The following is a 115,343-nucleotide window of genomic DNA, read 5'->3' as shown; positions in this document are numbered from 1 at the left end:
CAAGGAGCTATATTACCTTCATTTGTCTTAGCTTTGCACCAAGGATCTTCAAAAGATTTTTGTATAAGTTCTGATTTGCTCTCTTGTAGTTTGGAGCGAAAGTAGCGGTAGTTAAGAATTGAAATGTGTTTTCCTTTTTCTAAAAGACTACGAATTTGATAAAGCTGTGATTTAGGAAAATCAGTATTTTTTAAAGCTTTAACTACTTCGATTAAACCCTCTAACTCATAGAAGGTATATGGTGCAGCATAAAGCTTAAGCTTTGCACCCAGTGTTTTAATTAATGCTTCTTGTCTAAATTGCTCAATATTTGAAGAAATCATAGTTACTGATTTGAGAGTTAAGAAATATATTGTGCCTCCGTAATATCCATTATTTTTTAACTCTTTTGCTCTTTTTTTAGCTGATTTTAGTAATTGATTTGTCAAATTTTCAGCATAATGTATAGGAGTATCTTTGGCTGTAATCAGCACCCCAATTGACATACTTAGTGACGACTTGACAGGTTGAAAGGTTTTACCCTCATAGCGATGAACAAATGTTTGCTGACTATCTTTCGATATAGGATAGCGACCTGTTTTTGCTAGTCTACGTTCAAAATCTTCTCCTATAGTTTTGGCAATTTGCAACGCTTTATTTGCAGGAACAATGAGCATAACATCGTCTCCCCCTATTGTCAGAATTTCAAAAGGATGAATCCATTTTCCATTACGATTTTTATTATCTAAATCAGTTAAATCATGTAATTTATGAGGATGAAGATGTTCTGCTAATGCTTGATACACCGATTCTTCGGTAGCCTTAAAAATATCTTGACTAAATTGTTGGTATTGTTCAGGAGTTGTAATTTTTTGGATATAACTTCCCATGTTATTTCCATCCGCATAGATATAAGCAACAAATCCTTGATATACATCACCTAGTTCTCTAAGAGTTCTTGCTGATTCTAATTCCTGATGGTCTAGCCCATATCGTTCGATAAGGCTATTATCTTTTAAATATTGCTCGAATTTATCAACCCAACTAGGAATTTTGCCTGGCTGCCAATTCAAATTAGCTTTTTGATACCAATGTTGCTCTTCATCATGTTTGGCTATTTGCCCTACTAAATGTTGACGCGCTAAAGGTTCAGAAAAATAAGGTTCACTCGGAAGTTCATCAGCTTTAATGATTGCCGAACGACGCTCACCTTCATCTCTTCTTAAATAAGGATGCGTTTCAAACATTGGTGGATAACGACGAGTTGGACGATTAGGAACATCATTCCCACTACGACGTTGATTAAACAGAATTGCCAGCTTAGTCGTTAATTCATTAAAACTTTTGCGACTTTTGAATTTTTCATCATTATCTAACGCGCCAAAATAAGCACTCACTAATTCTCTTTTTTCTAGATCTGTTTCAGAGTTAGCTTGACGATATTTATCTAACCAGAAAGCATCTTGCATATTATCTGGTAATAATCCAAAACGGAATTCTAGTAGCTTAAAAGTCTCTCCAACGGCACAGGAATTAGCCGTTAATGTTTCCTCTGTATAGCGTCTTTCAATAGCATTTGCTAATTTATCAACGAAAGCAGCAGGACAGAATGCTAATACATTACCACCTGTTGAGTAAATAATTAGCTCTGGAATTAAAGCACCCCAAAGTTCAGGAAAATAAGGAGTTAATTCTTGCCTAACAGATTGACAAAATTTTGCAGCCTTTTGACATTGTGGAAAGTTAGATGAAGTTTCGGCTTTAAAAAAAGCTGGAATATCAATAATGTTAATTCTATCAAGGAATGCTGATGCACCTCTAATATCTGTGAGGTTTATATTTTCAAAAACATATTGCTTAATTTTAGTTGCGCCACCATACACTAATCCGATCTTCGTTGTTTGTTGCCATAATTCAGAATAGTCACGGCTTAATTGTTCTATGTTGTCTGGAAAAACGAGTTCTTGGAGTGTTTCAACTTGTTGAACTAACGTTTGTACTTGTTTTGGTAGTTGCTTGTTTTGAAATAATGCCTCTCTCATCTTTTCTAGTATGGTTAGATCAAACTGAGGTTGTCGTTGGTTGCCCCAAGCTAAACACCATGAAAGAGCTATTTTAATATTCCTTGCACTTATCTCTTGCAAATTGCTCATAGAAATCCTGATTTACAAAGTTTTTAGAGAAAAAATAAAGCTGCTACATAATTCGGTAATGGATTTTCCCCAACGAGTAAAAATAGATGATCGACTTTATATTCTTCTGGAATACTCATACACTTTCCTGTCACTACACCTATATTTCCCAAAATTTAGGGAAAACTAACATTTTTTATGTAAATATGAGCAAAGTTATGTAAATGATTATTATTGATTAACATATTTCGTTACATGAACATTCCAAAATCTCTTTCAGCAATACTTCTGGTATTCGCGTGACGTGATTTCGTTCCCATTTACCCGCGACGATTTCTAAAAAGGGTTCAGTTTTGAGGATTTCGATTTTATTTTCTAAGACACTATGAATCACGGCTAGGGGTTGTAATTTTTCGCTAAATAGGTTATGCCATTCCTGTATTTCTTCGGGGTCACTGCTGATGATAATGTAATGGGTACACTGTTCGATAACGGGGTTTTTAGCAATATCAGCTTTACCACCAACATCGACTAAGGTGATATCGATTACCTGACGGATGTTTGCAATAGCTTTGGCATGATAATTAAAGTATTCTGGTAATAATTTTTCTGCATTCGGTTTGAGATGAATTTTATTTTTGTTGCGTTGTTTGAGTGTTTCTGCTAATTCTTCTGCTGTTTCATAAGTATGGTTTCCCTCTCCATCCCAATTAGCACGATGTAAGTAAACTTTTGCGTTGAAATTATATTTAGCTAAATCTTTTCTCAGTGCATTGGCAAAAACACTTTTACCGCTATTGGGTGGGCCGCCGATGATAATTGCAATGTTTGGAATTGTGGTAAATTGTATGGGTATACTGTCCCCAACTGTCAATGATGAAATTTGACTAGAAACAACAATAGCAGATTGCGATCGCAGATCAAAACAAGCTAACCAAGGATAAGAAGATAATCGCTCGATTAAATAGGTATATAACCAAATGGGAGCAGAACCATATAAAATAATTCCTTGAGTACGATCGAGTTCTTGGGGTATTTCTAGGGTTAACATCTCTTCAACAGTAATTAAACTTTGGGGTTGAAGTAAGTTAATTGCTAGAGTTTGATAAATATTGTTATTTCCCTGTAATTGAATAATTTCTAATTGAACTTGGGATTTTGTTGTCATAGTTAATTGGAAGTGGTGTCGGGTAAATTGATTTTGAACACTTGAGCAATATTCACATCGGGGGTATGAGTTGCGACGACGACTGCACCTAAACGAGTGTCATAACACCCTACCCAAGCTGCGGGATGACATTCATGCACTAAGTATCCATATAGCCAAATGGGTGCTTTTCCTTCGATAACAATTCCCTGACTGTAGTCAATTTCTTTGGGTAATTTTAATCCTTTAAGATCATTTGGGGTAATGATACCGTTTTCATTCAAAATGGAGATACGCAAGTGTTGATAGGGGATACCAGATTGAGTGATATGGGGAATAATAGTTAAGTAAACTGCACTCATGATTTTTTCGCTTGCGACTTTAGAAAGTCGCTCTTTTAAGTTGTTGCTAATCTAACATACACTTGGATGTATCCTCTTCCAAATTTTAATTATGACTGAGTTAAGATTTTATGCCATACCGACTGTTGAGTTATTACAATGGCTGGCGCGGGGTTCACTTAAACAAAATTTATTACGTGCGATTCGTCTTTGGGTATGGTTAAAAATTTTATATGGTGATGATTCAGAATGTTTTAATCTATCCAATTCGTTTAAATTTGCTGAGTGGCAAAATACTTTTTTTACTCATCCTCCAACTGATGAGCAACCGCAGTTTCATGGTATTGAGTGTAATTGTGGTAAAACGGTTTCTGACTGGCTGAAAAATGTTTTAGAAGATGAAATGCAGTGGCGCAATTCTCTTAAACAGCATGATCAATTCTCGGATGAAACTATTAATGATACTCTTGAAACTCGTCTTTTTGCAGTAACTCGTCGTTCTTTGCAAGATGATTTGCGTATTTTGGTTGAGTTAGGTTGGTTAAACAAATCAAAGACTACTTATCAAAAAGTTAATCAATTTCCTAAATTTTCGGCTCAAAACAATTCTTATTCTGATTTTTCGGCGTTACATCCTGATTTAGAAATTACCTTCAAAAACTTTGCCGAACCACTTGGCGGTTTTAATCGATTCTTTTTAGAAATAGACTATATTATTAGTCAGAGCAATCAAGATCGATTAGAAGATCATCAGGCACAATTAAAAGATTTATGGCAACAAATCCCAACACCACCAGTAGAGTTAATTTATGACAGTGCTAAGTTAGATAAAGTCGTGAAGTGTATTGTCTATCCAATTTGTTTATATTATTCACGTCGAGCGCTCTATTTATGTGCTTTTGGAGAAACACCAAATCAGCAGGGGGATTATTATAATTATCGCTTAGATCGAATTGAGAAAATAACACCTTTAACTTGGTCAGATCCACAACTACCAAAACAATTATTAAAATCCTATCCTCATCAACTGCCTGATACTGATTTGATTCAAAAAGAAATAGATCAAGTTTGGGGTTTTGATTTTTATCTTCCGTCGCAGTTAATGTTATTGCGATTTGGGCGTAATTTCCACGATAAATATATTAAAAATACATTTCGTCATGATACTTTTACAGAAATTGATTACGACGAAGCACAAGAATTAATTAAAAAATCGACAGTTAATAATGAGCAGAAAACTATCTTAAACATACTTAAACTTCGTTCTCCTGATGATGCTTATTATCGTGTTAATTATCGAGATGGCGATATTAATGTAATTCATCGTCTGAGGGCATGGCGACCTAATGTAGAAGTGTTGATCCCTGAACAAATACGACAACAATTTAGACAAGAAATCATAGCGGAAACACAATTTTATTTTAGTTCTTGAAAAACACTTTATTAGATTTCATGTTGTCTGTCAAAGTTAATTTGTTTTTAATACCGGTTACGGCGATATATACTGTCATTGTAAGTACGTGGTCATAATTAAATTTAGGATGGTCACTGCCCATAAAAACCTTAAAACTATTGGTTTAAGACATTTCTGGGCTTTGGACTACCCGACAATTTTTAACAACAGTTTTGCTACACTACCCTATTGTTCGATAGGGATTATTAGAAAGTTGATTAAAGGTCATGTGCATCACCTCTATGCGTTCAGCTAAACTCGCAATAGTTGTTTTTTCAAATAGAGTTCGTAAGGGTAATTCTAGTTTAAATGTCTGACATAGACGACTATTGATCCGAATCGCTAATAAAGAATTTCCGCCGATTTCAAAAAAGTTATCATATACGCCAATTTTATCTATTTTTAAAACTTCTTGCCAGATTTCGGCTATTTTTTCTTCGGTATAATTACGCGGCGTAATATAATTCTTGCTGATCTGATTAATAGTTGGTAAGGCTTTGCGCTCAAGTTTACCGTTTAAATTGAGGGGAAATTGTTCAAGAATGACAAAATCAGTCGGAATCATATAATAAGGTAATTTTTCTTGGAGATAGTTACGCAGATCAGCCACAGAAAGCGTTTTTTCATCAGTGAGAAGATAAGCGACTAAATATTGATTTTCTCCCTCGCCTAGCATCAAAACAATTGCGTCTTTTACGGTAGGATACTCAGATAATACCGCTTCAATTTCTCCTAGTTCGATGCGAAAACCGCGCATTTTAACTTGATAGTCGATGCGTCCTAAATATTCGATCTTTCCATCAGATAAGTATCGGGCTAAATCGCCTGTTTTATATAATCGTTTTCCTGCTTCAAAGGGATGAGGGATAAATTTTTCTGCTGTCAAGTCTGGACGATTATAATATCCTCTTGCAAGTCCATCTCCTCCAATATGAATTTCTCCAGTAACTCCAATGGATACTAATTTTGCATTTTTGTCAAGTAAATAAATTTGAGTATTGGCGATCGGTCGTCCGATTGGAACTGATAAGTATTTTTGTTCGCGTTGGCATGACCAATAAGTAACATCAATGGCCGCTTCTGTTGGCCCATAAAGATTGTGTAATTCTGCATCAAGAGATTCAAAAAAGCGGTTTTGGAGTTCTATGGGTAAAGCTTCCCCACTACAAATCACCCGTTTTAGCGATTGACAGTCTTTAATTTTAGAATCATCGAGAAAAATTTGTAACATCGACGGGACAAAATGCAGGGTTGTAATTTGCTGATCTATGATCAGTTGAATCAAATAAGAACGGTCTTTTTGTCCATCTGGTTTGGCTAAAATTAGACAAGAACCTTCTCGTAATGGCCAGAAAATTTCCCAAACGGATACATCAAAGCTAATCGATGTTTTTTGAAGTATTTTGTCAGTAGCGCTGAGTTGGTAGGTTTCCTGCATCCAAACTAAGCGATTAATTAATCCTTGGTGGGTGTTGATGACTCCTTTTGGTTTTCCTGTTGAACCAGAGGTATAAATAATATAAACTTCATCTTCACTTTTAACGTTACTCAATGGATTCAAATTGGAATATTGAGAAATGATCTCCCAATCTTGATCGAGACAAATGATCTGATTTGGTACAGACGCAAAATTTTGCATCTCTACGACATCTGAATGAGTTAATAAAATAGATATTTGAGCATCTTTTAACATGAAAGATTGTCGATCAATGGGATATGTTGGATCAATGGGTACATATGCCCCACCCGCTTTTAAAATGCCAAGAATTCCAATGATCATTTCTAGAGAACGTTCTAGACAAATTCCGACTAAAACATCTGGTTTCACGCCTAAATTTTGTAGATAATGGGCGAGTTGATTGGCTTTATGATTTAATTCTAGATAGGTTAATTGTTGATTTTCAAAAATTACAGCGATCGCGTTTGGTGTCTTTTTTACTTGTTGTTCAAATTTTTGATGAAGACATTGATTTTTTGGATAATCAACCTCAGTATTATTCCACTCTTTGAGTAATTGTTGTTCGTTTAGAGTGAGGATTGGTAATTCTGCTAAACGTTGCTCAGGATTGATGATTATTCCTTCTAGTAAGGTTTGGAAATGACCTAAGATTCGGGTAATCGTATCTGAGTAAAAGTGTGTACATTGATATTTTATTTTAATGGTTAGTTCGGTTCCTGTGCTAACCAAAACCGTCATCGGGAAGCTTGTCCATTCAACAGAATTAACCTCACTAATCATTAATTGATTTTGCAGAGTTAAAGAAGTATCTACAGGATAATTTTCAAAAACTAAAATACTATCAAATAAAGAAATACCCGCCCTTAAATCGCTCCATTGTTGAATATCTAGTAATGAGCTATATTCATAACAAAAAGCTTCGGCTTGTTGTGTTTGTATATTTTGTAACCAAGGGATGAGAGACTCGCCATGACTTGTCTCTACGCGTACAGGTAAGGTATTGATAAATAGTCCAACCATTGATTCAATACCCATTAAAGCAGACGAACGACCCGCAGAAGTAGTGCCGAAAACAATGTCTTCATTACCGCTATAATGACTCAGTAAAATTGCAAAAGTCCCTTGAATGAGAGTATTTAAAGTGAGTTGATGCTGTTTAGTAAAAGTTTGAAATGGGGTTAAAGGTAGAGAGATTTGTTGTTCGTCTAATCCTATTGTATTTGAAGGGCGATCGATCCTTAATTGAGTTGGAGTGGTAAAACCTTTTAATTTATTTTGCCAGAACTGTTGAGCTTCGGATTGGTTTTGTTTATTGAGCCATGCGATATACTCGCTATAGGGTTGGCTATGGGATAATGTCTGATTTTGATAAAGTGCGAAAACGTCTTTAATGACTAATCCTGATGACCATCCATCTAAAATAATATGGTGTTGTGTCCAAATTAAATAATATTTTTCTTCGCTAATTTGAATCAGGTTTAATCGAATCAATGGAGGCTTTTTTAAATCAAAACTTTGCTGACGGTCTTGTTCTAAAAAGTTTTGTAATAAGTGTTTTTGTTCATCAGATGAATAATCTCGCCAATCCTGTTCAAACCAAGGTAAAGTAACTTTTTGATAAACGATTTGAAAGGGTTTATCGCGTTTTTCCCAATTAAAAGCCGTTCTTAAAACGGGATGTCTGATTAAGACTTTTTCCCACGCTTGTTTAAACTGTAATTGATTTAAATATCCTTCTAAAGTTAGGCAGATTTGGGGAATATAAATCCCTGCTTCGGGTGTAACAAGCGCATGAAACAGAATTCCCTGTTGCATGGGAGAGAGAGGATAGATATTTTCTATATTGTTGGGTTTGTTCATAATTCGTTTAATAATTCGTCTAATTCAGTTTGAGTAAAATCCATTTGCGGGAAATCAGATGGGGTATAACCTCCTGTTTCAGTTGATAAGCAATGTTGGATTAATTCACGCAAAATATTTAAGTAATTCTGAGCTAAGTTTTCTATTGTTGTTTGATGATGTATTCCTTGGCTATATGTCCAATTGATTTGTAATTGTCCTCTGATTACTATTCCATTGATTTCAATAAGGATGTCACGTTGATTTCTGGGACTACGAGAAAATCCAGTTGATTCAGAAGCAGGTAAAAATAGAGAAGATTGGGTAAAAAGTTGGTCAGTTTGTCCTAGATAATTAAATCTAATTTCAGCTTGAGGGAATGCTTGTAATTTTTTTTGGATTGTTTCGTCACTTCGATAGCGCAATACTCCATAACTAAATCCTCTCATGGGAACTTGACGTAATTGCTCTTTAATGGTAATAAGTGCATTCCCTAAATTATTTGTATTTTCTAAATTTAGTAATAAGGTAAATAGCGTCGTAAACCAACCAACAGTACGGGAGATATCTACATCCTCAAAGATTTCTTCTCTCCCATGTCCTTCTAATTCTAATAATAGTTGAGGTTTTCCTGTCCATTGTTCAAAGGTTTTGACTAAAGCAGTTAGCAAAATATCGTTAATTTGTGTGTGATAGACTGCTGGAACCTCTTGAAGGAGTTTTTGGGTTTCTTCTGGAGTAAGAGAGACGGATATTGTTTGCGCTTCAGACTGGATGTTTTTGCCGTTGGGAATGTCTACAGGAAGCGGAGTCACTTTCAGACGGGATTGAGAAAGCCAGTATTTTTGATCTGATGGGGTATAATTGCGTTTTGACCATTCTTTAAATGAGGTTGTTTTAGGGGAAAGTTGTACTGTTTTTCCCTGACTCAGTTGATGATAGGCATTTTGCAGATCTTCTAAAAGAATTCGCCAAGAAACTCCATCTATAATTAAATGATGGATGATGATTAATAATCGGTCTGTACGGTTTTCACCGAGATTAAAAAAGGCGATTCTGATGAGGGGTTCTACAGAAAGGTTAAAACTCGTTTGTAGTTGATTGGCGATTTTCTCGATTTCTGTATCTATATTGGATATTTTTGAAAGGTTGTAATCAGTAAAGGGTATTGTTTGACTGAGACTGGCTATATTCTGTTGCCATTCTGTTTCGGTTTGCTCGAATTTTAGCCGTAATGCGTCATGATGTTCTAATACTTTCTGTATTGCTTGTTCTAATAATCTTGGGTTTAGTTTCTCTCGGACTTCGAGTAAGATAGATTGATTCCAATGATGAGCATCTATTAGATTTTGTTCAAAAAACCACTGTTGTATCGGTGTGAGGGGTACAAAACCTGTAACAATTCCCTGTTCTGCTTGATGGGTTGAAGTTTCAGCAATTCCAGCTAATTCGGCGATCGTTTGATGTTTAAATAGGAGTTTCGGGCTTAATTTTAAACCGTATGAATTGGCTTTTGCGATCGCTTGGATGGCTAAAATTGAATCTCCTCCTAACTCGAAAAAGTTATCCTGTATCCCTATCTCTTCGATTCCTAAAACCTGACTCCAAATCTGCGCGAGTTGTTTTTCTTTTTCGTTTTGGGGCTTGACAAATTTTGTTTTTTGTGCATTGGCGGCGAGTTGGGGGTGAGGCAGTGATTTGCGGTCGATTTTGCCGTTGGGGGTTAGCGGGAGTGTTTCTAGCGGGACAAATATCGACGGTATCATGTATTCGGGTAGTTTTGTTTTTAGGAAGTTTCGCAAGTCTTGGGGAACTTCGGATGTAATGAGATACGCGACTAATCTTTGATTTCCTGCGTCGTCTTGCCAAGTATTAACGACGGTTTGCGAGATTTCGGGAAGTTGGACTAGGATGGCTTCGATTTCTGCGAGTTCGATGCGAAATCCCCGTATTTTAACTTGATTATCGAGTCTACCCAAATATTCGATTTTTCCATTGGGTTGATATTTTGCTAAGTCTCCTGTTTTGTACATCCTTGTAGAGACGCGATATATCACGTCTGTACCTCCCGTAAAAGGGTTGGGGATAAATTTTTCTGCGGTTAAGTGGGGTTGGTTGAGGTATCCTCTGAAGAGACCTTCCCCACCTAGATACAGTTCACCTGGCACACCAATCGGAACGGGGTTAAGATAGCGATCGAGTATATAAGTTTGAGTATTAGTGATGGGACGACCGATAGTCGGGGTATGAGTGTCGTCAAGGGATGTTAGGGTATAGGTTGAGTAGGTTGTATCTTCTGATGGCCCGTACAGGTTATAGACTTGTTGAATATGAGATTTTTGATAGAGTTTTTGGACGAGTTGATTAGATAATGCTTCTCCTGCTAGGTTGATGGTGATGACGCTTTCGGGAATACCATTAATTCTAAGTAATTCGGTGGCGGCTGATGGTACGGTATTAATTAGGGTGATATTTGTCGAGATGTTGGGTAATTGTAGTGCATTTTCGGCTAAAATAACGCTTCCTCCACAACTTAAGGGGAGAAAAATTTCAAAGACGGATAAGTCGAAGCAGATAGATGTCGATGCGAGTACTCCTTTGAGTTGTTCAGAGGTAAAGATATTTTTTGCCCAGTTGATGAATGAAATTACACTATGATGAGTGATAGCGACTCCTTTGGGTTTTCCTGTCGAACCAGAAGTATAGATGATATAAGCTAGATTTTTAGCATTGATGGTATTGGTGAGATTATTTTTGTCTTGTGGGTTTGGTTTCTCTACTTCTTTACCTAGACAAATAATTTGTTTTCCATTTAGCGGTAATATTTCGCTAAACTTCTGTTGCGTTAGAATTATTGAACATCCCGCATCTTGTATCGTAAACGCTAATCGTTCTGATGGGTAGTTTGGGTCGAGAGGTACATAAGCTGCACCTGTTTTGAGGATGCCCAAGAGTCCTATAATAAGATCGAAAGTGCGATCGATTGCAATACCGATTTTATCTTCTGGTTTGACTCCGAGATGTTGTAAGTAGTGTGCGAGTTGGTTTGCTTGTTGATTGAGTTCTTGATAAGTGAGTTGTTGGTTTTCTAGTCTGAGTGCGATTTTATCAGGTGTTCGTTTAACTTGTTCTTCAAAGAGTTGATGTAGTCCGCAGGTTTCGGGATATTCGGTTTTAGTGTTATTCCATTCTTCTAATATTTGCTGTCTTTCGCTTTCGGTTAATAGAGGTAGAGACGAGATATATTGCGTCTTTACTTGAGGATGAGTAAGAATTCCAGCGATTAGGGTTTGAAAATGTCCTATCATGCGTTGTATGGTTGATTTTTGGAATAAATCGGTATTATATTCAAAGGTTCCGATAAATCCTTGTTCAGTTTCAGTCATGTATAGGGTTAAATCAAATTTTGCTGTTTTACTTTGTGTTAAGAGTGGACTCCATGTTAAACCCGATAGGTTTAGTGTTTGTCTGGGGGTATTTTGCAAGACAAACATGACTTGGAATAATGGAGTATAACTTAAGTCCCTTGGTAGTTGTAGTTCATCGACTAATTGTTCAAATGGAATATCTTGATGAGCATAGGCATTTAAACAAGTTTCTTTTATCCTTTGTAATAGAGTCTCAACGGTGGGATTTTCTGATAAGTCAGTTCGTAAGGCTAATGTATTGACAAAAAAGCCAATTAGTGATTCTATTTCAGAACGATTTCGATTAGCGATCGGGGTACCAATGATGATATCTTCGTTGTTAGTGTAGCGATACAGTAGGATTTTAAAGACTGTTAACAGGGTCATGAATACTGTACATCCCTGTTGTTGGGTAAAGGTTTTTAGAGATGTAGTCAATTCTTGGGATATTTCAAACCTTACTGTATCACCGCGAAAAGTATGTATTGCGGGACGTGGGTAGTCGGTGGGTAATGCTAAAACAGTAGCTGCATCTTTTAGTTGTTTTTTCCAGTAGCTTAACTGTGTTTCTAAGATTTTCCCTTGTAATACTTCTTTTTGCCATACTGCATAATCTTTGTATTGAATGGGTAAGTCGGGTAGTGTAGAAGCATGATAGAGTGTCGCTACTTCTTGGACTAAGATTTCGACAGACCAAGCATCAGCAATAATATGATGTAGGGTGAGTACGATAATGTGTTCTTCTGGAGATAGACGTAAGACTTTGACTCGAAATAAAGGAAGTTCATCAAGTTTAAAGGGTTGTTGGGTTTCTTGTTGGATATAACTTTCTATTTGGTCGGGTTTTAGTTCAATAATCGGTATATTTAAGTTAATTTCTGGTGTAATGACGATAATGGGTTTACCTTCTACGGTATGAAAAGCGGTTCGTAGGATTTCATGACGTTGGATGACTTGATTAAAACTTTTCTCTAGTAAAGCAATATCAAATTGACCCTGTAGACGAATCGCCGCAGGTATATTATAGAATGAGCTATCAGGTTCTAATTGCGCTAGAAACCATTGTCGTTGTTGTGCAAAAGATAAAAGAGTTTTGTCTGTTTTAGCAATGGGTGGAATGTCTAACCCTAGTGTTTGTAGTTGGGTGACTTCGATTTTTTTTGCTAATTCAGCGATAGTCGATGCTTCAAAGAGAAAACGTAAAGGAATTTCGAGAGATAAGTATTGTCGAATTTGTGAGATAACTTTTGTCGCAAGTAAGGAGTGTCCTCCCAAAGCAAAAAAGTTATCGTGAATGCTAATCTGTTCTAGATTAAGGATATTTTGCCATATAGATAGTAATATCTCTTCGGTTGGTGTGCGAGGTGTAACGACAATATTTTCAGATGAGATTGAATTGGGAATAGGAAGCGATCGTATATCTATCTTACCATTGGGTGTCAGAGGAAACGCATCTAATGAGATAAACAGCGCAGGAATCATATAATACGGGAGTTTATCTTTAAGATAGTTTCTTAAATCTGGTGATTTTTCACTGATAAAATATGCAATTAATCGTTTTTCGTTTTCGTCGTCTTCTCGCGCAATTACGATACTCTTTTCGATATCGGGATGTTGATTCAGTATTGTTTCGATTTCACCTAATTCTATCCGAAAACCCCGTATTTTAACTTGATAATCTAAACGACCCAAATATTCTAGATTTCCATCACTTAAATAGCGTACCTTATCCCCTGTTTTATACAGACGACCATTGGAATGAGGGATAAATCTTTCTGCGGTTAAGTCTGGACGATTATAATATCCTCTCGCTAGTCCCGCACCACCAATGTATAATTCTCCTGAAACCCCTATCGGTACAGGTTGTAAGTGAGTGTCGAGAACATAAAACTGTGTATTGGCGATCGGATGACCAATTAGAACAGATGAACTATTCAGGCGATAGATTGATGACCAAATGGTTGTTTCTGTTGGCCCATATAGGTTCTGTGCTTCTTGACTTCGTTCTAATAATTGTTGTGCGAGTTGAGTGTCTAATGCTTCCCCACCGCAAAGAATTTTTAATTTTTCATTTCCAGACCATCCGACGGATAATAATAATCGCCAAGTTGCGGGGGTTGCTTGCATGATGGTTATCTCGTTCATCTTGTCAAGTAACTGATATCCATCACTCGCAACTTCTCGACTAACTAAAACGACTTTTGCACCTATAAGTAAAGGTAAATAGAGTTCTAATGCTGCGATATCAAAAGATAAGGTAGTGACAGAGAGTAGTGTGTCGTTAGAAGAGAGTTGTAAAATATCCTGCATGGAACAGAGAAAATTAACTAACGCACTTTGAGTAATTTGTACTCCTTTGGGTTTCCCTGTCGAACCAGATGTATAAATAATGTAGGCTAAATTTTCTGGAGTAATGCTACTGTGAGGATTTTCTGAATTTTCTTGGTTAATTAATTCCCAGTCTCTATCCAAACAAATTATTTTACTACCTACAGATGAAAAATTTTGCGTCTTTACGATTTCTGATTGAGTGAGCAAGATCGATACTTGAGCATCTTGTATAATATAGTCGAGTCGTTCTTTGGGGTAAGTTGGGTCAAGTGGAAGATATACCCCCCCTGCTTTAATGATTCCCAAAAGTCCTATCACCATTTCTAAGGAACGTTCGATACATATTCCAACTAGGGTTTCTGGTGTTACTCCTTGTTGTTGGAGATAATGAGCAAGTTGATTCGCTTTTGTGTTTAATTCGCGGTAAGTTAATGATTGATCTTCAAATACGCACTGCCTTCGGCAGATCCGCAAGCGGATCGCTATCTTATCAGGTGTGCGCTCAACTTGTGCTTCTAATAACTGATGAAAACAAATTTGCTGATAATTTTGTTGGGTTTCATTCCATTGACTGAATAACTGTTGTTCATCGGGAGTTAGTAGGGGTAACTCTGATAATCGTTGTTCAGGGTTCGCTATAATTCCTGTGAGTAATGTTTCAAAATGTTTGATTAAACGGTGAATCGTCTCTGACTTGAATAAATCTGTACTGTATTCAAATACTCCCATTAATCCTGTTGAAGTTTCAGACATATCCAAACTTAGATCAAATCGTGCTGTTTGACTGTCTGGTGTCAGATACTTTAAAGTTAGGTTAGATAACTGTACCGTTTGTGATGGGGTATTGTGGAGAATAAACATCACTTGGAATAACGGATTGTAGCTTAAATCCCGTTCTAGTTGAAGTTCTTTGACTAAGTATTCATAGGGTAAGTCTTGATGAGTATAAGCATTTAAAGTTGTTTCTCGTACTTGATGTAAAAAGTCTATAAAACGAGGATTACCCGATAAATTTGAACGAAAGACTAAGTTATTGACTAATAAACCGATTAAATTTTCTAGTTCAGGACGATTACGATTTGCTATTGTTGAACCAATTAGGATATCTTCTTGAGCAGTATAACGATAAAGTAGAGTTTTAAATGCAGTTAGTAGCATCATAAAAAGTGTTACCCCTTCACGACGCGAGAGAGTTTTAAGAGACTCCGATAATTCAGTTCTGAGCGTAAAATATTGTGTAGCACCCCGAAAACTGGGAACAGATGGACGCGGATAATCTGTGGGTAGTTGTAGTAAAGGTGAATGATTTTCTAGCTGTTTTTTCCAGTAAGCCGTAGAGACGCGCCATGGCGCGTCTTTACCTCTTGATTCTAACCAGTTTTTTTGCCAAACTGCATAATCTACATATTGAATGGGTAACTCTTTTAAAGCACTAGCATTTCCTTGATAAATTGTTGCTAGTTCTTGTATTAAAACTCGCATCGACCAATAATCTGAGATAATATGGTGCATGGTCAATAGTAGTACATATTCATCTTCAGCAAGTTTGAGTAATTGGCTACGAAATAAAGGTACTTGAGTTAAATCAAACTTAGTAGATGCTTCTTGTTTGATATAAGTTTTAATTTCTTGTATGTTAACTGAACTTGGGAAATTAATTAAATCTAAAGTTACTGATAAACTCGGTAATACCTTTTGAAAAACTTCTCCTTTTACTTCCGTAAAACAAGTTCGTAGAATCTCATGTTGTTTAACAATTTCATTGAGACTTTTTTCTAACAGAGTAATATCCAGTTTACCCGAAAGATTCAAAGCTATGGGAAGATTATAAACCGAACTACCTGAGTCTAATTGGTCTAAAAACCATAATCTAGATTGAGCAAATGAAAGTGGAAACAACTGAGATTTAGCCGATTTCTTTTTCATCAATTCGGCTAATAGTTTTCTTTTTTCATCGGGGGAGAGTTGGTTAATATTTGTTGGATAATTATTCATTTTTACTTCCTTCCTCTAACAGTTTTGCCAACATTAATTTTACTTCTTCATCAGACAACTGACTCACATCTTCTATCTCATCTCGATTCACTTTTTCAATTATTTCTATTTCTTGTTGCTGTTTATTTTTTTCTAACCAAGTAACTAATTCAGAAACTTTAGGCATTTCAAAAAACTGTCTAATTGTTAATTCAACCTGAAAAGTATGGCGAATTTGAGCTAAAACTTGAGTCGCTAAAAATGAATTGCCTCCTAAATCAAAAAAGTTATCATAAATTCCGATTTTATCTAGATTAAGTGATTTTGACCAAATTTCTGTTATGGCTTTTTCTAGTTCTGTTTTTGGTTCAACAAATATAGTTTGAGGAGAGAAAGATATATCGGGTTTCGGTAATAATTTTCGGTCTACTTTTCCATTAGCTGTTAAGGGTAAAGCTTCAATTAATAGATAAATAGAAGGTATCATGTAATCTGGTAATTTCTGACGTAGAAATTGTTTTAATTGTTCAGTAATTGAACCTGTTTGCTGAGGTTGTAGCCATTGATTTAACCAAGTAGGAGCAATTTTACCCCCGACAAAACTATGTAATAATATTTGACTAGATTCTAATTGTAATTGTTTTTGTAGCTGTTCAAATTCTAAGGTTCCGATGGGACATAATCCGATTTCTTCTTTAACTGCTGTTTCCATTAGTAATTGACTCATATAACCTGCTTCGAGTAAACAAAAATCTCTTGCTTTTTCACCATACATCGGTGTAATTGCTTTTAATTCTCCAATCAAAAATAAGGCAAAAGCCGATTGTTGAAAAATAGCTTGATTATTGCCATACCACTGATTATGACTAGAATAAGGAGTGAGAAAAATTAATTGATGTTCAACGGGATTATAGTAGTAAAATCCTGCTTCTAGGTTTTGTATTTGATTGGGTTTAATCAATAGATAAACTTGTACAGGGTAAAGACTTCCTGCTGAAGCATAACGATATTTGGGTAGAGGATATTCAGGTAGATTTAATTGCAATAGACAACTTAAAAATTGACTAAACTCATGTAAGTGAATCGGTTGATTAAGAAATTGACGATAACTTTGTCGCTGAAAATAAGTTTGAGTGTATGCGTCATCAATATTGGGTATAGGTAGCTGAATTGATTGAGATTGCTGTAATTCTCTGATTCCTCGTTGTTCGAGTTTAAAATCGATATTTTCTAACTTTTGTTTGGGAATGATATAAGCGATAAGCTGTTGTTGCTCTACGGATACAATTGCCTCTTTGATAGCGGAATGTTGTTTTAAAGTTGTTTCTATTTCCCCTAATTCGATGCGATAACCATTGACTTTAACTTGAAAGTCTTCGCGTCCCAAAAATTCGATATTTCCATCACTTAAATATCTCCCTAAATCACCTGTTTTGTATAACCGTTCCTGCGTTTGGGGATGAATGATAAAACTCGCTTTCGTTTTTTCTTCGTTGTTCCAGTAACCTTTACTAAGTCCAATCCCACCAATATATAATTGTCCTGTAACCCACATCGGACAGGGTTCTAGATATTCATTTAAGATATAAAAAGTTTGATTGGTCATGGGACGACCATAGGGAACACTTTTCCAATTAAGATTTATTTTTTGGATAGGATATAAAATAGACCAGATTGATGCTTCGGTTGCCCCTCCTAAACTAATAATTTCTGTTTTTCCTAATTGATTCTGGATTTGTTCAGGTAAATTCAAGGGTAACCAGTCACCACTTAAAAGAACTAAACGTAATGAGTTTTGTTCGATAGGTTCTGTTAATAACATCTGCATCAATGCAGGTACAGAATTCCAAATAGTTACATTGTATTGAGTGATTAATTCTCTCCAGTGAGAGGGTTCTTTTATTTTGTCTGCATCGGGAATAATAATTGTCCCACCTACGGCTAATGTTCCGAAAATATCATAGACTGATAAATCAAAACTAAGAGAAGATAGGGCTAATATTTTATCTTGAATAGTAACATTGAAGCGTTGATTAATATCTAAAATAGTGTTGACTACTCCTTGATGATCAATCATAACGCCTTTTGGGGTTCCTGTAGAGCCAGATGTATAAATAACGTAAGCTAAATCTTGTGGAGTGGTTTCAATGCTAAATTCTGTACAAGGAGAAGGATTAATTTTATCTATACAAATTCGTTGAATATTTTCTGGCCAAACTAAAGTATTTTCTAACCAAGATTGGGTTAAAATTTGTTGGACTTGCGTTTCTTGTAATAAATATAATCTTCGTTCGGTGGGTAATTCTGGGTCAATAGGTACATACGCAGCACCAGAAGCTAAAATCCCTAAAGTTGCTACAATTTGTTCCCATCCTTTTTCCATGACAACTGCTACTAATTGATTAGGTTTCACCCCTAATGTTTTGAGTTGATGGGCAAGATTTAAAGAACGATCGCCTAATTCTTTGTAAGTTATTCTACAATGGGATGTAATAATAGCCGTATTCTGTGCATTTTGCGAAACTTGCTCAAAAAACAGATGATGTAATAAGTAATCTTTCTGACTAAAATCCTGTTCAGTTCGGTTAGTAGCGGTTATTTGTTCTATTTGAGATGGTGGTAATAATAATCGAGTGGATGCGTCCCAAATCTCCGTACAGTTAGCTAAACGATGCAGAAAATCACTGTACACCGCAAACATATCATCTAAAACACCCACAGGAAACAGTTCATCAATAGTGTCCCAGTTAAAGACTAAAGCATTTTCTATCTCAGACACCTGATGGTCTAGATACACTTGAGAGGTTTGACTGAGACTATAAACAACTTCTGTGGGTAAAGATGGTTGATGCTGAATATTTTGTGTTAGGGTACTGGTAAAAACGACTGGCATTAATGCACCTGTTGTCCGACCCTGCAAACGTGCTAATTCTCGTAAAACTTTGACCCCACTAACATAGCGATGATCTAAATCTTCCCACAGTTGGGCTTGAATGTGTTTAGCACGAAGGGTAAATGAATTTTGTTCTGAGTTGTCTACAGCGAGTAATGTCGATGAGGTGAAGTCCCCAATGATTTGATTTACTTCAGAATGGAGAGGAAGACGGTTAAAGAGGGTTAAATTAATGGTAAAACTCGGTTTTCTACTCCAAATTGTTAGAATTTCCGCAAAAGCAGCTAAGACTAAACTTGATGGGGTAATTCCTATCTGACTCGCTTTTTGTTTAAGACGTTGCCAAATTTGGGGTTCTAGGGAACCACTACGACGCACGAAACGAGGATGGGTAATAGCTGATAAGTTTTTCTGAGTTGGGAGTTCAGGAGAACTAGGAAGGGTTGTTAAACGATTTTGCCAATACGTGAGAGAGTTTTGATAAAGTTCTGTCTCTCGTAAAGTCATTTCAGCTAAGACGTAATCACGGAATGATAGAAAAAGAGGAGAAAGGATATTATCTGGATTTTGGATAATTTGGGCAAGTTCTGCCCCCAAAAGCTGAAAACTCCACGCATCACCGATAAGAACATCGAAACTGACATGAAAGCGAATACGGTTTTTGTCTAAGAGGGTTGCTACGATTTCAAATAATGGCCATTGTTCGGTTTTTAGGATTTGATGGGAAAGATGATCTCGTATTTCTGCTAAAGTAGCTTCAGGATCTTGATTTCGTAAATCGATCGTTTTAATCTCATAAAGTGGCACTTTTTCTAAAATCTGTTGTTGGCCATCTTCATTGATGATGACTCTTAGCATATCATGGCGATCGATTATTTTCTGAAACGCTTGTTCAACTTTTTCTACCGATAACCCAACGGTTTCAATTTCTCGATAACCATGTGTCGATACATTTCCCAATTCATACGCATCACTACGACCGATGAGATATGCTTGTTGAATATCTGTCAGTGGGAAAGGTTGATAACGTTCTGCTAAATTGGGAATAATTTTCGGTAGTTGTTGCTTCTCGTTACTGTCGATAGTGTTGATTTGTTCGATTAATCCTGCTACTGTGGGTTGTTCAAATAGACTTCGTAACGGAACTGAAATACCCAAAATGTCGCTTAGTTCACCAGTAACTTTCATTCCGAGTAGCGAATGTCCCCCCAATTCAAAGAAATTATCATAAATTCCAATTTGCTCTTTATTTAGGGCTTTTTGCCAGATATTAGCAATTGTTTTTTCTAACTCCGTTTTTGGGGTAACGTAGCTTGATTCTAGGTCTGGACGTAAATTATCGGGTTCTGGGAGTATTTTTCGATCTAGCTTCCCATTCGGCAAACGGGGTAAGGCTTCAAGTTCGATAAAGATACTCGGTATCATGTAACTGGGTAACTTTGATGTTAGAAAACGTCGTACATCAGTGGGATTTGATGTTTCTTCTAGAACAATATATGCAATTAAAGATTGATTTTCTTTCCCCACCGTTACTACTGTTTCGCGTATAGCTGAATATTGACTGATAATTGCTTCTATTTCGCCGATTTCTATCCGATATCCTCTGATTTTGACTTGGTTATCCAGTCTACCAAGATATTCAATCGTTCCATCAGGTTTATATTTAGCTAAATCACCTGTTTTGTACATTCTTGTCGCGTTTGTACTAAAAAAAGGATTAGGAATCAATTTATCTGCGGTTAATTGGGGTTGGTTATGATATCCTCTGAAGAGTCCAGAACTACTGATGTAGAGTTCTCCAGATACACCAATAGGAACGGGGTTAAGATATGAATCTAAAATATAAATCTGAGTATTAGCGATGGGTCTTCCAATGGTGACGGAATCTTTAGTTACTATGGTATAAGTTGAATAGGTGGTATCTTCAGAAGGGCCGTATAAGTTATAAATTTTGGCAAGCGGTTCGAGTTGTTGGACTAAGCGCGGTTGTAGTGCTTCCCCTGCTAAATTAATGGTACGGACTGATGCGGGAATATTGTTTGTTTGGAATAATTGGCTAATCGCACTGGGTACGGTATTGATTAGTGTAACTTGATTGGCGGCTTTTAGGGTGGGTAAAGCAAGGGCATTTTCAGCAAGTATAACGGTTCCACCACAACTTAAAGGTAGAAAAATTTCAAATATAGATAAATCAAAACAGATAGAAGTAGATGCAAGAACTCCTTTAAGTTCATCAGTACTAAAAACTTCTTTGGCCCAGTGGAGAAATTGAACGGTATTATGATGAGTAATCGTGACTCCTTTGGGTTTTCCTGTCGAACCAGATGTATAGATGATGTATGCTAGGTTATTAGCATTGATGGTATTAATGGGATTATTGTCTTGTGACGGGTTGGGAAACCAAACCCCTACAGTTTGATAGGTATCTAGACAAATAATTTTTCTCTCATTGTGCGGTAACATTTCGCTAAACTTCTGTTGCGTCACAATTACTGAACATCCCGCATCTTGTATCGTAAACGCTAATCGTTCTGGTGGGTAATTTGGGTCAAGTGGAACATAAGCAGCACCAGCTTTAAGGATGCCAAGAAGTCCTATAATGAGATGAAAAGTACGATCGCATTCTATCCCAATTCTATCTTCTGGTTGTATTCCGATACTTTGTAAATAATGTGCGAGTTGATTAGATTTAGTATTGAGTTCACTGTAGGTAAGGGTTTCTTCTCCATCAATAACCGCTACAGCATCAGGGGTTTGTTTAACTTGTGCTTCAAAGAGTTGATGAATACACAATGTCGGATAGTTTTTTTGGGTATTGTTCCACTCAGTCAATAACTGTTGTTCAATGGAAGAAAGTAACGGTAATTCTGATATTCTCTGTAGTGGTTCAGTAATGATACCTTCTAACAGTATTCTCCAATGTTCCGCAAATGCTTGAATAGTCGCTTCATCGAATAAGTCGGTACTATACTCGATTTGTCCGCAGATTCCCTGTTCGCTATCCTGTAAATTAAATCGTAATTCGTATTTTACGGTTGCGTTATCAAAGGGTAAACGTTCTAAGCTTAACCCTGCTAATTCTAAGGGTTTGATGGGGGCCAATTGAAAGTCAAATTTTACCTGAAATAAGGGTATCATTTGACTAAGATTCCGTTCTGGGTTTAGAACTTCGACTAGCTTCTCGAATGGTAAGTCTTGATGAGCAAATGCACCTAGTGTTACTTCTCTAACTTGATTTAATAATTCTCTAAATGTCGGATTTTCTTTTAAATTTGTCCGCAAAACAAGAGTATTGACAAAAAGACCAATTAATGTTTCTGTTTCTATACGATCGCGGTTTGCGATTTCGGTTCCGATGACGATATCATGTTGATGAGTATAGCGGTGTAGTAGAACTTTAAAAGCAGTCAGCAGAAGTGTAAACAGTGTAACTCCTTCTTTGGCACTGAGTTCTTTAAGTTGTTCTGATAAATTTTTTGATAAGATGATGGGATATTGTGCGCCTTGATAGGTCGGAATGGCAGGTCGAGGACGGTCGGTAGGAAGTTCTATAATAGATAAATCCTGTAATTGTTGTCTCCAGTAAGTAATCTGTTTTTCTTCTGTATCTTGGAGTCGTTGACGTTGCCATATGGCCCAATCTGCATATTGTATCGGAAGTTCGCTTAATGGTGAAGGCTTATTTTGAGCAAAAGAGGAATATAGTAGGGTCATCTCACGGATAAAAATACCCACTGACCAGCGATCGCTTATGATATGATGAGCAGTCAGTAATAAAACATGGTCTGTCTGTGTGAGTCTCAGTAATTTGACTCTTAATAGGGGTTTAGTTAAATCAAAAGGATAACAAAATTCTGTTTCTGCGATGGATTGAATTTCTGTTTCGACAACATCAATAACGGGTAGAGATATCGGTTCAAAGGGAACAATTATCTGTATGGGTTGTTTGTTTTCATCTATCGTAAAAGTCGTTCTGAGGGTTTCGTGACGTTTGATGATTTCATTGAGGGTTTGTTCTAGGATATTGATTTCTAATTTACCCACTAGACGAAACGCAGTAGGAACATTATAAGAATAATTATTCGGGTCGAGTTGTTGGATAAACCAAAGTCGCTGTTGAGCAAAGGATAACGGTAAACTATCTGTATGCTGTCGTCTGGGAATTGCTTGAATTTGAGGATGCTTTAAACCTTTTTGTTTGAGTCGTTTTTCAAACAAGATTCGTTGTTCTGGAGTAAGATTAGCAATTTGTTGAGAGAGGTCTTTCATAATGTTTAATGATTATCGATGAGTTGTTGAATTTCGTCTGATGAGAGTCCTTGAACTTCGGCTAAAAGGGCTGCAATCTCTTGTAATTCTTCGGTTTTTGGCTGTTTTACGGCGATAACTTCAGCCAATCCCGCAACAGTTGGAGTATCGAATAATAAATCACTCATCGATAGTTCAACTTGAAAGTTTTCTCGTAAACGGGACAACACTTGTATTGCAAGCAGTGAATGTCCTCCTAAGTCGAAGAAACTATCATGAATACCAACGGTTTCTAGTCCTAAAATTTCTTGCCATATTTCAGCAATTGTTTGTTCTATCTCGTTTCGCGGTGCAATATAATCATTTGATAAATTGGGTCTAGAATGTTGTTGATTATCTTCTAATTTCGGTTGAGTGGGTAAAAAGCGCGACTGTAAATCCCCTTTGGAAATAATAACTTGATTTGCTGAACCGATTGCTAAAATTTGTTGTGTCATTTGCCAAACTTCCGACGGAGTTAGGGCAAATTGGGCTAAACTTGCCCCAAAACCTTGATTTAGGTCTATATTATGGTCGAATTGTACAGCATCCCAGTTAATACTAATCCATCCTTGTTCTATAGCAAAAGCATCAATAAAACAATTAGCCGCAGCATAGGCACCTAAACCCAAACCACCGATAATAGATGATAGGGAAGATTGTAAGCAACAAAAATCGATTTCTTTGTTTTGTAAGATTTTAGCTAAAACCAATAACCCATCAGCTTTCGTTTTAAAGTTATATTCGCATTGGGAGATATTGAGGAGTTGTAAAGGAGAGGTTCCATCAGAATTACTCATTGGTGTTGAATAGAAGACTCCCTGAATTTGTCCAAATGTCGCTTCACCTTGTTCTAATGCGTTTCTCAGTTCGGTTTCATTGGTGATATCTGCGGGTATAAATAGATGTTCTTCTAATTGAGTTAAAGGTGAGTGACCAATTAAAATCAATTTAGCGGTTTTAGGCAGATATTTCGCCCAAACATGACCTAAACCGTTGTTTAAATCGCCAATAATCAGATAAACGCCATTTTCTTTTAATGTTACTGTTTTGTTTAAAGAAATCGGTTTAAAAGTTTGATGCCAACGATGGTTAAAACGATAGGCGATTACTGTATCATCGGTTGGTGTGAGTAATTCGGTTAAAATGCGCTCGTCTATTTTCTCTAAATCCGAAATAATGTCTATATTGCGACACGTTATCTGTGGATACTCTTGAGGAATAACTTTACACAGTCCTAAAAGAGTTGCTTTTTCTGGATGAAGGGTTTCACCACCGATGACATCATGAAGATGATTAGTAAGAACCGTTATCTGTAGTGATGTGGTCATTTTATATTTTTCGAGTCCCTGCATCAAAAACAGCAAGCTATAAAAACCTTGTTTTTGAAACTGGGTAAATGAAGTCTGTTCCTCCGTCATTCCCCAACCATGCAGGATATAATTGGGTTTAAATTCTCTCCAGCTTAAATCTTCTAGTAAAGCAAAGTAATCCTCTTTTTGATTGGGATGAATGGCAAAAGCGCGGTAATCTAGTTCTGTAAAAGATTCACCGATGGCTACTGTAATTACATCCTGACCTAATAATGTTAATTGTCGGGCAATTTTAGCCCCAACTCCTAAAGAATCTAGAAAAATTAACCAGCAAGCTTTCTGTATTTTTTCTTTTTCTACTGCTTCGGGTAATAAATCACGTTCCCATGATGGAATGTAACACCAATTCGTTAAATCTGGCGAAATCGGTTCGTTTTGGGGTTCTATCCAATAACGCTGTCTTTCAAAGGGATAGGTAGGTAAAGGAATACGATAAGGATGTTCATTTGTATAGAAATTTTTCCAATTAACTTTAACTCCATTACCCCAAAGTTTCCCTAAAGTATGCAAAATAAACGCAATATCTGAGGATTCTTGTTTAGGATGACGCAGAGACGAAAAAATCGGCTGTTTAGACAAAATACCTAACGTATTCCCTGGCCCGATTTCTAAAAAAATGCGTTGGGGTTCTTGGGTTAATTCAACAATTCCATCGGCAAATCTTACCGTAGAAAGGAGATGTTTCCCCCAATATTCAGGGTTCGTCGCTTCGGTTCCCGTTAACCAAGTTCCAGTAACATTAGAAATGATGGGTATTTTGGGTGAATTTAACTGTATCTGTTTGATTTTCTCGATAAACGGTTTTAAGACAGGTTCCATCATTGGAGAATGGAACGCATGAGAAGTATGTAAACGATGACAAGAAATCTCTTTTTTTGTGAGAGAATCAAATAAAGTAGCGATCGCTTTTTGATTTCCAGAAACGACACACACAGAAGGGGAATTTATCGCTGCTAAAGATATCTCATCATTTAACCAGGGTTGTATTTCTGCTTCGGATAAAGCTACCGAAAGCATTTCCCCTACAGGTTGTTGCTGCATCAACTTACCCCGCAACGCAACGAGTTCTAACGCATCATCAAGGGAAAAAACATTACTTAGACAAGCAGCGACATATTCCCCAATACTATGACCTATCATTGCTTCGGGATAAATACCCCAAGACATCCACAGTTGGGCTAAAGCATATTCAATCACAAATAACGCGCTTTGTGCATAACACGTTTTTTGTAGGGTATCCAAATCAGAATAAATAATGTCCCGTAAATCTTGTTCTAAAAAGGGTTTCAACTTCTCACAACAATCATCAACTGTTGTTCTAAAAATAGGTTCATGCTGATACAATTCCCTACCCATATTTAGATACTGACTACCCTGACCAGAGAACATAAATACTACAGAACGCGGACTGGATATCTGGGTAAAAACTCGTTCAGGGTTACGTGTCTCTAAAGCGTCTCTTATCTCTTCTAAATTTTGTCCGACAATTATGCGACGATGTTCAAAAGCGCGTCTTCCAAGAGAAAGGGTATAAGCGACATCTGCTAAATTAAGGTCGGGATGTTTTTTGAAGTGTTCAACTAAATTCGTCGTTGCTGTCTCTAAAGCGGTTGGGGTTTTCGCTGAAAGAACCAAAAGCTGATATTTGTCTTGTAACTTCTCTGTTTCTAATTTCGGTGCTTCTTCTAAAATAACATGAGCATTCGTTCCCCCAATGCCAAAGGAACTAACACCCGCCCGCATAACATTTTTATGCCATTTTGTCAAGCTATGATTTACATAAAACGGACTATTTTTAAAATTAATCTGGGGGTTTGCTTCACTAAAATGTAAACTTGGGGGGATTTGTTGATGTTTAATCGCTAAAACCGTTTTAATTAAACTAGCGATTCCTGCTGCTGCATCAAGGTGTCCGATATTGGTTTTTACTGAACCAATGGCACACAATTCCGTTTTTTGGGTAGATTTGCGAAAAACTTGGCTTAATGCCGCGATTTCGATGGGGTCGCCTAACGCGGTTCCTGTTCCATGTGCTTCAATATAAGATATCGTTTCGGGTTCAACTTCTGCCATCCCAAGTGCAGTACGAATCACTTTAGCTTGACTATCAATGCGAGGGGCAGTATAACTTACCTTGAGAGAACCATCGTTATTAATAGCAGAACCTTTAATCACTGCTTGAATTGTATCACCATCTGCAAGAGCATCTTCTAACCGTTTTAGAACAACAATACCGACACCATTTCCCCCGACGGTTCCTTGTGCTTTGGCATCAAAAGCCCGACAATGGCCATCAGGTGAATAAATTCCCCCCTCTTGGTATAAATATCCCTCGTTTCTAGATACTGCGACACCCCCAGCTAAAGCAATATCACACTCACCACTCAGTAAACTTTGACAGGCAATATGTACAGCGACTAAAGACGTTGAACAAGCGGTTTGAATATCGACGCTTGGCCCTTCTAAATTCAGTTTATAGGATACTCTAGTCGTGAGAAAATCTTTATCACTTGCGAGAAAAAGCTGATAGGGGTTAACTGAATTTCTAATCGTAGCATTGGTATATAGGTTAAACAAATAACCATTCATCGCAGTCCCTGCATAGACTCCAACGGTACCCGATGTGTTTTCCGAGTCATACCCTGCATTTTCTAAAGCTTCCCATGCACATTCTAAAAATAAACGGTGTTGGGGGTCAATAATTTCCGCTTCTCTGGGATTAAACCCAAAAAAAGCCGCATCAAACAAGTCTATTCCGTCTAAGAACCCACCTGCTTTAATATACTGAGGATGACTAATTAATGCTTCATCTACGCCACTTTTTCTGAGTTCTTCATCACTAAAAACATGAATCGACTCAATCCCCTGCTGAAGATTGTACCAAAATTCATCAAGATTTTTCGCCCCTGGAAAACGTCCTGCCATCCCAATAATTGCAATTTCTAAACCATTCGTTTTCATCGCTGAGTTATCCATTTTGATTCATCATTTCTCGTTGCTGTCTGCGTTGGTGTAGTCTTTGTTTACCTGCTTCTCGTTGCTGTTGGGTTTCGGTTGATGGGGTTTCTTGAGTCGTCTGTCGAAAATATTCAGCCAAACTACTAATCGTAGGATAGCGAAATAGATCGACTAAAGTCATCTCGGTCGCAAACTGTTCTTTTAATAGACTATGAACCCTCACCATGAGTAACGAATGTCCACCTAATTCAAAAAAGTTATCATGTATCCCGACTTTTTCCAATTGTAAGACCGTTTGCCAGATTTGCGCGATCGTCCTTTCGATTTCTGTTTGTGGCATGATATAAGTTGCCGCTATTTCTGGACGTACTTTCTCTGGTGTTGGTAATGCCTTGCGATCGATCTTACCATTTGGGGTTAAAGGAAGTCCATCAAGAAAGACAAAACTAGATGGAATCATATAGGGGGGAAGTTTTTCTGCAAGAAAGTCACGAACCTCTGATACTGTTACCTCACAAGCTACCAGATAAGCGACTAAATTATCTTCTCGCATTACTACTACAGAAGTTTTAATTTTAGAATATAGGTTTAATATCGCTTCAATTTCCGCTAGTTCTATCCGAAAACCTCTTAATTTCACCTGATAATCGCTTCTTCCTAAATATTCTAGCTTTCCTTGTTCTGTATATCTGACTAAATCACCCGTTTTGTATAATCTTGTAGAGACGCGCCATGGCGCGTCTTTACCTTGAAAAAAGGGATGGGGAACAAGTTTCAGGGCTGTTAAATCAGGACGATTGAGATAACCTCTCATTAGTCCCTCACCTCCAATGTATAATTCTCCAGTGACTCCTATCGGTACTGGTTTAAGGTGTTTATCTAAGACATAAAATTCTGTATTCGCAATGGGAGAACCTAAATAAACCGAGGAGTCATTTAAACGATACACGGATGACCAAATTGTTGTTTCTGTTGGCCCATAAAGGTTCCAGACTTCTCGACTCCGTTTAAGTAATTGTTCTGCTAATTTAGAGTCTAACGCTTCTCCACCGCAAAGCACTTTTAAATCTTGTCCCATCCATCCTGATTCTAATAATAATCGCCATGTTGCGGGGGTTGCTTGCATGATGGTTATTCCAGTCTTCAAGATTTCTTGTAACTGTATTCCATCAACTGTGACTTCTCGACTGACTAAAACCACTTTAGCACCAACAATAAGCGGTAAAAATAATTCTAACGCCGCAATATCAAAGGATAAAGTCGTCACGGAGAGTAAGCTATCATTTTCAGTCAGTTGTAGAGTCTGCTGCATGGAAGTGAGAAAATTGACTAAAGCTTTGTGCAAAATTTGCACACCTTTCGGTTGTCCCGTTGAACCTGAAGTATAAATAATATAAGCTAGATTTTCTTTATCGCTTGGGTTTGGAGATATTGAGTTTGGAGATATTGGGTTTGGAAACCAAACCCCTACTGGTTGAATAATTTCCCAGTCTTTATCTACACAAATAATTTTTGCTGAATGATGAGGTAAAGTCGTTAGGAATTTCTCTTGAGTGATTAGGATAGAACACCCAGAATCTTCTATCATGAATGTGATACGTTCTTTGGGATAAGTTGGATCGAGTGGTACATACACACTACCAGATTTAAGAATTCCTAAAAGTGTGATGACCATTAAGAGTGAACGTTCTAGATATATCCCGATAATACTTTCTGATTTTACGCCAAGATTCAGTAAGTATTGAGCGAGTTGATTTGCTTTTTCGTTCAGTTCCCGATAGGTTAATGTCTCTTGTTCAAAAACAACAGCAATAGCATCGGGTGTTTTTTCGACTTGTTGTTCAAATAGCTGATGGAAGCAACGTTCTTGTGGATACTTAGTATGCGTATTATTCCATTCTCTTAAAAATTGTTGTTCATTTGGAGTCAGTAATGAGATTTCTGATAAAGGTTGTTCGGGTTGCCTAACGATATTGAAAAGTATTGTTTCTAGATGTCCCATCATCCGACAAATATCATCTGATGTGAAACGACTATCCTCATATAACATTCTAAGGGTTAGCTGTGGATTAACCATCGCATACAAGGTTAAAGGAAAGTTCGTCTGTTCGGTAGTTTGAATATTGCGAATCTCTAAAAACGACTGTAATAGCGTCGGTTCAATGGGATAGTTTTCAAAAATCACCAAACTCTCGAATAACGGCAAATTTCGAGGAACATCACTAACTCGATGGATATCCACTAATGAGCTATATTCGTATTGTTGGCGTTCGATTTGTTGATTTTGTAGTTGTTTTAGCCAAAATAATACTGTAGTTTGTAGGGGAATTATGACGCGCACAGGTAAAGTATTAATAAATAACCCAATCATCCCCTCAGAACCCGCTAAATCCGTCGGTCGTCCTGATACTGTTGTACCAAATAATACATCATCTTCCCCACTGTAACAACTTAATAATAAAGCCCATGCTCCTTGGATTATAGTATTAAGGGTTAATTGATGTAGTCTTGCAAAGGTTTGTATTTCGGTGGTAAATTTAGGTGAAAACTGATATTGTTGCTCTTTGTAAACAGGTTCTTGACTTTCGGTGTGATGTGTGCTGTTTAAAAAAGTCGGAACGGTAAAACCTTGAAGATTTTCTTTCCAGAAACGTTCTGCTTTCCCTAATTGTTTTTGTAGCCAAGCGATATAATCTCGATAAGGACGAGGTTCTAAATCGATGCTTTTTCCTTGGTAGAATGCGAGAAATTCTTGAATCAGTAAAGGAACCGACCAACCATCCAATAATAGATGATGATAGCACCAAATAAATTGATAGACGTTTTCCGCTTTTTGGATGAGGGTTAAACGCATTAAAGGTGCTTTAGATAGATTAAAACCTGTATAACGCTGTTGTTGTAGGAATTCTTCTAACTGTTCTTCAAAATCAGAATTTCGCCAGTCTAAATGTTCTATCCTCACTTTAACCGATCGCCCTACCACCTGTAACGGTTGTTCTAACTTTTCCCACACAAAAGCGGTTCGTAGGATAGAATGTCGGTTAATTACTTGTTGCCAAGCTTGTTCAAAAGCTATTTTATCTAAAATTCCTTCAATTTCATAACTCATTTGTATGATATATCCACCCCCATGAGGTGCATACAGACTATGAAATAACATTCCCTGTTGTAGCGGAGAAAGCGGATAGATATCAGCAATATTTTTTTGACTCATCTAGATTATTCCCCCTCAAATTCTACCATCATCATCACTGCGTCTAATTGTTCGGAGTCGAGTTGAGCTAAAGTAAAATCAGAAGGGGTATAACCTCCTGCGTCTAATTGGCAATGTTCGATTAAATCCTGTAAACTCGTGAGAAAATATTGAGCTAGATTTTCGATAGTTGTGCGATCGTGTATTCTTTTACTATATGTCCAATTCAGATAAAGTTGTTTGTCTCGAATCATGCCATTAATTTCTAATAAATAACGTCGCTGATTTTGTAAAGCAGAAGATAAACCTGTAGACTCCTGAGCTAGATTAAAGTAAGGAGAAGCTGATAACATCTGATCAAATTGACCTAAATAGTTAAAACTCACCTCAGCATTTGACGATCGAATAGAATCTGAGGATTTGATATAGTTTAATATACCATAGCCAATCCCCTGATTGGGAATACGGCGCAGTTGTTCTTTAATGGTATAAATCGCTTTTGCTAAGGTTTCGTCTTCTACATTCAGATAAACGGGAAAAATAGATGTAAACCATCCCACAGTACGCGAGACATCAATTTCTGTAAAAATGCTTTCTCTACCATGACTTTCTAAGTCAAGGAGTAAAGTAGAATTTCCTGTCCATTTCTTGAATGCGAGTGCTAAAGCAGTCAGTAAAATATCATTAATTTGGGTATTGTATGCTTGGGGAACTTCTGTCAGTAACGCTTGAGTTTGTTCAGTATCTAGAATAACCGTAACCGTATCACTCGAAGCAATTGTATTTTCTCCCCTTTCGTCTACAGGTAAAGGATATACAGGATTAGATAGAAGTGTATGCCAATATTCTCGTTCTGTCTCTGAATCAGTGTATTTTTGTAAAGATTCTGACCATTGTTTAAAAGAAGTGGTTTTAGAAGGTAATTGTACTGTTTCCCCGCGTTCTAGTTGCTGATATGCTGTCTGTAAGTCTTCGAGTAATATTCGCCAAGAAATCCCATCAATCACTAAATGATGAACGACAAACAATAAACGAGAACCAAAATAAGCAACTCGTACTAAGTCACCCGATAAGTCCTGTAATTGATTGGCGATCGATTCAATTTCGTCTACATTAGATATATTGAGATCTAGTATGGGTATTTCGTTACTATTTACCTGTTGCCATTCACCCGACTGATATTCAAAGCGCAACCGTAAAGCATCATGATGTAGGAATAGATGTTCTAAAGCTTGTTGAAGATAAGATAAATTCAGTTCGGATTTAACTTCGAGTAAAACCGCTTGATTGAAATGATGAGGGTTATATAGATTTTGCTCAAAAAACCAATGCTGTATGGGTGTTAAGGGAACTAAACCCGTGACTAAACCTTGTTCTGAAAGAATAATATTTGATGTACCTGCGATTGTAGCAAGTTCTGCGATCGTTTGATACTGAAAGATTTGTTTGGGTGTAATCTGTAATCCTGCTTGATTGGCTCGTGCTACGATTTGTATGGCTAAGATAGAATCTCCCCCCAATTCAAAAAAATTATCGTGAATGCCAACCTCTAAATTGAGCAGATTTGACCAAATTTCGGCTAATTTGCTTTCAATTGCTGTACGAGGAACATCATCAGAAATTGTGATTTCAGGGGAGGGTAAAGCTATACGATCGATTTTTCCATTACTGGTTAGGGGTAAACTATCCAGTAGAACAAAAAATGCAGGAATCATATAATCGGGTAATTGTTCACTCAGAAAACCTCGTAACTCTGAAGATGTTAGATCTTGACTGGGAACAACATAAGCAATTAAACGCTCTTGAACAATAACAACACTTTCTTTGACCTTTGGGTGTTGGTTTAATATCGCTTCAATTTCCCCTAACTCAATCCGAAAACCCCTAATTTTGACTTGACGATCCAAGCGTCCTAGATATTCAATATTACCATTGGGCAAACATCGTACCCTATCTCCAGTTTGATACAATCGTGTACAGACGTGATATATCACGTCTCTACTAAAAGGATTTGGGATAAACTTTTCTGCGGTTAAATCAAAACGATTCAAATAACCTCTAGCTAACCCATCTCCTCCAATATATAACTCACCCGCAACACCAACAGGGACAGGTTGTAGATAGGAATCTAAAATATAAACTTGTGTATTAGAAATTGGACGACCAATCGGAAGCGCATCATCATCTACACTAAGATCAGCAGTACAAGTAAAAGTCGTTCCCTCTGTTGGGCCATAACCATTAATCATTCTAGAATTAGGATATCTGTGTAGGAATTTCTGTACATGAACCCTCGATAGAACATCCCCACCCGCAAGCAATTGACGAATCGATACTAAACTGTCTAATTGTTCATCGATCATTAGTTGGAATAAACCCGCAGTAAGCCAGAGTGTTGTAATCTGGTATTTTAGAATCGCATTGCCTAATTCCGTCAAAGAGGGTTGATGATAGGGTAATAAAACTAATTTTGCCCCATTGAGTAACGCTCCCCAAATCTCAAAAGTCGCTGCATCAAAAGATGTCGGTGCGGCTTGTAAAAAAACTTCATCCGTCCCAAAATGAATATAGTTATTTTCTTTGACTAATCGTATAACCCCGCGATGTGGAATACAAACCCCTTTCGGTATCCCCGTCGAACCCGAAGTATACATGACATAGGCTAAGTTGTCGTACTGCGGCGTACTACTGATTAGTACATTAGGGTTGGTGGGATGAGAAGGGTTTGGAAACCAAATCCCTACATCTAAACAGATACATTTCACCCCAGAAAATAGAGAAATATATTCATGTTGCGTTAAAACAAGTTCTAATCCTGTATCCTCTACAATAAAATTAATTCTCTCTTGGGGATAGGTTGCATCGATGGGAACATATACCCCACCAGCTTTGAGAATAGCCAACATTGCTACAATCATATCCAAACGACGCTCAACACACAACCCGATTAAGGTTTCTGTCGTTACCCCCTGTTGTTGTAAAATGTAAGCCAACTGATTAGCTTTTTTATCTAGTTCTCGATAAGTTAATTGTTGTTCTTCATACACCACCGCAACCGCATCGGGTGTTTTAGCCGCTTGTCGTTCAAATACTTGGTGAATACACAAATCTTTCGGATAATGGGTTTGTGTCTCGTTCCTGCTGACTAATAACTGTTTTTGCTGCGCTTTACTCAACAACGGTAACTCAGATATCGGTAATTCTGGACTTTCAACAACCGCAGATAGCAAAGTACGGAAACATCCTGCCATCCGATGAATCGTAGCTGCTTCAAACAAATCTGTATTGTACTCGAAAACGCCGTCTAATCCCTGCGCGGTTTCTTCTAAAATTATCGTTAAATCAAACTTAGCGGTACTGTTTTCTAATTCTAACGGTGTCCACGTCAACCCCGATACTTCAATCTTTTCCATCGGTGTATTTTGCAGAACAAACATCACTTGGAATAATGGAGAATAACTCAAAGAACGTTCGATCGACAAATAGTCTAAAATACGTTCAAAAGGCAAATCTTGATAAGTATAAGCATTTAAAGTAACCTGACGTACTCGCTGTAACAACTCCTCAAACGTCGGATTTCCTGCACTATTAATTCTAAGAGGCAAAGTATTGACAAAAAAACCGATTAATGCTTCTAACTCTGAACGATTACGATTGGCTATGGGAGAACCAATTACAATATCACTATTTCCCGTATAACGATGGAGTAGAGTCGAAAAAGTGGCTAACAGTACCATAAACAAGGTACTACCCGACTTTTGACTCAGGGTTTTTAGAGCGTCTGTTAATTGTCTAGAAAGCTTAAACTTATATCTAGCCCCACGAAAAGATTGTATAGCAGGACGTGGACGATCGCTTGGTAATTCCAGTAAACTCGGAGCATCGTGTAATTGTTCTTTCCAGTAATCTGTAGAGACGTGCCATGGCGCGTCTTGACCTGTTGATTGTAGATACTCCCTTTGCCAAGATGCAAAATCTGCATATTGTATCGGTAATGGTTCTAGAGGTTTTCCTTGATAGAATGCGGCTAATTCTTGTACCAAAATACCCAACGACCAACCATCAGCAATAATATGATGTAGGGTTAATAACAAAATATGCTCGGTTTCACTCACACGCAGAATTTTTATCCTTAGTAAAGGACTTTGATCAAGATTAAATGGGTGTTGTGCTTCTTTGAGTGCAAGTTCTTTAATAGGTTCTTCTGACTCGAATACATCTAAATTGAATCTAACTTCAGACAAGATCACCTGTATTGGTTTACCATCTCTTGTCTCAAAAGTCGTTCGTAAGATTTCGTGTCGCTGTAATATTTTATTAAAACTTTGCTCTAAAACATCAACTTGTAAGCTTCCTTGTATCCGAATTGGGATCGCAATATTATAAAAAGGATTATTGGGTTCTAATTGAGCAAGAAACCATAATCTAGCTTGAGCAAAAGATAACGGTAAATCTTGTTGCCGACTAATTGGTAAAATCGGTGCTATTTGCTCTTTTTCTTGAGATTGTTCGATTTTTTGCGCTAAACCTGCAACAGTAGGTGAATTAAATAAATCTTTTAGGGGTATCTCTAACTTAAAAGCATCCCGCAAACGAGAAATAACCTGAGTAGCAAGTAAAGAATGTCCCCCCAACTCAAAGAAATTATCGTCTACCCCAACGGTTTCAACTCCTAAAATATTAGTCCAAATTCCTGCAATAATTTCTTCAATGGGAGAACGAGGAAGAATATAAGTCACCTCATCTGTACGACTGGGAACAGGTGTTGGAAGTTGACGACGATTAATCTTACCATTAACTGTTAGAGGAAATGATTTCAGAAAGACAAAATAAGCAGGTATCATATATTCTGGTAATCTTTCTCTCAGAAAACAGCGTAAATCAGAGACAGTGAGAGCCTGATCTGTAACAATATAAGCAGCTAAATTTTGATCATAAGTAAGAACGATCGCTTCTTTTATTTCTGGATGTTGGTTTAATATTGCTTCAATTTCGCCTAATTCAATCCGAAAACCCCGTATTTTGACCTGATTATCTAACCTACCGAGATACTCAATATTACCATCACTTAAATATCGCGCTTTATCTCCTGTTTTATATAATCTTTCTCCATTAGAATCAGTAAAAGGATTAGGAATAAACTTATCTGCGGTAAGATCAGGACGATTAAAGTAACCTCTCGCTAAGTGTAATCCACCAATGAGTAATTCTCCTGCTACACCAATGGGAACAAGTTGTAAATTGCGATCGACTATATAAGTTTGAACATTATCGATCGCTCTACCAATGGGAATTTCTGATAAATTATTTTCTATAGTATAAGTAGTAGCGACAATTGTGGTTTCTGTGGGGCCATAAGTATTAATTAACTGAGCCGAGTTTTTAAGATTGTTTGCTGATTGGATAACTTTTTCTCCACCAATAATGATCAAGCGTACACTAGAAGGAAGTTTTAATTTAAGCTTTTCTGATTCTCCACTAAGTTGATGCCAGTATGCAGTAGGTAAATCTAAAACAGTTAGTTTCAAATCTTGACATTTTTGAATAAATTTCGCTAAATCTGACAACATTTCATCAGTACGTAATACCAAAGTTCCACCCGAACATAAACAAGGATATATTTCTTCTGCTGCTGTATCAAAGCTAATCGTCGCAAATTGTAGAATTTTATCATTTGAAGTTAATTGATAGTGTTTAATCGCCCATTGTGTGAAACTCACTAATGAACGATGTTCGATCATCACTCCTTTGGGTTTTCCTGTCGAACCTGAAGTATAAATAATATAAGCTAAATTATTTGAGTGCAAGGAAAGATCTAAATTAATATCACTGTAGGATGAAAGATGTTTCCAATCTTGATCTAAAAAGATAACTGGTATTTGATAAGTGTTTTGAATTAAATCTTGTTGAGTTAATAGAACTTTGATTTGTGTCTCTTGAATAATATAATCTAATCGTTCTTTTGGATAGTTTGGATCTAATGGAACATACCCACATCCTGCTTTAAGAACACCAAGTAAAGCGACTATCATTTCAAGCGATCGTTTTAAACATATTCCGATTAATTCATCTGATTTAACTCCAAAATTTTTTAAATAATTAGCTAATTGATTCGCTTGTTGATTGAGTTGATGATAAGTTAGTGTTTTATCTTCAAAAGCAACAGCGATCGCATCTGGTGTTTTTTTAACTTGTTCTTCAAATAACTGATGAATACATTTGTCTGATGAATAGACTTGTTTAGTATTATTCCACTCAATGAATAATTTATGTTCTTCAGATGGAGTAAGTGAAGGTAAGTCTTGAATTGATTGAGGATTAGTAACAATTGTCGATAAAATTAATTCTAAATGCTCTAATATCTGTTTAATGGTATCAGCATTAAAACAACCTATATCATAACTAATGTGTAGAGATAATTCTGAACTTGGGATAACGGATAAGGTTAAAGGATAATTTGTTTGTTCAAATCCTTTAGTGTCACTAATTTTTAAAATGCCGTTCCATTCTTGTAAAATAGTTTCTAAAGAAATTGGGTAATTTTCAAAAACAACTAAACTTTCAAATAAAGGTATTCCCCTCGGTACTTCACTCCAACCTTGAATATCAATTAGAGAACTATAAGAATATTGTTCCCGTTCAATTTGCTGTGCTTGAAGTTGCTGTAACCAAGAAACTAAATCATCTGAATTAATTTTAATGCGTACAGGTAAAGTATTAATAAATAAACCAACGATTGAATCAACTCCTGTTATTGTTGGTGGTCTTCCCGATACTGTTGCACCAAATATAATATCATTTTCACCACCATAACGACTTAAAATAAATGCCCAAGCACCTTGAATAATAGTATTAAGTGTTAAACGATTCTCTTGAGCAAAAGCTTGTAAATTAGTCGTTAAAGAAGTAGATAAATTTAGTTTTTCTTCTTGATAAATTTCTTGCTTTTTTGACGATTTTATGCTTATTTTTGTTGGCTCTGTAAAACCTTGAAGACATTGCGTCCAATATGTTTCAGCTTTTTCTAAATCTTGTTCTTGTAACCATAAAATATAATCTCGATAAGGACGAGTTGGAATTAAAGTTAATGTTTTATTCTGTAATAAAGCTTCATAAAATGCTAATACTTCTTTTAAGAGAATTCCATTACACCATCCATCCATTAAAAGATGATGATGACTCCAAATAAAACGATAAGCATTTTCTCCAACTCTGATTAAAGCACATCGCATTAAAGGAGCTTCATTGAGATTAAAACCACGCTTTCTATCTGCTAATAAAAAAGCCTCTAATTTTTCTTGATTTTCGCTATTACAATCTTCTATTATCCAAGGTAACTCAACTGTTTTATATACAACTTGTAGCGATTTTTCGACTTCTTCCCAATAAAAACCAGTCCGTAAAACAGCGTGTCTTTCTGTAACTAATTGCCAAGCTTTTTGGAAGATAGTAACATTCAAATTACCCTGCAATAAACAACTACGCTGCTCAAAATACACTCCAGATTCAGGGGAATAAAGCGTATGAAAGAGCATTCCCTGTTGTAGTGGAGAAAGTTCATATATATCTTCAATATTTTCCATAAATTTATTTCCTCTTATTAATTTTATTTAAAAATTGGTCAAGTTGTTTTTGTTCTAATTTAGCGGCTGTAAAATCTGAGGGTGTATAACTTTTTGTGTTGACTGACTGACAATGTGTAATAATAGCTTTTAAAGCAATAATATAATTATTAGTTAAATTTTGCATGGTCTTTTCTTGATGAATATTTTTACTATAAATCCAATTTACTTGTAATTTATCTTCACTGACAAAACTATTAATTTCTAATAAATAACGTCGAGTCTGTCGAAAACTACGTCTTGCTCCCTGTAATTCATTAACTAAACTTAAAATTGGATAGCTGGTTTGTACTCGATCTAATTGACCTAAATAGTTAAAAATAACTTGTGAATTTGATTGAAAACTACTCTTCATTTTTAACGGAATACGACGCAATTGTTCTTTAATACTTTTAAGAGCATCTTCTAAGTTTTTAAGATTAGTTAAATCTAAACAAAGAGGAATAATTGTAGTAAACCAGCCAACTGTACGAGATAAATCAAATTCATCAGTATCTCTACCATGACTTTCTAAATCAACTAATAAATTAGAATGCCCCGTCCATTGAGTAAATGCTTGAGCTAATGCTGTTAGTAACACATCATTAATTTGTGTTTGATAAACTTGTGAAATATCTTTTAGTAACGCTTGGGTTTCTTCAACAGTTAAAGAAGTAATAATTTGAGCAGTAGAAGCTACAGTATTATCCCCATTAGAATAATCGACTGGTAAAGGATTAATTCTGTGATTGTTTGTTTCTATTAAATCATGATTTTGAGTTAAATAATTTGCCCAATCTTGATAAGAGGTTGTTTTTGCTGGTAATTGTATTTTGTCACCTTGTGTTAACTGTTGATATCCTGTTGCTAAATCTTCGAGTAAAATTCGCCAAGAAACACCATCAACTGCTAAGTGATGAATGACTAATAATAAATAACTTGATTGTTCTTCCCCAAAATTAAACCAAACACCTCGAAAAATCGGGCCGTCTGTTAAATTAAGACTAGCTTGAATCTGAGTCGCCATCTCTTCGATTTTCTCTTTTGGCTGTCCCGAAATATCAATTTGTGTAAATGGTATATTTTCATCAGGTGCAATATTAAACTGTTGCCAACCCGTCTCAGAAAGTGTAAATCGTAGACGTAACGCATCATGATGTATTAATAATTCTGGTATGACTTGTTCTAAAAGCTGTGGCTGTATTTGAGGACTTAATTCTAACAAAACTGACTGATTATAATGGTGAGGCTCAATTAGATTTTGCTCAAAAAACCATTGCTGAATCGGAGTTAGGAGAACATTACCTGTAACAATTCCTTGTTCAGTTTGTGTAGAGGTAACGGTTTGTGCTACTGTGGCAAGGAGTGCGATCGTTTGATGTTCAAATAGCTGTTTTGGGGTAATTTTTAAACCGTATGAGTTAGCTTTAGCGATAATTTGTATACTGAGTATTGAATCTCCACCCAATTCAAAAAAGTTATCATGAATACTAATCGATTCACGTCCTAAAACTTCAGCCCAAATTTGCCTTAAAATCTCTTCATTAGCAGTACGAGGTAACACTAAAGAAGCTGTCGGAGTCGATAAATCTGGACTCGGTAAAGCTTTACGATTAATTTTTCCATTAGCGGTTAGGGGAAAAGCAGTTAAAGGGATAAACGCTGATGGGATCATGTAGTCAGGTAGTTTGCTTTTGAGAAAATCACGCAAATTCTGAGCAGTTGATGAAATAATATAAGCGACTAAACGTTTATTTCCCTGCGTATCTTCATGTACTGTTACAAAAGCTTCTGATACGTCGGGATGTTGAGCTAAAACCGCTTCAATTTCCCCTAATTCAATCCGAAAACCCCTTATTTTTACCTGTTCGTCTAATCTTCCTAAATATTCGATGTTACCGTCAGATAAATATCGTGCCAGATCTCCTGTTTTGTACAATCTACCGCTAGAAAAAGGATTAGGGATAAACTTATCTGCGGTTAAATCTGGACGATTTAGATAACCCCTTGCTACACCCGCACCCCCGATATACAATTCTCCTGGGACACCGATCGGCACAGGTTGTAAATAACGATCTAAAATATAAAGTTGTGTATTAGCGATCGCTTTACCAATGGGAACCAAACCCGTTACAGGTTTTTGCACTTCATAGACACAGCAACCAACAACGGTTTCAGTCGGCCCATATTCGTTGATTAAACGGGTATTTGGGGTCTGATGTTGCCAAAAAGTTAGATGATTTCCAAATAATGCTTCACCCCCAATAATTAAAGCATTGGTTTGCGCTTTTTGGGGAAATTGACTAAGAATTCCGAGATGAGCAGGAGTGATTTTAAGTAAACTATAATGATGGTCTGTATTCAGGACTTCTAGTTCTTGTTCTTCGGGTAATAAAACAACGGTTTTACCGACGAGTAGAGGAGTATATAAACTGGTGATTGTTGCATCAAAACCGATAGCAGATTGTACAGGAGAGCCTTCCCCTTCGCTCACCTTATATTCTTGAATTGCCCAAGTTAAATAATTAATTAATCCTCGATGGGTTAATAAGGTTCCTTTCGGTTTTCCAGTTGAGCCAGATGTATAGATTACATAGGCTAAATTATCAGCATTAATATTTGTGTTTTGTGTTGGTTTTGAATTTCCTACCTCTACGGAATGATTGAGATCTAAACAAAGAATATTACAATTATTCTGGGGTAAGATTTTTAATAATTCTGTTTGGGTTAACAATAGAAAAACACTAGCATCATCTAACATATAAGCTAGACGTTCTTGAGGATATGTTGGATCGAGGGGAACATAAGCACCACCCGCTTTAAGAATTCCTAAAATAGCAATGACCATTTCTAGAGAACGCTTAAAACAGATACCCACTAATGTTTCTGGTTTGACTCCTAGGGTTAGAAGATGATGAGCAAGTTGATTCGCTTTTTGGTTTAATTCTTGATAGGTGAGTTTTTGATTGCTACAAACAACGGCGATATTATTGGGCGTTCTTTCGGCTTGTTTTTCAATTAATTGATGAACTAATTCTAAGGATTCATCAGTTTTAGTATTATTCCATTCAATTAATAATTGATGTTGCTCTGAGGAAGTAAGTAAGGATAATTCTGATAGTCTCTTTTGTGGATTAATAATTATTTCTAAGAGTAATTGTTGGAAATGTTGAAACATTCGGGTAATTGTTTCAGTTTTAAACAAATCGGTACTATATTCAATGACTCCTAAAAATCCTGTTTCTCTTTCGATAAGATGCCAAGTTAAATCAAATTTAGTAAACTCTGGTTCAATCCAATATTGTTCTAATTGAAGATTGGGTATTGCTAATTCTGGAGTGTTTGAATTTTGCAATTGATAAGCTTCATTCTGGAATTGAAACATTACCCCAAATAAAGGATTATGGCTTAGATTCCGTTCGGGTTGTAGTTCTTCGACTAAAAAAGCAAACGGTAAATCTTGATGTTTATAAGCTCCTGATGTGACTTCTTTGACTTGTTTTAATAATTCTAAAAATGTGGGATTTCCTGAAAGATTATTTCTTAAAATTAAAGTATTGACAAAAAAGCCGATTAATCCTTCTGTTTCTGTCCAATTTCGATTAGCGATCGGTGAACCAATTACTACATCATCTTGACCACTATAACGATGTAACAAAATATTAAAAGCCGTCAACAAGGTCATAAATAAAGTTACTCCCTGCTGACGACTGAGTTGTTTTAAAGAATCAGTTAAATCCTTGGATAATGTAAAAGATTGTGTAGAACCGCGAAAAGTTTGGACGGGAGGACGAGGTAAATCAGTCGGAATATTAAGGACGGGTAAATCAGTTAATTGTTGTTTCCAATAATCTAACTGGATCTGACGTTCTTCACCTGCTAACCAGTTACGTTGCCAGTCTGCAAAATCTACATATTGTATCGGTAATTCAGGTAATTTACTTTCTGATTTATATAAAGTTATTAATTCTTTTAAGAAAATTCCTCTTGACCAACCATCCGCAATAATATGATGGAAAATGACCAATAAGATTGATTCTTGTGGACTGAGTTGGAGTAAGGCAATTCGTAAAAGTGGCCCAGTTTCTAGATTAAATGGGCGTTTTGCTTCTTCTTTGGTAAATTGTTTGACTTGTTCTTGTGCTAGATGAATGACAGGGATTTCTAATTTTAAATGACTCAGAATATCTTGATAGGGTTTGCCCTCTTTTGTCGGAAAACGTGTTCTTAAAGCTTCGTGTCGTTGAATGATGATATTAATACTATCTTGTAATTTTTGAAAGTCTAATTGTCCCGTGAAATGCCAAGCAATAGGAATATGATAAGCCGCATTAGTTGGGTCTAACTGATGCAGAAACCATAAGCGTTCTTGAGCAAATGATAATGGAGAAGAATTGAGATCAGATCTTTTAGTAATTGTTGGTTTTTGTGGTGAATTAATTTGTTTTAATTTTTGCTCAAAAATTGCTCTTTTTTCAGGAGAGAGGGCAGCAATTCTTTTAGTTAATTCATCATTAAACATAACGTTTATCTTTAACCGTTAGTAATAAAATTAAAAGAGAGACGATCGCAAAAAAACACCCCATCAAAAACGGAGCCTGTGGATTAATCGATTGCCACAACCAACCCGCTAACCCACTCGCAGGTAATAACGCAATACCAATGACTAAACTCATAAGTCCGAAAGCTGTACCCCGTAAAGTGGCTGGAGTGCGATCGGCCACCAAAGCTAAGAGAATGCCCTGACTCATCCCCAGATACAAACCATATGCCCCAAAGAGCAACCAAATTTGATTAGGGGTCTGAGCAAAAGCAAAACCGAGATAAACCAGCGCAAATAGCAATAAACCACTGCTTAGGAGTCCAATTCGTCCCATACGGTCGGATAACAAACCCACAGGATAGGCACTGAGCGAGTAAATTAGATTCATCACTACCAAAGAAAGCGGAATGAGTGAGGGAGAAATCCCAACTTGATTAGCTCGTAATAGTAAAAAAGCATCGCTGAAATTGCCTAAATTGAACACTAAAGCGACTAATAGTAAGAGCCAATAATCTCTTCCTAATTGTTTAAAATTCTCCCATTGCCAAGGTGATTGTTTGTGATGGACAGATTTAGGGGGTTCAGAGATGCCCACTACTAACAGCAAAACCGAGAAAAAGGCAGGAATTAGAGCGATCCAAAAGATTAAGCGGTAGTTTTGTCCAGTGGAGTACATGAGAACGATCGCAGCCAATGGGCCACAAAAAGCCCCAATGGTATCTAAAGACTGTCTGAACCCATAGGCAGCCCCGCGATGTTCTGCTTTGGTGACATCGGCAACTAAAGCGTTACGGGGAGCGACTCGTAACCCTTTGCCAAACCGATCGCCAAACCGCGCCATTAAGATCCATACTGGGTTATTAGCTAAAGCAAAAAGGGGTATAACAAGAGCCGATAACCCATATCCTGCAACGGCTAATTCTTTGCGTCGTCCCCAGTAATCACTCAAAGTACCCGAAAAAATCTTGAGGATCGATGCGGTTGCTTCAGCAATCCCTTCTATTAATCCAACGGTGATTAAATTCGCGCCCAAAGTAGAGACGAGGAACAAGGGTAAGATTGATTGAATCATCTTGGTTCCAAAGTCCGTCAGCAAGCTAACCCAACCCAAAATCCAGACGTTACGGTGGATTTTCATCGTTTCGCCCCGACTACTTGACAGGCATCTTGTAACTGTTTCAAATAGGGTAAGCTATCCATCACATGATTATAATCGGGGACAAAATCAATTAAACAAGCAATTTCATCGACTCCTGCTTGTTGTAACCGTTCAACAAAAGGTAAACAGCTTTCTGGAGTACCAATTAAAGAACGTCCTTTCATGAATCCTTCAACCCCAAAGAGTAGTAAACTATCGAGATCATCAGCAGAAAAGCTTTTAAGATCGACTTTTAATCCCATTCCCTTGGCTAAATTATCCAGTAAGTCATAATGGGTTTTTAGATAATGACAAAAAGGTTGTCTGACTTTTTCTTTTACTTGATCGACATCCTCACCTAAAAAAGTATGTAACATGAGTGCTACTTTCCTGTGCGTGTGTCCATATTTAGCTAAAGATTGCCGATATAGTTTAATTTTGGGTGCAACTTCTTCAATCGTTCCACCGAGTAAAGACGTTAATACATTTGCTCCCATTTTCCCCGCTTCTAAAAACGTTTCTGACGATTGACAGGTGATCCAGATCGGTAATTGAGGTTGAACAGGTTTCGGGAGGGTTTTGACGCTGACGGTTCTTCCTGTTGCCTCTTGAAAGTCTACTGCTTCACCTTGCCAGAGTTTTTGTACGGCTTTGATCCCGCGCCACATATTCGCTTTACGATTGGCATGGGGATCACTAGAAAGAATAAATTCATCCATTGTCCAACCCGACGCAAATGCGATCGCTGCTCGACCATTGGAAAGATTATCTACAACTGCCCAATCTTCGGCAATTCTCACTGGATGGTGCAAAGGTACTACTACACTCCCTGCGCGTAATTGTACTCGTTCTGTCACCATCGCTAAAGCGGCTCCTGTGAGGGATGGATTGGGATACAACCCCCCGAAAGCGTGGAAATGACGTTCGGGTGTCCAAAGGGCAACAAAACCATTGCGATCGGCAAATTTAGCACTTTCGATCAACAGTCGATATTGATTGGTTTGAGCAATTGAACCATCACCATCAAAATAAAATAAACTAAAATCCATGTTCACCATCCTAAAGATTTTCGACTTGTTCTAAAAGTTCTGTAATTGCTTTTTCTTGCGACTCGGTAATAATTTTGGCGATTCCTGCTACGGTGGGAGATTCAAAGAGAAATTCTCGCATCGGTAGTTCAATTCCAAAAGTTTCTCTGAGTCGGGAAACTGCCTGAATAGCGAGTAAAGAATGACCCCCCAATTCAAAGAAGTTATCATGAATCCCAATTTGGTCAATACCGAGTAATTCTTGTAAAGTATCAGCGATTTTTTGTTCTGTTTCATTTCGGGGAGGAACATAGGTGGTTTGTAAATGAGGTCTAGTATGTTCTTCTAACTTGGCGGGTTTTGGTGTAGCCCTGTTGTGTAAATCAGTGGCAGAAACGGCGATTTGGGGGACGGTTGCCCAGGCTAAAATCCGTTGGGAAACCTGCCAAACTTCATCAGGAGTTAGGGCAAAATCAACTAAGGTCATTCCTGTTCGTTGATGAGTGGTTTCTTCTTGTACTGCATCCCAATTGACGCTAAACCAAGGAATTAAGCCTTTTTTGTGCTGTTGATGGGCAAAAGCATCCATATAGGCATTAGCCGCCGCATAGCCCGCAAATCCAACGCCTCCAACCACCGAAGAAAGGGAGGATTGAAGTAAATAGAAATCGGGTTGTTTTTTCTGTAGGACTTTTTCTAGAACCTGTAATCCTTGAATTTTAGAACGCCAAAGACGAGTACATTCATCGGGTGTTAGATCTGGAATCGGACAACTAGAGCGATCGCCCATTGTGTCGGCATGGATTACCCCGTGAATTTCTTCTGATTTATCGATAATTGCCTGTATTTGCCCTTCATCTGCTAGATCTGCACTAAAAAAAACAATTTCAGTCTCCATCGCTTCTAGAGCTTGTAATAAGCGAATCGTGCGACTGATTTCGTCTTGTTGTCCGTGAGTGACTAACCAAGTTTCCCATTGTGCTTTCTCTGGAAACTGCTTACGTCCGATGAGAATCAATTTAGCGGCGACGGTTTGAGCGAGATATTGAGCATAAATGAGTCCCAATCCTTCTACCAAGTCTCCCACAATTAGATAAGTTCCTCCTTCTCTTAAGCGTGTTTTTTGGGGTTCGGGTAAAGAAATCGGTTCAAAGCTTTGTACCCAACGATGTCCACCTCGATAGGCAACAATAGGATCATTTCCGTGGCTCAGTTCTAGTCGTAAATCGGTTTTTTCTTCGATATCAATCTGACGACAGGTTAAGTTAGGGAATTCTTGGGGAATGACTTTACACAGTCCTAAAATTGTTGCGTGATTAGGATCGGGGTTTTCTGTGCCGATGACATCATAAAGATGATGGGTAATAACGATGATTTCAATGGGTGTTGTGATTTGTTGTCGGTGTATCGCTTGAACTAAATACAGTAAGCCATCAAAGTCAAAATCATTGTCACAAGAATAAACGATCGCTTCTGGGATTTGTCCCGATTTCTGTAACGTTTGAAATAATTGATTATAGTCTTGACTTTTTTTAGAATTTATGGTAAGAGGGTTTTCACCCTTTCGGACAGTTATTACCGTTTGATTTTCGGAGGCGAATTTCTCTAAATCACTAAAAATAAGCCATGATTGCTGTTTTTGTGAATAATTGAGCGGATTTGAGCGTTTCCATGTTGGAATATAGAAGTAATCGTTGATTTCGGCTTTCTGTTTCGATTTTTCGGCTGGTTTAATTTCAATCCAATAGCGTTGACGTTCAAAGGGATATGTCGGTAAGGGGATACGCTGTCGGTACTGGTGGGTATAAAAGCCAGTCCAATCAATTTCTACACCCGATAACCAGAGTTTACCTAAAGAATTGAGAATAAAGGCAACATCTGAGGTTGTTTCTTGTGGATGACGTAAGGAGGTAACTGTTGTAATGTCTCGTTGCGTCTGTTGAACAAATGTACTTAAAGTGCGACCTGGCCCGATTTCTAAGAAAATGGGATTAGATGGTATTAATTCAGCGAGTCCTTCAGCAAAGCGAACGGTTTGTCTAAGATGCTGCCCCCAGTAGTCTGGATTTGTGGCTTGTTCTGTAGTCATCCAAGTCCCTGTTACATTGGAAATTAAAGGGATTTGCGGTGATTTTAGGCTGATTTTGCGGACTTCCTTGGTAAATTCGTCGATAATTGGCTCCATCATCGGGGAATGGAAGGCGTGTGAGGTATGAAGGCGACGACAAGGGATATTTTGTTCTATAAGTTGATTTTCTAATTCGTTAATTGTTGCGATCGTTCCAGATATAACACATAATTCTGGCGCATTAATCGCAGCAATAACTAAATCTTGTGTCAGATAGGCTTTAATTTTTTCGGGACTCAGGGAAACCGAAAGCATTGCCCCAGATGCACATTGTTGCATCAGTCGGCCACGAATCGCAACAATTCTTAAAGAATCTTCGAGGGAAAAGACACCACTCAGACAAGCTGCAACATATTCACCGATACTATGTCCTATCATGGCGGTTGGTTGAACTCCCCAAGACATCCACAGTTGGGCGAGGGCATATTCAATCACAAATAAAGCACTTTGAACGTAAGCTGTTTGTTCCCGTAGGGGTTTGGTAACAGAACCCAAATCTTTGGTTTCCAAACCCAAATCAGAATAAAGTACCTCTCGTAAATCGTAATTTAGATAAGATTTCAACCCTTCACAACATTCATCAACCTGTTTTCTAAATATCGGTTCAGTTTCATACAAATCTCGTCCCATATTAAGATATTGACTGCCTTGCCCAGAAAACAGGAAAACGACTGATTTGAGGGTGGGGGGTTGAAACTGCGTTAAGCTATCCGACGCTAATATTGATTCAGCATTTTGACAGACGATGATGCGACGATAATCAAAGATGCGACGACCGACTTGAAGGGTATAGGCAACATCAGCTAGATTAAGTGGATGTTCCTGTAGATATTGAATCAGATTTGTTGTCGCGGTTTCTAGTGCTGTTGGCGTTTTAGCAGAAAGTAGTAATAAATGATAATTTCGCTCGAACTCCGAGTGCAAATTTTGCACAACTTCGCGGGCTTCTTCTAGAATAACATGAGCATTTGTGCCACCCATCCCAAACGAACTGACTCCGGCACGTCTGGGGGTACCATTTTTTGACCACTCTTGTAATTGAGTATTGACATAAAAAGGACTATTCTGAAAATCAATTTTTGGGTTAGGACGTGTAAAATTAAGACTTGGTGGGATTTGCTGATGTTTTAGAGAAAGTGCGGTTTTGATTAATCCTGCGATTCCTGCGGCTGCGTCAAGATGACCAATATTAGTTTTCACCGATGCCAACGCACAAAAACCCTTTTTATTAGTGTACTTACTAAATGCTTTATTTAGGGCTGCAATTTCGATCGGATCTCCTAAAGCGGTTCCAGTACCGTGTGTTTCGATATAATTAATCGTTTCGGGTTCAATGTTGGCTTTTTTGAAGGCGGCTTCAATTACAGACGCTTGACCTGTTACACTAGGAGCCGTTAACCCAACTTTTTCGGAACCATCATTATTTATCGCAGACCCTTTAATCACTGCATAAATTGTATCCCTATCGGCTAAAGCTGCTGAAAGACGTTTCAATACAACAATTCCAACACCGTTACCGAAGACGGTTCCTTGAGCATCGGCATCAAAAGCGCGACAATATCCATCAGGGGAGGCGATACCTTCTTTTTGGTAGAGATAGCCTGATTTTTCTAGGGTACTAACGGTTACACCTCCTGCTATTGCGATATCGCATTCACGGTTTAGCAAACTTTGACAGGCGAGATGAACTGCGACTAATGAGGTTGAACATCCTGTTTGAATACCGCAACTAGGCCCAGTTAAGTTTAATTTATAAGAAACCCGTGTTGGCATCAACCCCATGACGTTACTGACGACAACCTGTACATTATCAAGACTTTCTCTGAGAGGTTCTAAATTAATTAAATAGCTGTTTAAAGCAGCCCCCGCATAGACTCCTATTGTACCTGAATAGCGATCGGAGTCATAACCCGCATTTTCTAAAGCTTCCCAAGCACATTCTAAGAATACTCGATGTTGAGGGTCGATGATTTCTGCTTCTTTAGGAGAATAGCCAAAAAAAGCAGCGTCAAAATGGTCTACATCCTCGAAACTAGAATAAGCATTGACGTATTCAGGGTTATTTGACTGATTATTTTCTAAAAATTGAATACCAATCTCCCCTTTACGGAGATTTTGCCAGAAATCCTCGATATTCCTCGCCCCTGGGAACCGTCCCGCCATCCCAATAATTGCGATGGGTTCATTTTGGTCACGTTCTACGGCTTCGAGTTTAGTTCGGGCTTCCCGCAGTGCTGCTAAAATACGTTGTGATTGTTCTGGAGATAATTCGTTCATGGTTAGGGATTTTTGGGGAAAATTGACGGAGAATCTGTATAGTTCATCGAAATGAATCTAAAGTTACTTTTTTAAGATGGTTTGTCGGGTTGTTCAATATTTAATAGGGCTTCTAGTTCTTCTAATTCTTGGGTAATGGATGATATTTCGGTTAATGCGGGTGTTTCTTCTAATTGCAAACCTTTATCAATAATATACTGAGATAGGGCTTTAATTGTAGGATATTCAAAGATAGCTGTCGCGGGAATTGTTAGACCAAGGTTGGCTTCTAGACGATTTCTTAATTCTACAGACATCAAAGAGTCTAACCCAAGGTCAAAAAATCCTTGCTGTGGGTGGGGAAGTTTCGCGCTTGGAAGTCCTAAAACTTTGGCGACTTCTGTCTGTAAGTAAGTGATGAGAAATGCTTGACGCTCATTACCACGTTTTCCGATGATTTGTTGCAGAATATCGGATTGCTGTTTCGGCTGTAACTGGTTTATTTCACTAAAATCAGCGTAAAAAGGAGTTTTTAGCGGATATTTTGTCCAATTAATCGGAATTACGCCCACCTGTGCCACTGCTTCGGACATTAACTGTTCTAAGATATTGAGTCCTTGTTCGGGGGAAATCGCGCCTATACCTTGGAAACTGACTTGTTTACTCGCTGCTGCTCCGATTTCTGACCACGCTCCCCAATTGATACTCATGGCTGGTAATGCGATCGACTGTCTGTAATGCGCTAAACTATCAAGAAAACGATTAGCCGCGACGTGGTTTCCTTGTCCTGGTGAACCGAGTAACGAAGCTGCCGAAGAGAATAAAACAAAGCAGTCTAGCGGTAAATTTAATGTTAGTGTATGAAGATTCCAGGCGCCTTGAACTTTCGGAGTCATAACCGTTTCAAATCGTGACCAGTTCATATGTTCTAGCACCCCATCGTCTAGTATTCCTGCTGCATGAATCACTCCGCGCAATGGTGGTAAGCTGTCTTTAATTTCTGCTAAAACCTGTATCAGTTGTTCTGGTTGAGACACATCAGCTTGTCTAACAATAATCTTCGCTCCCTTTTGTTCAAGTTCGGCTAACTGTTCAGAATTAGCGTCACGACGACTGACTAAGACTAAATGACGTACTCCCTTTTCGATGAGCCAACGAGCCACGAGTAACCCTAAACCCCCCAAACCACCTGTAATCAGATAAGTATCTCTGTACTTAAATTCGTGATGTGGTGTGATCACAATTTTACCGATGTGTTGACCTAAACTCATCCGACGAAAAGCAGTAGAACTTTCCGAAATGGGATAGGTTTTATAGGGTAAGGGTTTTAGGGTTTTTTCTTGAAACTGTTGTACCAATTGCATGAGCATTGATTGAACAAATTGGGGTTCTTTTTGGGCGACTGTCATTAAATCCACTAAAAAATACTCGACATTGGGCTTTAATTGATGAACCTGTTCAGTTGTCCAAATATCTCGTTTTCCAATTTCGATAAAACGTCCTTTTTCTGATAAAACCGAGAGACTTTTCGGGATAAATTCCCCCGATAAGGAATTTAGAACAATATCTACTCCTTTTCCCTGGGTGATTTTTTGAATAATTGAAGCAAAATCAAGGGAACGAGAATTCATGAGGTGTTGTACCCCCATTTTCCTTAGAGCATCCCATTTTTTCGGACTGGCTGTAGCAAATACTTCGGCTCCTGCTTTTTGGGCTATCTGTACTACTGCCATTCCCGTTCCAGATGCTGCGGCATGGATTAAAATACGATCGCCCCGTGATATCTTAGCGATATGATGGAGTGCGTAATAAGCCGTTAAAAAATTTGCAGGTATTGTTGTCGCTTCGGCAAAACACAAGAATTCAGGTTTAGGAACGACCATCGCCCGATTAACGGTCACATATTGGCTTAAACTCGATGGTGCTAAGGCTATCACCGCATCACCCGCTTTTATTCCTTTAACCTCTTTTCCTACCGTTACAACTTCTCCAGCACATTCGACTCCAAACCCATCACGTTCAAAAGAAAGTAAACCCAAAGCATCCAAAACATCGATAAAATTAAGTCCAGTTGCTTGAATTTTGATTTCGACTTCATCCCCATTCGGTAGACGACGTGTAATAGGTTCTAACTGTAAGTTGTCTAAGATTCCGCGTTGAGATGTAGTCAAGCCGACTGGTTTGTTTGTATTATTTTGAGGAGAATAACGTGTTAGTCTCGCTACCTGACGTATTGAATTGCGAAAAGTAATTTGCTCCTCTTGATTTTGAGAAGATATTTCAGTAAATAAAAGCTGTACCTGTTCATCTAAACTCGCATCTACATCTAAATCAATGCGTTTACAATTAATATTTGGATATTCTAAGGCGATTACTTTTCCTAGTCCCCAGATGGGAGATTGTGCGACAGAAATCGGTTTATCGGTTCCAGTTGCGATCGCACCTCTAGTAATTAAGTATAAAGAATTGATGGAACTAAAAGACTGAACTAAATTGAGAAGACTACTACAATTAATTTGATTGGTTAGCTGAAGTGTTTCTAAATCTAAATTTTGGGATTCTGGAGTGTCTAAACCCCATAAATAAGAAATTTTTAGCGGGATATCCTGAAAAACTTCTGCAAGTCGCCTAAAATCATTAATATCGGTTGGATTAATTTGATATTCTTGTTCAGATATTTTTTGATACTGCTTACCGCCAAAAATGATCATGCAGTGATTACCATGCGAGCGTAATTTTTCAGCTAATTGTTGAGATATCCCGTTTTGATCCGCAAAAATAAGCCAAGTTTGTGATTTTTGAGCAATAATGACCGCTTGTTGTGAGTCGGAGGATAAAGTAACAGAATGTATAAACCTTTGATTTTCTAAAAGTTTGATCCACTGATTCGCTGAAATTAAAGGATAAGAAGAACGAATCTCTGTATCACTAAATTTCCACCAACCCTCAGTTAACCCAAAAATGAGATCAAACCATCGAAGCGGTTGGGTTCCTTCTAATAAAACGAGCATTCCCTCAGATGAAAGCAACTGATAAATATGTTTTAGAGTCTGTCGTAAATCTCGTGTTGCGTGTAGAACATTAGCAGCAATAATCAAGTCATATTGTTCCACTCCAAAACCTTGAACTTTTGGATCTCGTTCAATATCCAAAACCTCATAGGTGACAAAAGAATAATCCTTAAATTTATCCTGTGCTTTAGTGGTAAATAAAGGAGAAACATCAGTAAAGCAATATTCGGTTTGCTCAGGTTTTAGGTGAGGTAGAAGATAAGAAGTTGTACCACCTGTTCCTGCGCCGATTTCTAAAATCCTAACTTTTTGACCTGATGGGATTTTTTCGAGTGCTAAAGTTATGTTTTTTTGCATGATTAAATTCATTACCTTAGCACCTGTTGAGTCTTGGTAGAGGCTAGTCAGCTTCGTTAAATCGCCTTCAGGAAATAATAAATTTTTCGGTTCACATTCTCCTTTTAATACTTTAGCTAAATGTGAACCACAACGGTCAAGTAAGGTTAATTCAGTTGTCGCTATTGGATAGTCGTTCAGTAAAGATTCTAGAGAAATAAGTGAAGGGCTAGGCATTTTAATGACTTGCCATTGCTGTTCATTTTTTTGTAAAATTCTTTCTTCAGATAGCATCTGTAATAAACGCTCAAATAATCTAAAGTGTTGACTAACAATTCCTAAAGTTTCTGCAATTTCTGAAGTTGTAAAAGTTTGCTCAAGCTGAAACTTCCATCCCATCTCATGAACTGCATTTAAAACATATTCAATACTTAATTTTTCAAGTTTTTCTAAAATGACTTGATAAGATTGTAATGAATCAATTAAAGATTGACACTCTGGTTCTAAGGAAGATTGAATAACTTCAGGTTTTAGGAAATAATGAGGAGCAAGATAAGAATTTTCTAACTGTGCTTGGGTTCGCCATTCAATCCTATATAAACAATCTAACTCTGCTTTTGCTTGAATTGGTTTTAATTCCAATCCTTCAATTTTGATAAGAGTTTGTCCAGTTGTGGTAAAAATTGTTAAATCAACTTTTTTAGAGTCTTGTATTACTGCATAACTCCAAACTTCAGTAATATTAGGAGGAATTGAATAAACCGTTAAGCTTTCGATTCCTACAGGTAAATAAGTTTGTTCTACATCATGTTTAAAAGTTGCACCAATCACCTGTAAACAAGCATCAAGTAACACAGGATGAAAGAAATAATCAGAAACTAAATTTTCAGGTAACTTAATTTTTCCTAATGCTGTTTTTTGGAGTTGCCAAAGTTGAATAATTGCTCGAAAATTTTTACCATAATCAAGCCCATTAAGTTTAAATTGTTCATAATAATCATTAATCTTAACGGAGTGTGTACAGTTTTTTTTGATATCTTCTAAATGAATATTCTCTCTTGCTTGTTTCTCAGATACAATTTTCCCAGAAGCATGAAGTAACCAATGATTAGACTGTGGTTCTGAACTATAAATCTCAAAATTCTGTTCAGCAGAAAAAATCAATTGTATGGTTTTATTCTTTTCTAAAAATAAAGGCTGTTGAATTTGAAAATTCTCAATTACAAGCGTATCAGTTTCATTAAGGATTTTCGCGGCTGCTATTCCCATTTCTAGATAGCCTGCCATCGGAAAAACAATATTACCTAAAATTCGATGCTCTAATAAAAAAGGAAATGTCTCTAAATCTAGAACATTCTCAAAATAAACACTATTTAATTTAGCCAGATTTAGTTTTTGTCCCAAAAGCGGATGAACAGAATTAGTTGTATTTAAACGTGTTTCTTGACGAGAAGGTTTAAACCAATAAGCTTGACGTTCAAACGGGTAATTGGGTAAATTTAGACGACGACGCGGATAGTTTTTATCAAATTCTAACCAGTTGATTTTAACCCCATGAACCGATAGATTAGCTAAACTCAATAATAAGGTTTGCCAGTCCTTTTGTCCTTGTCGTAAACTCGGTAACCACAAGTAGGATTGATGATTGTCAGTTTCTAAAATCGGGCGTGCCATCCCCAAAAGCGTCGATTTAGCTCCAATTTCCAGAAAAATATCACAATCTTTTAAATAATTAATTCCATCAGCAAATCTGACACTTTGACGAATATGACGACACCAATAGCTAGAGTTCGCAATTTCGTCAGTTACAACCGTTCCCGTTAAATTGGAAATCATTTTCAGTCTCGGTAAGGAATAATTAATCTGTTGCGCGACCTTTTCAAAGTCATTTAAGATAGGTTCCATTAAAGGAGAATGGAAAGCATGAGAAACGGCGAGTTTTTTTGTTTTGATTCCTTGTTCTTCTAAAACCTGAATAATGTCTTTTATCGCTTGCTGTTCTCCCGATATCACCGTATTTTCTAAACCATTCAAGGCGGCTATAGAAACGTGTTTTTGATAAGCTTGAATCAAAGACTCAATTTGTTTTTCTGAAGCAGCAATAGCAACCATTTCGCCATTTTTCGGTAATGCTTGCATCAAACGAGCGCGAGTCACAATTAATTTTAGTCCATCTTCTAGGCTAAAAACACCAGCAACACAAGCTGCAACATATTCTCCTACACTATGACCCATAACATAATCTGGTTGAATTCCCCAAGAAATCCAAAGCTGATACAATGCGTATTCGAGAGCAAATAAAGCGGGTTGGGTGTATGCGGTTTCATCCAGTAGAGACGTGTCATGTTCCGTCTGTAATGGATAAAGAATCTCTAATAAAGGTTTCTCTAAATAAGGTTGTAAGATTTCGGCACAGTAATCTAAGGTTTTTCTAAATAGGGGTTGAGTTTGATAGAGTTCCTCCCCCATTCTCAGATATTGTGAACCTTGTCCAGTAAAAAGAAAAGCAATTTTAGGAGACTCGGAATCCTCAACAATCCCCTGAAAAACCCCTGTAAATTCTTGTTTTTCCCGAAAAGCCATCAATTTCTCGGCAAGTTCAGCAGTCGAAGCAGCAACCAAACTCAAACGATGTGAAAAATGCGCTCGACCTGTATTGGCACTAAAACAAAGATCCCCTAAATTAAGATCAAGATGGGCGGCTAATTGGTCTTGATAGCCTTGTACAAGTTGCTCTAAAGTAATACTACTTTTTGCTGAAATTGTCAATAGGTGTAGGGGACGTTCTTGAAAAATGTCATTAGGTTCTACGGGTGGCACATTTTCTAAAATAATGTGAGCATTTGTACCACTAAACCCAAAAGAACTGACCCCTGCGAACCGTTCATCTGTTAGCCAGGGAGTAATTTTAGTCGGAATAGAAATCGGTAACGCATCCCAATCAATATAAGGATTAGGGGTTTGGAAATGAAGATGAGGGGGGATTTTTTGATGTTGCAAAGATAAGACTACTTTTATTAAACCCGCTATCCCTGCTGCTGCTTCTAGATGCCCGAAGTTGGTTTTCACCGAGCCAACGAGTAAAGGTGAATCAAAAGTCCGATTTTTGCCAAATACAGTCCCTAAAGCCCCAATTTCAATCGGATCTCCTAAAGCGGTTCCAGTGCCGTGTGCTTCGATATAACTCACCTGTTGGGGGGACACATTGGCATTTTCTAAAGCTTGTCTAATCACGGCTTGCTGAGAGGGGCCATTCGGAACTGTTAAACCGCTACTACGTCCATCCTGATTCATCGCTGAACCCCGAATCACCGCTAAAATTTGATCCCCATCTGTACGAGCATCCGCTAATCTTTTTAGTACAATTGTACCACATCCTTCGGCGCGAACAAAGCCATCAGCCGCCGCATCAAAGGTTTTACACCGTCCATCAGCCGCTAACATATGAGCTTGACAGAAATTAATGCTAAATTCGGGCGAAAGAATGCGATTAACCCCCCCTACAAGAGCTAGATTACATTCTCTATTCCGTAAGCTTGTCACCGCTAAATGTACCGCCACCAGAGAGGAAGAACAAGCTGTATCAACCGCTAAACTAGGGCCAATCAGTCCCAAACTAAACGATAAACGTCCCGCACCCACACTATGAGAATTCCCAGTTGCCAGATAAGCATCAATATCTTTGACATTTCGAGTGAGTAACTGTTGGGAATAATCATTACTACTCATGCCAATAAACACACCTGTCAGACTACCTATCAGCGTTTGCGGAACAATTCCCGCATTTTCTAGAGCTTCCCAACTGACTTCTAATAATAAACGTTGTTGGGGGTCAAGACTTTCGGCTTCTCGTGGTGAAATGCCAAAAAACTGAGGGTCAAATTCGGCTAACTGTTCAATAAACCCACCATGACGTGTATACATTTTACCCGCTTGATTCGGTTTAGGATCATAATATTCTTCGATATCCCACCGATTTTTAGGTACTTCCGTAATCGCGTTTTTTCCCTCTTTTAATAATTGCCAAAAAGCATCAGGATTATCGGCTTGTGGGAAACGACAACCCATACCAATAATTGCAATCGGCTCCGTTTTTGACCCTTCTAAGTCTTTGAGCTTGGCCCGCATTTCCCGAAGTTCTAATAAGGCATTTTGCATTAAAGACCGATAATCTGGTGTTTGGCTCATCGTTGTTTCCCCTGTTCGATTTCTAATAATTCCTGTGCGAGTAAGTCTGCAATATCATCCTCAGACAAGCTGGCTAAATCTGTTTTTTCCTCTGAAACTGGAGTGATTTCTAATACTTCTTGGGCGAGATAATTCACCAAAGCTTCAACATTAGGATAATCAAACGCAACAGTCGCAGATAAAGTTACCCCTAAAGTATTTTGTAATTTGTTTTTAAACTCCACTGAAGTTAAAGAATCCATCCCTAAATCAAAAAAGCCTTTCTGCATATTGATTTCCTGTGGGCTAAACCCAAGGACTTGAGCAATTTGTGAGCGTACATGAGTCGCTAAAAAGGCTCTTTGTTCCTCTGCGGGTGTAGATAAGAGTTGATGGAATAAGTCCGATGATTCTTTTTGAATGTTTATCCTCTGTTTATCCCAAAAATCAGCAAAAAATGGAGCTTGACTTGGAAAAAGTGACCAATCAATCGGAACTACACCCACCTGTGCTGTGGATTGATTCATTAACTGCTCAAAAATCGCTAACCCTGCTTCTGGCGAAATCGCTCCTATCCCCTGAAAATTGGCTTGTTTTCTCGCTGCTGCTCCAATTTCTGACCATACCCCCCAATTAATACTCATAGCTGGTAATCCGAGAGACTGTCTGTAATGGGCTAGACTATCGAGAAATGTATTCGCCGTGACGTGATTTCCTTGCCCTGGTGAACCCAATAACGCAGTTGCCGAAGAAAAGAGAACAAAACAATCAAGAGATTGGTCTAAAGTCAGTGTATGAAGATGCCATGCGCCCTGTACTTTCGGTGCCATCACCCTTTCAAAGCGCGACCAGTTCATCTGTTCTAATACACCATCATCGAGTATTCCTGCTGCATGAATCACCCCGCGCAATGGTGGTAAACTGTCTTTAATTTCTGCACAAATGGTTTGAAGTTGTTCACTTTGGGTAACATCAGCTTGTCTGACTAAAATCTGGGCTTCGAGTTGGTTAAATTCTTCTAATTGTTTAGCCGTCGCCCCACTGCGACTGACTAAAACTAAGTGACGTACCCCTTTTTCAATCAGCCAACGAGCGACAAGTAACCCTAAACCCCCTAAACCGCCAGTGATTAGATAAGTTCCTCTGTACTCAAATTTACGATTTTGTGTGATGACGATTTTACCGATATGTTGCCCTAAACTCATCCGACGAAAAGCGGTAACGATGTCTGAGGTGGGATAGGTTTGATAGGGTAAAGGTTTTAGTGTTTTTTCTTGAAACTGTTGAGTTAGATTTTTGAGCAATGATTGGATAAACTGGGGGTCTTTTTGGCACAGTTCCATCATATCCACCACAAAATAAGAGGCATTGGGTTTAATTTCACTAATTTGGCTCGTTTTTAAACCACTTTTCCCAATTTCGATAAAATAACCCGTATCCTTGAGAACAGAAAGACTTTTTGTAATAAATTCTCCCGATAAGGAATTTAGAACAATATCTACGCCTTTTCCCTGGGTGATTTGTTGAATTTTTTCAGTAAAATCAAGGGTACGCGAATTCATCAGGTGTTGTACCCCCATTTTCCTGAGAGTATCCCATTTTTTTGGACTAGCTGTAGCAAATACTTCGGCTCCTGCTTTTTGGGCTATTTGTACTGCTGCCATTCCCACACCCCCTGCTGCTGCATGAATTAGCACAGCATCCCCTTTTTTAATCTTGGCTAAATGGTGTAGGCTGTAATAAGCCGTCAGAAAAGCCACTGGAAGGGTAGCTGCTTCGTTAAAATTCAAGTTTTCAGGTTTTGGGGCAACTAAAAGCGCGTTAACGGTGACATAATGACTAAAGCTATTAGAAGCAATCGCAATCACAGATTGACCGACTTTTAAATCTTTAACCCCTTCTCCGACGGCAACAATTTCACCGACACATTCACAACCTAACGCCCCCGCATCACCAGGATACAAGTCCAAAGCATTTAAAACATCTCTGAAATTGAGTCCAGTCGCATAAATATAAATCTCAACTTCTCCCGCTTTGGGAATACTTCGCTTTATCGGTTGCCATTGTAGATTTTCCAGTGTTCCCCGTTGAGTTATGGTTAACTGTACTGCTTCATCTGTCGAAACGTTTTGAGAATAACGCGCTAGTCTAGCAACATAACGATTAGTATCCCGAAAAGCAACTTGATTTTCTTGAGTATTGGCTAGAATTTCATTGAGTAAGATTTGTACTTGTTCATCTAAACTCGCTTCTAAATCTAAATCAATTTGCTTACAATTGATATTAGGATATTCGAGAGCGATCGCTTTTCCCATTCCCCAGACTGAAGATTGTACAATTCCCGAAACTGTGTCATTTTTTTCGAGAGCGACGGCATCTCTTGTTACTAGCCACAAATTACAGGGATTTGCTAAAGATTGAATCAGTGATAAAAGACTTTCAACCAGTTTTTGAGAACTATCGGCTAATGTTTGTCCATTCAAACTTTCTGCTACGGGTGTATCCAATCCCCACAAGTAAAGAATATTCTGACTGGGTTGTTCTTGGAATAAAACTTTAAAATTATCCAATTTATCATCAGCATAAACCAGATGACATATATCCCCTTGTGCTTCCAATAACTGAGTTAATTTTGTAGCCACTCCTTGAGAATCGGCAAAAATCAACCAATTTCTTTTGTCATCTTTTTGAGCAATAATCACACTTTGTTGATTAAGCCAATCCTCTTGATAAGTAAGTGCTACAGCTTGTTGAAAGCCACTAGAATTTAATAATTCTTGCCACTGTTGAGCAGAAATCAAAGGATAAGAAGGTCTAATCTCAGTATCTTTAAATCGCCACCAACCCTCAGTTAATCCAAAAATAAGATCTAGCCAACGTAAAGGACGAGTCCCTTCTAATAAAATTAGTTGACCTTTGGCGGATAATAATTGTTGAATATGTAATAGTGTGTTTTGTAAATCTTGTGTAGCGTGTAAAACATTTGCAGCAATTATTAAATCATATTCTTGTAAATTAAAACCTTGTAATTTTGGTTCTTTTTCAATATCCAACAATTGATACTTGACGAACGAATAATCTTTAAACTTTTCTGCGGCTTTAGTGGTAAATAAAGGTGAAATATCCGTAAAAACATATTCAGTCGATTTTGCATCAAGATTCGGTAGTACATAAGCTGTTGTTCCTCCTGTACCCGCACCAATTTCTAATATTTTAATCGTTTCTTCTTTCGGTTTATTCTCTAATGCTTTACTCATCACTTTTTGGATGAGAGTATTCATCAATTTAGCACCAAGAGAATTTTGATATAATTCGGTAGCACTACTGAGATCACCTTGAGGGAAAATTAATTCAATTGGATCACATTTTCCTTGTAAAACTTTTGCTAAATGTAAACCGCAACGAGCTAAAAGTGTAAACTCTGGAGAATGCTCAATATCATCTAATAAAACTTTTTTCGGTAACTGAATCACTTCCCAATCATCTTTTATTTTTTGTAGAATCCCCTCTTCTGCTAAAATTTCCAACAAACGATTAAACAATCTTTGATGACGTTGAATAATTCCTAACTGTTGAATTAACTCGGAAGTTGTAAAACGTGTTTTAAGTTGAAATTCTAATCCAATTTGTGCCAAAGCATCCAGAATATAATTAACACTGATCGCTTCTAAATTCGATAGAAGTTTTTGATAATCTTTTAACTCAAATTGGCTTGCTAGATCAGGTTTTAAACTACCATAAATCGCTTCAGGTGTCAAGAGATAATTAGAGGATTGGACTAGATTTTGTCGTCGCCATTCAATCTGATAAAGCCAATTTTGTAAATCATTTTGCGATGAATGAACTAAACTAAGTTGTAACCCTTCTAGGATAGCAATAACTGTGCCATCTGATGATAAAAGTTGAATATCAATAATCGGATTAGGATGAAGCGATCGTACTTTAGCATCAGCATAAAATTGTCTTACATTTTCAGGATGATTATCATAAATAAAACCATCTAAACCAACGGGTAAATAGGTCTTCTGTATGTTATCATGAATTAAACTTGCTCCTGCTACTTGTAAACAAGCATCTAAAAGAATCGGATGAAACTGATAGCTATCATCCGTCTCTAATAACTCGATTTGTCCGAGTGCTTGCCCTTTATCAATCCATAAATTCTGGATAACTTGAAAGTTTTTTCCGTAATAAATGCCGATTTCTCGATACTGTTGATAATGAGTTTTAGCATCAATTAATTGTGATGGTTTTTCTAAATTAATCTTACTCTGAGATAAAAGAAAACTTTCACTGCTAATTGTTCCCTTAGCGTGTAAAGTCCAGTTACTTTCCTCTGATGCTAAACTATAAATCTCAAAACAATAATCTTGCTCGGTTTCTGGAATTAACTTTAATTGAACAGTTTTATGTGAATCAGATAATGCTAAAGCTTGTGAAATAGAAATCGACTTTAAAGAAATTGATGAATCACCGAAAAGTTTAGAACCTGCTGCTAATGCCATTTCTATATAGCCAGCCGCAGGAAAAATAACTTGCTCAAAAACACAATGATCTTTTAGAAAAAAGGGTGAATCTTGACTGAGATAACTTTCAAAATGAAACGTTTTAGAACCAGCTAAATTTAATTTTTGCCCCAATAAAGGATGTTCTTGTGTAATTCTTATTTGTTTAGGAAATTCAAGCCAATATTTTTGTTTCTCAAAGGGATAAGTCGGTAAAGAAATTCGTTGACGCGGATAATCTTGATCAAAGGCTGACCAATTGATGCTCACACCCCTAACCGACAAATTCGCTAAACTAGATAGTAAAGTTGGCCAGTCTTCTAAAGAACGTAAACTAGGTAACCACAGATTAGATGTTTGCTGTTCTGATGCTAAAGCGAGGCTACCCATTCCCAATAAAATCGGTTTTGGCCCAATTTCGAGAAAAATATCACATCTTTCTTTTGCTACTGTATTCATACTTTGAGCAAATTTCACAGGATGACAAACGTGATGACACCAGTATTCAGGTGTAGCAATTTCATCCGTCGCTATTTCACCCGTAAGATTAGAAATGAGGGGTATTTGTGGCGATGAATAACGAATACTTTGAGCAATTTCTAAAAAATTCTCTAACATGGGCTGCATCAAAGGAGAATGAAACCCATGAGACACCTTGAGTCGAGTTGTTTTAATTCCTTGTTGCTCAAAATCCCTAATAACTTGCTCTATTGCTTGTTTTTGCCCAGAAATAACGGTATTTGCTGAATGATTAATCGCTGCAATCACAATCGCTGGCTGATAGGATTGAATGACTTCTTGTACTCTCTCAAAAGAAGCCATCACCGCAACCATCGCCCCATCTTGCGGTAATTCTTGCATCAAACGACCCCGATGAGCAATCAGTTTTAAACCATCTTCTAAACTAAAAACACCTGCAACACACGCAGCGACATATTCCCCGACACTATGCCCCATAACGACTGATGGAGTCACCCCCCAGGTAAGCCATAATTGAGCAAGAGCATATTGCAGCGCAAATAAGGCAGGTTGTGTATAAACCGTTTGATCTATATGTTCTGTTTCTAAAACTTCTATTAAAGATATATCCAAATAAGGATCTAAAATTTCTGCACACTGATCTAAAACTTTTTTAAAAGTGGGTTGAGTTTCGTATAACTGTCGTCCCATTCCAAGATACTGTGATCCTTGCCCCGTAAACAAAAAAGCAATTGAAGGCTGTTGTCGTGATACAGTGTCTTTAATAACATCACCCGTTTTCAGCTTTAAAAGCAGTTGATCTATATTTGAGGCAACCACCGCTAAACGATGTTCAAAATGCGATCGTCCTGTATTAGCGGTATAACAAAGATCAGCCAGTTGTACATCAGAACTCAAAAAATTCTGATAACGTTGACTCAATTCTTGTAAAGCGGGTTCACTTTTTGCAGAAAGCGTCAGAAGATGAAGAGGACGATCAATAAAGGGTTTTTGTTCCGTTGTTGGGGCTTCGGCTAAAATGAGATGAACATTAGTACCACTCATGCCAAAAGAACTAATACCCGCTATTCTTCGATCTTCAGTGGGCCAAACTGTTAATTCAGTAGGAACAACGATCGGTAGTTTTTGCCAAGGAATATAGGGATTTGGTTCTTTAAAATGAAGATGGGCAGGTATATGCTGATGTTGCATTGATAGGACAACTTTCATCAGACTAGCTACTCCTGCTGCTGCTTCTAAATGTCCAAAATTTGTTTTAACTGAACCGATCTTAAACGGGTTGTCTAGGGTTCTACCTTCACTTAGAACTTTTCCTAAAGCGAGTATCTCGATAGGATCGCCTAATGGGGTTCCAGTACCGTGAGTTTCTACATATTGAACTTGTTTGGGTTTAATCCTAGCATTGGATAACGCTTGACGAATGACCGCTTCTTGGGCGGAACCATTGGGGGCCGTTAACCCATTACTTTGACCATCGTGGTTAACCGCAGAACCTAAAATAATCGAAAGGATCTGATCTTGATTGGCCACTGCATCGGATAATCGTTTTAGGACAACAATACCGCATCCTTCCCCCCGTCCATAACCATCGGCTGAGGCATCAAAGGTTTTACACCGTCCATCAACGGATAGGGCTTTTAGTTTACAAAACCCGATCATCGGTTCTGGAGATAGCATTAAATTAACGCCACCTGCTAACGCTAAATGACATTCTTTAGTCCGCAAACTCTGACAGGCTAAGTGAACAGCTAACAAAGAAGATGAACAGGTTGTATCGAGTTGAATAACAGGCCCCTGTAAACCGAAGACATAGGCAATACGTCCTACTGTGATACTACGAGTGTTCCCTAAACTGCTATAGGCATCGATCCGAGTTGGATCACCAGAATTAATACTTCGTTTCGCATAGTCATCAAAACCGATACCAATAAAAACACCCGTTTGCGATCCTTTTAATTGTTCGATAGACTGTCCCGCGTGTTCTAATGCAGTGTAACTAACCTCTAGCAGTAAACTCGCTTGAGGATCAAGGCTTTGGGCTTCTCGTGGCGAAATTCCAAAAAACTGAGGATCGAACTGATCGACATCTTCAATAAACCCACCAGATCGAGTATACATTTTTCCTTTGGCTTCAGGATTACGATCGTAATAGGCTTCCACATTCCAGCGTTGTTGAGGAATTTCGGCGATCGCATCAACCCCCTGAGACAACAAATGCCAATAAGCGTCAGGATCATTCGCCCCCCCTGGAAAACGGCAGCCCATCCCGACGATCGCAATGGGTTCGTTGGTTTGCTGTTCAACCGCTTCTAGTTGTTGACGGGCTTGTTTGAGGGCGTTTAACAGGCGTTGTGAGGTGGAAAGTTGATCACTCATAATATTTATCGATGTAGCCAGTTTTCTAGTTCAATGATTTCTTGTGCGATCGAGTTTTGTAGTTGTTCTTCGGTTAATTCTTGGTCTAAAATGGGTTGTTCTGGGTTTGATGAAAATTGGCTTAAATACTGCGCGAGGGCTTCAATAGTAGGATAATTCCATGCGATCGTTGCTTCGACTTCTTGGCTTAACGCTAACCATTCTTGTATATCTTGGGCTAATTCGACGGCAATTACTGAATCAATGCCATAATCAGCAAAAGATTGTTTAGGATCAAGATGTTGTGTCGGAATTTTTAACTTTTGACTTAGCCAATTGATCAGCCAAGTTTTAATTTCTGTTACATTGTTCTTGACTTTTCGCGTTTTTGTGCTAATAACATTAACGATTTTAGCTTCCGTTTTGTGGGTTGATTTCCGTAAGAGTTCGTCGAGTTCGTAATCTTCTCCTGCTAGAGTTTGTTCGATATCTCCAATCGTTGATTCATATTGACTGATGATCTCGAATGAATTGGTATAAAGTAGAGGATTTCTCGATAAAGCTTGATGACGCTTTAATTCATATTGCTGTTGTGTCCACGCATAAGCTTTTTGTACTGATTCTGAGTCCTCCATCAGTACAGCTAATAAAATCGCAAAAGTAGCAAGATCTCCAATTAAAATAGAAGCCCAACGTTTAGCCGTGACAGGATCGATGAAAGGTGACGCAGCAGACAAATAGTATTCTTGTATTACTTTAGCGTCATTAATTAAGTTTTCATAGAGATGGGGGGTTTTTAGAATGTCACAGAAAAACGATTTTAAATCCTCACTTTGGTTGTTGACTCGTGAACCCAAAAACATCTTTAAGGTTTCCGTCGGGCCCTCAAAAATCCTTAGAACCCTTGCATCTCGTAAAATTTGAGGCGCGATATTCGTTTCAATATACCCTCTTCCTCCCAAACACTGAACTAAATGATCAGCCGCTTGCCAGTAAAATTCAGGTGCAGCGATTTTACAAACGGTGTAAGCTTCTACAGGAACCGATAAACCCCGATCAAGAAATTTTGCTAAACTTTTCACTAATACTTCAACTGCGGTAATCGTTGCGGTTAACTCATTTAAGCGCACCAACATTAAAGGATTATCCAATAAACGTCCCGTAGCGATCGTACGACGTTCACTGTAGCGTAGCATCAATTGAGCGCACCGTTTCATTCCCCCAACACAAGCAGCAGCAATGCCTAAGCGTCCGTACATCATGGCATCTTGGGCGACTTTCATGCCCATCCCCGCGTCACCTAAGCGTTGTTCGGCTTGAACAGGAACATCATTCAGATAAACCGTATTCTGTACCATGCCCCGCATACCCATTGTCAGGGCTTCGGGCCCTTGACGTAATCCAGAAGTACCTTTACGGACGATAAAACCGCTAATGCCTTCGGGTTCTTGTACAAAAACATTAATCACCCCCGCCCATGCTGCCGAACCACTCCAAATTTTTTTCCCTTGAAGTAACCAGCCATCTTGACAAAGAACTGCTTTTGTGGTAATGGCTTGTGGATTGGAACCTGCCCCTGTTTCAGTCAGGGCAAAGGCGGCTAATTCTCTTCCAGTAGCTAAAATGGGTAACAGTTCTTTTTTAAGGTTTTGACTACCAAAATTCAGTAGGGGTCGAATTCCTAAAATATTATTCAGTCCAACAAATAATGCTAGGGTAGTATCGATCGCGCCCAATTGTTCTAAAATTCGCATCGTGTCGCTATGATTTAACCCCAGTCCGCCGTATTCGGTGGGGACTTGCATTCCGAGTAAACCTTGATTGCCAAAATCTAACACAATTGAGGGGGAAATCGAACGACGCTCATCCATTAAGCGCGAGTTAATCTGTTCATTGGCATAGCTGCGAAGCCATTGAATTAAATGATCGGTTTTTTGGCTTGATTTTATCGACCAATGAGCGATTAAATCAAAATTATGGTCTTGATATTGATTCTGGCAAGCGTGGCGTTGAATTTTGCCACTGGAGGTTTTAGGGATGCTACCTTGTTTGAGTAATAATATAGTATGAATCTGTAAACCATGTTCTTGAGCAATTGCAGAACGAATCGCCGTTAAAACCTCTTCTAGATTCAGTTGGCGTATTGATTCTCGTTTAATTTCAGCCGCGATCGCTAATTGTTCTTCACCTTCAGAGATACTAAAGGCAGCACAACAACCTAGGCGTATTGCTACATGACATTGCTCTACGGTTTGCTCTAGATCTTGGGGATAATAATTTTGACCCCGAATAATAATTAAATCTTTAATTCGTCCTGTAACATATAATTTCCCATTTTGCAAGAATCCTAAATCCCCTGTTCGTAAAAATGATTGTCCTTCTATAATTGATTGAAAGGTTTCTTTTGTTTTTTCAGGATTTTTCCAGTAACCTTGAGCTACACTCGCTCCAGATACCCAAATCTCGCCGATTTCTCCATCCTGTAGGGGTTTGGAAATCGAACCCTCTTTAGTAGGATCAACAATCATCACTTTTTGCTCTGGATAAATTTGCCCACAACTGACGATATTTTGTGATTTTGAGTGATTCGAGGCCAGAAGAACTTGATTTTGTTGTAAAGCTTGGCTATCTAGTGTTTTAATAATTGGCGGTTTATTTTTTGCACCTCCCGATACAAATAAAGTCGCTTCGGCTAAACCGTAGCAAGGATAAAAAGCGTCACGACGAAACCCACAGGGGGCAAACGCTTCAGCAAATTGATCTAACGTTTTAGGGTTAATGGGTTCAGCACCAATAAAAGCCAATTTCCAAGAACTGAGATCGAGTGTCGCTTTTTGTTGAGGGGTAATTTTTTCTAAACAAAGATTATAAGCAAAATTTGGCCCACCGCTTGTCGTCGCTTGATAACGAGAAATCGCTTGTAACCAACGAATGGGTTTTCGGATAAAACTAACGGGTGACATCAAGACAACAGGAAAGCCACCATAGAAAGGTTGAAGGATGCCCCCAATTAATCCCATATCATGATAGGGAGGTAACCAACTGACGACTTTACTCTGACTTGAATGCTCAAAACCTTGGTAAATTAGTCTTGAATTATGTAAAAGATTACCATGACTAAGCATGACTCCTTTCGGGGAGCCTGTAGAGCCTGATGTATATTGAATAAAAGCTAAAGTATCACTATCAATCTTGGGTTTGCGCCAAGTATGAGCCGAGTAGTCAGATAAGCGATCGCTAATAAGATAAGATAAATTTGGATCAGGACAATCTTTTAATAGTGCCGTTGTCGTTAAAATGACGCTGGCTTGACTATCTGTGATGATTCCTTGTAAACGAGATAAATTTTGATTATATTGGGGTGGATAAGCGGGAATCGCCACAACATCGGCATATAAACAGCCAAAGAAAGCGCAAATTAATTCTAAACCAGGCTGATACAATAAAATTGCTTGTTTTTGGCTCAGATTTAATGATTGTAACTGAGCCGCTATTTTTCGTGCTTCAAGATCGAGTGCTTGATAAGTTAGGCTAATTTCTTCGGTTTCGCCATCGCTTAAAAAATAATAAGCAATCTGTTCTGGCTGTTCATTTGCCCTGTACTGTAGTAAATCAACTAAGGTTAAAAGAGGTTTCGGGAAAATTTCAAAAGGATTAGCCACTGTAAAATAATGTGAAGCAAAATAATGTAAAGCAAGCAAGATTAATTTAAGTTGAAAAAATTTGTCAGAGTTTGATCAGTAAACCCCTACAAAAAAATTTTAGCTCAAAGACCTTTGTTCAGCAAAACCAAACTGGATGTAATGCTGAGTCGCACCTGTCAGAGTTCCAAAGTAAGGATTTGCCGCAATATCCCCATTGAGCGGGTTAGCTAGATAAGCAGCAGGATCAAAGGTAATCGAGCGACCAAGTTCGTTGCGTCCAAAGTTAAGATAATGATTAGATGCTGTTTCTACTTTGGCTGCATAATCGGTAATGAATGCAAAAGCATTAATTAAATCAGAATTAGAAGCTAAATAGCGATCGCTTGGGAACAGATTCGGATCTCGTCCTTCAGCAAAACCATTAGTAATAAAATGTTGTGTACCTGCTAAGGTATTAGTACCAATAAAAGGCGCATTGACTAAATCACTCCAAGAATTGATATAACGGGCGGGATCGAAAGAAGTTGTAGAACGTCCTTCAGACCAACCATGATTAATATAGTGTAGGGTTGCACCAGCACTATCGATCGCTCCTGCGATGGGTTTATTTCCAAAAGCCCCAATTAAATCTCCTCCTGGATAGCTTGAGGCAATGTAACGGAATTCATCAAAGGTATCAGTTAGACGACCTTCATTTTGTCCATACTGTAAATAATGGTTGGTGAGTGCTGCCAAACTATAGCCAGAGTTAATATAGTAAGAAATTAAATCAAGAGGATTAGAAGCAGCATATGATGCTGGATCAAAACCGGCTGGAACATCGGTTATGCCTTGAATTATAATAGTTACAGTGGCGTTGGCTAGACCACCTTTACCATCGCTAATTTCATAAGTAAAGCTATCGGTTGCCGTCTGTCCATCATTAAGAGCGTTAAATACACCATTGGAATTGTAATTAAAATTGCCATCAGCATTTAGAATTAAGCTGGCACCAGAAGCTAAATTAAAAGGAATGCCAAGATTAGTTGTACCATTGACTCCACTAACGACAATATTATCTCCGTTGGGATCACCATCATTAATTAGAACATTACTGGTAAAGGCTTGTTTTTCGGTTGTACTACCGCTATCATTAACAGCGATTGGATTTTGATTGACGGGAGTTTGAGTAACACCAGTAATACTAATGATTACGTTGGCTGTATCAGTTCCACCTTTACCATCGCTAATTGTATAACTAAAGATGTCCCCAGCGACTTGTCCATTATTTAGATAATTAAATTGTCCATTAGGGTTATAACTATAAGTCCCATTTGCATTAAGAGTTATTATCGCTCCAGAATTTAAAGTAACTGAACTTCCGATCGCATTATTGCCATTGAGTGCAGTAACCGTTAGAGTATCGCTATTTGGATCAGTATCATTGCTTAAAACGTTTCCATTGAAAACCTGATTTTCGGGGTTACTAATACCATCGTCGTTAGCAACAGGAGGATTGTTTTCTGGGGGTGCAGGATTGTCTCTAAAAATAACACTATCTTGTTTTGCATCGGAACTTACTATATAGCCTGAACCTGGAGCTAGAGTATAAGTAACAGTTACGGGAGACTCCGCTATTCCATCTTGGAAAAAAGGGATACTAATTGTAGCTGTTTGTGATGTAATTTTAAAAGTAAAACCTGAAAAATCAAAATCCCCTTGGGGAAACTCTCCACCTGTGACGGTAATATCAAAAAGATCTAATTGAGTTAAATTTTGTGAAACGTTTCCATTGACGGTAACTGTTATACCACCCGATGGAGGTGCTTCACTCAGTTTAAAAGTGAACACAAGTGGTGTTGCTTCAGATTCAACAATAACAGAGGGATTCGTTTCAAAACGGACGACTGGAGTAGCCATATCAAATAATTCCTCGTAAAAATTCCAAATACTTTTGTTTGACTCGAATCTTATTAGGGACTAAAGATTGGTCATAATAATTAATTTTTTGTGTCCGCTTTGAAGCAGACAAATTAGATAGTATGGATAATAAAAGCAACAGGAAGCAAGATTCTTGTTGACAAATTAATTGAATTGTTAAAGGCACTGATCGTAATTATATTCTATTCCTGTATTCTTGGTTACTGGTTAGGAAAAAGATTAGCGACCAGTTAAATAAGCGATCGCCAATCTAGACTAAGCTAATACTGTTTTACCAGAGATATTTTAGGCAAAAACAAAATCACTAGCGCTGAGTTGGTTCGCATTGACACCAAGCAGTTTTGCTAGTTTTTGCTCATCAGCACTAATCAAGGTACTGTTGCCTTGTTGAGTAAAGGTTAAGTCGCCGAAACTTAGGTCTAAACCGCCGATTCCAAGAACATCGACCCCTCTTTCAAAGTCAGTGATCGTGTTGACAGGATTAGGCACTTCACCTGCTGCCAACCAGAACTGATCAGAACCGCTTCCACCACTAATCGTGTTTTTACCGTCGAGGAGATAGAAGACATCATTACCACTATCACCAAAAGCACGATTATTATTGCCAAGGAAGAGAGTATCATTACCTGATTGTGCATAAATGCGATTGTTGCCTAATGCAGCCGAGGTATCGATCAGATCATCACCTGCACCAGCAAAAACGAGATCATTGCTGCCGTTGAATCCGTTGGGAACATTAGCATCAAAGACATCACTTCCACCCGTACCAAAGAATGTTTCTTGATCACCATCATCAATGGTAATGGTTACTTCACTAGCACCCAGAGCGAGATTGTAGTTTTCACCATCACGAAGGAAGAAATCAATCATTTCTATACCTTCATTTGCTCCATCATCAAAGACATCGATCGTGAGAGTTGCCGTATTTTCGGTCAACATGACAGAGAAGCCACTGGCATCTTCATTAGGTGCGGGTAAACCTGCTATGCCAGTAGAATCGAATAAGGGGTTACCATCCATATCAAAGATGGCAAATTCACCTAAAGAGGCAAATACATCACTATCAACGTTGACTTCTAATCCCCCTTCAGGAATCATGCCATTTACATTGAAAGTGACTGTTAAACTATCGCCTTCATTCAATTTTGTGGGAGCAATGGAGAAACCAACGATCGGTCCACCTGGATTCATGACATCATCAGAGATGGTGACGCTGGCTGAGTTAGCATTGGGATTAACCATATAGTCTTCTCCTCCAGAGCGTAGATCTAGGGTGAAGGAGTACTCAGGTTCAGCAATGGTGTCATTAAATGCGGGAACTTTAATAAAGGCATTAGGCTGTGTTAGTGTCCAGTAAACAGTGACTTCGCCCGTATTTGATACTACATAATCGTAGAATTCGATGCCATTGAGTCGAGTCGGATCATCAAAATCGAAGTTGAAATCGAACTGCGAATCAAAGAATTCACTCGTACCGATAATCAGTCCTTCGGCTGGAAAATCGCCAGCTACATTGAAATTAAAGGTGACATCTTCTCCTTCTATGATGCTACCTGGGGTTGCAGTTAGACTAACAACTGGGGTTTTAGAAGCATCATCAATCATTATGGAAATTGCACCTGCTGTGGAGTCAACGTCATACATTTCACCATCAGCTAGGAAGAAGTTAAGGGTTTCGATTCCTTCAATTTCATTATCATCAAAGGCATTGATCGTCAAAGTTGCCATATTTTGGGTCAACATGACAGAGAAGCCACTGGCATCTTCATTACCGATGGGTATACCTGCTATGCCAGTAGAAGTGAATAAGGGGTTACCATCGGCATCAAAGATGGCAAATTCACCTAAAGAGCCGAATATATCACTATCAACGTTGACTTCTAATCCTTCTGCAGGAATCTCGCCATTTACATTGAAAGTAATTGTTAGACTCTCGCCTTCGCTCACTTCGGTTGGCGAAACGGAGAAACCAACGAGCGGGCCACCTGGAACATTGGGTACTTCATCGGCGAAGATTACACTAGCTGACTTAGCATTGGGGTTAAGCGTATAGTCATCACTTAGGCGTAGATTGAGAGTGAAAGGATCATCAACTTCAGCGATACTATTGTCGAATACTGGGACTTTAATAAAAGAATTTTGCTCTGTAATTTTCCAGTAGACGGTAACTGCGCCTGTATCTGATTCTACATAGTCGTAGAATTCGATGCCATTGAGTCGAGTCGGATCATCAAAATCGAAGTTGAAGTCAATCTGCGGATCAAAGAATTCACTTGTGCCAACAATTAGACCTTCTTCTGGTAGATCGCCCGTCACCGTAAAATTGAAGGTGACATCGGTTCCCTCTAAGGCACGCGCTGGGGATGCGGGGGTTACTGTGAGACTGACAATGGGTGTATCACCGGCTGGTAAGAGATCGAGATTTAATGTATAAGAGCCAATATTTCGACCAGAAAGTGCATCAATTCGACCACTGCTATTTTCTCCAGTTAAGGGATCATAGATCCGGTTTTGGTATTGAGCGACTCCGACGTAGTAGGTTCCGTCTTCTAAGGCGACAAACTCTAAATAGGGATCACGACCTGCTGTAAACAGTTCATCTGAAGCATTCCCATCGATATTCAATGCTAACTGTTGACCGGCTTCATTAAACACTCGTAATTCTGAATCGAGTCGTTGTGGGAAAAGATACCCTTCTAGTATGTATTCAGTGGAGTCTACATCAATCTTGATGGTTTCTCCCGCTTTGAGGTTAAACGAGTACATATCGATATCCTCAGAAGCGTCTACTGTGATGCTATTACCTTCCGCATCTTCGACGTAATACTGACCGATTTCACCATTGAGTGTAACGCTTGAATTAGCAAGTGTTAATCCTGTGGCGATCGCTGTGCCAATTGTATCGTTAGATTCTTCAGTTGAAGTGGGTGCCGACTCTGGAGAATCGTAAATAGTAAAGATTGCCTCGCTGCCTGCCGGATCGACTTGATATCCATTGCCTTCTTCTAAAGTAAATACTACTGTTTCAGAAGACTCCATCATCCCATCATCAGCTACTTTGATACTAACGGTCGCGTTCTGTTCTGTGATTTTTAGCATGAAACCGTCGGCAGTATATCCAATAATCGCGCCTCCAGTTACTGCTAAAGTTGCAGGATCAAATTCACTCCAACTTGCTGTGCTGACTGTTACTGTTTTACCTCCTCCGAGCGGTGCTGCACTCATACTGAAGTTAAGGTTAGCAATTGTTCCCTCTGACTCAATTAAGGTTGCAGTATCAGTTGTCAGGCTAATTTGATTTTTCGATTCGAGTGTATCTTTAATGGTGAGCAAGGCACTACTCATATCAGGATTGACAGTGTAACCGGCTCCTGGTCTGATTTCAACATTAAACCGCTCGACACCTTCGGCGATTTCAATGCTGTTAAACACGGGTAGTGTAATGGTTGCTGTCTGCTCAAACATCTGGAAGTAGAAGCCGCTAACCGCACCATCAGCAACGGGTAAACCACCTGTAAACTGGGCTTGAAAAACGGCGAATTCATTAAGAAAATCGAAGGCATTACCGCTTACATATACCTGTACACCTTCTGGTGGTGGGGTTTCACTGAGGCTTAGGGTAATGGTAAACTCAGTTTCTTCGGATTCGATTAGTTTAATGGGACTAATTGCGATGCTTACTTCAGGTGTTATTGGAGGAGTGGGAATCTGTTCTATAGTGTCGTAGAAAGTAACGGTAGAACTGCCGATTGGAGAAACTGTATAGCCAGCACTTTCAACCACTGAGAATGTAACGGTTTCTGGTCCGTCGCTTTCGGCTTCTTCGCGGTTGCTAGGGTTGAGGGTAATAGTGGCGAAAGGTTCTTCTAGAAGGAATTTAAAGCCTGTTGCTTGACCATTTTCATCATAAACGGCAGTGAGAAATTGTCCACCACGACTAAAGGGTTTATTGTTGAGGTTACCGCCATAGGGTACGCTGTAATCCCCTTCTTCAATCTCGCCAAAGTAGTCAGGGAAAGCGATATTGCTTTCTATATAAACTTCGATACCACCTTCAGGAATTTCGCCATTAGCGACTAAAACTAGGTTGAGAGCCGAGCCTGCACCTTCGGGAGTGGTTTCGGCAATTCCAGGGGCGATGATATCAAACCCAAGATTATCAAAGTCATTGCCATAAGTTCCGGCAACAGTAAACAGAGAAATAGCTGGCCCTTCACCGGTACCTGATGGAATTTCGGTGGGTTCGGCAATAAACGCATTAGGATCGTTGAGGGCGATATTAAGGGTGTACTGCCCTGGTCCGTATTCATTGAGGGCTTGTGCCGAGTCCCCTGTACCACTTGCGGGAGTAAGAGGATCATATTCATCATTGCTGTAAAGACTGACCCCAACGTAATACACTCCATCAGTAGGAGCCGTAAATTCAATATAAGATTGGAATCGAGCATCAAAGATTTCATCAGGTGCCGTGCCATCATCATTTGAGGCTAACTCGGCACCAACAGAATCAAAAACCCGCAGCCAAGTGTCTACTTTTCTTCCCTCTGCAAATTGATTAGAATCAAGGTCGATCTTGATTGTGTCGCCTGCTTTGAGGTTAACTTTATATATATCTACGTCTTCACTCGCATCTACATAAAGGAAATTAGTTCCCATTGCATAACGATTTAGATTGTCATAGTCGATCGTACTTGTGAAAGATACATTCGGATAAAGTTCACTCAGTTTCGTATCAACAGCTAGTGCAATTGTATCATTTGGTTCAGCGATCGTGGTTGGCGGAGGAGTTTGACTGATGTCATCAACAATTTGGAAGCTACGGCTACTAGCAAGGGCATTAACTTGATAACCAGTTCCATCGACTAAGGTAAAGGTTGCTATTTCTAGCCCTTCGGCAACGCCATCATTAGCGACAGGTAAATTAATACTTGCCGATATACCAGTAATCGTTAGATCAAATCCATCATCACTTATATTCGATATTGTTCCACCAATGACGGTAGCACCAGCTAAGTTAAAATCTGCAAGATTCGGCGCACTAACTGAAACAGTAACTCCGCCCACTGGTGGGAGCGCACTAAGGGTAAAGGTGTGTACTGAAACGGTTCCAGAGGCTTCTACTAATACGGTGGAACTGCCAGATAAGCTCACTTGAATTTCCGAGCTTGGCATATCGGCAAGAGTGAATGTTACAGGGGTGCTGCTTGGAGCGATCGTATATCCTGGAGCCGCTTGCAGAGCGATCGTAACCTTTTCAATTCCTTCGATATCTTCATCTGGGAAAATTGGTAAGGTGATGCTTGCTTGTTGGTCATAAATTTTGAAGAAAAATCCAGTTGAACGGAAGTTAGGAGCAGGGAATACACCACCTTCTACCTCAGCCGCAAAAATGTTAAAGTCTCCTAAAAACTGCTGTAAACCAGCGATGGATACTAAAACGCCTTCTGGTGGTGGGGGTTCGCTAAGGGTAAAGCTAATGGTGGTGAAGCTGCCTTCTGATTCAACTAAGGTGGTATTCGTCATACTAAAGCTGACTTCTGGTACAACCGTTGGGGCAGGGACATCAGCCAAGGTATCGTAGAAGGTGACAGTACTACTGGTAGCTTCTGGATCAGTGCTATAGCCTTCACTTGGTTCTAGGGTAAAGGTGGCGTTTTCTATCCCAGTCGTTTCTAAACCTTCAAAATCGTTGAGCAACCGTAAACTAAAGATCGCATTGGGTTGATCGATTCTGAATTTAAAACCTGTTGCTATTCCTTCAGCGTCATAAATGGCTTCAAGAACTAAACCTCCTGGACTAAAGGGAGGGCGAGCAAGACCTGTAAAATATTCCGTTAGATTAATATCGCTATTAACCTCAACAACTAAACCACCTTCGGGGATTTCTCCGTCTACGTTGAAGACGAAGGTAAGTACACTGGCTCCTGCTGTTAGCGATCTTACTAGATCAGAAGCTAATATATTATCGCCTGCATCGTAGCTACCTGAGATAGTTTGTAAAGAAACGGTTGTCATAGGATTTATGTCCTCATTAATGGTTATAGTAGTTGAGTTGGAATTGGGATCAACAATATAACCTTCACCAGTTTGTAGGGTAAAAGTTATGTTTTCTGTTCCTTCGATCGCTCCATCATCCAAAACGTTTAAGGTTATTGTTGCCGTTTGTTCAGTGATGGTGAAATAAATGCCACTAGCATCTTGGTTCGGCTCTGGAAACTCTCCCCCATCATATTGGAGTGAAAAAAGGTCAAACTCGCCAAGTGCATCGAAGGTTGTACTATCTAGATAGACGGTTACGCCTTCTGCTGGTGGGGCTTTGTCTAAGCTAAATGTTAAAGTAACTGCCGTTCCTTCTGATTCTTTTAGAAGTGTCGGAGTCGCGGTTAGACTAACCACTGGATCGGTTACAATATTGGTTGGCGAAACATCGAACTGAAGGAGATAGTTTGCTGGATTTCCTGTCTGCTGCAACCAAAAAGTATAGTCACCACTGGGTAATGCTCCCGTAAAGCCAATCGCTCCCGAACCTTTTCCGATATTATCTAATATATTCGTTCCGACTTGACCCGCACTCATATGACTCCAACCTAATAGTTTAGAGACATCAATTTCTGAGGGTAGGCCAAATTCGGTGAATACCGTACCCTGTTGCACCGCAGCAAAAGCAACATCATCGGTTGAGTTATAAGAAACTAGCGTCAGTGAATCTAGTTGATACCCCTCTGGTACATTGACGGTGACGTATTCAATGTCACCATCTGATGAGGTTGCTCGTAAAGTATTCGCTCCATTTCCTAACTGAAGCTGTAAGGGATTCCCCGGATCGTCGGAAATATCACCGCCAATGCTTTCGTTATAATTAACAAAAACACTAGCATAATTTTCTATAACGTATGGTAAAAAGGCTAATTCACTGGTGATTTGACCAATTTGATAGTCGAGTTGCCATCTTCCACCTTGCTCGGAACTACCGACTTTATGGGTTGATGCACTAATACTCGCTTTTGTTAATTGGTACAGTCGAGAAAGAAAATTAATTCCTGTTTCCCCTGATGCTACTTCACAACCATAAATGAGCAAAGACTTACCAGAAAGGCGGTTTGACCAATCTTTTAGTTGCTCAGTATAGTCATCGATGTTGTCTAAATTCAATTCTTTTGAACCAAGTTTTAGACAACCTGATGAGCCATGTGCTACTAAATGAACACTGTTTATTTTAGGATTTTGTATTAGAATTTGAGTAATTTTTTCAATGCCATCCTGCTCCGGCTCTAAAAAAATAACTTTTGCATCATGCCTTACACCATTCACTAGCATCATGACATCTTTTAGCGATCGATCAATGAATACTAATGTCTGGCTTGATGAAGAAGAACGATTGATCATAGTATTATTAGTCCTCAATGCAAGTTCGAGAGTAATGCTATGACCCTGAGAAGGTCTAAAAATTGACATATTCTTAATTAGTTACCTTACGGTTGACTATTTGTTGTGTCGAAGCAAGATTCGGATGTCTTTATCAGAATGAGCGAATGAGCTTCATCAGCAATTCTTCTCGGCTAAATTTCTTTCTTTGAGGCAGATGCCCGCTTAGACAAGTATTATCTTGTTGTTGGAAATTTAACTCGAATTTGCACTTTATTGACAATTAGTTTCAATTAAATTTGACTAAGAAAAGCATACCACTATAACATCTGCTTTGCCAAGCTTCTTTTATAAAATTTTCATAAACTTTTAAGTCATTCATGATAATTACAAGGTTTGGCGAGTTGGAATGTGTTAGCTCAGACGGCATTACACGGATCATGTCCAAGGACAGATGAGTTAGCCAAATGGTAAAAATAATTACAAATTATTAAGACCTGTCTCTGAGAATAATTGAATAGTTTTGTCAATAACTTATCAGACGAGCTTTAATCGCCTTTGACATTTGTGCAAAATTTGCATAAACCATACCTAGTAAAATCTAATTGGTACTAGAATACTTCCATGATTCCTCAAGCTAAAAAAGAGCATCTTGTCCGTATGTGAAGCACCCATGTCTGAAGACACGGGCTTCCTAGACTCAATTCGTAACCGAATTGATGCACTGTATTTCAACAGCATTCTTAGGCGTAGATTCCTGTCATAAGCGACAGTATTTTAGATGAGGACACGGGTCTGGAGGTTGCCTGCAGACCGTGAGATGTCCGTTCAGAGAAGGCTAACAAATTATGACAAGCATTAACATCGCGGTCATGATGCGCTTTGCATTCGGGACAAGACCATTCTCTATCTTTTAGAGTTAAATCCTCTTTAATATACCCACAGTTAGAACATCTTTTAGAACTAGGAAAGAATCTATCGACACGGTATATATCACAACCATAGAGTTCTCCTTTGTACTCCAAAAGATTTAGAAATTGTCCCCAAGCTACATCACTAATTTGTTTGGCTAATTTTCGATTTTTGACCATTCCTTTAATATTTAAGTCTTCACAGCTAATAACTTGATTTTCGTGTGTTAGCTTTAGACTTATTTTATGTTGGTAGTCTAATCGCTGATTGGCTACTTTCTCGTGAACTTTAGCTACAGCAAGTCTAGCTTTATTCCGATTATTAGAACCTTTTTCTTTTCGGCTTAACCTCCTTTGTCTAATTTTTAATCGTCTTAACGACTTCTGAAAGTATTTAGCGTTCTTGAACTTCTCAGGTTTAGAGGTAATACAAAAATCCTTTAAACCTAAGTCTAATCCAATTTTGCCTCCATTTAACGGAACTTTTGGGATATCCTGCTCGGTTAATATCGATGCAAAATACTTTCCTGATGGAGTTTTGCTAATCGTGACGCTTTTAACAGTTCCTTCAACTTCTCGATGAATGACCATAGAGATAGCATCCATTTTCGGAAGTTTAAGTTTGTTATCTTCCGTAATTGAGAAATGTTGAGGAACCCTAAAAGATTGCCGATTTGACTTCCTTTTAAATCTCGGAAACTTGCCTAGCTTTTTCAAGAACCGTGTAAAGGCTGATTCTAAATCTTTTAATGTCTGTTGTAATGACTGGGAATTGACTTCACTTAACCAGTTAAACTCTTTCTTGAGTTGAACAAGTAAGTTAGCCCATTCTTTGTATCTAAAATGTTTTTTATACTCAGCATAGACATCGGTGGTCACTCTTAAAAAGTGATTGTAAACAAAGCGTGAACATCCGAAGCATTTTTGCAAAAATGCTTGTTGTTCTTGATTCGGATATAGTCGAAATTTATACGCTTTGTTTGCCATAACCAAAACCTCCTAGCCCAATTCTAGCATAGTTTATCTAAAATGCTATACTTGGTTAAAAACGTGCCTTCCATCCCACGATTGAAATCGCGGGTGTTCTCGGCACTTCATAAAAGAGACAAGCTCTTCGGGTTGCCAATTATTGAGGAAGACAAGAGGATTAGTTTGTACTTGTCCAAACAAAGGATTTAGATAATCAGAGATTCCGCTAGTATGGTTTAGTAGCTGTCGAACTGTAATACTTTCATGATTTTGAATGGCAGACACAATAGGGATGAAACCCAAATTTATAAAATTAGCTTACTACAAAAAGTCAAAAAACTGTACTTAAATTGTTAAATCTTAAATAATTGAAATAATGAACATTTTAGAAAGTTTCAAAATGGCATCAGCCACCCTAATTGCTCATAAACTGCGGAGTAGCTTAACAATAACAGGAATCACCATCGGGAGTGCTTCAGTAATTTTAATGATTGGGATCGGAGAAGGTGCGAAACAACTAGCAACCGAACAGTTTAAATCCTTGGGGCCAAATGTTCTTTTTGTCTCACCGGGATCAGAAAAAGCACGAGAAACGAGCTTAAATCCCCCAAAAACGCTAGTTTTAGCCGATGCCGAAGCGATCGCATCTCAAGTCCCCACAGTCGCCGCCGTCGCCCCACAAATTAATTTAAGAGAATTAATTACTTATCGTAACCGCAACACCAAACAATTAGTTTTAGGAGTAACACCCGAATTTCTCGAAGTGAGAAACTATCAAATTGCTAAAGGAAGATTCATAACACAAATTGACATAAAACGCAAGATATCAGTTGTCGTACTGGGTTATGATTTAGCTCAACGACTTTTTGTAGAGAAAAACCCTTTAGGCGAACAAATCCAAATTAGAAATCTTCGTTTAGAAGTCGTTGGTGTGCTGGAACCCAAAGGAACATTTTTAGGCACTAATCAAGACGAAACAGCCTATTTACCCATTTCAACTCTGACTCTTAAACTCAGAGGACAAAACTCGCCCTATGGAACCGCCTTAACTTATATGTCAGTTTCCGCACGAGATAAAAATAGTATTCGCGCCGCTAAATTCCAAATTGAAAACTTACTTCGTTTACGACATAAAATTACAAATGAAGATGACTTTACAGTAAGCACCCAAGAGACAATTCTAAAAACAGTAGATTTGGTTACTAACGGACTAATTGTCATGCTGGCTCTCATTGCGAGTATATCATTACTTGTGGGTGGGATCGGAGTCATGAATATTATGCTAGTTTCCGTCACCGAACGAACCCAAGAAATCGGACTACGCAAAGCTTTAGGAGCAACCGAAAAAGATATTCTTTTTCAATTTCTCATTGAATCAATTCTACTTTCAATAGCAGGAGGAATTTTAGGCACAGTGATCGGTATTAGCGGAAGTTTATTAATTAGTAGCCTATCCACTTTATCCGTAATCTTGTCTCCTTGGGTGATTGTTCTAGCAGTTGGGACATCGGGCGCAATAGGGTTATTTTTTGGTGTAGTTCCAGCCCAAAAAGCCGCACAACTTGAACCCATTGTTGCTTTAAGAAAATCGTAAAGATGCGATATATCACGTCTCTACATTTCATAATCACTTAAAAGGATCTCAACATCTCGCAAAGTACGAAAAGCATAACCCCCTATACCGACTAACATGGTACAGAATGCCATTAAAGAATATAAAAGAGCGATCCCCGCACCAGATCCCGTACCAAAAATCGGTGCAAAAATAGCCGCTAAACTTCCACTCTCAACCATAGCAGGTTCAAAAAAGCGATCGACTAATGGCCCCGCAATTAAAGCAGAAAAAGCCGTAATCACTAAACCAATCATCTGATCAGCCGCTAAAACCCTTCCTTGCAACGCGGGCGGTACTTTAGAATACCAAATTGCATTACTCGAACTATAAAACAGAGGAATGGGTAAAGATGCAGCAAAATGCGCCCCGATCCAAACTAGAGGCGTTTGACCTAAACCTAACAATATTTTAAAGAAACCTGTGCCAATAAAACCGAGTAGCATTCCGTTAATTCGACGTTTAAAACCACCCCAAACACTCAGTAATATTGCTCCTAAAATACCGCCAATTCCTGCGGCGGTTGTTACAGTTCCTAAAACCTGAGCGTCACCGCCAGAACGTGCTAGAATCAATGGGCTATATAAGGCTTTCCCAATGTCACTAGGTAGGGCAAAAAGCGAAAACGCAATCACCATCGCTACCAAACTGGGTTTAGTAGAAATATAGCGAAAACCAAAGGTTAAAGAGAGCCAGATGTTTTCTTCAGATGATGAATGATCCGGAGGTTGGGGGATCACAACGCCAAAAAGAGTTCCAATAGCCGCCGTAAAAGTGAGGAGATCGATCAGGAGAATTCCTCTTAAACCAATGATAGTATAAAGACTACCCGCCAAAGCAGGGGCAATAATCGCACTTCCATAGCCAACCGCAGCCACCATACTTTCAGCACGAGTATAATTCTGTTTCGAGACTAGCATACTGATTGATGTCGAATAAGCCAGCATTTGTATCTGTCCAAAACAACCGTAAACCGCAACAGCAACATAAAGATGCCAAATTTGTAATCGTTCTGAAAAATAAAGAATAGCGATCGCACCTGTACAAAATAGCGCGATCCAATCTCCTAGTAACATTAAATTTTTACGGCTAAAGCGATCGACAATAATACCAGCAACGGGAGTCACAAAAATGCGCGGTAGTTGGGAAAAAAAAGTAACTAAGGTTAGATCCGTCGCATTTCCCGTTTGTTGCCACACCCAAATCGTTAGAGCAAAAACCGTCATAAAACTACCAATGGTAGACACCATCTGCCCTAGCCAAATTATTACAAAAGTTCGCATTTTCTCTAAAACTCCCAGGAAATCGTTCCCACGACAGAAAATGGCGCACCTGGAATTACTCTAACATCATTGCGTGAGCCTTCAAAATATCGATTATCAAAAAGGTTTTTGAAGTTAACGGCTAGATTTAATTGATCTCGTCGATAATAAATCGCTGCATCGGCACGAACATAACTCGGCAGTACAAATGTATTTTCTAAATCTCCCTGTTGATCGCCTTCAAAAAATACGCCCATACCAAAGCCTAAACCTTGTAGAATGCCTTGTTGAAGGATATAAGTTGTCCAGACACCTGCCGCGTGTTTAGGAACATTAGTCAGTTGATTATCGACTAAATTAGCGCGTTTATCGTCAGTAATGGTGGCATCGGTATAAGAATAGTAACCGATGATGTTCCATCCTGGTAAGATTTCACCGACTATATCTAATTCAATTCCTCGGCTTTTTTGCTCACCGATTTGAATTTGAAAGCCTGCATTATCGGGATCTTGATCGATATAATTGGTGCGGGTGAGATCGTAGAATGCTAAAGTAGCGAGCAGTCTATCTGGAATTAGTTCTGCTTTGACTCCGACTTCATACTGTGTGCCTTGTTCGGGTTCAAAAAATTCCCCAGTAAAACTTTGTCCCGCGACTGGTTCAAAGGATTGACCAAAACTCGCATACAAAGAAATTATTTCAATTGGTTTATAAATTAGACCTACTCGTGGACTAAAAACATTATCCTGTCGATAAATATTATTTTGTTCCTGTAGGCGATCGGTAAAATTTTGCTCGGCAATATCAAAACGTCCCCCTAAAACTAAAATCAATTTATCAAAAAATGTGATCTGATCTTGTAAGTAAAAACCCCAAGAATTGATAGTTGTATAATAATCTTGAAAGGGAAATCTATTTCTCACACTATCGGGACTATAAACAGGATTAAAGATATCAATATCATCTAAATTACTGAAGAAAATTTTATCGTCGTTTTCTTCATAAGCATACTCGATCCCGAAGAAAATTTTATGAGCCATCCAGCTAGTAGCTTGGATATTTCCCACCACGCTAGTATTAAGGATATAGTTAGTTTGTTGAGAGGGGTTATCGGCTAATAATCGTGTCAGAGTGCGATCATCTGAGCTTAAGGAAACGGGTAATACGAAAACATTTCCTGTTTCTTCGGGAGTGTAACCTAAAGCCAGCAAAAATTCATTTTTAATTGACCATTGTTCATTAAATTGATGTTCAAAACGATGAGCAAAACGAGTTACATAACTTTCACTTTCAGTTAAGGAAGGTTCCCCTAAGTTGGTTCGGATATTTAATTGTCCGTTGGGGTTTCTGACTGCTGTTCCAACTGCGGGAAGTTCGGGACCTGAACCATTAGTTTTAGCATCTAGATACTCGCCTTCAAAGGTAATTTTAGTATTTTCGGCAATTTGAATCGAGATCGCTGGTGCAACTATAAATCTTCGATCAATTCGTTCAAAGTCTTGAAAAGTATCGCTTGTCTCATAGGAAGACGCTAAACGATATAAAATGCTACGATCGCTATTTAATGGCCCACCTAAATCAATTACAGGACGAATCAGATTAAATTGACCGGCATTAAATTCGATACGGTACAGGGGATCACTCAGGGGTTGTTTGGTGACAAGATTAACGGTTCCGCCTAAGTTTCCTTGACCAAATAGAATAGAAGCGGGGCCTTTGAGAACTTCGATCCGTTCAACATTGGTTGTAATTCCGCCAAAAAATCTTTGTGTCTCGTCTCGCAAGCCATTTCTTAAGATATTTGAACTTTCAAACCCACGAATGACAGGGGTTAAAGAGAGAGAGCTAGTCGAGACACGACCACTGGTTACGCCGCTAACATTTCTTAGACTCTCACTAACTGTAGCATTATTTTGATCTTGGATGACTTGCCCTGGAACAACATCAATATCTTGAGGTGTATTTAATATTGATGTACCATCTCTCGATACTGAAGCCTCTTGAGGTGGTGCGTAACTGTTTTCTGGGGGCGTTTCTTGAGTCGCTACAATAACAATTTCCTCTTCTTCAGTGATCATTTCCTCTGTTTTAGTTAGACTAATTAATAATCCTTGAGGATTGGTCTTGACTTCTGCAACAGGTTGTGTATCAGTGCCGACAATGGTAATTAGAATACTATTGGATTGTTGATTCACTTGGATTGAATTAATCCCCGGTAATGGGTTATTTTGTCGAAAGTCTCTTGCACCGTTTGGTAATTTAAGTTGAGCATTTTTAAGCTCGATTAATAGAGTATTTCCGGAGCGAGTTTGAGTCAATGGAGCAATAGAACTATTACCCGTCTGTACAATGAGATCTAAGCCGTTTTCTGTTGTTTCTAAACGGATTTCTGTAACTTGTGTAATTTGAATAACTTGCGCCCAAGCGGGTTGAGATACACACACAGAAATTGCGCCAGTCAGCCATAAACTAGGGAAAAATAACTCTAGTTTGTTTCTTTTCATAATTAATTTATAAATTTATATACGCAGATGTCTAATACTCAGTTAATATCTGAGTAAAATCGGGAGCCAAGGACGAGCATCAACTACCTGATTTTGAGCATTTTCATCAAAGGTTAATTCTAGCAGGGGTGATTTGCCTCGTTCAATGGCGATAATTCCCTGATCTTCTAGCAAAGAAACCGCATTTGTCAAAGCAAGATGAGTATTAACTTTGATTTTTACTCCAGTTAGTTTTTTAATTCCTAAAGGATGAGTCATCAATTCCTGATGATATTCGTTTTTATTATCTAACCAGTTCGTCAGCGCGATTTGATGAGGAATTGTAAAACATATCGGCTCTTGAATTGCTTCTAAGTTTTCTGCTGAAAAATTAATTTTTGTTTCAGAATCGCCCCACTCTGTTTTAAATGTGCTATCTATAGATGTTGATAAATGAAAACGATAATTAATTTTAGCCCGTAAACCAATACCGAAGGGAGATGCGCCAGTTTGCTGCCACTGCGATCGCTCTAGAAGATTCATCTTTGTTTGTGCCGAATACTGTCTAAAAGCAATTTCGTCTTCAATTGAGATAAGCTCAAGATAAGCATTTTCAAAAAAGAAGATCGTTGATACAGTTCCTTGTGACTCACGTCTAACAGTCTGAGGAGGGTTGTTTAAACCTAGTTCTTGCAACACAAAAACGTCTGATAATCTTCTTCCTGTATAGATTTGAAGATGATCGACTTCTAGTAAAGCATGATCTGTATTCACCATTAATAGTTGAGTTGTCATAGAGATTTTCCGTTAGTGGTAGTAGTGTTTCTAAGAGCGATGTAGAAAATTTAATTTTGAATTTTTGTTTACATATAAAGTCATTAATGGCTACTAAAAATTAGCTCGATATTGAAAAGGCTCATCTATCTATCGAATAAATGATACTTATTTTCAATAAGCATATTAATTATAGACAGGAAATGAAGATCACTGTCAACCGTTTTTGGAGATACTTTACAAAAAATACAACTTTGTGCAGAGTTCGAGTTACTAATTCTTGGCAAAATAAAGGTTATTTTGTCGAAATTGGGCATTATTTATAATTCATCATTATCAAAAACTCTTGCAATAATAACAATACTTAGCAAAACGAGTGTCGCACTAATGAGAAAAGCTCCCTGATAACCTATTGCATTAGCAATAAAACCGCTTATCGCACCTGCAGTTAAGCTACCGACAAAAACAAGCGAAATTTGTAACGTATAGTCAAAACCCGCCGTCAAGAGCCGACTTTTGTCCATCATCACCGTATACATGGGAATACACGCCATACTATAGGCAAACTGAAATCCCATACTTACTAGATAAAGAATGGGAATGCTAGTCCATCCTAGAGTCGGGATAATAAAAGTAGCATTTGCGATCGCCATTCCTCCACCCAAAGTAATTAAAGATCGCTTTCTTCCAAGAATTTTAACCAAAAAACCACCGACAAACGAACCAACGAAACCCGCACTAAAAGCAGCAATACCATTAATTAAACCAATTTGAGCCAAAGATAGACCGAGATCAACTAAAAAAGGACGAAACATCGTATTAGCGATCGTTGTTCCCATCATATATACCAGTAACACTAAGATCCAACGTCCAATCTTAGGACGAGTAAAAAATTGTAGAAATACTTTCCAGTTGAGTTGAGTTCTTGGTGGATAACTAGCGATCTTCTCATCGGGAGCCTCCCTGAAACCCCGCTCGTTCACGACGGGGAGGGATAGGAGCGTAAGTCGCAAGACTTACAATCTTTGTGTTAGTATGTGAGACATGGAAAAAGCTTTTCGCTATAGATTTTACCCCACCCCAGAACAAGAGTCGCTGTTGCGGCGCACCTTGGGATGTACGAGGTTGGTTTATAACAAGGCTCTCCATGAGAGAACCCAAGCTTGGTACGAGAGACAGGAGAGGGTTGGGTATCCCGAAACCTCTACTATGCTGACCCGATGGAAAAAGCAAGAAGATCTTGGTTTTCTTAATGAGGTTAGCTGTGTTCCTCTGCAACAAGGGCTTAGGCATCTCCAAACCGCTTTCACTAATTTCTTCGCCCGAAGGGCTAAATATCCCAACTTTAAGAAGAAAAGAAATGGGGGCAGTGCTGAATTTACCAAATCGGCTTTCAAGTTCAAAGACAAAGAAATTTATCTTGCTAAGAACTCGGAGCCATTGCCCATTAGATGGTCTAGGCAAATCCCTAAAGGATGTGAACCGAGTAGTGTAACGGTTAATCTTCACCCCTCTGGTCGTTGGCATATCTCGATTAGGTTTGATGATCCAACAATTCAACCATTGCCTGTCAATGAGAATGCTATCGGAATCGACTTGGGAGTAACTAGCTTGATTGCCACGAGTAACGGTGAAAAGATTATTAATCCTAAGCATTTCAAAAAGCACTATAAGCGTTTGAGAAAAGCGCAAAAAAGTCTTTCTCGTAAACAGAAGGGTTCGAGAAACAGGGCAAAAGCCAGAATTAAAGCGGCTAGAATTCACCTGAAAATCTCGGATTCTCGAAAAGATTTTTTGCATAAGTTGACGACTCGCTTGGTACGCGAAAATCAAACAATTGCCGTTGAGTCGTTGGCTGTTAAGAATATGGTCAAAAACCATAAACTCGCTTTGGCTATTTCTGATAGCTCTTGGAGTGAATTGATTCGACAACTGAATTACAAGTGTTATTGGTACGGGCGAAAATTGGTTGCTATTGACCAATGGTTCCCTAGTTCCAAACGTTGTAGTTCCTGTGGGCATCTTGTCGATAAAATGCCTCTTAGTATTCGTAACTGGATTTGTCCTGAATGTGGTTGTAACCATGATCGGGATATCAATGCGAGTAAGAATATTTTGGCTGCGGGACTCGCAGTGTCAGTCTGTGGAGCGACCGTAAGACCCGAACAGAGTAAATCTGTTAAGGCAGGTGCATTGAAGCAGAAACTTAAATCGTGAGGTTTAGGAATCCTCTCCGTTTACGGAGGGGAGGAGGTCAACTACATAAAATGCGACGGGATCACGAGAAAGAAAATTAAAGTTACTCAAGCCTCGAATACTATATAAAATAAAGTTACGATTTGGCGTAAATACAGTAAAGTTGGGTGTATTAGCTGCAATCCCACTAAAAGAAGTAATATCAGCATCTCTAATTTCTTGTTGCGTAATTACTGTAACGCTGACGGGGACATTCTGTACATTTTCGGGTTGTTTTTCCGCCGTAGAAACGATAATAATTTCTGTTAGAGGTGGAATGATACTAAGAATGAGTCCTTGTTGACTGGAGATGATTTCGCCATCGGGAGGTGCATCAATTCCTGTTACGGTGATTCTGACGCTGTTCGTTCCAAATTCTATAATACTAATTGCCGCAATATCTTCGATCGGGTTTTCTTGATAAAATTCTTGTCCGTCTAATAACTGTAACTGAGCATTGGGAATTTCAACAATTAGGTTATTTCCTTCTACTACCGTTGTACCATCAAGGGTTTCACCATTTGCCGTTTCTAAAATAATTTCTATTCCATCTGGTTTTTTTTGGAGTTGTACCCCCGTAATGACGATGAGAGCTTGAGTTAATTGTATTTTAGAATCAATGCGATCGATTTGTTCGTATGAGCGATTAGCTTGAGCGGGAACAGTCGCTAGAATTAATATCAGGGAACATAGACTCATTTCTCCTGAAAATTTGACAAAATTCACTTTTTGCCTCACTCCTCACAGTTTGAATTGTTGAAAAAACTTGATGTTAAGATAGTTTAAGCAATCGGTAAAATCAAAAGACAAGCCGTCAAACTTAGTCTAGGTTTAATTCTTAGTCCGGTGATGTTAACAATCTGTTGAAAGCCCTTAAATGCTTATGCCAAACTCGTAACGATTAATCAATAATCCAATTACAATATCGTGCATTTCCTCCGATCTCGAAAAGCCGATAGTTTTTCTTTGAAGTCTCTTAATTCTCGTTCTTAATGTTAAATGTTTTCTCTCGATTTTTTGAGTTTTTTTCTGGCTAACTTCATGCTGTGAAGTCGGTAAATTTCTCAAGTAAGTTTTATAACCATCCGTACAATATTTCTTGATCCCAAACGGTTCCAGTAATGCTTTTAATTTTAAGAAGACTTCATCTTTTCTTCGACCAAAGACATAAGCTAATACTTTTCCTGTCTTTCTATCAATTGCATGCCAAAGCCCGAAGCGGATTTTTTTTGCTTCCTTTTCCTTCGCTAGACTTTCCGTTCTTCGAGCGAGATTTCAGTTGAGTGGCAATCGGGGCATAAAAGCAGCGAGCCAAACAGTCATAGGCTTTGCAAGAAGAGGACATCGATACTCTAGCATATAACTAGCTTTATTTCTTGGCTTTTCAACAGATTGTTAACATGGCGATATAACTGGATCGCAGTTACAAGACTTTGTAAATTTCCAGAAATCAAGGTAAGATCAGAAACAGCGATCGCTACATCGGTTCCTGTACCAAATGATCAGTTTCTCAATTTTTTGCTCGAACAATTTACCCGTTTTCAAATTCCTTCATCTTCCATTTGTTTTGAAATTACCGAAACCCCAGCGCTCGCTAATTTAATTAAGGAATTAAAAAAGCTAGGGTGTCGTTTTGCCCTTGATGATTTTGGTAGTGGTATAAGTTCCTTTATGTACCTAAAAAATCTACCAGTTGATTACTGAAAAATTGACGGTAATTTCGTCAACAAACTGACTGAAAGTCTTTTATAGCGAACAATGATCCAATGTTTTCAGAAAATTGCTAAGGCGCTGAAGATCGAGACAGTCGCTGAGTGGGTTGAAAATAGTTTTATCTTAGAAGAATTGCGAAACATTGGAATAGATTATGCTCAAGGCGAAGGAATTAAGCAGCTTTTTGCTCTTAATTTGGGGCTAAACTAGAAAATACAATAGAGTTTGGGCTTTAAACAAAAGAACCATAATTCAATTCTGATGTAATTAAAACTACGATACTTGGTAGTTTTTGAATTGTTAAGAAAGATTACAAATTGATGAAGCGATCAATCTAGTTCGGAGTCTCCTGCGTAAAATCCTCGGACATCTTTCGATGTTCAAGCAATTTTATGTTTTTTAGGAGAAATTTTTCATGAAATTTAATAAAGTCAATGCAGTGCTTTTCACACTCTTCTGTGCAACGCTATCGAATAGCTTCGGTAATTCCCAAGCAGAGGCAGCTAACATTCAATTAATTGGCTTAACTGACAATAACTCCCTAGTTCTCTTCTATCCTAATAATTCCAGCAACACTCAAACGGTGGGGATTACGGGAATTAGTGGCAATTTAGTCGGCATAGATGTTCGTCCTGCTGACAAGAAGCTTTATGGTGTTACAGATAGCAACAGTATTTATACAATTGACCCATCTACAGGAATAGCACAACTGGTAATGAACCCGCCTACTGTTCCTTTTACATTAAACGGAACTTCTTTCGGCGTTGACTTTAACCCAGTTCCCGATCGCATTCGCGTTGTTAGTGATGCAGACCAAAATTTACGGTTAAATCCAATTACGGGTGGCATCGCCCTCAATCCTAATACAACACCAGCGATCGATGTTCCCCTCAGCTATGCCAGTGGTGATCCCAATGCAGGAGCGGATCCTAACATCGTGGCAGCCGCCTACACTAATAACTTTGCCGGCACAACGACGACTACGCTGTTTAACATTGATTCTAATTTGGACATCTTAGTACGGCAAGGTGGCTTTAATGTTCCGCCTGGCACCCCCTCACCCAACGACGGACAACTTTTTACGATAGGAGCTTTAGGTATTGATTTCGGCTCACAAGGCGGGTTTGACATTTTCTCTAATGGTCAAGATATGGCTTTTGCGGCCTCTGGTTCTAGTTTATACTCGATTGATTTGACTACAGGTGCTGCAACGACTTTAGGCACGATCGGTGGTAGCCCTAATATCGTCGGTTTGGCTGCTAGAGCGGTTCCTGAACCTGGTATGGTTGGATCGTTGATGGGTTTTAGTGTTTTTGCTGTATTTAGTCGTTTTTTCCGTCGCAATATATCTCATTAATTCAAAAATCCTAGCCCTTCCGTGCAGGGAATATAAATCAAATCACGGGTTTTTAGAGGAATAAGTTGACAACTTGCCCCTCGACCAATAGTCTGCCACAATCAAAGCATTCACTCATTTTTGACTTGTGAAAAAAGACTGGTCTGTAGAGTAGTTCAACTTTTCCTCTTTTTTTATTAAAAAATTATTATGCTTGTTTCCCGAATTTTTAACACCAAAAAAATCTCTAATTTGGCTTTTATATTAATCTCCATATTGGGTTTATTTTCTAACTCGGCTTTGGCTGCTGAATTAGAAGAAATATTGAAACGAGGTCAGCTAATTGTCGCAGTTAAAGATAATGTGCGTCCCTTGGGTTTTAAGGATTCTCAGGGAAATCTACAAGGTTTTGAGATCGATATTGCCAGAAATTTAGCTCAAGAATTACTCGGTGATCCCGATGCGGTGGTTTTTAAACCAGTTAGCAATTTAGAACGAATTCCTGTACTTTTAGATGGTAAAGTCGATCTGGTTATTGCTAGAGTTGGGCAAACTTCTTCACGTTCTCGCATTGTCGATTTGAGTAACTTTTATTATTTAGACGGAACCAGTATTGTTACAAAAAATCCCAATTTATCTTTAGAGTCACTGAACAATCGTAAAATAGCTGTTTTAGAGGGATCGGGGACAATCGCCATTTTACGATCGCAACTTCCGACCGCTCAACTCATTGGGGTAAAGTCGTATATGGAGGCTTTCGCTTTGTTAGAATCTGAACAAGTAGAGGGCTTTGCTGCTGATGACAGTGTTTTAGCGGGATGGATACAAGACTATCCGCAATATCGGCTATTACCCATTGCTCTATCGGGCGAACCTCTGTGCGTCGTCATGCCTAAAGGTTTACAATATGAAAGCTTAAGGCAGAAAGTCAATAGAGCGATCGCACAATGGCGAGTTTCAGGTTGGCTTAAAGAGCGAGCCATTTTTTGGGGTTTACCGATCACCTCAGTCCATCGTCAACCTTAATTTATGCTGTATTATGGATGATAATTTACCAGTAATTTACCTATCAGGACTACTCGTTTTTGTTGCGGGTTTAGCCGTTTTTGTTCTGATTCAAATTGTTAAAACACGTCGTTTTGAAGGTCGTTTTAGTCGATTACAAAAAAAACTTAAACAAGAAAAAGGAACCGCACGAGAATATTATGAATTAGGCAGTATGTTTTTAGATAAAAAGCTTTATGTACAGGCAATTAGTTTATTACAAAAAGCTTTAAAAGCCGAAGAAGAAATAGATCCTGATAATAAAGCACTAATCTATAACGCCCTTGGATTTGCTTATTATTCACAAGAACAATATGAAATCGCCATCCGAAACTACAAAGATGCTATTAAGTTTTCACCGCAATATGTCATTGCACTTAATAATTTAGCTAATCTTTATGAAAAAAAACAAATGACGGCTAAAGCCTTAGAAACCTATGAAGAAACCCTAAAATACGAACCCAAAAACAGCGTCGCTAAACGTCGTGCCGAATCCCTTCGCAAACGCTTTATTGCACAATCATAAACATCACTCTGTTTTATAAGCCGCCGGGGGCGCGGGAGGCGCGACATCAGGAGCAGGAGAAACGGCAATGGGGATCGAGGCTTCAACGGCAGGAGAAACGGGAATCGGTACAGAACGTTGTGGGGCGGCAACCGTTTCAGAAGAACGAGAAGAACGAGAACGACGGGCAACGATGCGAGTCGGGGCGGCGTATTGAATAGAAGCCGAATCCCGATTTCTACGCCGTCTGGTGCGTCTTTCCTCATTACGAGTGGGAGCCTCTTGAGTGGTTTTGTTGCCTTCGGTGACGACAGGCATGGTATAAAAGCTTTTACGAGGCTTAATCGGTTCTTTTTTAATAACTGGTTTGCGTCCCTCAATGCGTCTAGGTAAGGGTGGAAACTCTTGATAAGAAATATCCTTAATTGTATCCGTCATGAACCAACGCCAAACCACTGCCGCAGAACTCGAAGCCCCCCAAGTTTGCTGGTTATTGTCATTGCCGAGCCAAATACCCGTGACTAATTGAGGCACAAAACCGACAAACCAAAGATCTCTCGCTTTATCGGTTGTTCCTGTTTTCCCTGCCACTGGGCGACCAATTTGCGCCGCTTGCCCTGAGCCAGAATTAACCACACCAGTAAGCATCCAAGTCATAATAGAAGCGGTTTCAGGATCGATCGCTTCTCTAGATTCGGGTTTATTTTGATAAATTACATTGCCTTTGCGATCTAAAACTCGGCTAATTCCATAAGCTTTGTTATAAATGCCTGAATTGGCAAAAGTAGCATAAGCGTTCGTTAATTCGAGGGGTGTTACTTCCCACGCACCCAAAGCGAGAGAATAAGTCGGCTGTAGTTCCGATTCAATGCCCATAGCCCTAGCGATTTTAATAATTGGATTCCAACCCACATCAACAAGGATTTTAACGGCAACAACATTCAAAGAAGAGGCTAAGGCTTGACGCATTGGTACATAAGAACCCGTGTATTTATCGCCAAAATTTTCGGGTTTATAACCATCCACTGTGTATTCAGCGTTTAAATAGCCTTGATTTGGAGAAATGCCAGCAGCGATCGCCGTTGTATAAACAAAAGGTTTAAAAGTTGAGCCTGGTTGACGTTTTGCTTGAGTGACGCGATTATATTGATTTTTTTCAAAATCATTACCCCCAACCATCGTTTTAATTTGTCCGTTTCGGGGATCAATAGAAACTAAAGCCGCTTGTTTAAAGCGTTCCCAACGTCCATAGGATGAAAGACTTTTTTGAATGCTTTCTTCGGCGTAGGTTTGCCAACGAGAGTTTAGGGTTGTTTCTACCGTAAGTCCACCCGCTTGTAAAACTTCTTTCGATAGATATTTCGGGAGTTCTTTTTGGACATATTCAGTAAAATAAGGGGCTTTGCGTTGCATCCGTTTTAATGGGCTAGGATTCGTCACTAAAGGACTATCGATCGCCTGTTTAGCTAATTCTGGTGCAATAAACCCTTCTTTTTCCATACTTCTAATCACAATATCGCGTCTTTCTTTAGCAGCTTTTGGATTTTCCAGAGGAGAATAGACACTTGGGGCGGGAACAATTCCTGCTAAAGTAGCGGCTTCTGCTAAAGTTAATTGATCGATGGGTTTACTAAAATAGACCCATGCTGCATCCCCGATTCCGTATGCTCCTGAGCCGAGATAAACTAAGTTTAAATATTGTTCTAGTATTTGTGATTTATCTAATTTTTCTTCAATTTTTTGAGCGATACGCATTTCTTTGACTTTGCGGGCTATGCTCTGTTCTTGAGAAAGAAAAACAATTCGTGAAAGTTGTTGAGTAATGGTACTTGCACCCTCGACAACATCTCCCGCTTTTAGGTTAGAAAAAATTGCCCTGAGAATGCCTTGGGGATCAACACCGCTATGATCTTGGAAACGTCGATCTTCTGTAGCGATAAAAGCTTGTAAAACGTGATCAGGAATTTGCCAAATTTTGAGCTTATCGTGAGTAACTGGGCCTATTTCTTGTAAAACTGTGCCATCGGCGGCTTTAATGGTAATTGTGCCTTCTCGCGCATATGATAAAACATCATCAATTGATTTAGGGATACCGCTTTCGAGTTGAGAGAAAATTAAGCCAAAAGCGATCGCACTTGTTCCCGCCCCCAAACTTAAGCCAGTCCAAAACCAGAATTTAGGATGTTTTTGAAATTGTTGGACATTTTGAGCAATTAAGAGCGAATTTTGATAGACTGCTTGAGTAGCGGGTGATAGAGTTGGCAACAAGGAACGCTTTGAAGTTTGACTCGAACTTGAGGCCGTCTTTGGTTGAGATTCGACTGGAGGAAGCCGCCGTCTTCTGCGTCGGTTAGAGGCGCGATTTGCCGCCGCAGGGGTTTTCGGACGTTCTGGGCGTTCAGTCTCTAATTGATTGGCCAGAGAATGAAGAATTTGACCCAATCGTTTTTTTAATCTAGAACCAAAGTTATCTGACACGCCAACACCTCATACAATGAACAATTCACTTTATTCTTTGGGGATGTCATTATTGTTGCAGTTTTTCCCACCAAGAATGAAGGGGATAATAAAATGCTGGAGTCCAAAGACTACTCAAGATAGCGCAAGAAAGGGCGATTCTTTGATAATCCAGCCAAATTTCATCTATAGGACGGATCTCCAACAAAGCATACTGGAGAGCGATCATGGCTTCTGCAACTAAAGTTAAAATAAAAACTAATAAAACAATTGTAATCAAATCTTCTTTAATATGGCGTTGCAAACGAGCCGTAATAAATCCGACTAAGATCAAAACAATTACATGAGAGGGATAGGAAGAACTCATACTATCTTGGAGTAAACCCAAAATCAGACCAGCAATTACAGATGATAAAACTTTGTGTTTGAGACTCCAAGTCACCACCCAAATTAAAAACCAGTTTGGCCCGATGCCTAATAATGCCATACCAGGTAGACGAGTTGGCGAAAGCAACAGACAGAGTAAGACTGAACCGGTAATAAATAACCCGTTTAATAGTTGACGTTGGCGAGGAGAAAGTTTAGCGACTCTAATCACGGTTCATTTACTGGGGATTTTCTAAAGGATGAACGACAACCCATTCCAATTTATCGATCGCTGCGGTCAACTCAATTTTAGCTTCAGGGGCAGGATTTTTTTCTAACATAACTTTTTGGACGCGGCCGATGGGAATTCCAGCCGGAAATAAACGACTCACCGTAGAAGTCGTGATCACATCCCCTGGTTTAACATCAGGAACTTTCACAAAAAATTGCATGACTGCTACTTGAGATCCTTGTCCTTGAATGCGACCCATCGAACGACTCCGGCTAACTGATGCCCCAACGCGACTACTGGGATTACTTATGAGCAGAATGCGACTCGTATTCGGGGTTGTCTCCACGACTCGACCGACTAGACCGCCGATTCCTGTAACCGCCGCCCCGACTGCAATTCCGTCTTGACTGCCACGACCTATAATAATTTGTTGCCACCATTCATCAGCACTACGGCCAATAACTGGCGCTGTAACAACGGGTTTTTTTTGGGCTTCAAAATACTTAACTAAAGTTTTGAGTTGTTGATTTTGTTGTTCAACGTCTTTAAGGCGTTGTTCGAGTTCCCATACCCGTCGGTCTGTTAGTTGCTGTTCTTTTATAAGGGCTGAATCGGAATGAAAGGGGCGAGACAGAATCGCATAAAGCTCTAAAACTGCCCCCCCTTGCGTTTGACGAACCAACCAAGCGATAAAAATAGCTAAACTAACTAAGACAATTTGTAAGCCGTGCTGAGTCCATTTACGTCGCACTGTAAACATGGGATCTGAGAAAGGTTATCTTTGATGATTGCTGATGACCGTTAGGCGGTACGAGAAGTTTCACTAAGAATCCGTTCGAGTAATTTCTGATTTTTCAGAACTTCTCCCGTTCCTTTGACAACACATCGTAGGGGATCTTCGGCGACATGGGTTACAATACCGGTTTCATGACTGATTAGGGTATCTAAGCCCCGTAATAAAGCTCCACCACCCGCTAACATAATACCGCGATCGATAATATCGGCGGCTAATTCGGGTAAAGTACGCTCTAGGGTTCGTTTCACGGCATCAACAATAACAGAAAGGGGTTCCGACATACTTTCTCGGATTTCTTCCCCTTTAATGGTTACAGTACGGGGTAAACCAGACATTAAATGAAGTCCTCTAACTTCCATCATCGGTTCATCTTCTGCGGGTAATGGATAAGCTGAACCGAGACGGATTTTAATTTCTTCGGCGGTGCGTTCCCCAATAATTAGGTTATGAACCTTTTTCATGTAGTGAACGATCGAATCTGTTAATTCATCACCTGCCACTCGTACTGACTCACTTAGTACAGTTCCCTGTAAGCTCAAAACCGCGACTTCAGTGGTTCCCCCACCAATATCGATGATCATATTCCCGGTGGCTTCAGTGACGGGTAAACCGGCTCCTAGGGCTGCTGCAATGGGTTCATCGATTAAACCCACTTCTCGCGCACCGGCTCGCATGGCTGCTTCAACGACTGCCCGTCTTTCTACCCCCGTAATTCCACTAGGTATACCGATAACCATCCGAGGATTCCCTAATGGGTTTCCTTCGTGGACGCGGCGAATGAATTCGGCTAACATAATTTCAGCACTATAAAAGTCGGCAATTACACCATCTCGCAAAGGACGCAAAGCGGTTACATTACCGGGGGTGCGGCCGAGCATTTTTTTGGCCTCTTCCCCCACAGCTAGAGGATTTTTGTCCTTGTCAATGGCGACAACGGAAGGCTCTTCTAAGACAATACCTTTACCTGAGACATAAACTAGGGTGTTAGCTGTCCCTAAATCTATTCCCATATCTCTTGATAGAGAAAAGCGACTAAAGAAACCCACTGGCTCTACTACTCCTTATCTAAAAGAAATTGCAATTACTATAATTAGCGTTTATAAAATCACTGTGGATTTTATTACGTTTTGTTTAATAAGTCTAGCTAGGTTCACAAATTAATCATAAGTTTCAGTGAAATTTATGGTTTTTTGATCTCTATACCCTGCAATTTTTAGAATGGCGATCGTTCTTCTAGGTTCCCATAAGAAAGAGTAGAGGATGGGCGAAATGGATTCGCCCTCATTATTAGTTCTCGCGTACTAATAAAGCCATTGGAAAACGCTTAAATAAATCGGATACCGACACGACATCATCGGCTAAAACTTCATCGGTGAGTTGATTGCGCCATTGACCAGCCGGTAAACTAATACTGGTATCTTTCCAGCTTTCGGGTTGAGTAAATTCGGTTTGTAATCCCATAATCAAACGAGGAATGACAATAACCACAGAACCACCCCGACTAAAAGCCATAACGTGTTTTTCTTGGCTACCTTGAGGGTACAAAGGCTCATAAAAACCGTTTGAATCAAAAATTTGAGGGTGTAAAAAGCGTAAAGCTAAGGTTTGTCGAATTAACCACAGTTTCGGTAAACCTTCTGGATAACGACGACAAATATCTTCAATAGAGATGGTTTTGAGTTCATCTAACAAACTACGACGTAAAGCAAAATCAACAACACGACGGTTATCGGGATCGACTAAACTGTGATCCCATAATTCAGTCCCTTGGTAAATATCGGGTATACCTGGTGTCGTCAGTTTTAAAAGGGTTTGAGAAAGGGAATTAATATAACCCGGAATCACCAATGATTGAACGAAATTTTCAAGATCTGCGATAAATTCCCCATCATTAAATGTATTCTTGATAAATTCCCGTAATGCGTCATCATATTCGGGATTGCGCTGCGCCCAACTGGTATATTGTTTAGACTCACAGACCGCTTTATCCATATAGTTATAAAGACGATCGAAAGAAATTGGCCACGCCCCGACTAAGGTTTGATAATATAAATATTCGGCATTGCGATCGGGAAATTGTTGATGACGATACTTTTCATTCATTTTTGACCAACGCTGTACCGTTTCGCTCCATTTTTCGGGAATTTCTGAAAGTAATAAAAGACGCGATCGCACATCCTCACTACGTTTTGTATCGTGGGTGGAACTCCCTAACATCGAATTGGGCCAATTTGCGAAAGCTTGTTGTGAAGTTTTATGAAATTCTTCTACACTACAGCCAAAATGACTGGGATTGCCGCCCACTTCATTAAGTGCGACAAAACGGTTATAACAATAGAATGCCGTATCTTCAACGCTTTTAGCCATTGCTGGGCCAGTTAGCTGCTGAAAACGCATCACAAAGTCATGCTCTAAATCTCCTGGTAAATTAAGTAATAGTAAACTCGCAATAAATTCAAAAGGTTCTGAACCTAAATCGGGCCGATGTTTTTTAGCTAATTTCGTTGCTTCAACAATATAAGCGACATCCGCTTCGGTAATATAATGAGTATTAGCCCTTGCATAAGTTCGATACACTGAAAAACAGCTAACCAATTCGATTAAAGCTTCTCTTAATTCATCTCGTGCAAAATCTCGATAACGCCAATGACGCGCCGTAATAGGTATCAGTAAATCAATCAAACGCCCCACTTCAGCGCATAACATATCCTGTAGAATAAAACGTTTTTTTTCTAAAACGATCGCTTCATAATCCGTCGGTTCTCCAGTAAACTCGGCATAAAATTTCGTTAATATTTCTTCACTATCGGGATCAATCAAAACACCTTGCGCCCGATTCATAAAATCATAACCTGTGGTTCCATCTACTGGCCAAGTAACGGGTAATTCTTCGCCTGGTTCGAGGATTTTTTCAACAACGATCCACGCATCGGGGGCGACTTCATGGAGTCTGCGTAAATATTGTTCGGGATCACGCAAACCGTCTGGATGATCGACTCGTAAACCATCGATTAAGCCTTGTTCAGTCCAGTGTATGATCGGTGCATGAGCCTCTTTAAATACGTTAGGATCTTCGACTCGCACACCTGCAAGGGTAATGATATTAAAAAAGCGACGGTAATTTAATTCTGTTGGCCCATGTTGATAAAATGTCAAGCGATAATTTTGTTTTTGAATTAACTTATCTAACGCTTCAGGCTCAGTATTGATGGTATAAATGGTATCTTCTTTAATTTTTATTGAATTTGGGTTAATTGGGAAGGTATGCTCATGATAGCGTAAGATTAATTCTTCTTCCTCGTAATCGAGTCGAATTTCACCTTTAGCTAAAACCGTCTCATAGCGATCGCCTAGTACGGGTGCTAAAATCTTTCCATGTAAGCGAGGATCGGGAGATTTCCAATCAATATCAAAATAAGGTGCAAATTTACTTTCTTTGCCATTTTTGAGAACATCCCACCACCAGCGATTCTGTGAACCACCGATCCCCATATGATTCGGTACAATATCAAGTACCAATCCCATATGATTTTTGTGTAAAGTTTTGGCTAATTCTATTAAATCTTCTTCAGTTCCCAAATCAGGATCAAGCTGTTCAAAGTCAAAAACATCATAGCCGTGAGTGCTACCAAACATAGCGAGTAATAGCGGTGATGCGTAAAGATGACTAATTCCGAGTTCGGATAAATAGGGAATTAAATCGATCGCACTTCTTAAAGTAAAACCACTACGGAATTGAATTCTATAGGTTGCTTTTGGTAATTTGAGCCGAGTATCTGACATTGTTTTTCACCTTTTTTGGGTTAGTTATCAATTAAACTATTTACTTCTAAATGCTATTGTTTGTTGTTTTTTTATTTGACCAAAGGGTTTGATTACTCATTCCTCTACGGTCTGTATTAAAAAGAGACAATTAAATTAGAATTGAAACAACTTATTAATTTTCATTTCAAAGAATACCAAAAAGACTAACAATAATCAAATATTTCTACAGGATGACTCTTGATAAATGTTGCCTATTCCTCAAGATAGAAATAAAGATTGAGAAAAGTAACAATTTTCAAACTGATGATGGATGACTAAAGCGAGAGTTTCCGAGAAAATTAGACTAAAAGTTAAGCTGTATAAAATCATCAGTTTTCACTTCAACTTAAGATTTTTTTACACGTAGAACAACATCTAACGAGAGGCTCATCATGTTTTTAGCGAATATAATTATACAAAAAATACCGCTTATTCCCTTGGAATTTGCTCAAATTCAACCCCAAACAACCATAGATTCAGCAGAAGAAGCATCTTTTGTTTTTAGTGGGCCACAATTTTTTACGGCTTTAATTGCAGGTGTTGTTCTAGCGTTTGCTTTTCAACTTCTGTTTACAAATTTGGGTGTTGCGGCAGGAATTTCACTAGCAGGAGGTTCGTCATCACATGAGCAAAAAGAATCGAGTAGCTTTGGTGGAACCGTTCGCAAAATCGGTTTAGCAGTCGGTTTAGGCACTCTAATTAGTGTGATGATTTCTCTATTTGCTGCGTCATTTTTTGCGGTTAAACTGAGTTTATTTCTATCACCTGCCCTCGGTGCAATTATTGGTTTAGTTATCTGGGCAACTTATTTTACACTATTAGTTTGGATCAGTTCTTCTACCGTTGGCTCTCTAATTGGTTCGGTGATGAATACGGCTACGTCTGGTTTTCAAGCCATTTGGGGAACCGCCGCAGCAATGGTAGGATCTCAAGCAATGAGTAAACAAGTCGTCAATACCGCCGAAGCAGCAGCAGCAGCAGTGCGACGCGAACTCGGTTCGGCTATTGATGCAGAAACACTAAAAGAAAATGTACAAGATTATGTAGAAAAATTACGATCGCCTGAATTAAATTGGCAAGGCATTCGTAATGATTTTGAAAAACTTTTAAATACATCGGAATTTGATGAAGTTTTAGCTAGTGGTGATATTCCTAATTTGGATCGACAAACTTTTGCTAAACTGATTAGCGATCGTACTGATTTATCAAAACGAGATGCAGAAAAATTAGCCGCCCAACTCGAAGACGCATGGAAACAAAAAGTAGGTCAGCAAAAACCTAAAAACACTCTGACAACTCTTGTAGATTATCTTAAATCAGCCGCCCCAGAAGAATTGGTTGGTCGTCAGTTTGGCGATAAAATCGATTCAATTGTGTCCCAAATCGGTAAAGGAAATCAATCTCAACAACCAGGCGGAATGTCTCAAGCTCTCACTCTTAGCCTAAACTCTTTAGTAGGTTTGGTTTTAGGAAGAAGTGATTTATCTGAGTTTGATGCGGAAAAAGTGATCACCCAACTACAAAAACTCAAAGGTTTTGCGGGCGAACAAAAAGATAAATTAGTGGCTCAAGTTAATCAAAACGATAACTATAGTCCAATTCGAGCCGATCTTGAAAATCATATTCTAAATGCTTATAATTGGCAACTCAAACCCGTTACTTTAAAAAGAGAAGTTCAGAATTTAATTTATGATTCTGAGGCTAACCCTGAAATGATGGCAGCCCAGTTAGAAAGTATTAATCGTGGTGATTTTGTCAACTGGTTGCAGCAAAAAGGTTTACTTACTCATGATGAAATTGAATCTAAGGCAAATATTTTAGAAGATATTCGCAAGGAAACAATGGCAGCAACACAAGCAGCTATTGAAAGAGCAAAAACGATTACACTACTTGCAGAAGTTGAACATTATTTGCTCACTGCACCCGCAGAAGAATTGATCCCCGACAAAATTCAACTCAATTTTAAACCCATTTTAGAGGATGCGAGTATAGATAGCGATCGCCTAATGAAACGTCTTTCCCAACTCGACTATCTCACCTACAAAGATATCTTAGAATCTCGTAGTGATTTAGCCGCCGAAGATATGGCGATCATTATTCCTTCCCTTCTTACGGTACAAAGACAAGTTATCAAAGAATCTCAGGATGCAGGAGAAGCAGTCAAAGCAAAAATTGATCAACAGTGGCTTAAAGTTCAAAGCTATCTTAAAGATACCCATAAAGAAGAATTGAACCCTGATGCCATTAAACGAGAAATTAAACTTTTGCTTGATGATCCCCAAGCGGGCGCTTATGCTTTACGGGCGCGTGCTTCTCGTTTTGATCGAGATACTTTAGTACAATTACTAAGTACCCGTGAAGATTTAAGCAAGGAACAAGTTAATCAAGTTATCGATCAGATTGAAAATACTTGGACTGCGGTTCGTTATGCGCCACAGGAACTCGCCGGAAAAGCGAAAGATCAGTATGATCAATCTGTTAGCTCTATTTCTAATTATTTGCGATCGACTGGTAAAGAAGAACTCAACCCCGAAGGTATTCAACGAGATCTCAAAAAACTCCTTGATGATCCTAGTGAAGGTGCAAAAGCCATTAGAAGTCGTTTAGCAAGCATGGATCGAGATACTTTGGTTAAGTTACTCTCTCAACGAGAAGATCTTAGCGAAGAACAAGTTAATCAAGTGATTGATAATGTTCAAAGTACTTTACAAGATCTTGCAAATGCACCTCGTCGTTTAGCCAGACGTACTCAACAAAAAGTACAAGATTTTCAGAGTACGATCGCTGATTATTTGCGTTCAACGGATAAGGATGAATTTAACCCTGAAGGGATTAAACGAGATGTACAGTTACTCTTGAATGATCCTCGTGCGGGTGTGGAAAGCTTACAGGATCGTCTTTCTAAGATCGATCGAGAATCTTTAATTGCTTTACTTTCACAACGGGAAGATATTTCCGAAGCTGATGCTAAACGTATTGTTGATCAAATTTTAGTCGTTCGTGAAAGAGCGATTGAACAGCTACAAAGTATCCAAAAACAATTACAATCAGCGATTGATCGTATATTGAATCAAATTCGGGATTATTTGAATGGTTTAGAGCGTCCTGAGCTTAATTATGACGGAATTAAAACCGATTTGCGAACTTTGTTTGATGATCCCCAAGCGGGTTTTGATGCTTTGCGCGATCGCTTTTCCCAACTGGATCGAGATACCCTTATTGCGGTGATTAGTTCTCGTGATGATATTTCTCAAGCTGACGCGGAACGTTTGGTTAATCAAATCGAAGGAACTCGCGATCGTATTTTACAACGTGCGGAACGTTTACAACGAGAAACTCAATATCGTCTCGAAAAAGTTAAAGAAGATGCACAAAAACAACTCGAAGAAACCCGCAAAGCAGCCGCGACAGCTTCTTGGTGGTTATTCTTTACGGGACTTCTTTCGGCGATCGCTTCAGCTAGTGCAGGTGCATTAGGAGTGATTCTCTAAATTAAAACCGTATTCCTTACACTTGTTTAGCATCCAGATGAATTAACTCAGGTTCTGGGTGCTTTTCCGTTTTCATCGAAGAAGGTAAGGGAAAAAAAGGCTGATGCAAGCTAATAAGTTGGGCTAAGGTTCGTTTGAGTTGAGTTCGAGAAACGATCGCATCAATAAACCCGTGTTTTAGTAGATATTCTGAGGTTTGGAAATCATCGGGTAATTTTTCGCGGATGGTTTGTTCGATGACTCGTTTACCTGCAAAACCTATCGTTGCTTTGGGTTCAGCTAAAATAATATCTCCCAACATGGCGAAACTAGCGGTAACGCCTCCTAATGTGGGGTCGCTCAGAAGAGGTATATAGAGTAATTTAGCTTCTCTGTGACGTTCGAGAGCGCCTGAAATTTTTGCCATCTGCATTAGACTAAGCATTCCTTCTTGCATTCTCGCCCCACCAGATGCACAAACAATAATTAGGGGTAATCTTTCGGCTGTCGCGTGTTCCGTGAGACGACATATTTTCTCGCCGACGACAGAACCCATACTACCACCCATAAAACGAAAGTCCATGACTCCTAATGCAACGGGTAAACCGTCGAGTAAGCCGGTTCCTGTGTGTACAGCATCGGTGAGTCCGGTTTTTTCTTGATAGTCTTTGAGGCGATCGCCGTATGGTTTGCGATCTTTAAATTTAAGAGGATCTGTGGGGTGAATTTGTTCATCGAGTGCCGCCCAAGTTTGGGGATCGATCAGTTGTTGAATGCGTTCTTCACCATCGACTCGAACATGATGATCGCATTCTGGACATACTAACTGATTGGCTTGTAAATCTTTTGTATAAGATAATGCACCACAATTAGCGCATTTTGTCCATAACCCATCGGCAATTTCTCTTTCTTGTTGCTGACGTATATGAGGTTCTGATTTTTCTCGATTCGCAAACCAATCAAATAAAGACATAATATCAACCTGAGCGATCCTTTTCTACCTAAAATTAAGCTAGGGCTATTCCTCTGGTGAACTCAATAAAAGCAGTGCCGTCCACTGATCCTGTCGGCGTACTTGTAAAGCAGCTTGGCTACCTTGTCCGCAATAAATCCCCAAACCAATATCTAAGACTCGACTGGGAATGTCATAGGCTGACAATATTTGCTGCATTAATTCGGCCTCCCAACGGGCTGATGTTGTTCTAATGGTAATCCAGGACACCGATCTTATTTTATCAATAGTTGTGAACTTCTCGTGAATTAAAGAAGCAAGGGAAAAAATAAAAATTTATATGTAGCAATCATCGTATTCCCCCAAAAAATTGTCAAGGCTGCACCCAAGGCTAAAAAGGGTCCAAAAGGCATCGGTTGTCCGCGATTAAGCCATCCTAAAGACATGGCTAAGACCCCCATAACTGAACCGAGTACACAGGCTAAAAAGGCTGTTACCAATAAAGCTTGCCATCCTAACCAAGCGCCGATCATTGCGGCTAATTTGGGATCTCCGCCACCCATTGCGGGTTGTCCCAGTGCAATTGTACCACCCCAACGAATGATATCAAATAACCAAATTCCTAAAACTGCGCTACCGATCGCTAATATTAACCCATCAATGGGTTTACCGGTTTGCCATCCGATCAATAATTGAAAAAACAATCCTAAAATTAATCCTGATTGGGTTAAAACATCTGGTAAGGTCATTGTATCTAAATCAATTAGACCTAAAATTAATAGCCAAGAAACTAAAACCCAGTAGCCCAATGTTGTCCAACTAAACGCAAATTGCCAAAATATTAAACAAAATAAGATTCCGCAAACCGCCTCTACTAATGGATATCTTACCGAAATCTCACTTTTACACCAGCGACATTTTCCCCCTAAACGCAACCACCCAAAAACGGGTATATTTTCGGTTTTGCCCAATTTGTGCAGACATTTCGGACAACGAGAGGGCGGATAGATTAAAGATATTCCAGCAGGTACACGATAAATGACAACGTTTAAAAAACTGCCAACCGATGCACCAAAAAAAAATATATATGAGGTTAGAATAAAGTTTAAAAGTGTTTCCATTTCCTAGCCCAAATAAAACTTATCGATTAATCCTCACATCAATCATAGGTCAGTTTTAGCTTAGTTTGCGATATTTATGGCTTAGAAATGATTTTTACAAGATTTCCGATTCAAGCTGTTTAAGAGAGATAAAATATTCTCCAGGCAATAAAATCGGTTTAGTCTTAAAAATCAGTTGTCCTCGATGACTATCTCGATGAATGGCGACTCCTTGGGGATGACGATTAATTTTAGAGTGCAACACGCGATATGTACGATAAATGCGTTTTGCGGCTTTAATGAGCGCGGGATCTAATAAATTTGGGTCCATCTTTTGTTTAGGGTCTGTTTTGGGTGGATGTATCACTAACCTATTTTCCTTTCATTAAAACAAATTTGTTATAATTGTTAATAGTACACAATTGCTCTCCAAAGAAGAGACTTTTGTAAAGAAGATTAAGATTTTGTTCTTTGGGTTTCCCTTTGCAGATCAACTTTGCTTTACACCAGCCATGACAAGAAAGCTCACCGAGCGGGGCGGCATGGATGTATCGTCCGCCATTAATCTTTCCCTTGAGCTTAATCTGTCAGATAGGGAGAGAATTGATTTAGCGATCGTTGAAAACATATCATAGCAATCTACTCAAACGATTTGATCGGGCTTTTTTTGAGTGAGCTAAAAATGTTGCTAGATGTCTTGAAGCGAATAGCTTTCTCATAGTAAATGAGACTTGAGTTTTACAGTTAAAATAACTTTGTTTACAATAAATCACAGGAGTTATTAATTCAATCTCTCTCTTAAAATCATCGTCATCAGATAAAAAAGACGAGTGCTGACTCTATTAATATTGATTAAATTAAAGCTATAATTTACAGATTAGCCATACTTTACCAAACATTACCAATTATTTAACCTAAATATATTATTGTTTTAACAGAAACCAGTTAAATTAGTTTTTGGTTAGGAAAATAAATCTTTTGAATTGCGCCTATCTGAAAAGATAGATAGTTTTTCAAAAACCAATCATAGCAGGTTTTTAGACAATTAATTTGTCTTGTTTATTGCTGCCGAGATAGAAATATCTCCTCCTTTCGCATCCTAACCAATTAACAATCTACAAGTTTTATTGAGGAAAGTAAAAATATGGCTTTTTACGGCTACACAATTGGTGATGCAGTAAATCCAGCTGCGCCCAACCCAGCTAACGAGGGTTTTGAAGTTTACCGCTACCTTATTCCTGATGCTCCTATTAACGGTGGTAACGGCATCATTGCTGTGGAGCTTGTCGGTATTCTAAGCGCACCCAATTTTACTGGAGACGGTGGAGAGGACATCGAAGGTCTTGGCACTTCTCCTCGCATTCAAGGAATTAGTGGCGTTTCCGAGGGTACAGGTACTGGTCGTCGGGTTAATAATCTTGATGAGCCTTCTTTACCCCCTGCACCCCAAGTGCAAAATTTTGGTGGTACTGCCCGTCAGTTTACTGATACTGGGTCAGACATTTACGTCAATAAGGCTGAAAAAGCTATTCAGTATATTGTTCAAAGTTCTCCAGCTAGTGGAAGCATACTTTACAAAACTGGTGCGGGTGGGAATTATGGCAATACTACTCTTGCTCAAGTAGGAACTGATACAGAATTTGCCGATGGATTGGCTATTTATAACACTCCCGTCAATGTTAATGCTCTCGATGGCCAATATACAGGCAAATATAAAGCATTTGCCAGTGATTTCAATCTTGCCGATGGAGATGGAGCAGAAATTTACGCAGTTAATCTATTTCCTCAAGCTCCCAACGGTGATTTCTTAACGGGTGCTATTCAGTTAGTTAACCCTAATGGTACAGCTTTCGACGTGTTAACCAACGCCAACAATGCTGGTAGACCTGACCCCGACTCTCCCCAAGACGGTTTCGATTCGGGTTTAGCTTTTACTCCCGATGGTAAAAAGCTGATTGCTCAACTTGAAAATGGTCTTGTCTACCAAATTAGCGACTTCCAAGACGATGTATTAGGTTCAACAACTGGGGATGGCAAGGCCACAATCCGGAGACTGGGTATGTTAGCTCTAAACGGTCAACCCTTACCAGGTACATTAACCGGCAGCATTGAATATGAGGGTTTAGCTATTGTCAGTGAGGATACTGCTGGCAATCCCATCTTTAATCTGTAGGTTCTAGTTAATCTGCGGTTACCTAGAAGGTAATCGCGGATATTCTAAAAAACGACTTCTTTTTAATTTCTTCCTTGACAAAAAATTATTGACCGATCCTACTTTGATATTCGCGTTAAAATCGAAGAAAGAATCAGATTTTTACAGATCAATGGAAGTCAAAGAAATTCCTATCTCTGAGATTCGTCGTCCTTTACCTCGACAAACTGATCCCGATAAAGTGCAAGCGTTAATGAAATCGATCGCTACTGAAGGTTTACACGAACCAATTGACGTTTTAGAAGTTGAAGGATCATATTACGGCTTTTCGGGTTGTCATCGTTTTGAAGCCCATCAACGTCTCTCAAAAGAGACCATTAAATGTCGGGTTCGTCATGCACCGCGATCGGTCCTAGAAAAACATTTAGCATAAATTGGTCGTCATGGGATCAGTAGACAAAAAACCGCGTGTCTGCTTAAATCCCATGTATCAATTATTTGTAATTTTCTATGATAGCTATCTTAAAACAATTAACTCTAGATAGTCTCATTCCCTTTGGGTGGCGACAGTCTAGTTATGTTTATCGAAGTCTCGGCATTTTTAGTCGATGGCGCGAAACCAGTACATTATTAAAATTCTCCGAAGACATCGGCGCGGTTTTGATTAGTGTACTCTTAGGATTAGCCCCTTTTAGTGCCACCAGTCTCCTCGGTGTTATCCTCTTTTGTATTGCTGTGTATTGGGTACTTTTAACCCTTTCTGAAAATAATCCCTTTGAAAGTACACCCATTCACCTGTTAGTATTTTTGTATTGGTGTATTGCGACTTTAGCGGTTGCTTTATCACCCGTCAAAGCGGCAGCATTTAGCGGATGGATTAAACTAACGCTATATTTAATCTTTTTTGCTTTAGCTTCAAGGGTTTTACGTTCACCACGTCGCCGAAACGGGGTAATTACAGTTTTCCTGTTAGTGTCGGCTATTGTGAGTGTATATGGTATTCGACAACAGATCTTTGGTGCCGAACAATTAGCCACGTGGAACGATCCTACCTCAGAAATGGCGGGCGATACTAGAGCTTATAGTTATCTGGGAAATCCTAATTTATTAGCTGCTTATTTATTACCTGCGATCGCATTAAGTTTAGCAGCAATTTTTGTTTGGCAAGGTTTGCTACCTAAAATTTTAGCTGGATTATTTTTTGGCATCAACTCGGCTTGTTTATATTTTACCGATAGTCGCGGCGGTTGGCTCGGCATGATGGCTTTAATGGTTGTCTTTGCCATTTTGTTATATGTCTGGTTTCGTCATTCTTTGCCTAGCTTTTGGCAAACTTGGTTATTACCATTGGTTTTAGTATTTTTTGGCATCATACTACTCGGAGGTTTTCTCTTTGTTGAACCGTTACGCATCCGTATTCTAAGTATTTTTGCGGGTCGTGGCGATAGTAGTAATAATTTTCGCCTCAATGTTTGGGAATCTGTGATTAAAATGATTAAAGCACGTCCGATACTGGGTATTGGCCCTGGAAATGAAGCGTTTAATAAAGTGTATCCTTTGTATATGAAGCCTCGTTTTTCGGCTTTGAGTGCTTATTCTATCTATTTAGAAACTACTGTGGAAACGGGTTTAATTGGTTTAACTTGTTTCTTGAGTTTACTCGGTGTTACCTTTACTACTGGCGTGTGGCGACTGCAAGGATTACAAAAACAAAATAACTTACAAGGATTTTGGATTATTGCTGCGATCGCTGCTATGGCTGGTATTTTAACACATGGTTTTGTTGATACAGTTTGGTATCGTCCCCAAGTTAGTACCCTATGGTGGCTCATGATTGCGATTATTGCTAGTCATTATCCTCTAAAAAGTAAACAAGATAATTTTTTAAGTTAATCTTGTTTGCAAAAATCAACAATTAAAAAACGAGAGTATGGATTCTTGTTCATGTTATATTTGATAATAGATCTTAATACATTATATTAAGATTTTTGATAATTTTTCCATCATTTGTAGGGGCTTAGTTGCCAATCTCAAAAAATATATATTTGAGATTAATATCTGTTCAAAATATTAGGAGAAACTCTAAATGTCACAACAACAAAAAGTTTTAATATTAGGTGGACAAGGAAGAATTGGTCGAAGCGTAGCAGAAGATATCTTAAAACATACCAATGCTCAGGTAACGATTACAGGGCGGACTCAAAAACAGATTGTATCTCAGCCAAACTTGCAATTTTTAGTGTTAGATTTAGCCGAACTAAAACGACTTAGAGAAGCAATTAAAGAGGCAAATTTAGTCATTCATTGCGCTGGGCCATTTCACTATCGAGATGAAACTGTTTTAAAAATATGTTTAGAAGAAAAAGTTAATTATATTGATGTTAGTGATCATCGTTCTTTCTATAGAAAACTAATTCCTTATAAAGAAGATGTAAGAAAAGCAGGTATTACAGCAATTTTAAATACGGGGATTTTTCCAGGGATATCTAATAGTATAGTTCGCCAAGGAGTTGAACAATTAGATACAGCAGAAACGATTCATTTAAGTTATGTTGTTTCGGGATCAGGTGGCGCAGGAATAACCGTTATGCGAACGACTTTTCTCGGTTTAAGACATCCTTTTGAAGCTTGGATTGATGGGCAATGGAAAACAGTTTTACCCTATACTAAAAGAGAAGTTGTTGAGTTTCCTAAACCCTATGGAAAAACGGGGGTTTATTGGTTTGATATGCCTGAAACTTATACATTTGCTGAATCATTTAAAGTGAAGAATGTCATTACTAAATTTGGTTCTATACCCGATTTTTATAATCATCTAACTTGGATCACTGCTCATGTTTTCCCCAAGAGTTGGATCGAAAGTAAAAAAGGTATTGAATTCTTTTCAAAAGTTAGTTACAACATGACTTCGGTTACTGATCAATTTAGCGGAATTGGTGTAGCAATGCGGGCTGAAATTCAAGGTATAAAAAACAATCAAAAAGCCCTTTATTCTTCGTCAATGGTTCATCAAGATACAGCTTTTGCGGCGGGTTGTGGTACGGGAAGTATTGCACAATATCTACTAGAAGGAAAAATCAATCAGCCCGGTGTCTATCCAGTCGAACAAGCTTTATCTACAGATTTATTTATTGAAGCGATGCAGAATAGAGGAATCAAAATAGATCAACAGATGATAGCCCAAGATTGATGATAGCCAAGGATTAAAATTCCTGTCTTAAAGCTAAAGTCGGTTAAAACCGACTCGAACTTATAAAATTTTAGTCCGTTTTAACGGACTTTAGCGATGAGACAGTGAATTAATTCACTGACTGACTTACCACAAATCAATCTATTTTTATGCTTCTTTTTTCAGAGAGAGTTCAACAACATTAAACTCTTGTTTTAAACGGGCTTTTAATTTCTCTGGAATAGGACGGCTACCATAAGCGGTATAATACCCAGCTAAAGCGTTCACTGCTGTTTGCATTGTTGTAAATGAACGTAGTCCACCCGATTTAGTATCCTTACGATAGCGAGAAATGTAATCATTAATTTGTTGACGTGCTAAGGATTGAATATCTGTTTTATCGGGCGAATCATCGGGTAAATTGATAGCTGTGGTTAAGGTTTCGATGACTTTGAGGGTATCTTGTCCGTAGTTACCCGATAGCCCAGATGGACTCGAACAACCCACTAAACCGATAACAACAACTAAGACAAGCGCGAGTAAGCGGGATATGTATGATTTAATATTCATGACTTAATTTGATACAAAAATTAACCTTTAGCCCTCTTATCGTATCAGGAATGGAGGGTATATTAATCACTTTTATAACAATGTGAACCTGATAATCATCCCCAAAGAGGCTGATCCCTCTTAACTAAACGATTGATTCTTTGTCCCCTAACCCATCACAATATTCATGCGTGATATGATTTTTGTCCGTCAAGTTTAGGAGTAGTAAGATGGAACGATTACCAGAAAATTTACAAAACTTAAATGGTCAAGTGGCTTTGGTAACAGGGGCTTCCAGAGGAATAGGTAAAGCGATCGCACTCTCTTTAGCGTCCCAAGGTGCCAAGGTTATCGTTAATTATGCCCGTTCGAGTTCTGCTGCGGATCAGGTGGTACAAGAAATTACAGAAGCAGGAGGCGAAGCGATCGCACTACAGGCAGATGTTTCTAAATCAGATGAAGTCGATAGCCTGATTCAAAATATTTTAGATAAATTCGGAACGATCGATGTTTTGGTCAATAACGCAGGAATTACCAAAGATACACTCATGTTACGCATGAAACTCGAAGACTGGCAAGCCGTGATCGATCTTAATTTAACGGGAGTCTTTTTATGTACTCGTGCTGTCAGTAAAATCATGCTGAAACGCAAAAAAGGTAGAATTATTAATATTTCCTCCGTTTCGGGTTTGATGGGCAACCCAGGACAAGCGAACTACAGTGCAGCGAAAGCGGGGGTTATCGGTTTGACGAAAACTTTAGCGAAAGAATTTGCAACTCGTGGAATTACAGTTAATGCAGTTGCCCCCGGTTTTATTGCTACAGATATGACCAATGATTTAAGTAATACTGAAGATATCCTAAAATTCATCCCACTGGGTCGTTTTGGTGAAGCCGAAGAAGTCGCGGGAATGGTTCGCTTTCTTGCTGCTGATCCTGCTGCTGCTTATATTACTGGACAAGTCTTTAATGTCGATGGTGGTATGGTGATGTAATTAATTATTGGTAGGGGTGCGGAATGCACTGCACGCCGTTTCGCTGACTTTTAAAGTCAGCAAGCGGTGCAGTTTGGTCTCCAAACCCATCGTTTATCTAAACCGTTACTCAGATTTATAACAAGTTTTCGGCACTTGTTTTAATTATTATTAATTTTTGCATGATATTATACATTGTATAACTCAATAAATCAGGTCGTAGAAATGGATATTGAACTAAAAAAGTGGGGTAATAGTATTGGTTTAAGAATCCCACATCAAATCGCTAAAAGTTTCGGCATTGATGAAAACTCGATCATTGAACTTACAGAGTCAGAAAATGCCCTCATCATTACCAAAAAGAAACATATCTCAACGCTTGATGAACTATTAACCAGTATTCCCCAAGATTTTCAGTATCCAGAAGATGTATACGAGTTTGTAGAAAATGAGCCACTAGGTAGAGAAATGATTTAATTAATTTAAGAAGGGAATGAATATTCAACGAGGCGAAATTATTAGAGTTAATCTAAATCCAACTAGCGGCAGAGAACAAGCAGGAAACGCTCGCCCCTGTCTGGTAATTAGTCATACAAAATATAATGTAGTCCGTAGGGGAATTGTTGTAGTAACTCCGATAACAAGTACAATTAAACCTAAGATCAAGATGATGATTCCGATTCCCGATGGATTTAAAATAGAAGGCTCTGTAATAGCTGAACAAGTACGAACTCTCGATCTTAATACGCGCTGGTGGAAAACAACTGGAGAAATACTACCAAAAGAATTTGTTGATCGTATTGTAGAGACATTTAAAATGTTTATCGACTAGGTATCAGGCTAGTAAAAAGTTTTGAGACCAAATCCCCACATTTATTGTTTACAAATTTCATTTTTCAACAATTTATGATATAATTAGCCAAAAATACACTAAACTGTATTTTTTTACCACCTTTTTCCTCTAAAAGTCATATGACTTCTTCTCTATCAATTTTAGACTCTGCTCTTAACTTATTTAATGCAGAATTAGAACTGTTTGCAACTTCTCCAGAATATCAGTCAAGTATGATCATATCATTCGGTGAAAGCCATGACTACAGCGCGTTACAGCATAAATTTGCGATGGAGTGTACAAATGTTTCGCATCTAATTGAAGTTGTATCTTTAGCTACTCTTAATGGTGCTTATGGTGCCTATTCAAGAGAGACTAATAAGATTTATCTCGCTTCTGAATTTATTAATTATGCTTCCCCTTCAACCATAGCAGATATACTTTTAGAAGAATACGGTCATTTGATAGATGCACAGTTAAACACTGTAGAAACAGTAGGTGATGAAGGCGAAATTTTTGCCGATTTAGTACAGGGAAATCCGCTTAACCCAAAAGCATTTACAGAAGATGATACCGCGACAATTAATCTTAATGGAAAAACGATTCCCCTTGAGCAAGGTAGCCCAATTATTTATGTAAGTCAAGGGGCTAATGGGGTCAATAATGGTACATCTTGGGCAAATGCTTATACAGACTTGCAAACCGCTTTAGCTAATTCACCTACTGGGAGTGAAATTTGGGTCGCAACAGGTACTTATAAACCGACTACAACCAATGATCGAACGATTAGTTTTAACCTCAAACAAAGTATAGAAATTTATGGCGGATTTGCGGGATTTGAAACAAGTCGAGAGCAAAGAAATTGGACGAATAATCAAACAATTTTAAGCGGAGATATTAGATTTTTAGAGGTCGATAGTGATAATAGTTATCATGTTGTTTTTGCTAGTGATAATATCACAGCTTCGAGTCGATTAGATGGTTTCACAATTACAAAAGGAAATGACGATCGCTATAGTGGTGATGGTGGTGGAATTTATAACGATGGAAGTGATGCTATTTTTGCTAATTTATTAATTCTTGAAAATAGAGTAAATAGTAGTAGTGGTAAAGGTGGTGGATTGTATACTCAAGAAGGAAATCCTCAACTATTAAATGTTACTTTTAAGGAAAATAGTGCAGGTGATGGCGGTGCAATTTATAGCGGTTCTTATGCTGATGAAGGTGGAATTACTCTAAATGGAGGAACTTTTCTAAATAATACAGCTACTAATAATGGAGGAGCGATTTATAACTATTATAGTAATTTGGGTTTGACTAATGTCACCTTTTTTAATCAAGCGACGGAACAAGATGGAGGCGCAATATATAATAGTTCTGGAAGTATGGGAATCACTAATGCTCAATTTAATGAAAATATAGCTTTTGATGATGGCGGTGCAATCTATACAGATAATGGTGAAATATCCGTTATTAATGCAGTTTTCGTCAATAATCAAGCGAATAACGTTAATAGTAATAATAGTTATGGCGGTGCGATCGTCAATACTGGGAGTAGTGAAACTAGCTTTATTAATGTCGTATTTGATAACAATATTGCAGAAAAAGGCGGCGGAGCGATCGCTAACTTTGATAGTAGCAAAACAACTTTAATTAATACGACTTTGAGTCGAGGTTTAGCCGAAAATGGTGGCGGTATTTATAGCGAAGATACTAGCAAAGTGACCATCAATAATAGTATTCTTTGGGGAAATCGTTCCACGATCTCAAGTAATGAAATTTACAACACAGGAAATGCAACAACTCAAGTCAATTACAGTATTGTACAGGGTGGTTACACTGGCACCAATAACCAAAATACTGATCCTTTATTTGTTAATCAAAGTGCAGGTAATTTAAACATTTAAGGGAACTCACCAGCCATTAATAATGGTAATAATCTTGCTTTCCCACCAGAAATTAAGTTCGATGTTGCGGGAAATCCTCGGATATTCAATGGCACAATTGATCTAGGAGCCTTTGAATTTTTACTTGATCCGGCTCAATATGGCGCATCTTATCGTGATTTAATTCCATATTATATTAATGCTGGCTACAATCTAGCATTCTTTACCAACCATTATTATTCTAACGGTCGTTTTGAAGGTCGCTCGATAGACAGCTTCGATGAATTCCGTTACATTGCTTCAAATGCCGGTGACTTAATCGGTGCATTTGGACTAAATGGTGCAGCCGCTACGCTACATTATCTGAATAATGGTTACACTGAAAATCGCTCGACAACGGCTTTTATTCCCTCGCGTTATCTGAATTCCTATCCTGATCTATTTAACTTGTTCGCCGCAAGAAGTCCCACGCTATACGTTAGTTAGCGATGGGATGAATTGCGGACAAAGATTACGT

51 protein-coding genes and 1 pseudogene (1 of these 52 running past the window's edge) are annotated in these 115,343 nt (G+C 38.5%); 17 read left to right on the top strand and 35 right to left on the bottom strand.

Annotation, left to right across the window (positions count from 1 at the left end; all coding sequences use genetic code 11):
- The 3 genes from cas10 to crn3 all read right to left on the bottom strand — a co-directional run.
- On the bottom strand, nt 1–2,132 hold the 5' portion of the coding sequence (gene cas10, locus C7H19_RS10660) for a type III-B CRISPR-associated protein Cas10/Cmr2 (protein WP_106456862.1). The gene continues 133 nt to the left of window position 1, outside the view; only the first 2,132 of its 2,265 coding nucleotides appear in the window; the start codon lies at nt 2,130–2,132; its stop codon lies off the left edge, out of view.
- A 217-nt stretch (nt 2,133–2,349) separates the two neighbouring features.
- The gene (locus C7H19_RS10655) at nt 2,350–3,279 is read right to left on the bottom strand and encodes a CRISPR-associated protein Csx3 (RefSeq protein ID WP_106456861.1); all 930 of its coding nucleotides are present in this window, start codon (nt 3,277–3,279) and stop codon (nt 2,350–2,352) included.
- Nucleotides 3,280–3,281: 2 nt separating this feature from the next.
- Nucleotides 3,282–3,620 (bottom strand): CRISPR-associated ring nuclease Crn3/Csx3, encoded by a 339-nt coding sequence (crn3, locus tag C7H19_RS10650; protein ID WP_106456860.1) that lies wholly within the window; start codon nt 3,618–3,620, stop codon nt 3,282–3,284.
- 91 nt (nt 3,621–3,711) lie between these two features.
- Between crn3 and C7H19_RS10645 the strand changes: the two genes are divergently transcribed.
- Nucleotides 3,712–5,031, top strand: a complete 1,320-nt coding sequence (locus C7H19_RS10645) for a TIGR03985 family CRISPR-associated protein (protein ID WP_106456859.1) — start codon at nt 3,712–3,714, stop codon at nt 5,029–5,031.
- A 202-nt stretch (nt 5,032–5,233) separates the two neighbouring features.
- Here C7H19_RS10645 and C7H19_RS10640 read toward each other — a convergent pair whose 3' ends face one another.
- From C7H19_RS10640 to tnpB, 16 genes are all read right to left on the bottom strand, one after another.
- Entirely contained in the window at nt 5,234–8,371 is a 3,138-nt protein-coding gene (locus tag C7H19_RS10640; protein ID WP_181280581.1) for a non-ribosomal peptide synthetase, read from the bottom strand.
- Complete coding sequence (locus tag C7H19_RS10635) at nt 8,368–16,083, bottom strand: non-ribosomal peptide synthetase (protein WP_106456857.1); 7,716 nt, start codon at nt 16,081–16,083, stop codon at nt 8,368–8,370. Before C7H19_RS10635 ends, C7H19_RS10640 begins: the two co-directional genes overlap by 4 nt.
- Nucleotides 16,076–23,224 carry a non-ribosomal peptide synthetase gene (locus tag C7H19_RS10630; protein ID WP_181280580.1) on the bottom strand — a complete coding sequence of 2,383 codons (7,149 nt, stop codon included), beginning with the start codon at nt 23,222–23,224 and terminating at the stop codon, nt 16,076–16,078. The genes C7H19_RS10635 and C7H19_RS10630 overlap by 8 nt, the downstream gene beginning before the upstream one ends.
- A gap of 5 nt (nt 23,225–23,229) precedes the next feature.
- The gene (locus C7H19_RS10625) at nt 23,230–27,591 is read right to left on the bottom strand and encodes a type I polyketide synthase (RefSeq protein ID WP_245927447.1); all 4,362 of its coding nucleotides are present in this window, start codon (nt 27,589–27,591) and stop codon (nt 23,230–23,232) included.
- On the bottom strand, nt 27,584–30,787 hold the full coding sequence (locus C7H19_RS10620) for a non-ribosomal peptide synthetase (RefSeq protein ID WP_106456855.1): 3,204 nt from the start codon (nt 30,785–30,787) through the stop codon (nt 27,584–27,586). Before C7H19_RS10620 ends, C7H19_RS10625 begins: the two co-directional genes overlap by 8 nt.
- A gap of 5 nt (nt 30,788–30,792) precedes the next feature.
- Nucleotides 30,793–38,349, bottom strand: coding sequence for a non-ribosomal peptide synthetase (locus C7H19_RS10615; RefSeq protein ID WP_106456854.1), 7,557 nt, complete (start codon nt 38,347–38,349; stop codon nt 30,793–30,795).
- A 4-nt stretch (nt 38,350–38,353) separates the two neighbouring features.
- The gene (locus C7H19_RS10610) at nt 38,354–42,889 is read right to left on the bottom strand and encodes a non-ribosomal peptide synthetase (RefSeq protein ID WP_106456853.1); all 4,536 of its coding nucleotides are present in this window, start codon (nt 42,887–42,889) and stop codon (nt 38,354–38,356) included.
- On the bottom strand, nt 42,882–44,048 hold the full coding sequence (locus tag C7H19_RS10605) for an MFS transporter (protein ID WP_106456852.1): 1,167 nt from the start codon (nt 44,046–44,048) through the stop codon (nt 42,882–42,884). The genes C7H19_RS10610 and C7H19_RS10605 overlap by 8 nt, the downstream gene beginning before the upstream one ends.
- A complete protein-coding gene (locus C7H19_RS10600; RefSeq protein ID WP_106456851.1) occupies nt 44,045–45,097 on the bottom strand; it encodes an LLM class flavin-dependent oxidoreductase in 1,053 nt (350 codons plus the stop codon). Before C7H19_RS10600 ends, C7H19_RS10605 begins: the two co-directional genes overlap by 4 nt.
- 10 nt (nt 45,098–45,107) lie before the next feature.
- Nucleotides 45,108–49,481, bottom strand: coding sequence for a type I polyketide synthase (locus tag C7H19_RS10595; protein ID WP_106456850.1), 4,374 nt, complete (start codon nt 49,479–49,481; stop codon nt 45,108–45,110).
- Between the two features lie 71 nt (nt 49,482–49,552).
- The gene (locus C7H19_RS10590) at nt 49,553–56,995 is read right to left on the bottom strand and encodes a type I polyketide synthase (RefSeq protein WP_106456849.1); all 7,443 of its coding nucleotides are present in this window, start codon (nt 56,993–56,995) and stop codon (nt 49,553–49,555) included.
- The gene (locus C7H19_RS10585) at nt 56,992–64,335 is read right to left on the bottom strand and encodes a type I polyketide synthase (protein ID WP_106456848.1); all 7,344 of its coding nucleotides are present in this window, start codon (nt 64,333–64,335) and stop codon (nt 56,992–56,994) included. Before C7H19_RS10585 ends, C7H19_RS10590 begins: the two co-directional genes overlap by 4 nt.
- 5 nt (nt 64,336–64,340) lie before the next feature.
- Entirely contained in the window at nt 64,341–67,976 is a 3,636-nt protein-coding gene (locus C7H19_RS10580) for an AMP-binding protein (protein ID WP_245927445.1), read from the bottom strand.
- A 99-nt stretch (nt 67,977–68,075) separates the two neighbouring features.
- Complete coding sequence (locus C7H19_RS10575; RefSeq protein ID WP_106456847.1) at nt 68,076–69,857, bottom strand: Ig-like domain-containing protein; 1,782 nt, start codon at nt 69,855–69,857, stop codon at nt 68,076–68,078.
- A gap of 306 nt (nt 69,858–70,163) precedes the next feature.
- Nucleotides 70,164–77,264: a DUF4347 domain-containing protein gene (locus C7H19_RS26720; protein ID WP_245927443.1), complete on the bottom strand. Its 7,101-nt coding sequence runs from the start codon at nt 77,262–77,264 to the stop codon at nt 70,164–70,166.
- A gap of 722 nt (nt 77,265–77,986) precedes the next feature.
- Nucleotides 77,987–79,141 (bottom strand): IS200/IS605 family element RNA-guided endonuclease TnpB, encoded by a 1,155-nt coding sequence (gene tnpB, locus C7H19_RS10550; RefSeq protein WP_245927441.1) that lies wholly within the window; start codon nt 79,139–79,141, stop codon nt 77,987–77,989.
- Between the two features lie 358 nt (nt 79,142–79,499).
- On the opposite strand from tnpB, the gene C7H19_RS10545 reads away from it, so the two are divergent.
- Nucleotides 79,500–80,717, top strand: a complete 1,218-nt coding sequence (locus tag C7H19_RS10545) for an ABC transporter permease (RefSeq protein WP_106456845.1) — start codon at nt 79,500–79,502, stop codon at nt 80,715–80,717.
- A 20-nt stretch (nt 80,718–80,737) separates the two neighbouring features.
- Here C7H19_RS10545 and C7H19_RS10540 read toward each other — a convergent pair whose 3' ends face one another.
- The 4 genes from C7H19_RS10540 to C7H19_RS10525 all read right to left on the bottom strand — a co-directional run bounded on the left by C7H19_RS10540 (nt 80,738) and on the right by C7H19_RS10525 (nt 86,267).
- Nucleotides 80,738–82,018: an MFS transporter gene (locus C7H19_RS10540; RefSeq protein ID WP_106456844.1), complete on the bottom strand. Its 1,281-nt coding sequence runs from the start codon at nt 82,016–82,018 to the stop codon at nt 80,738–80,740.
- A gap of 5 nt (nt 82,019–82,023) precedes the next feature.
- Nucleotides 82,024–84,501 (bottom strand): TonB-dependent siderophore receptor, encoded by a 2,478-nt coding sequence (locus tag C7H19_RS10535; protein WP_106456843.1) that lies wholly within the window; start codon nt 84,499–84,501, stop codon nt 82,024–82,026.
- 42 nt (nt 84,502–84,543) lie between these two features.
- Nucleotides 84,544–85,275 (bottom strand): hypothetical protein, encoded by a 732-nt coding sequence (locus tag C7H19_RS10530; RefSeq protein ID WP_106456842.1) that lies wholly within the window; start codon nt 85,273–85,275, stop codon nt 84,544–84,546.
- A 299-nt stretch (nt 85,276–85,574) separates the two neighbouring features.
- Nucleotides 85,575–86,267 carry an MFS transporter gene (locus tag C7H19_RS10525; RefSeq protein ID WP_181280579.1) on the bottom strand — a complete coding sequence of 231 codons (693 nt, stop codon included), beginning with the start codon at nt 86,265–86,267 and terminating at the stop codon, nt 85,575–85,577.
- A gap of 31 nt (nt 86,268–86,298) precedes the next feature.
- Here C7H19_RS10525 and C7H19_RS10520 point away from each other — a divergent pair, with 31 nt between their 5' ends.
- Complete coding sequence (locus C7H19_RS10520; RefSeq protein ID WP_106456840.1) at nt 86,299–87,471, top strand: RNA-guided endonuclease InsQ/TnpB family protein; 1,173 nt, start codon at nt 86,299–86,301, stop codon at nt 87,469–87,471.
- 3 nt (nt 87,472–87,474) lie between these two features.
- On the opposite strand, the gene C7H19_RS10515 is transcribed toward C7H19_RS10520, so the two are convergent.
- Nucleotides 87,475–88,188: an AMIN domain-containing protein gene (locus tag C7H19_RS10515; protein ID WP_181280578.1), complete on the bottom strand. Its 714-nt coding sequence runs from the start codon at nt 88,186–88,188 to the stop codon at nt 87,475–87,477.
- Nucleotides 88,189–88,362: 174 nt separating this feature from the next.
- Nucleotides 88,363–88,701: pseudogene (locus C7H19_RS27175) on the bottom strand (IS1 family transposase); the annotation flags it as partial.
- 306 nt (nt 88,702–89,007) lie between these two features.
- Here C7H19_RS27175 and C7H19_RS27170 point away from each other — a divergent pair.
- The 4 genes from C7H19_RS27170 (at nt 89,008) to C7H19_RS10490 (ending at nt 92,108) form a co-directional block, all read left to right on the top strand.
- Complete coding sequence (locus C7H19_RS27170) at nt 89,008–89,193, top strand: EAL domain-containing protein (protein WP_425428892.1); 186 nt, start codon at nt 89,008–89,010, stop codon at nt 89,191–89,193.
- Between the two features lie 424 nt (nt 89,194–89,617).
- A complete protein-coding gene (locus tag C7H19_RS10500) occupies nt 89,618–90,559 on the top strand; it encodes a DUF4394 domain-containing protein (protein ID WP_106456837.1) in 942 nt (313 codons plus the stop codon).
- Between the two features lie 189 nt (nt 90,560–90,748).
- Nucleotides 90,749–91,564, top strand: a complete 816-nt coding sequence (locus C7H19_RS10495; RefSeq protein ID WP_106456836.1) for a transporter substrate-binding domain-containing protein — start codon at nt 90,749–90,751, stop codon at nt 91,562–91,564.
- Between the two features lie 13 nt (nt 91,565–91,577).
- On the top strand, nt 91,578–92,108 hold the full coding sequence (locus C7H19_RS10490) for a tetratricopeptide repeat protein (RefSeq protein ID WP_106456835.1): 531 nt from the start codon (nt 91,578–91,580) through the stop codon (nt 92,106–92,108).
- A gap of 3 nt (nt 92,109–92,111) precedes the next feature.
- On the opposite strand, the gene C7H19_RS10485 is transcribed toward C7H19_RS10490, so the two are convergent.
- The 5 genes from C7H19_RS10485 to treY form a co-directional block, all read right to left on the bottom strand.
- Nucleotides 92,112–94,565: a transglycosylase domain-containing protein gene (locus C7H19_RS10485; protein ID WP_106456834.1), complete on the bottom strand. Its 2,454-nt coding sequence runs from the start codon at nt 94,563–94,565 to the stop codon at nt 92,112–92,114.
- Between the two features lie 49 nt (nt 94,566–94,614).
- The gene (mreD, locus tag C7H19_RS10480; RefSeq protein ID WP_106456833.1) at nt 94,615–95,142 is read right to left on the bottom strand and encodes a rod shape-determining protein MreD; all 528 of its coding nucleotides are present in this window, start codon (nt 95,140–95,142) and stop codon (nt 94,615–94,617) included.
- Nucleotides 95,143–95,149: 7 nt separating this feature from the next.
- Nucleotides 95,150–95,902 carry a rod shape-determining protein MreC gene (gene mreC / locus C7H19_RS10475; protein WP_106456832.1) on the bottom strand — a complete coding sequence of 251 codons (753 nt, stop codon included), beginning with the start codon at nt 95,900–95,902 and terminating at the stop codon, nt 95,150–95,152.
- 41 nt (nt 95,903–95,943) lie between these two features.
- A complete protein-coding gene (locus tag C7H19_RS10470) occupies nt 95,944–96,984 on the bottom strand; it encodes a rod shape-determining protein (protein ID WP_106456831.1) in 1,041 nt (346 codons plus the stop codon).
- 241 nt (nt 96,985–97,225) lie between these two features.
- A complete protein-coding gene (gene treY, locus C7H19_RS10465) occupies nt 97,226–99,721 on the bottom strand; it encodes a malto-oligosyltrehalose synthase (RefSeq protein ID WP_106456830.1) in 2,496 nt (831 codons plus the stop codon).
- Nucleotides 99,722–100,134: 413 nt separating this feature from the next.
- Between treY and C7H19_RS10460 the strand changes: the two genes are divergently transcribed.
- The gene (locus tag C7H19_RS10460; protein ID WP_106456829.1) at nt 100,135–103,233 is read left to right on the top strand and encodes a hypothetical protein; all 3,099 of its coding nucleotides are present in this window, start codon (nt 100,135–100,137) and stop codon (nt 103,231–103,233) included.
- Nucleotides 103,234–103,249: 16 nt separating this feature from the next.
- Here C7H19_RS10460 and accD read toward each other — a convergent pair whose 3' ends face one another.
- The 4 genes from accD to C7H19_RS10440 form a co-directional block, all read right to left on the bottom strand.
- Complete coding sequence (accD, locus tag C7H19_RS10455) at nt 103,250–104,185, bottom strand: acetyl-CoA carboxylase, carboxyltransferase subunit beta (RefSeq protein ID WP_106456828.1); 936 nt, start codon at nt 104,183–104,185, stop codon at nt 103,250–103,252.
- A 45-nt stretch (nt 104,186–104,230) separates the two neighbouring features.
- Nucleotides 104,231–104,434 carry a hypothetical protein gene (locus C7H19_RS10450; protein ID WP_106456827.1) on the bottom strand — a complete coding sequence of 68 codons (204 nt, stop codon included), beginning with the start codon at nt 104,432–104,434 and terminating at the stop codon, nt 104,231–104,233.
- 38 nt (nt 104,435–104,472) lie between these two features.
- Complete coding sequence (locus C7H19_RS10445; protein WP_106456826.1) at nt 104,473–105,285, bottom strand: prepilin peptidase; 813 nt, start codon at nt 105,283–105,285, stop codon at nt 104,473–104,475.
- A gap of 94 nt (nt 105,286–105,379) precedes the next feature.
- Nucleotides 105,380–105,595 (bottom strand): hypothetical protein, encoded by a 216-nt coding sequence (locus C7H19_RS10440; protein ID WP_106456881.1) that lies wholly within the window; start codon nt 105,593–105,595, stop codon nt 105,380–105,382.
- 813 nt (nt 105,596–106,408) lie between these two features.
- On the opposite strand from C7H19_RS10440, the gene C7H19_RS10430 reads away from it, so the two are divergent.
- From C7H19_RS10430 to C7H19_RS10415, 4 genes are all read left to right on the top strand, one after another.
- The gene (locus C7H19_RS10430) at nt 106,409–107,437 is read left to right on the top strand and encodes a hypothetical protein (RefSeq protein ID WP_106456824.1); all 1,029 of its coding nucleotides are present in this window, start codon (nt 106,409–106,411) and stop codon (nt 107,435–107,437) included.
- A 151-nt stretch (nt 107,438–107,588) separates the two neighbouring features.
- A complete protein-coding gene (locus tag C7H19_RS10425; protein WP_106456823.1) occupies nt 107,589–107,849 on the top strand; it encodes a ParB N-terminal domain-containing protein in 261 nt (86 codons plus the stop codon).
- A 77-nt stretch (nt 107,850–107,926) separates the two neighbouring features.
- Entirely contained in the window at nt 107,927–109,309 is a 1,383-nt protein-coding gene (locus C7H19_RS10420; RefSeq protein WP_106456822.1) for an IctB family putative bicarbonate transporter, read from the top strand.
- A gap of 193 nt (nt 109,310–109,502) precedes the next feature.
- Nucleotides 109,503–110,606, top strand: a complete 1,104-nt coding sequence (locus C7H19_RS10415; protein WP_106456821.1) for a saccharopine dehydrogenase family protein — start codon at nt 109,503–109,505, stop codon at nt 110,604–110,606.
- A 147-nt stretch (nt 110,607–110,753) separates the two neighbouring features.
- On the opposite strand, the gene psb27 is transcribed toward C7H19_RS10415, so the two are convergent.
- Nucleotides 110,754–111,155 carry a photosystem II protein Psb27 gene (gene psb27, locus C7H19_RS10410; RefSeq protein WP_106456820.1) on the bottom strand — a complete coding sequence of 134 codons (402 nt, stop codon included), beginning with the start codon at nt 111,153–111,155 and terminating at the stop codon, nt 110,754–110,756.
- A 209-nt stretch (nt 111,156–111,364) separates the two neighbouring features.
- On the opposite strand from psb27, the gene fabG reads away from it, so the two are divergent.
- The 5 genes from fabG to C7H19_RS27165 all read left to right on the top strand — a co-directional run bounded on the left by fabG (nt 111,365) and on the right by C7H19_RS27165 (nt 115,312).
- Complete coding sequence (gene fabG / locus C7H19_RS10405; protein WP_106456819.1) at nt 111,365–112,129, top strand: 3-oxoacyl-[acyl-carrier-protein] reductase; 765 nt, start codon at nt 111,365–111,367, stop codon at nt 112,127–112,129.
- Nucleotides 112,130–112,333: 204 nt separating this feature from the next.
- Nucleotides 112,334–112,585 carry an AbrB/MazE/SpoVT family DNA-binding domain-containing protein gene (locus C7H19_RS10400; protein ID WP_106456818.1) on the top strand — a complete coding sequence of 84 codons (252 nt, stop codon included), beginning with the start codon at nt 112,334–112,336 and terminating at the stop codon, nt 112,583–112,585.
- A gap of 16 nt (nt 112,586–112,601) precedes the next feature.
- Entirely contained in the window at nt 112,602–112,940 is a 339-nt protein-coding gene (locus C7H19_RS10395) for a type II toxin-antitoxin system PemK/MazF family toxin (RefSeq protein ID WP_106456817.1), read from the top strand.
- A gap of 140 nt (nt 112,941–113,080) precedes the next feature.
- On the top strand, nt 113,081–114,847 hold the full coding sequence (locus C7H19_RS10390) for an autotransporter outer membrane beta-barrel domain-containing protein (RefSeq protein WP_106456816.1): 1,767 nt from the start codon (nt 113,081–113,083) through the stop codon (nt 114,845–114,847).
- A 15-nt stretch (nt 114,848–114,862) separates the two neighbouring features.
- On the top strand, nt 114,863–115,312 hold the full coding sequence (locus C7H19_RS27165) for a hypothetical protein (RefSeq protein WP_425428891.1): 450 nt from the start codon (nt 114,863–114,865) through the stop codon (nt 115,310–115,312).
- Nucleotides 115,313–115,343: the final 31 nt, after the last annotated feature.

This window comes from Aphanothece hegewaldii CCALA 016 (assembly GCF_003007785.1).
In the GTDB taxonomy this organism is placed as follows: domain Bacteria; phylum Cyanobacteriota; class Cyanobacteriia; order Cyanobacteriales; family Microcystaceae; genus Chroococcus; species Chroococcus hegewaldii.
This window is presented reverse-complemented; position numbering and strand designations above follow the sequence as displayed.

What these genes read in the sequence shown, in the direction of transcription:
- C7H19_RS10655 (WP_106456861.1), bottom strand. Translation starts at nt 3,279, where the DNA reads ATGACAACAAAATCCCAAGTTCAATTAGAAATTATTCAATTACAGGGA.
- crn3 (WP_106456860.1), bottom strand. Translation starts at nt 3,620, where the DNA reads ATGAGTGCAGTTTACTTAACTATTATTCCCCATATCACTCAATCTGGT.
- C7H19_RS10645 (WP_106456859.1), top strand. Translation starts at nt 3,712, where the DNA reads ATGACTGAGTTAAGATTTTATGCCATACCGACTGTTGAGTTATTACAA.
- C7H19_RS10640 (WP_181280581.1), bottom strand. Translation starts at nt 8,371, where the DNA reads ATGAACAAACCCAACAATATAGAAAATATCTATCCTCTCTCTCCCATG.
- C7H19_RS10635 (WP_106456857.1), bottom strand. Translation starts at nt 16,083, where the DNA reads ATGAATAATTATCCAACAAATATTAACCAACTCTCCCCCGATGAAAAA.
- C7H19_RS10630 (WP_181280580.1), bottom strand. Translation starts at nt 23,224, where the DNA reads ATGAAAGACCTCTCTCAACAAATTGCTAATCTTACTCCAGAACAACGA.
- C7H19_RS10625 (WP_245927447.1), bottom strand. Translation starts at nt 27,591, where the DNA reads ATGGATAACTCAGCGATGAAAACGAATGGTTTAGAAATTGCAATTATT.
- C7H19_RS10620 (WP_106456855.1), bottom strand. Translation starts at nt 30,787, where the DNA reads ATGAGTCAAAAAAATATTGCTGATATCTATCCGCTTTCTCCGCTACAA.
- C7H19_RS10615 (WP_106456854.1), bottom strand. Translation starts at nt 38,349, where the DNA reads ATGGAAAATATTGAAGATATATATGAACTTTCTCCACTACAACAGGGA.
- C7H19_RS10610 (WP_106456853.1), bottom strand. Translation starts at nt 42,889, where the DNA reads ATGTTTAATGATGAATTAACTAAAAGAATTGCTGCCCTCTCTCCTGAA.
- C7H19_RS10605 (WP_106456852.1), bottom strand. Translation starts at nt 44,048, where the DNA reads ATGAAAATCCACCGTAACGTCTGGATTTTGGGTTGGGTTAGCTTGCTG.
- C7H19_RS10600 (WP_106456851.1), bottom strand. Translation starts at nt 45,097, where the DNA reads ATGGATTTTAGTTTATTTTATTTTGATGGTGATGGTTCAATTGCTCAA.
- C7H19_RS10595 (WP_106456850.1), bottom strand. Translation starts at nt 49,481, where the DNA reads ATGAACGAATTATCTCCAGAACAATCACAACGTATTTTAGCAGCACTG.
- C7H19_RS10590 (WP_106456849.1), bottom strand. Translation starts at nt 56,995, where the DNA reads ATGAGCCAAACACCAGATTATCGGTCTTTAATGCAAAATGCCTTATTA.
- C7H19_RS10585 (WP_106456848.1), bottom strand. Translation starts at nt 64,335, where the DNA reads ATGAGTGATCAACTTTCCACCTCACAACGCCTGTTAAACGCCCTCAAA.
- C7H19_RS10575 (WP_106456847.1), bottom strand. Translation starts at nt 69,857, where the DNA reads ATGGCTACTCCAGTCGTCCGTTTTGAAACGAATCCCTCTGTTATTGTT.
- C7H19_RS26720 (WP_245927443.1), bottom strand. Translation starts at nt 77,264, where the DNA reads ATGATCAATCGTTCTTCTTCATCAAGCCAGACATTAGTATTCATTGAT.
- tnpB (WP_245927441.1), bottom strand. Translation starts at nt 79,141, where the DNA reads ATGGCAAACAAAGCGTATAAATTTCGACTATATCCGAATCAAGAACAA.
- C7H19_RS10545 (WP_106456845.1), top strand. Translation starts at nt 79,500, where the DNA reads ATGAACATTTTAGAAAGTTTCAAAATGGCATCAGCCACCCTAATTGCT.
- C7H19_RS10540 (WP_106456844.1), bottom strand. Translation starts at nt 82,018, where the DNA reads ATGCGAACTTTTGTAATAATTTGGCTAGGGCAGATGGTGTCTACCATT.
- C7H19_RS10535 (WP_106456843.1), bottom strand. Translation starts at nt 84,501, where the DNA reads ATGAAAAGAAACAAACTAGAGTTATTTTTCCCTAGTTTATGGCTGACT.
- C7H19_RS10530 (WP_106456842.1), bottom strand. Translation starts at nt 85,275, where the DNA reads ATGACAACTCAACTATTAATGGTGAATACAGATCATGCTTTACTAGAA.
- C7H19_RS10520 (WP_106456840.1), top strand. Translation starts at nt 86,299, where the DNA reads ATGGAAAAAGCTTTTCGCTATAGATTTTACCCCACCCCAGAACAAGAG.
- C7H19_RS10515 (WP_181280578.1), bottom strand. Translation starts at nt 88,188, where the DNA reads ATGAGTCTATGTTCCCTGATATTAATTCTAGCGACTGTTCCCGCTCAA.
- C7H19_RS10500 (WP_106456837.1), top strand. Translation starts at nt 89,618, where the DNA reads ATGAAATTTAATAAAGTCAATGCAGTGCTTTTCACACTCTTCTGTGCA.
- C7H19_RS10495 (WP_106456836.1), top strand. Translation starts at nt 90,749, where the DNA reads ATGCTTGTTTCCCGAATTTTTAACACCAAAAAAATCTCTAATTTGGCT.
- C7H19_RS10490 (WP_106456835.1), top strand. Translation starts at nt 91,578, where the DNA reads ATGGATGATAATTTACCAGTAATTTACCTATCAGGACTACTCGTTTTT.
- mreC (WP_106456832.1), bottom strand. Translation starts at nt 95,902, where the DNA reads ATGTTTACAGTGCGACGTAAATGGACTCAGCACGGCTTACAAATTGTC.
- treY (WP_106456830.1), bottom strand. Translation starts at nt 99,721, where the DNA reads ATGTCAGATACTCGGCTCAAATTACCAAAAGCAACCTATAGAATTCAA.
- C7H19_RS10460 (WP_106456829.1), top strand. Translation starts at nt 100,135, where the DNA reads ATGTTTTTAGCGAATATAATTATACAAAAAATACCGCTTATTCCCTTG.
- accD (WP_106456828.1), bottom strand. Translation starts at nt 104,185, where the DNA reads ATGTCTTTATTTGATTGGTTTGCGAATCGAGAAAAATCAGAACCTCAT.
- C7H19_RS10445 (WP_106456826.1), bottom strand. Translation starts at nt 105,285, where the DNA reads ATGGAAACACTTTTAAACTTTATTCTAACCTCATATATATTTTTTTTT.
- C7H19_RS10440 (WP_106456881.1), bottom strand. Translation starts at nt 105,595, where the DNA reads ATGGACCCAAATTTATTAGATCCCGCGCTCATTAAAGCCGCAAAACGC.
- C7H19_RS10430 (WP_106456824.1), top strand. Translation starts at nt 106,409, where the DNA reads ATGGCTTTTTACGGCTACACAATTGGTGATGCAGTAAATCCAGCTGCG.
- C7H19_RS10425 (WP_106456823.1), top strand. Translation starts at nt 107,589, where the DNA reads ATGGAAGTCAAAGAAATTCCTATCTCTGAGATTCGTCGTCCTTTACCT.
- C7H19_RS10420 (WP_106456822.1), top strand. Translation starts at nt 107,927, where the DNA reads ATGATAGCTATCTTAAAACAATTAACTCTAGATAGTCTCATTCCCTTT.
- C7H19_RS10415 (WP_106456821.1), top strand. Translation starts at nt 109,503, where the DNA reads ATGTCACAACAACAAAAAGTTTTAATATTAGGTGGACAAGGAAGAATT.
- psb27 (WP_106456820.1), bottom strand. Translation starts at nt 111,155, where the DNA reads ATGAATATTAAATCATACATATCCCGCTTACTCGCGCTTGTCTTAGTT.
- fabG (WP_106456819.1), top strand. Translation starts at nt 111,365, where the DNA reads ATGGAACGATTACCAGAAAATTTACAAAACTTAAATGGTCAAGTGGCT.
- C7H19_RS10400 (WP_106456818.1), top strand. Translation starts at nt 112,334, where the DNA reads ATGGATATTGAACTAAAAAAGTGGGGTAATAGTATTGGTTTAAGAATC.
- C7H19_RS10395 (WP_106456817.1), top strand. Translation starts at nt 112,602, where the DNA reads ATGAATATTCAACGAGGCGAAATTATTAGAGTTAATCTAAATCCAACT.
- C7H19_RS10390 (WP_106456816.1), top strand. Translation starts at nt 113,081, where the DNA reads ATGACTTCTTCTCTATCAATTTTAGACTCTGCTCTTAACTTATTTAAT.